General features: G+C 73.8%; 104 protein-coding genes and 2 tRNA genes (2 of these 106 only partly in view). 43 read left to right on the forward strand and 63 right to left on the reverse strand.

The window, feature by feature from the left end; all coding sequences use genetic code 11:
- The 14 genes from R2737_03395 to R2737_03460 all read right to left on the reverse strand — a co-directional run.
- On the reverse strand, window positions 1–477 hold the 5' portion of the coding sequence (locus R2737_03395; GenBank protein ID MEZ5115293.1) for a DUF501 domain-containing protein. Its footprint begins 90 nt before the window's first position; only the first 477 of its 567 coding nucleotides appear in the window; its start codon is at window positions 475–477; the stop codon falls past the left edge of the window.
- A gap of 1 nt (window position 478) precedes the next feature.
- Complete coding sequence (locus R2737_03400; GenBank protein MEZ5115294.1) at window positions 479–1,012, reverse strand: septum formation initiator family protein; 534 nt, start codon at window positions 1,010–1,012, stop codon at window positions 479–481.
- A gap of 19 nt (window positions 1,013–1,031) precedes the next feature.
- Window positions 1,032–2,312 carry a phosphopyruvate hydratase gene (eno, locus tag R2737_03405; protein MEZ5115295.1) on the reverse strand — a complete coding sequence of 427 codons (1,281 nt, stop codon included), beginning with the start codon at window positions 2,310–2,312 and terminating at the stop codon, window positions 1,032–1,034.
- Window positions 2,313–2,367: 55 nt separating this feature from the next.
- The gene (locus tag R2737_03410; GenBank protein ID MEZ5115296.1) at window positions 2,368–3,198 is read right to left on the reverse strand and encodes a hypothetical protein; all 831 of its coding nucleotides are present in this window, start codon (window positions 3,196–3,198) and stop codon (window positions 2,368–2,370) included.
- A 51-nt stretch (window positions 3,199–3,249) separates the two neighbouring features.
- The gene (locus tag R2737_03415; GenBank protein MEZ5115297.1) at window positions 3,250–4,965 is read right to left on the reverse strand and encodes a DUF885 domain-containing protein; all 1,716 of its coding nucleotides are present in this window, start codon (window positions 4,963–4,965) and stop codon (window positions 3,250–3,252) included.
- A gap of 3 nt (window positions 4,966–4,968) precedes the next feature.
- On the reverse strand, window positions 4,969–5,700 hold the full coding sequence (locus tag R2737_03420; GenBank protein ID MEZ5115298.1) for a MazG family protein: 732 nt from the start codon (window positions 5,698–5,700) through the stop codon (window positions 4,969–4,971).
- A 77-nt stretch (window positions 5,701–5,777) separates the two neighbouring features.
- The gene (locus R2737_03425; GenBank protein ID MEZ5115299.1) at window positions 5,778–6,443 is read right to left on the reverse strand and encodes a SurA N-terminal domain-containing protein; all 666 of its coding nucleotides are present in this window, start codon (window positions 6,441–6,443) and stop codon (window positions 5,778–5,780) included.
- Between the two features lie 65 nt (window positions 6,444–6,508).
- Complete coding sequence (gene mfd, locus R2737_03430) at window positions 6,509–10,087, reverse strand: transcription-repair coupling factor (protein MEZ5115300.1); 3,579 nt, start codon at window positions 10,085–10,087, stop codon at window positions 6,509–6,511.
- Between the two features lie 34 nt (window positions 10,088–10,121).
- On the reverse strand, window positions 10,122–10,946 hold the full coding sequence (locus R2737_03435) for an inositol monophosphatase family protein (GenBank protein MEZ5115301.1): 825 nt from the start codon (window positions 10,944–10,946) through the stop codon (window positions 10,122–10,124).
- Window positions 10,947–10,953: 7 nt separating this feature from the next.
- Entirely contained in the window at window positions 10,954–11,547 is a 594-nt protein-coding gene (gene pth, locus R2737_03440; protein MEZ5115302.1) for an aminoacyl-tRNA hydrolase, read from the reverse strand.
- 28 nt (window positions 11,548–11,575) lie between these two features.
- Window positions 11,576–12,157, reverse strand: coding sequence for a 50S ribosomal protein L25 (locus tag R2737_03445; GenBank protein ID MEZ5115303.1), 582 nt, complete (start codon window positions 12,155–12,157; stop codon window positions 11,576–11,578).
- A gap of 220 nt (window positions 12,158–12,377) precedes the next feature.
- The gene (locus R2737_03450; protein MEZ5115304.1) at window positions 12,378–13,370 is read right to left on the reverse strand and encodes a ribose-phosphate diphosphokinase; all 993 of its coding nucleotides are present in this window, start codon (window positions 13,368–13,370) and stop codon (window positions 12,378–12,380) included.
- A gap of 2 nt (window positions 13,371–13,372) precedes the next feature.
- On the reverse strand, window positions 13,373–14,863 hold the full coding sequence (gene glmU / locus R2737_03455) for a bifunctional UDP-N-acetylglucosamine diphosphorylase/glucosamine-1-phosphate N-acetyltransferase GlmU (protein ID MEZ5115305.1): 1,491 nt from the start codon (window positions 14,861–14,863) through the stop codon (window positions 13,373–13,375).
- 129 nt (window positions 14,864–14,992) lie between these two features.
- Window positions 14,993–15,063: transfer RNA gene (locus tag R2737_03460), tRNA-Gln, on the reverse strand.
- Window positions 15,064–15,221: 158 nt separating this feature from the next.
- Between R2737_03460 and R2737_03465 the strand changes: the two genes are divergently transcribed.
- On the forward strand, window positions 15,222–16,235 hold the full coding sequence (locus R2737_03465) for an acyl-CoA desaturase (GenBank protein MEZ5115306.1): 1,014 nt from the start codon (window positions 15,222–15,224) through the stop codon (window positions 16,233–16,235).
- Window positions 16,236–16,297: 62 nt separating this feature from the next.
- Window positions 16,298–16,894: a TetR/AcrR family transcriptional regulator gene (locus R2737_03470; GenBank protein ID MEZ5115307.1), complete on the forward strand. Its 597-nt coding sequence runs from the start codon at window positions 16,298–16,300 to the stop codon at window positions 16,892–16,894.
- Window positions 16,895–17,134: 240 nt separating this feature from the next.
- On the opposite strand, the gene R2737_03475 is transcribed toward R2737_03470, so the two are convergent.
- The 9 genes from R2737_03475 to rsmI all read right to left on the reverse strand — a co-directional run bounded on the left by R2737_03475 (window position 17,135) and on the right by rsmI (window position 26,751).
- Window positions 17,135–17,686, reverse strand: a complete 552-nt coding sequence (locus R2737_03475) for a MarR family transcriptional regulator (GenBank protein ID MEZ5115308.1) — start codon at window positions 17,684–17,686, stop codon at window positions 17,135–17,137.
- Window positions 17,687–17,880: 194 nt separating this feature from the next.
- Window positions 17,881–19,716 (reverse strand): ABC-F family ATP-binding cassette domain-containing protein, encoded by a 1,836-nt coding sequence (locus tag R2737_03480; protein MEZ5115309.1) that lies wholly within the window; start codon window positions 19,714–19,716, stop codon window positions 17,881–17,883.
- A 9-nt stretch (window positions 19,717–19,725) separates the two neighbouring features.
- Window positions 19,726–20,652 carry a 4-(cytidine 5'-diphospho)-2-C-methyl-D-erythritol kinase gene (locus tag R2737_03485; GenBank protein MEZ5115310.1) on the reverse strand — a complete coding sequence of 309 codons (927 nt, stop codon included), beginning with the start codon at window positions 20,650–20,652 and terminating at the stop codon, window positions 19,726–19,728.
- Window positions 20,653–20,661: 9 nt separating this feature from the next.
- On the reverse strand, window positions 20,662–21,525 hold the full coding sequence (gene rsmA / locus R2737_03490) for a 16S rRNA (adenine(1518)-N(6)/adenine(1519)-N(6))-dimethyltransferase RsmA (GenBank protein ID MEZ5115311.1): 864 nt from the start codon (window positions 21,523–21,525) through the stop codon (window positions 20,662–20,664).
- A gap of 7 nt (window positions 21,526–21,532) precedes the next feature.
- Window positions 21,533–22,366: a TatD family hydrolase gene (locus tag R2737_03495; GenBank protein MEZ5115312.1), complete on the reverse strand. Its 834-nt coding sequence runs from the start codon at window positions 22,364–22,366 to the stop codon at window positions 21,533–21,535.
- Window positions 22,367–22,402: 36 nt separating this feature from the next.
- Complete coding sequence (locus R2737_03500; protein ID MEZ5115313.1) at window positions 22,403–23,776, reverse strand: tryptophanase; 1,374 nt, start codon at window positions 23,774–23,776, stop codon at window positions 22,403–22,405.
- Window positions 23,777–23,825: 49 nt separating this feature from the next.
- On the reverse strand, window positions 23,826–25,433 hold the full coding sequence (gene metG, locus R2737_03505; GenBank protein MEZ5115314.1) for a methionine--tRNA ligase: 1,608 nt from the start codon (window positions 25,431–25,433) through the stop codon (window positions 23,826–23,828).
- 78 nt (window positions 25,434–25,511) lie between these two features.
- Complete coding sequence (locus R2737_03510; GenBank protein ID MEZ5115315.1) at window positions 25,512–25,775, reverse strand: hypothetical protein; 264 nt, start codon at window positions 25,773–25,775, stop codon at window positions 25,512–25,514.
- A gap of 55 nt (window positions 25,776–25,830) precedes the next feature.
- Window positions 25,831–26,751 carry a 16S rRNA (cytidine(1402)-2'-O)-methyltransferase gene (gene rsmI, locus R2737_03515; protein MEZ5115316.1) on the reverse strand — a complete coding sequence of 307 codons (921 nt, stop codon included), beginning with the start codon at window positions 26,749–26,751 and terminating at the stop codon, window positions 25,831–25,833.
- Between the two features lie 57 nt (window positions 26,752–26,808).
- Between rsmI and R2737_03520 the strand changes: the two genes are divergently transcribed.
- Complete coding sequence (locus R2737_03520) at window positions 26,809–28,440, forward strand: phospholipid carrier-dependent glycosyltransferase (protein MEZ5115317.1); 1,632 nt, start codon at window positions 26,809–26,811, stop codon at window positions 28,438–28,440.
- On the forward strand, window positions 28,437–29,168 hold the full coding sequence (locus tag R2737_03525; protein ID MEZ5115318.1) for a YoaK family protein: 732 nt from the start codon (window positions 28,437–28,439) through the stop codon (window positions 29,166–29,168). Before R2737_03520 ends, R2737_03525 begins: the two co-directional genes overlap by 4 nt.
- Before the next feature lie 107 nt (window positions 29,169–29,275).
- On the opposite strand, the gene R2737_03530 is transcribed toward R2737_03525, so the two are convergent.
- The 8 genes from R2737_03530 to galU form a co-directional block, all read right to left on the reverse strand.
- Window positions 29,276–31,723 carry an EAL domain-containing protein gene (locus tag R2737_03530; GenBank protein MEZ5115319.1) on the reverse strand — a complete coding sequence of 816 codons (2,448 nt, stop codon included), beginning with the start codon at window positions 31,721–31,723 and terminating at the stop codon, window positions 29,276–29,278.
- Window positions 31,724–31,840: 117 nt separating this feature from the next.
- A tRNA-Ala gene (locus R2737_03535) sits at window positions 31,841–31,914 on the reverse strand.
- A gap of 100 nt (window positions 31,915–32,014) precedes the next feature.
- The gene (locus R2737_03540) at window positions 32,015–32,926 is read right to left on the reverse strand and encodes a hypothetical protein (GenBank protein ID MEZ5115320.1); all 912 of its coding nucleotides are present in this window, start codon (window positions 32,924–32,926) and stop codon (window positions 32,015–32,017) included.
- Window positions 32,927–33,064: 138 nt separating this feature from the next.
- Complete coding sequence (locus R2737_03545; GenBank protein MEZ5115321.1) at window positions 33,065–33,682, reverse strand: GNAT family protein; 618 nt, start codon at window positions 33,680–33,682, stop codon at window positions 33,065–33,067.
- Complete coding sequence (locus R2737_03550; protein MEZ5115322.1) at window positions 33,679–34,170, reverse strand: molybdopterin-binding protein; 492 nt, start codon at window positions 34,168–34,170, stop codon at window positions 33,679–33,681. Before R2737_03550 ends, R2737_03545 begins: the two co-directional genes overlap by 4 nt.
- Before the next feature lies 1 nt (window position 34,171).
- A complete protein-coding gene (moaC, locus tag R2737_03555) occupies window positions 34,172–34,654 on the reverse strand; it encodes a cyclic pyranopterin monophosphate synthase MoaC (protein ID MEZ5115323.1) in 483 nt (160 codons plus the stop codon).
- 2 nt (window positions 34,655–34,656) lie between these two features.
- Complete coding sequence (locus R2737_03560; protein MEZ5115324.1) at window positions 34,657–35,883, reverse strand: molybdopterin molybdotransferase MoeA; 1,227 nt, start codon at window positions 35,881–35,883, stop codon at window positions 34,657–34,659.
- Window positions 35,880–36,833 carry a UTP--glucose-1-phosphate uridylyltransferase GalU gene (gene galU / locus R2737_03565; GenBank protein MEZ5115325.1) on the reverse strand — a complete coding sequence of 318 codons (954 nt, stop codon included), beginning with the start codon at window positions 36,831–36,833 and terminating at the stop codon, window positions 35,880–35,882. Before galU ends, R2737_03560 begins: the two co-directional genes overlap by 4 nt.
- Window positions 36,834–36,871: 38 nt before the next feature.
- Here galU and R2737_03570 point away from each other — a divergent pair, with 38 nt between their 5' ends.
- Together R2737_03570 and R2737_03575 are read left to right on the forward strand one after the other, a co-directional pair.
- Window positions 36,872–37,510 (forward strand): 5-formyltetrahydrofolate cyclo-ligase, encoded by a 639-nt coding sequence (locus R2737_03570; protein MEZ5115326.1) that lies wholly within the window; start codon window positions 36,872–36,874, stop codon window positions 37,508–37,510.
- A gap of 15 nt (window positions 37,511–37,525) precedes the next feature.
- Window positions 37,526–38,158, forward strand: a complete 633-nt coding sequence (locus tag R2737_03575) for a hypothetical protein (protein ID MEZ5115327.1) — start codon at window positions 37,526–37,528, stop codon at window positions 38,156–38,158.
- Between the two features lie 62 nt (window positions 38,159–38,220).
- Here R2737_03575 and R2737_03580 read toward each other — a convergent pair whose 3' ends face one another.
- The 6 genes from R2737_03580 to R2737_03605 are packed head-to-tail and all read right to left on the reverse strand — an operon-like array spanning window position 38,221 to window position 43,741.
- Window positions 38,221–40,806, reverse strand: a complete 2,586-nt coding sequence (locus R2737_03580) for a penicillin acylase family protein (GenBank protein MEZ5115328.1) — start codon at window positions 40,804–40,806, stop codon at window positions 38,221–38,223.
- A 34-nt stretch (window positions 40,807–40,840) separates the two neighbouring features.
- Window positions 40,841–41,203: a fluoride efflux transporter CrcB gene (gene crcB / locus R2737_03585; protein ID MEZ5115329.1), complete on the reverse strand. Its 363-nt coding sequence runs from the start codon at window positions 41,201–41,203 to the stop codon at window positions 40,841–40,843.
- Window positions 41,204–41,205: 2 nt separating this feature from the next.
- Window positions 41,206–41,562 carry a DUF190 domain-containing protein gene (locus R2737_03590; GenBank protein ID MEZ5115330.1) on the reverse strand — a complete coding sequence of 119 codons (357 nt, stop codon included), beginning with the start codon at window positions 41,560–41,562 and terminating at the stop codon, window positions 41,206–41,208.
- A 2-nt stretch (window positions 41,563–41,564) separates the two neighbouring features.
- Window positions 41,565–41,978, reverse strand: a complete 414-nt coding sequence (gene crcB / locus R2737_03595; protein MEZ5115331.1) for a fluoride efflux transporter CrcB — start codon at window positions 41,976–41,978, stop codon at window positions 41,565–41,567.
- 42 nt (window positions 41,979–42,020) lie between these two features.
- Window positions 42,021–42,761 (reverse strand): ABC transporter permease, encoded by a 741-nt coding sequence (locus R2737_03600; GenBank protein ID MEZ5115332.1) that lies wholly within the window; start codon window positions 42,759–42,761, stop codon window positions 42,021–42,023.
- Complete coding sequence (locus R2737_03605) at window positions 42,758–43,741, reverse strand: ATP-binding cassette domain-containing protein (GenBank protein MEZ5115333.1); 984 nt, start codon at window positions 43,739–43,741, stop codon at window positions 42,758–42,760. The genes R2737_03600 and R2737_03605 overlap by 4 nt, the downstream gene beginning before the upstream one ends.
- A gap of 159 nt (window positions 43,742–43,900) precedes the next feature.
- Here R2737_03605 and R2737_03610 point away from each other — a divergent pair, with 159 nt between their 5' ends.
- The gene (locus tag R2737_03610) at window positions 43,901–44,809 is read left to right on the forward strand and encodes a hypothetical protein (GenBank protein MEZ5115334.1); all 909 of its coding nucleotides are present in this window, start codon (window positions 43,901–43,903) and stop codon (window positions 44,807–44,809) included.
- 4 nt (window positions 44,810–44,813) lie between these two features.
- Here R2737_03610 and R2737_03615 read toward each other — a convergent pair whose 3' ends face one another.
- Window positions 44,814–45,581: a PadR family transcriptional regulator gene (locus tag R2737_03615; protein MEZ5115335.1), complete on the reverse strand. Its 768-nt coding sequence runs from the start codon at window positions 45,579–45,581 to the stop codon at window positions 44,814–44,816.
- A 164-nt stretch (window positions 45,582–45,745) separates the two neighbouring features.
- Between R2737_03615 and R2737_03620 the strand changes: the two genes are divergently transcribed.
- The 4 genes from R2737_03620 to mscL all read left to right on the forward strand — a co-directional run bounded on the left by R2737_03620 (window position 45,746) and on the right by mscL (window position 50,071).
- On the forward strand, window positions 45,746–46,162 hold the full coding sequence (locus tag R2737_03620) for an FmdB family zinc ribbon protein (GenBank protein MEZ5115336.1): 417 nt from the start codon (window positions 45,746–45,748) through the stop codon (window positions 46,160–46,162).
- Between the two features lie 245 nt (window positions 46,163–46,407).
- A complete protein-coding gene (locus tag R2737_03625; protein MEZ5115337.1) occupies window positions 46,408–48,417 on the forward strand; it encodes a DUF222 domain-containing protein in 2,010 nt (669 codons plus the stop codon).
- Window positions 48,418–48,798: 381 nt separating this feature from the next.
- Entirely contained in the window at window positions 48,799–49,602 is an 804-nt protein-coding gene (cpaB, locus tag R2737_03630; protein ID MEZ5115338.1) for a Flp pilus assembly protein CpaB, read from the forward strand.
- Window positions 49,603–49,690: 88 nt separating this feature from the next.
- Window positions 49,691–50,071 (forward strand): large conductance mechanosensitive channel protein MscL, encoded by a 381-nt coding sequence (mscL, locus tag R2737_03635; protein ID MEZ5115339.1) that lies wholly within the window; start codon window positions 49,691–49,693, stop codon window positions 50,069–50,071.
- Between the two features lie 41 nt (window positions 50,072–50,112).
- Here the strand turns inward: mscL and R2737_03640 are convergent, their stop codons facing one another.
- From R2737_03640 to R2737_03650, 3 genes are read right to left on the reverse strand one after another with little or no spacing between them, the layout of a single operon-like run.
- Complete coding sequence (locus R2737_03640) at window positions 50,113–51,081, reverse strand: hypothetical protein (protein ID MEZ5115340.1); 969 nt, start codon at window positions 51,079–51,081, stop codon at window positions 50,113–50,115.
- Window positions 51,082–51,128: 47 nt separating this feature from the next.
- A complete protein-coding gene (locus R2737_03645) occupies window positions 51,129–52,574 on the reverse strand; it encodes an NAD-dependent succinate-semialdehyde dehydrogenase (GenBank protein MEZ5115341.1) in 1,446 nt (481 codons plus the stop codon).
- Window positions 52,575–52,629: 55 nt separating this feature from the next.
- On the reverse strand, window positions 52,630–53,262 hold the full coding sequence (locus tag R2737_03650) for a hypothetical protein (GenBank protein MEZ5115342.1): 633 nt from the start codon (window positions 53,260–53,262) through the stop codon (window positions 52,630–52,632).
- A gap of 91 nt (window positions 53,263–53,353) precedes the next feature.
- Here R2737_03650 and R2737_03655 point away from each other — a divergent pair, with 91 nt between their 5' ends.
- From R2737_03655 to R2737_03665, 3 genes are all read left to right on the forward strand, one after another.
- Entirely contained in the window at window positions 53,354–53,851 is a 498-nt protein-coding gene (locus R2737_03655; protein MEZ5115343.1) for a (2Fe-2S)-binding protein, read from the forward strand.
- A complete protein-coding gene (locus tag R2737_03660; GenBank protein ID MEZ5115344.1) occupies window positions 53,848–55,974 on the forward strand; it encodes a molybdopterin cofactor-binding domain-containing protein in 2,127 nt (708 codons plus the stop codon). Before R2737_03655 ends, R2737_03660 begins: the two co-directional genes overlap by 4 nt.
- Before the next feature lie 151 nt (window positions 55,975–56,125).
- Window positions 56,126–57,391, forward strand: coding sequence for a Xaa-Pro peptidase family protein (locus tag R2737_03665; GenBank protein ID MEZ5115345.1), 1,266 nt, complete (start codon window positions 56,126–56,128; stop codon window positions 57,389–57,391).
- A gap of 22 nt (window positions 57,392–57,413) precedes the next feature.
- Here R2737_03665 and R2737_03670 read toward each other — a convergent pair whose 3' ends face one another.
- Both R2737_03670 and R2737_03675 read right to left on the reverse strand, forming a co-directional pair.
- Window positions 57,414–58,085 carry a GntR family transcriptional regulator gene (locus R2737_03670; protein ID MEZ5115346.1) on the reverse strand — a complete coding sequence of 224 codons (672 nt, stop codon included), beginning with the start codon at window positions 58,083–58,085 and terminating at the stop codon, window positions 57,414–57,416.
- Window positions 58,086–58,090: 5 nt separating this feature from the next.
- Window positions 58,091–58,594 (reverse strand): VOC family protein, encoded by a 504-nt coding sequence (locus tag R2737_03675; protein MEZ5115347.1) that lies wholly within the window; start codon window positions 58,592–58,594, stop codon window positions 58,091–58,093.
- Between the two features lie 157 nt (window positions 58,595–58,751).
- Here R2737_03675 and R2737_03680 point away from each other — a divergent pair, with 157 nt between their 5' ends.
- Genes R2737_03680 through R2737_03690 form a run of 3 tightly spaced genes read left to right on the forward strand, consistent with a single transcriptional unit; the run spans window position 58,752 to window position 63,870 of the window.
- The gene (locus R2737_03680; GenBank protein MEZ5115348.1) at window positions 58,752–60,938 is read left to right on the forward strand and encodes a thiamine pyrophosphate-dependent enzyme; all 2,187 of its coding nucleotides are present in this window, start codon (window positions 58,752–58,754) and stop codon (window positions 60,936–60,938) included.
- On the forward strand, window positions 60,931–62,271 hold the full coding sequence (locus R2737_03685) for a 2-oxo acid dehydrogenase subunit E2 (GenBank protein ID MEZ5115349.1): 1,341 nt from the start codon (window positions 60,931–60,933) through the stop codon (window positions 62,269–62,271). The genes R2737_03680 and R2737_03685 overlap by 8 nt, the downstream gene beginning before the upstream one ends.
- A 27-nt stretch (window positions 62,272–62,298) precedes the next feature.
- Window positions 62,299–63,870, forward strand: coding sequence for an NAD(P)/FAD-dependent oxidoreductase (locus R2737_03690; protein ID MEZ5115350.1), 1,572 nt, complete (start codon window positions 62,299–62,301; stop codon window positions 63,868–63,870).
- Window positions 63,871–63,877: 7 nt separating this feature from the next.
- Here the strand turns inward: R2737_03690 and R2737_03695 are convergent, their stop codons facing one another.
- Genes R2737_03695 through R2737_03705 form a run of 3 tightly spaced genes read right to left on the reverse strand, consistent with a single transcriptional unit; the run spans window position 63,878 to window position 66,392 of the window.
- On the reverse strand, window positions 63,878–64,357 hold the full coding sequence (locus R2737_03695; protein ID MEZ5115351.1) for an OsmC family protein: 480 nt from the start codon (window positions 64,355–64,357) through the stop codon (window positions 63,878–63,880).
- Window positions 64,354–65,289 (reverse strand): NAD(P)-dependent oxidoreductase, encoded by a 936-nt coding sequence (locus R2737_03700; GenBank protein MEZ5115352.1) that lies wholly within the window; start codon window positions 65,287–65,289, stop codon window positions 64,354–64,356. The genes R2737_03695 and R2737_03700 overlap by 4 nt, the downstream gene beginning before the upstream one ends.
- 41 nt (window positions 65,290–65,330) lie before the next feature.
- Window positions 65,331–66,392, reverse strand: coding sequence for an alpha/beta fold hydrolase (locus R2737_03705; GenBank protein ID MEZ5115353.1), 1,062 nt, complete (start codon window positions 66,390–66,392; stop codon window positions 65,331–65,333).
- A 38-nt stretch (window positions 66,393–66,430) separates the two neighbouring features.
- Between R2737_03705 and R2737_03710 the strand changes: the two genes are divergently transcribed.
- Window positions 66,431–67,546 (forward strand): M24 family metallopeptidase, encoded by a 1,116-nt coding sequence (locus R2737_03710; protein ID MEZ5115354.1) that lies wholly within the window; start codon window positions 66,431–66,433, stop codon window positions 67,544–67,546.
- Window positions 67,547–67,580: 34 nt separating this feature from the next.
- Here the strand turns inward: R2737_03710 and R2737_03715 are convergent, their stop codons facing one another.
- The 4 genes from R2737_03715 to R2737_03730 form a co-directional block, all read right to left on the reverse strand.
- Complete coding sequence (locus tag R2737_03715) at window positions 67,581–68,312, reverse strand: ABC transporter ATP-binding protein (protein ID MEZ5115355.1); 732 nt, start codon at window positions 68,310–68,312, stop codon at window positions 67,581–67,583.
- Complete coding sequence (locus tag R2737_03720; GenBank protein ID MEZ5115356.1) at window positions 68,305–70,128, reverse strand: branched-chain amino acid ABC transporter ATP-binding protein/permease; 1,824 nt, start codon at window positions 70,126–70,128, stop codon at window positions 68,305–68,307. Before R2737_03720 ends, R2737_03715 begins: the two co-directional genes overlap by 8 nt.
- A complete protein-coding gene (locus R2737_03725) occupies window positions 70,125–70,997 on the reverse strand; it encodes a branched-chain amino acid ABC transporter permease (GenBank protein ID MEZ5115357.1) in 873 nt (290 codons plus the stop codon). Before R2737_03725 ends, R2737_03720 begins: the two co-directional genes overlap by 4 nt.
- A 140-nt stretch (window positions 70,998–71,137) precedes the next feature.
- Window positions 71,138–72,415, reverse strand: a complete 1,278-nt coding sequence (locus R2737_03730) for an amino acid ABC transporter substrate-binding protein (protein MEZ5115358.1) — start codon at window positions 72,413–72,415, stop codon at window positions 71,138–71,140.
- Window positions 72,416–72,596: 181 nt separating this feature from the next.
- Between R2737_03730 and R2737_03735 the strand changes: the two genes are divergently transcribed.
- The 8 genes from R2737_03735 to R2737_03770 all read left to right on the forward strand — a co-directional run bounded on the left by R2737_03735 (window position 72,597) and on the right by R2737_03770 (window position 80,727).
- On the forward strand, window positions 72,597–73,472 hold the full coding sequence (locus R2737_03735; protein ID MEZ5115359.1) for an ABC transporter substrate-binding protein: 876 nt from the start codon (window positions 72,597–72,599) through the stop codon (window positions 73,470–73,472).
- Window positions 73,469–74,635, forward strand: a complete 1,167-nt coding sequence (locus R2737_03740; GenBank protein ID MEZ5115360.1) for an MFS transporter — start codon at window positions 73,469–73,471, stop codon at window positions 74,633–74,635. The genes R2737_03735 and R2737_03740 overlap by 4 nt, the downstream gene beginning before the upstream one ends.
- 5 nt (window positions 74,636–74,640) lie before the next feature.
- Window positions 74,641–75,672 (forward strand): LacI family DNA-binding transcriptional regulator, encoded by a 1,032-nt coding sequence (locus R2737_03745; GenBank protein MEZ5115361.1) that lies wholly within the window; start codon window positions 74,641–74,643, stop codon window positions 75,670–75,672.
- Window positions 75,673–75,696: 24 nt separating this feature from the next.
- On the forward strand, window positions 75,697–76,722 hold the full coding sequence (locus R2737_03750; GenBank protein MEZ5115362.1) for an aldo/keto reductase: 1,026 nt from the start codon (window positions 75,697–75,699) through the stop codon (window positions 76,720–76,722).
- Between the two features lie 23 nt (window positions 76,723–76,745).
- Window positions 76,746–77,885 (forward strand): saccharopine dehydrogenase NADP-binding domain-containing protein, encoded by a 1,140-nt coding sequence (locus tag R2737_03755; protein MEZ5115363.1) that lies wholly within the window; start codon window positions 76,746–76,748, stop codon window positions 77,883–77,885.
- Complete coding sequence (locus R2737_03760) at window positions 77,882–78,814, forward strand: 3-methyladenine DNA glycosylase (protein MEZ5115364.1); 933 nt, start codon at window positions 77,882–77,884, stop codon at window positions 78,812–78,814. Before R2737_03755 ends, R2737_03760 begins: the two co-directional genes overlap by 4 nt.
- Window positions 78,777–79,127, forward strand: a complete 351-nt coding sequence (locus tag R2737_03765) for an antibiotic biosynthesis monooxygenase (GenBank protein ID MEZ5115365.1) — start codon at window positions 78,777–78,779, stop codon at window positions 79,125–79,127. Before R2737_03760 ends, R2737_03765 begins: the two co-directional genes overlap by 38 nt.
- Before the next feature lie 142 nt (window positions 79,128–79,269).
- Window positions 79,270–80,727 (forward strand): HNH endonuclease signature motif containing protein, encoded by a 1,458-nt coding sequence (locus R2737_03770; protein MEZ5115366.1) that lies wholly within the window; start codon window positions 79,270–79,272, stop codon window positions 80,725–80,727.
- 89 nt (window positions 80,728–80,816) lie between these two features.
- On the opposite strand, the gene heR is transcribed toward R2737_03770, so the two are convergent.
- The gene (heR, locus tag R2737_03775) at window positions 80,817–81,575 is read right to left on the reverse strand and encodes a heliorhodopsin HeR (protein ID MEZ5115367.1); all 759 of its coding nucleotides are present in this window, start codon (window positions 81,573–81,575) and stop codon (window positions 80,817–80,819) included.
- A gap of 212 nt (window positions 81,576–81,787) precedes the next feature.
- Here heR and R2737_03780 point away from each other — a divergent pair, with 212 nt between their 5' ends.
- Window positions 81,788–82,735 carry an acyl-CoA desaturase gene (locus R2737_03780; protein ID MEZ5115368.1) on the forward strand — a complete coding sequence of 316 codons (948 nt, stop codon included), beginning with the start codon at window positions 81,788–81,790 and terminating at the stop codon, window positions 82,733–82,735.
- A gap of 87 nt (window positions 82,736–82,822) precedes the next feature.
- Here R2737_03780 and R2737_03785 read toward each other — a convergent pair whose 3' ends face one another.
- From R2737_03785 to R2737_03805, 5 genes are read right to left on the reverse strand one after another with little or no spacing between them, the layout of a single operon-like run.
- Window positions 82,823–83,803: an alpha/beta hydrolase gene (locus R2737_03785; protein MEZ5115369.1), complete on the reverse strand. Its 981-nt coding sequence runs from the start codon at window positions 83,801–83,803 to the stop codon at window positions 82,823–82,825.
- Window positions 83,804–83,844: 41 nt separating this feature from the next.
- Entirely contained in the window at window positions 83,845–84,678 is an 834-nt protein-coding gene (locus tag R2737_03790) for an alpha/beta fold hydrolase (protein ID MEZ5115370.1), read from the reverse strand.
- A 23-nt stretch (window positions 84,679–84,701) separates the two neighbouring features.
- Entirely contained in the window at window positions 84,702–86,288 is a 1,587-nt protein-coding gene (locus R2737_03795) for a serine hydrolase (GenBank protein MEZ5115371.1), read from the reverse strand.
- Between the two features lie 36 nt (window positions 86,289–86,324).
- The gene (locus tag R2737_03800; GenBank protein MEZ5115372.1) at window positions 86,325–87,767 is read right to left on the reverse strand and encodes an acyltransferase; all 1,443 of its coding nucleotides are present in this window, start codon (window positions 87,765–87,767) and stop codon (window positions 86,325–86,327) included.
- 58 nt (window positions 87,768–87,825) lie between these two features.
- Window positions 87,826–88,308 (reverse strand): MarR family transcriptional regulator, encoded by a 483-nt coding sequence (locus R2737_03805; protein ID MEZ5115373.1) that lies wholly within the window; start codon window positions 88,306–88,308, stop codon window positions 87,826–87,828.
- Window positions 88,309–88,393: 85 nt separating this feature from the next.
- Here R2737_03805 and R2737_03810 point away from each other — a divergent pair, with 85 nt between their 5' ends.
- Genes R2737_03810 through R2737_03825 form a run of 4 tightly spaced genes read left to right on the forward strand, consistent with a single transcriptional unit; the run spans window position 88,394 to window position 92,160 of the window.
- Window positions 88,394–88,906 (forward strand): VOC family protein, encoded by a 513-nt coding sequence (locus R2737_03810; GenBank protein MEZ5115374.1) that lies wholly within the window; start codon window positions 88,394–88,396, stop codon window positions 88,904–88,906.
- A gap of 21 nt (window positions 88,907–88,927) precedes the next feature.
- Window positions 88,928–89,593 (forward strand): acVLRF1 family peptidyl-tRNA hydrolase, encoded by a 666-nt coding sequence (locus R2737_03815; protein ID MEZ5115375.1) that lies wholly within the window; start codon window positions 88,928–88,930, stop codon window positions 89,591–89,593.
- Window positions 89,594–89,605: 12 nt separating this feature from the next.
- Entirely contained in the window at window positions 89,606–90,859 is a 1,254-nt protein-coding gene (locus tag R2737_03820) for a glycoside hydrolase family 3 N-terminal domain-containing protein (GenBank protein ID MEZ5115376.1), read from the forward strand.
- Window positions 90,860–90,888: 29 nt separating this feature from the next.
- On the forward strand, window positions 90,889–92,160 hold the full coding sequence (locus R2737_03825) for a DUF1015 family protein (protein ID MEZ5115377.1): 1,272 nt from the start codon (window positions 90,889–90,891) through the stop codon (window positions 92,158–92,160).
- 8 nt (window positions 92,161–92,168) lie between these two features.
- On the opposite strand, the gene R2737_03830 is transcribed toward R2737_03825, so the two are convergent.
- The 4 genes from R2737_03830 to R2737_03845 are packed head-to-tail and all read right to left on the reverse strand — an operon-like array spanning window position 92,169 to window position 97,375.
- Window positions 92,169–92,816, reverse strand: a complete 648-nt coding sequence (locus tag R2737_03830) for an SGNH/GDSL hydrolase family protein (GenBank protein ID MEZ5115378.1) — start codon at window positions 92,814–92,816, stop codon at window positions 92,169–92,171.
- A gap of 51 nt (window positions 92,817–92,867) precedes the next feature.
- Window positions 92,868–93,719, reverse strand: coding sequence for a hypothetical protein (locus tag R2737_03835; protein ID MEZ5115379.1), 852 nt, complete (start codon window positions 93,717–93,719; stop codon window positions 92,868–92,870).
- A 13-nt stretch (window positions 93,720–93,732) separates the two neighbouring features.
- Complete coding sequence (locus R2737_03840) at window positions 93,733–95,802, reverse strand: M91 family zinc metallopeptidase (GenBank protein MEZ5115380.1); 2,070 nt, start codon at window positions 95,800–95,802, stop codon at window positions 93,733–93,735.
- A 10-nt stretch (window positions 95,803–95,812) separates the two neighbouring features.
- Window positions 95,813–97,375: a multicopper oxidase family protein gene (locus R2737_03845; GenBank protein MEZ5115381.1), complete on the reverse strand. Its 1,563-nt coding sequence runs from the start codon at window positions 97,373–97,375 to the stop codon at window positions 95,813–95,815.
- A gap of 273 nt (window positions 97,376–97,648) precedes the next feature.
- On the opposite strand from R2737_03845, the gene R2737_03850 reads away from it, so the two are divergent.
- From R2737_03850 to R2737_03860, 3 genes are read left to right on the forward strand one after another with little or no spacing between them, the layout of a single operon-like run.
- Window positions 97,649–98,359, forward strand: coding sequence for a peptidoglycan-binding protein (locus R2737_03850; protein ID MEZ5115382.1), 711 nt, complete (start codon window positions 97,649–97,651; stop codon window positions 98,357–98,359).
- Between the two features lie 42 nt (window positions 98,360–98,401).
- On the forward strand, window positions 98,402–99,205 hold the full coding sequence (locus tag R2737_03855; GenBank protein ID MEZ5115383.1) for an SDR family oxidoreductase: 804 nt from the start codon (window positions 98,402–98,404) through the stop codon (window positions 99,203–99,205).
- A gap of 26 nt (window positions 99,206–99,231) precedes the next feature.
- Window positions 99,232–100,353 (forward strand): class I tRNA ligase family protein, encoded by a 1,122-nt coding sequence (locus R2737_03860; protein MEZ5115384.1) that lies wholly within the window; start codon window positions 99,232–99,234, stop codon window positions 100,351–100,353.
- Between the two features lie 458 nt (window positions 100,354–100,811).
- Here the strand turns inward: R2737_03860 and R2737_03865 are convergent, their stop codons facing one another.
- Together R2737_03865 and R2737_03870 are read right to left on the reverse strand one after the other, a co-directional pair.
- Window positions 100,812–101,636: a hypothetical protein gene (locus R2737_03865; GenBank protein ID MEZ5115385.1), complete on the reverse strand. Its 825-nt coding sequence runs from the start codon at window positions 101,634–101,636 to the stop codon at window positions 100,812–100,814.
- A gap of 136 nt (window positions 101,637–101,772) precedes the next feature.
- Window positions 101,773–102,996 (reverse strand): aminotransferase class III-fold pyridoxal phosphate-dependent enzyme, encoded by a 1,224-nt coding sequence (locus tag R2737_03870; protein ID MEZ5115386.1) that lies wholly within the window; start codon window positions 102,994–102,996, stop codon window positions 101,773–101,775.
- A 69-nt stretch (window positions 102,997–103,065) separates the two neighbouring features.
- Here R2737_03870 and R2737_03875 point away from each other — a divergent pair, with 69 nt between their 5' ends.
- The 9 genes from R2737_03875 to R2737_03915 all read left to right on the forward strand — a co-directional run bounded on the left by R2737_03875 (window position 103,066) and on the right by R2737_03915 (window position 115,115).
- Window positions 103,066–103,677, forward strand: coding sequence for a TetR/AcrR family transcriptional regulator (locus R2737_03875; protein ID MEZ5115387.1), 612 nt, complete (start codon window positions 103,066–103,068; stop codon window positions 103,675–103,677).
- Window positions 103,678–103,711: 34 nt separating this feature from the next.
- Entirely contained in the window at window positions 103,712–105,325 is a 1,614-nt protein-coding gene (locus tag R2737_03880; GenBank protein ID MEZ5115388.1) for a carboxyl transferase domain-containing protein, read from the forward strand.
- A gap of 5 nt (window positions 105,326–105,330) precedes the next feature.
- A complete protein-coding gene (locus R2737_03885) occupies window positions 105,331–107,349 on the forward strand; it encodes an acetyl/propionyl/methylcrotonyl-CoA carboxylase subunit alpha (GenBank protein ID MEZ5115389.1) in 2,019 nt (672 codons plus the stop codon).
- Window positions 107,346–108,320, forward strand: a complete 975-nt coding sequence (locus R2737_03890) for a hydroxymethylglutaryl-CoA lyase (GenBank protein MEZ5115390.1) — start codon at window positions 107,346–107,348, stop codon at window positions 108,318–108,320. Before R2737_03885 ends, R2737_03890 begins: the two co-directional genes overlap by 4 nt.
- Window positions 108,317–109,489 (forward strand): acyl-CoA dehydrogenase family protein, encoded by a 1,173-nt coding sequence (locus R2737_03895; protein ID MEZ5115391.1) that lies wholly within the window; start codon window positions 108,317–108,319, stop codon window positions 109,487–109,489. Before R2737_03890 ends, R2737_03895 begins: the two co-directional genes overlap by 4 nt.
- A gap of 66 nt (window positions 109,490–109,555) precedes the next feature.
- Window positions 109,556–111,010 (forward strand): glycosyltransferase, encoded by a 1,455-nt coding sequence (locus R2737_03900; GenBank protein MEZ5115392.1) that lies wholly within the window; start codon window positions 109,556–109,558, stop codon window positions 111,008–111,010.
- Window positions 111,011–111,056: 46 nt separating this feature from the next.
- On the forward strand, window positions 111,057–114,302 hold the full coding sequence (locus tag R2737_03905) for a methylmalonyl-CoA mutase family protein (protein MEZ5115393.1): 3,246 nt from the start codon (window positions 111,057–111,059) through the stop codon (window positions 114,300–114,302).
- 13 nt (window positions 114,303–114,315) lie between these two features.
- Complete coding sequence (locus tag R2737_03910; protein MEZ5115394.1) at window positions 114,316–114,816, forward strand: MarR family transcriptional regulator; 501 nt, start codon at window positions 114,316–114,318, stop codon at window positions 114,814–114,816.
- Window positions 114,817–114,947: 131 nt separating this feature from the next.
- Window positions 114,948–115,115, forward strand: a complete 168-nt coding sequence (locus R2737_03915; GenBank protein MEZ5115395.1) for a hypothetical protein — start codon at window positions 114,948–114,950, stop codon at window positions 115,113–115,115.
- A 39-nt stretch (window positions 115,116–115,154) separates the two neighbouring features.
- Here R2737_03915 and R2737_03920 read toward each other — a convergent pair whose 3' ends face one another.
- On the reverse strand, window positions 115,155–115,343 hold the final stretch of the coding sequence (locus tag R2737_03920) for a biotin transporter BioY (protein ID MEZ5115396.1). It continues 393 nt past the right edge of the window; 189 of the gene's 582 nt are visible here — the last part of the coding sequence; its start codon lies beyond the right edge, outside the window; it ends in the stop codon at window positions 115,155–115,157.

The raw sequence follows: 115,343 nt of genomic DNA on the forward strand, positions 1-115,343 counted from the left end.
GTCGGGCAACTCGGCCAGCGCCTCGTCGCCCAGCGGGTTGACCCCGGGGCCGGCGGCGAGGGCGTGGGCGACGAGCACGTGCAGGCACTTCACCCGGTCCGGCATGCCGCCGGCCGAGACCCCCGCGATCTCGGGCACCTCCGCGACGGCGGTCCGCGCGGCCAGGTAGGACCGGTGCGCGTCCGCGTAGGCGGAGGCCAGCCCGGGATCCGTGGCCAGCCGGTCCTGCATCCGCCGCATCAGCCCGGTCCCCTCCAGGCCCCCGATCGCGCCGGCCGCCCGGGGGCAGGTCAGGTAGTACAGCGTGGGGAACGGGGTGCCGTCGGGCAGCCGCGGCTCGGTCTCGACCACGTCGGGCAGGCCGCAGCCGCAGCGGTGGGCCACTCGCCGCACCCCGCGGGGGGGTCGGCCGAGCTGGGCGGCGACCGCGGCGAGGTCGTCCGAGGAGGGCGGCTGCGGCGGAACCGGCCCGCTCACGTCACTGCGCCGGGTCGGACCGGTCGACCGACCCCGCCGGGCGCGGATCGGACGGCCGCGCGCCGCCGGCACCCGGGGCCGGCTCCTGGTCGGCGGCCCGCACCGACGACCACAGCCGCGCGTACCAGGTCGACCCGTCCTCCCCTGCGACGGCCGCGGCGCCGGACTCCGGGACCGCCTGGTCCGCCCCGATGACCACATAGCCGACCTCGCCCGGCATGACGAAGTGCAGCCGGCGCCGCGCCTCGGCGGCGATGAAGGCCGGGTCCTGCCAGCGCTCGTGCCGGACCTGCAGGTCGGCGACCCGTTGCTCCGCCGCGGACACGTCGTCGCGCAGGGCGGCGATCTCGGCCCGCTGCGCGAACCAGGCCCGCACCGGCAGCGCCAGGGTCAGCGCGAGGGCGGCGACGACGAGCACGAGGACGGCGGCCCGGCCGGTGAAGGACGCGGACCGCCGCTCGCGATCGCTGTGGTGCGCCGTACGGGTGGTCACGGCGGCGGGGCGCGCCTCAGCCGCGGCCGACGTACGGGTCACGGAAGGGATCGTCGCACGATCAGGCGGTGAACCGTGGGAACGCCGACGCCCCGGCGTAGCGCGCGGCGTCGTCGAGCTCCTCCTCGATCCGCATCAGCTGGTTGTACTTGGCGACGCGCTCGGACCGGGCCGGCGCACCGGTCTTGATCTGGCCGCAGTCGGTGGCCACCGCGAGGTCGGCGATGGTCGTGTCCTCGGTCTCGCCGGAACGGTGGCTCATCATGCAGCGGAAGCCGTTGCGCTGCGCCAGTGACACCGCGTCGAGGGTCTCGGTCAGCGAGCCGATCTGGTTGACCTTGACCAGCAGCGCGTTGGCGGCGCCCTCGTCGATGCCGCGGGCGAGCCGCTCGGGGTTGGTGACGAACAGGTCGTCGCCGACGATCTGCACCTTGTCGCCCACGGCGTCCGTGACGTGCACCCAGCCGGCCCAGTCGTCCTCGGACAGCGGGTCCTCGATGGAGACCAGCGGGTAGTCGGCGAGCAGGCTCTCGTAGTAGCCGGCCATCCACTCCATCGACCGGGGCGCTCCCTCGAACTGGTACGCGCCGTCGGAGAAGAACTCCGTTGCCGCCACGTCGAGGGCGAGCGCCACGTCGGCACCCGGGCGCAGCCCGACCTGCTGGATCGCGGTGAGGATGAGGTCCAGCGCGGCCCGGTTGTTGGGCAGGTTCGGCGCGAAGCCGCCCTCGTCGCCGAGGCCGGTGGCGTAGCCCTCCTTCTTCAGCACCGACTTCAGCGCGTGGTAGACCTCCGCGCCCTGGCGCACGGAGTCGGAGAAGGTCGCCGCGCCGATGGGGGCGATCATGAACTCCTGGATGTCGACGTTGCTGTCCGCGTGGGCGCCGCCGTTGAGGATGTTCATCATCGGGACGGGGAGCACGTGCGCGTTGGGCCCGCCGACGTAGCGGAACAGGGGCAGGTCGGCGGACTCCGCGGCGGCCTTCGCCACCGCGAGGGAGACGCCGAGGATCGCGTTGGCGCCGAGCCGGCCCTTGTTGGGCGTGCCGTCGAGGTCGAGCATCGCCTGGTCGACCAGTCGCTGCTCCGCGGCGTCGAACCCGAGCACCTCCGGCGCGATCTCGTCCTCGACCGCGGCGACGGCCTCGAGGACGCCCTTGCCGCCGTAGCGGTCGGCGTCGCCGTCGCGCCGCTCGACCGCCTCGAAGGCGCCGGTGGAGGCGCCGGACGGGACGGCGGCGCGGCCGACCGTGCCGTCGTCGAGGGCGACCTCGACCTCCACGGTCGGGTTGCCGCGGGAGTCGAGGATCTCGCGGGCGATGACGGCGTCGATGCTGGCCACGGGACACACCTTCCGAACCGGGAAGCCGGCGCGCGGGTCGCGCACCGGCACGACCCTACCGACCGGCCACCCGGGCCGCCCGCGGGTGCCGGAGCAGCCGCGGGTGCCGACGGACCTCCTGGCGCCGGCGGCCCAGCTGCCAGGCCAGCCAGGTGGCGGCGACGCCCAGGACCACCAGGCCCCACCCCAGCCACACCGGCAGGTCGTGCAGGGCGAGCGCGAGCACCGCGACGGGAGCCACCCAGATCGCCACGTTGCGCACGAGCCCCCACGCCGACGGCTCCTCGTCGGCATGCCCCTGGGCGAGCGCGATCGCCCGTCGGTCGAACCACAGCGTCGCGTTGTAGGCCAGCACCAGCGGCGCCGCCTGGAACACCCAGCCGGTCCACAGGTTGTCCGGGTCGTACAGCACGTACTCGCCGTAGACCGTGACGACCGTCGCCACACCCAGACCGAGGCCCCAGGCACTGGTCGCCACCACGTCCAGCCGGCGCTGCAGCGGTCGGTCCAGCCCCGGGAAGCGCGCCCGGGTGTACGGGGTGGTGAAGGGCCGGCTGACCAGCAGCGACACCAGCGCCAGCAACGTCAGCCCGGCGTTGGACACCAGGTCGGCGTGGTCCTCGAACCAGCCGTCCACCCCGTCGGTGCCGACCAGGCCCACCACGATGAGGGCGGCGAACAGGGCCACGTCGGACAGCTCCAGCGCCCGCGGCCGCTCCCCGCGCAGGAACGCGATCCCCACGATCGCCCCGGCCAGTGCGGTCGCGATCAGTGTCGAGGTCATGAACGTGGTGACGTACGGCAGCAGGCCGAACGCGATCCACGGCGCCAGACCCATGACCGGGTCGTCGAGGACGAGCAGCCAGCGGTCCTCGCCGCGCTCCATGCGCGCAGTGTGCCGCGTGCGGCCCGCGGACAGGCGGATTCAGCCGACCGGTCAGATGCCCAGCAGGGCGCGCAGGTGCCGGGGGGCCGGGGAGCCGTGCGCGAGCACGGTGTCGTGCACGCGCCGGTCGGTCCAGTCCGGGTGCAGCACGCGCAGGTCGTCGACGATCTCGCGCACGCCCCGGTAGCCGACGTAGTAGGTCGGGAGCTGTCCCGCGGTGAGCAGCGCCCGCCGCCACTTGCCGACCGCCTCGCCCTCCTCCTGGTGACCACTGGCGGTCATCAGGTCCAGCGCCTCGTCCTCGGTCATCCCGTCGGCGTGCACGCCCACGTCCAGGATCGCGTTGATGGTGGTGCGCAGCCGCATCTTCAGTTGCTGCAGGCGCAGCGCCAGCGCGCCGTCCGGACCGCCGCGCCCGGGGTAGCCGCGCTCGACCATGAGCTCCTCGGCGTAGACGGCCCAGCCCTCGACGAACGGGCCGCTCCGGCCGAAGGCACGGACCCGCGAGCGGCGCGCAGCGTTGGCGTGGGCCAGCTGCAGCACGTGGCCGGGCATCGCCTCGTGCGCCGTGAGGTTCTCCAGCAGGTGTCCGTTGTACTCGCGGTAGAACGAGCGGACCCGTTCCTCGTCCCACCCGGCCGGGGTGGGCGACACCGCGACGTACGTCGGCACCGCCGCGGTCTCCAGGGGGCCCGGGGCGTCGCAGTACGCCACCGCGACGCCGCGGTGGATCTCCGGCATGACGATGACCCGGACGTCGAGGTCGGGTACGGAGACCAGGTCGCGGTCGCGCACGAACGCCGTCTGGCGCTCCAGCGCCGCCGCGACGTCGCCCAGGACGCTCCCGTCGTCGACGGGTGCGGCGTCCGCGACCTGCCGCAGCACCCGCGCGACCAGCCCGGGCGCGTCCGCGGGCTCCCCGGACAGCCGGGACGCGACCTCGCGGATCTCGGCGTCCAGCTCCGCCAGGTCGGCCTCCGCCTGCGCGCGCACCTCCGCCGGCGTGGTCTCCGCGTCCAGCGCGTGCCAGAGCGCGCCCGCATAGAGGTTGGCCCCGAGCCGCGGGTCACGGTCGGCGTCCTCGAGCCGGTCGGAGAGCCAGCCGACGTGCTCCTCGATCGCGGCCACTGCGCTGGCCCGGGCGGGATCCACCCGGCCCCTCAGCGCCGGCTGCGCCACGAGGGACTCCTCGAGCACCGTACGCAGCAGCGCGGCGGTCCCGCCGAACTGCTGGACCGCGGTCTCGACGTGCACGCGCGGCATCGCGCCCAGCGTGGCGCGGGCCGTCGCCAGGTGGTCCGGCACCGCCGCGAGCCGGGCCGCGACCGACTCCAGCCGGTCGGCCAGGGGCGCGAAGTCCCGGGCCAGCAGCAGGTGGACGGCGGTGCCGGGGTTGGCCACCAGCGGGTTCCAGGTGTGCGGACGCAGGTCGCCCGCGGTGAAGGCCGCCGCCGAGAGCCGGGACCGCAGGATCTCCAGGTCGACCGCGTCGTCGGTCCCCAGGGCGAGGTCGTCAAGGGCGTCGAGCTCGGCGAGGAGGTCCTCCATGGCGAGCACCGTCGCGGCGGCGGCGTCGGCGGACAGGTCGGGCAGCACGCCGTCGTGCCGGTGCTCCCCGAGGTCGGTGGCCAGCACCGGGTTCCGGGCCAGCAGGTCGTCGACGGCGCGGCCCGCGAGCCGCCGGAACCGGGCGGTAGCCTCGGCCGATCCGGCCGGGTCGTAGATCCCGTCCCCGGCCTCGGGCGCGTGGTCGTGGTCGTGGGACACCGGTCAGCGCCCCGTCCCGTGCGCCGGCGGCCTCGGCGCGCTCGGCATCGGATCGTCGGGACCCAGTCCCTCGGCGGCGCGCACCTGCGCGCGACGACGGCGGACGGCGCCACGCAGGGCCTGCTCGGCGTCCCAGTCCCGCTCCCGCGCGGCCGAGACCAGGGCCAGCAGCGCGTCGCCCAGGTCGTCCGACGAGGCCAGCCCGCCCACCAGCGAGCGGGCAGCGGTTGCAGCGGGGCCGTCCTCGTGCGGCACGTCGATGCCGGCCTTCTCGGTGCGGGACAGCAACTTCGCCGCCAGGACCAGGGCGGGGAGGGCCAGCGGGATCCCGTCGGTGGCAGACTCCCGCCCCTTCTCCGCCGCCTTCAGCGCGTGCCAGTTGGCCTCGACCTGCTCGGCGGTGTGCGCCTGCGCGTCGCCGAACACGTGCGGGTGGCGGGCGACCAGCTTCGTCACGATCCCGGCCGCGACGTCGTCCACGGACCACGGGTCGTCCGGGTCCTCCTCCGCGATCCGCGCGTGGAACGCCACCTGCAGCAGCAGGTCCCCGAGCTCCTCGCGCAAGCCGTCGCGGTCCTGCGTCTCGATCGCCTCGACGGTCTCGTACGACTCCTCGACGAGGTACTCGACCAGTGACTCGTGGGTCTGCCGCGCGTCCCACGGGCACCCGCCCGGGGAGCGCAGCCGGTCCATCACGGCGACCAGGTCCAGCAGTCGCGCACCCGGGACGTCCACGCCCGCCGACGCGGCGGTCCGGACGTCGCTCTCGGGCTCGGACGCGGGGACCGGGCCCCCGTCGTCCGGGTCGGTCGTCAGGACTGCTCCGGGACGGGCACCTCGATCGTGCCGTCCGTCGCGGTCTCCGCCGGGGGCACAGCCAGGTCGGTGGGCAGCGGGCCGATCCGCAGCTCGTCGGCGACCCAGGTGCCGAAGCGCGGCGACACCTCGACGCCCTCCGCCTTGCCCTGCTCCACCACCGCGTCGAACGCGGCCCGCTGCTGCTCCTCGACGGAGCCGTCCGGCGACAGTGCCCGGCCCAGCCCGTCGACCTGCAGGCTCAGCAGGACGGTCGCGTCGATCGCGGAGGCCGGGATGCTGCTCTGCAGGAAGGCCGCCTCCACCTCGGACTGCCCGCCCAGCTGGTCGGAGTAGGCCTTCAGCGCGGCGTCGATCTGGCCCTGGCTGATCTCCACGCCCTCCGCCTGCGCGGTCTGCGCGACCAGCTCGTTGGTGACCAGCCGCTCCAGCGTCGTACGGGTCAGCTCGGCGTCGGGCTCGTCGGCGGGCAGGTCGTTGGCCGTGTTGACCTCGCGCACCTGGTCGGCAAGCTGGGAGGTCGCGATCCGCGTCTCCCCGACGACCGCGGCCGCACCGGCCTGCAGGGTCCCGGACCCGCCGCACCCGGAGAGCACCGAGACGGCGGCGAGCGCCGCCGCGGCGGCGGCCAGTCGGCGGGCGGGGCGCGGGATGCGGGTCACCGGGGTCTCCGTACGGGTCGTCGGTCGGGGTCGGTGTGGGTCGGGTCGTGGGTCGGGGCCGGGCGTCAGGCGGGGGCCGCCGCGGGCTGGTCGAGCAGGACCGCGTCGACGACCTCGCGCGCCCAGTCCAGCAGCGCGGTGTCGCGGAGCGGCTGCCCGCCCACCCTCGCGGTGGTGGGTCGTGGCACCAGGATCGTACGGACCGCGGGCTTCACCACGGTCCTGGGGTAGAGCCGGGTGAGTCGCAGCGTGCGCGACTCCGGCAGCTCCACCGGGTGGAACCGCACCGAGGAGCCGGCCAGGACGACCTCGTCCAGGCCGGCGCGCCGGGCGTGCACCCGGAAGCGGGCCACCGCGAGCAGCGACTCCACCGGCGCCGGCATCGGGCCGTAGCGGTCGACCAGCTCCTCGGCCACCGCGTCGACGTCGGCGTCGGAGGCCGCGGCCGCCAGCCGCTGGTAGGCCTCCAGCCGCAGCCGCTCCTCGGGCACGTAGTCGTGCGGCACGTGCGCGTCGACCGGCAGCTCGACCTTGACGTCGGCCACCTCACCGTCGGACTCGCCCTTGTACTCCGCCAGCGCCTCCCCGACCAGGCGCACGTAGAGGTCGAAGCCGACGTCGGCGATGTGGCCGCTCTGCTCCCCTCCGAGCAGGTTGCCGGCGCCGCGGATCTCGAGGTCCTTCATCGCGATCTGCATGCCGGACCCGAGGTCGGTGTGCTGCGCCAGCGTCGCGAGCCGCTCGTGCGCGGTCTCGGTGAGCGGTCGCTCCGGCGGGTACAGGAAGTACGCGTAGGCGCGCTCCCGGGCCCGGCCGACCCGCCCGCGCAGCTGGTGCAGCTGGGACAGGCCGAAGACGTCGGAACGGTCGACGATCAGCGTGTTGGCGTTGGCGACGTCGATGCCGGACTCCACGATCGTGGTGGAGACGAGCACGTCGATCCGCTTCTCCCAGAAGTCCAGGATGACCTGCTCGAGCACGTGCTCGTTCATCTGGCCGTGCGCGGTGGCGATCCGGGCCTCGGGCACCAGGTCGCGCAGCCGGGCGGCGACCCGCTCGATGGACTCGACCCGGTTGTGCACGTAGAAGACCTGGCCCTCGCGCAGCAGCTCGCGCCGGACCGCGGCGGCGATCTGCTTCTCGTCGTAGGGCCCCACGAAGGTGAGGACGGGCAGCCGTTCCTCCGGCGGGGTCTGGATCGTGGACATCTCCCGGATCCCGGTGACCGCCATCTCCAGCGTCCGCGGGATCGGGGTGGCGGACATGGTGAGCACGTCGACGTTGGTGCGCAGCGCCTTGAGGTGCTCCTTGTGCTCGACGCCGAAGCGCTGCTCCTCGTCGACGATGACGAGTCCGAGGTCCTTGAACCGCACGCTGGCGGTGAGCAGGCGGTGGGTGCCGATGACGACGTCCACGCTGCCGTCCGCGACCCCGTCGAGGACCGCCCGGGCCTCCGCGTCGGACTGGAACCGGGACAGCGCCGCGACCTTCACCGGGAAGGCGGCGAACCGCTCGGAGAACGTGGAGAAGTGCTGCTGCACCAGCAGCGTGGTCGGGACGAGGACGGCGACCTGCTTGCCGTCCTGGACCGCCTTGAACGCGGCCCGCACGGCGATCTCGGTCTTGCCGTAGCCGACGTCGCCGCAGATCAGCCGGTCCATCGGGACCGTCCGCTCCATGTCGGCCTTGACCTCGTCGATGCAGGCGAGCTGGTCGGGGGTCTCGACGTACGGGAACGCGTCCTCGAGCTCGCGCTGCCACGGGGTGTCCGCGGAGAAGCGGTAGCCCTGCGTCGCGGTGCGCGCGGCGTACAGCCGGATCAGCTCGCCGGCGATCTCCTTGACCGCCTTCTTGGCCCGGCCCTTGGCCTTCTGCCAGTCGCCACCGCCGAGCCGGTGCAGCGACGGTGCCTCGCCTCCGACGTACCGCGTCACCTGGTCGAGCTGGTCGGTGGGGACGTACAGCCGGTCCGGCGGCTGGCCCCGCCGGGACGCGGCGTACTCGACGACCAGGTACTCCCGGGTCGCCCCGGCGACGGTGCGCTGCGTCATCTCGACGTAGCGGCCGACGCCGTGCTGCTCGTGCACCACGAAGTCGCCCGGCTTCAGCGTCAGCGGGTCGATGGTCTGGCGGCGCCGCGAGGGCAGCCGGCGCATGTCCTTGGTGGAGCTGCGCTGGCCGACCAGGTCGGTCTCGGTGAGCACCGCCAGCCGGAGCTCGGACGAGACGAAGCCGTGGTCGATCCGGCCGGTGGACACGTGCACGACGCCGGCGTCGGGTGCACCCGCCGCCGGCAGACCGGTCAGGTCGACGTCGACGACCGCGGCGAGGTCCTCCCCGCGCAGGGACTCCGCCAGCCGCTCGGCCGGGCCGTGGCCCTCCGTGGTCAGGACGACCCGCCAGCCCTCGGACAGCCAGCCGCGGACGTCGTCGAACGCGCGCGACGTCTCCCCGCGGTAGGCGGGGGCGGTCCGGGCGGACACCACGAGCTCGTCGGCCTCCGGGAGCGGCTCGCCCTCGTCGGAGGCGAACGGGGACACGCCCCACCAGGGGACGCCGAGCTCGGCGGCGTGCTCGCGGACCTCTCCGACGGTCCGGTAGGCGGCCCCGCCGAGGTCGATCGGAGTCACGTTGCCCGCGGCCGCGTTGTGCCAGGACGCCTCGAGGAACTCCTGGGAGGTGCGGACCAGCTCGTGCGCCCGGGTGCGGACCCGCTCGGGGTCGCAGACCACGACCATCGCGCGGTCGGGCAGCGCGTCGAGCAGCAGCTCCATCCGCGGCACCAGGACGGGGGCCAGCGCCTCCATGCCCTCCACCGCCCGGCCCTCGGCCAGCGCGGTGCACATCTCGGCCAGCTCGGGGTGCTCCGCAGCGAGCACAGCGGCCCGCTCTCGCACGTCCTCGGTGAGCAGCAGCTCCCGGCAGGGCGGCGCCCACAGCCCGTGCGGGGCGACCTCCAGGGAGCGCTGGTCGGCGACCTTGAACCAGCGCACCTCCTCGACCGTGTCGCCCCAGAACTCCACCCGCAGCGGGTGCTCCTCGGTCGGGGGGAACACGTCGAGGATGCCGCCGCGGACTGCGAACTCACCGCGGCGCTCGACCAGGTCGGTGCGGGTGTAGGCCGCCGCGGCCAGCGCGCGGACCGCGTCCTCCATCGCGATGTCGTCCCCCGCCCGCAACGCGACCGGGACCAGGTCGCCGAGCGCGGCGACCATCGGCTGCAGCAGCGCGCGGACCGGGGCGACCAGTACCCGGACCGGGCCGGCGGCCGGGTCGTCCGGACTGGGGTGGGCCAGCCGGCGGAGCACCGCGAGTCGCCGGCCGACCGTGTCCGACGACGGCGACAGCCGCTCGTGCGGCAGCGTCTCCCAGGAGGGGAACTCCACGACCTGCTCCGACGGCAGCAGGCTGCCCAGCGCCGACACCAGGTCCTCCGCCTCGCGGCCGGTGGCGGTGACCGCGACGACCGGACGCCCGGCGCAGTCGGGACCCTCGCCGGCCAGCGCGGACACCACGAACGGCTGCAGCGCGGACGGTGCGGCCAGGTCCAGCGGGGCCGCCGCCTCGGCGCCGCGGGCGCGCCGGACCGCCTCCGCCACCGCGGGTTCCGTCGCGACGGCGGCCCGCAGTCCGGTGAGGCTCATGACGGTGCCAGCGTACGTGGCGTCGGGGCCGGCCTCAGCCGGCGAGCGCGGCGCGCAGGTGGTCGGCCAGGTCGGCGCGCGAGACCACCAGGTCGGTGACGTAGGGGGGCATGGCGTTGAACAGCACGGGCGACCCGTCGACGTGGGAGGCGACCAGGCCGTAGTGCGCGGCGACGCCGTAGGGCGCGGCCACGTCCCACTCGTAGAAGCCGGTGTCGTGGACGTACGCCTCGGCCCGACCGGACAGGATCTCGTTGACCTTGGCGCCCACCGAGCCGACGTCGACGATCTCGACGCCGCGGTCGGTGACGCCCGCCTCGGCGAGGCGGGCCGCCAGCCGCTCCACGATCTGCGGCAGCGCCGCCGGGGGCCGGGTGCGCGAGGCCACCACGCGGACTGGGCGGTCGGTGGGCAGCGGCGGGACCGCGGCGTCGGTGTCGAGCACGCTGCGGGTCAGGCCCTGCGCGGGCAGGTCGACGGTGGCGGCGGACAGCACCGCGCCGGCGGGCTGCCACAGCGCCACGTGCACCGCGAAGTCGACGCGGCCCTGGCCGTACTCCCAGGTGCCGTCCAGCGGGTCGACGATCCAGACCCGCTGCGCGGACAGCCGGCCCTCGTCGTCCTTGCCCTCCTCCGACAGCACCGCGTCGTCGGGCCGTGCATCGGCCAGCCGGCGCGCCAGCAGCTCGTGCGACGCCGCGTCGGCCTCCTTGCGCAGCCGGGTGGCGCGCTCCTTGTCCTCGGGGTCGAGCTCGCCGTAGGAGGTGCGCAGGTCCAACAGCAGCCGGCCGGCCTCCTGGGCGATCGCGCGGGACAGCTCGGCGTCGGACAGCGACGCGGCGTGGGACAGGTCGGTCACGGGGTCCTCATTCGCGGGTGGGGTCGGGGTGGAACAGGTTCTGGGCCCGGTCCAGGCCCTCGGTGACGAGCGCCTCGGCGGCGTCCGCCGCCCGCTCGAGCAGCAGCGGCAGCTCGCGCCGCTCGGTGGACGAGAACGGCCGCAGCACGAAGTCGGCCGGGTCCTGCCGGCCCGGGGGACGCCCGATGCCGATGCGCAGCCGGTACCAGTCGCCGCCCCCGAGGGAGCGACGCACCGACCGCAGGCCGTTGTGCCCGTTGTCGCCGCCGCCGAGCTTCAGCCGCAGCGCGCCGAACGGGATGTCGAGCTCGTCGTGCATGACCAGCACCCGGTCGGCCGGCACCTTGTAGAAGGCGATCAGCGCGCTCACCGGTCCGCCGGACTCGTTCATGTACGAGCGGGGGACGGCGAGCACCGCGCGGTGCCCGGCCAGCCGGCCCTCGGCGACGTCGGCCCGGCCGCGGCGGTGCCCGGCGAACCGTGCGCCCATCCGGTCGGCCAGCACCTCGGCGGTCATCGCCCCGACGTTGTGCCGCGTCGCGGCGTACTGGGGGCCCGGGTTGCCCAGGCCCACCAGCAGCCACGGCGCGTGCTCGCTCATCGGTGCACCGGCCGGGTGCGGGGTCGGATCACTCCTCGGAGGACTCCGCGGCCGGGGCGGCCTCGCCCTCGACCCCGAGCGCGGCCTCGGCGGCCTCGGCGGCGTCCTCGGCAGCGGCCGCGGCAGCGGCGGCGTCGGCCATCTCCTGCGCGGCCCGGCGGGCGTCCTCGACCGCGTGCGCGGCGGCGGCCATCGGGTCCTCGCCCGCGGCCACGGCCTCCTCGACGGCGCGCACGGCGGCGGAGCGGTCGATGCCGGCCTCGTCGGCGGCGGCCTCGGCGGCGGCGATGGCCTCGGCCATCGCACCGCGGGCGCGCGCCTCGGCGGCGGACACCACGACCAGGTCGACGTGCTCCAGGAACAGCTTCACCGGGTCGCGCTGGACGTCGCGCGGCTTCACCAGGGTCATGCCGCCCTCGAACTCGATCTCCAGCACGACGCGCGGCCGGCGCAGCGCCTGGACCAGGTCGTGACCGGGCAGCGAGATGTGCCGCAGCTCCTGCCCGTCGCCGTAGATGACGGCCGGGACCCGGCCGGTGCGGCGCAGCCGGCGGGCCGCGCCCTTGCCGAACTCGGAGCGCGGCTCGGCGGTCATGCGGGGGTTGGACACGGGGTCTCCTTCGGCGGCGCGGCCGCGTCGGTGGGACACCGACGCGGATCTGCAGGTGGGTGGCGGACGGGACGTGGTCGGCGGCCTCGGCCAGGGCGCACGGCGCCGCACGGACCACGTCGATCACGGCGGCACGCTGCGCCACCCTCGCCGAGGAGCGGCGCCCAGGGTACTGCCCGGCCCCGTCCCCGCCCAAACCCGCGGCCGGGGGCGGGGGCTCCTACTCGAACGGGAGCGGCGTCAGCTGCGGCGGCTCGAACATCGAGGTCACCGACCCGTCGGTGAAGACCTCGTTGATGGCCCGGGCCAGCAGCGGCGCGATCGACAGCACGGTGAGCTTGTCGAACCGTCGCTCGGCCGGGATGGGCAGCGTGTTGGTGACGATGACCTCGGAGATCCGGCTGTTCTTCAGCCGGTCGGCGGCCGGGTCGCTGAGGATCCCGTGGGTCGCGGCGACGATGACGCTGGCGGCGCCGTTGTCGAAGAGGGTGTCGGCCGCCTTCACGATGGTCCCGCCGGTGTCGATCATGTCGTCGACGACGACGCAGACTCGGCCCTCGACGTCACCGACGACCTCGAACACCTTCACCTCGTTGGGCACGTCGGGGTCGCGGCGCTTGTGGATGATCGCCAGCGGGGCGCCCAGGACGTCGGTCCAGCGCTCGGCCACCCGGACCCGGCCGGCGTCGGGGGACACCACGGTGCTGGGCTGGTCGGCGATCCGGTCCTGAACGTAGTCGGCCAGCAGCGGCAGCGCGAACAGGTGGTCCACCGGGCCGTCGAAGAAGCCCTGGATCTGCGAGGTGTGCAGGTCCACCGACATCAGCCGGTCGGCCCCCGCCGTCTTGAACAGGTCGGCCATCAGCCGGGCGGAGATCGGCTCCCGGCCGCGGTGCTTCTTGTCCTGGCGCGCGTAGCCGTAGAACGGGGCGACGACGGTGATCCGCTTGGCCGAGGCGCGCTTGAGCGCGTCGACCATGATCAGCTGCTCCATGATCCACTGGTTGATCGGCGTCGTGTGCGCCTGCAGCACGAAGGCGTCGCACCCGCGGACCGACTCCAGGAACCGGACGAAGATCTCGCCGTTGGCGAAGTCGTAGGCCGACGTCGGCGCCAGCTCGGCCCCCAGCTCCCGCGCCACCTCGGCGGCCAGCTCCGGGTGCGAGCGACCCGCGAACAGCATCAGCCGCTTCTGGGTGGGCGCCTGGATCATGCTCACGAGTCCTCCTGCACGTCCGGCTGCGGGTCACCCTGGCGAGACTTGGCGGCGGCGGCGGACCGCGCCGAGGCCGTGTCCGGCCGGCGTCGCTCCACCCACCCCTCGATGGTGCGCTGGCGGGCCCGGCCGACGGCCATCGCCCCCGGCGGGACGTCGTCGGTGATGACCGATCCCGCGGCCGTGTAGGCGCCGTCCCCGACCTCGACCGGCGCGACCAGCATGGTGTCGCTGCCGATGCGGACGTCGTCACCCACGACGGTGCGGTGCTTGGCGACCCCGTCGTAGTTGACGAAGACGGTCGCGGCGCCGATGTTGCTGCCGGTGCCGATGGTGGCGTCGCCCACGTACGACAGGTGCGGCACCTTCGAGCCGTCGCCGACCTCGGAGTTCTTGATCTCGACGTAGGCCCCGGCCTTGGCGCCGGTGCCCAGGCGGGTTCCGGGGCGCAGGAAGGTGAACGGCCCCACGGTCGCGCGCGGGCCGATGACGGCCAGCTCGGCCCAGGTGTGGACCACGTCGGCGTCCTCCCCCACCTCGCAGTCGCGCAGGGTGGTCCCGGGGCCCACCGAGGCACCGCGGGCGACCGTGGTCGCGCCGACCAGGTGCGTGGACGGGCGCAGCGTCACGTCGGGCGCGAGCTCCACGTCGACGTCGACCCAGGTGGTCGCCGGGTCGAGGATCGAGACCCCGGCCCGCATCCACCGGTCGTTGAGCCGGTCCCGCCAGATCGCCGCCGCGGTGGCCAGCTGCACCCGGTCGTTGACCCCGAGGATCTCGTCGGAGTCGTCGACCACGACCGCGTCCACCTGTCCGCCGTCGCCGCGGACGATGCCGACGACGTCGGTGAGGTACTCCTCGCCCTGGGCGTTGTCGGTGGTCAACCGGGTCAGCGCGTCGCGCAGGGCGGCCGCCGCGAAGGCGTACATGCCGCTGTTGATCTCGCGGATCGCGCGCTGGTCCTCGGTGGCGTCCTTCTGCTCGACGATGCCCTCGACGTGGCCCTCGTCGGTGCGCAGCACCCGCCCGTAGCCGGTCGGGTCGGGCAGGACCGCGGTGAGGACGGTGACCAGGGACCCGGACTCGCCGTGCGCCGCGACCAGCCGGGTCAGCGTGGCGCCCGTGAGCAGCGGGGTGTCGCCGGTCAGGACGACGACCGGACCCGCGTCCGGGTCGGCGGCCGGGTCGTCGCCGCGCAGCGCCAGCTCGTCCAGCGCGATCCGCACCGCGTGCCCGGTGCCGTTCTGCTCGGCCTGGACCACCACCGTGGCGCCGGGGGCGATCGCGGCCACGTGCTCGGTCACCCGCTCCCGGCCGTGGCCCACGACGACGACCAGGCGGACCGGGTCGAGCTCGTCGGCCGCGGCGACGACGTGCCCGAGCAGGGTGCGCCCGGCGCAGGAGTGCAGGACCTTGGGGGTCGCCGACTTCATCCGGGTGCCCTCGCCGGCGGCGAGGATGACCACGGCGGACGGCCGGGGGGCGGTCACGGCGTCGGCGTCTCCAGGCGTCGGACCCCGGGCGGGCTCGGGGTGGGCCGGACGGGCGGGGCCAATCTACTCCGGGCCCGCGGGGATGCGCGGGCGGTCCCCGGATGCCGGCGGCGATGCGCGACCGCGCTCCCGGCGAGGGACTCGAACCCCCATTCACGGCTCCAAAGGCCGCTGTCCTGCCGTTGGACGAGCCGGGACCGCCGCACCGGGATGCCGGCGCGGCGCGGGCCAGTCTGGCACCCTGGCGGTGACGCCGACCGCGGGGCTGGACAGGTTACGCCAGCGTAGGTTACGGTTCCGTAGCCGCGGCGGCGCCGCGGATGCCCGTACCCGCACCACGAGGGAGCCCGACCGCATGACCCTGACCCCCGACCTCCACGCCGACACCCCCGGTGACGACGAGCTGACGGGACAGTCGTACGCGGCCGGACGTGACGACGTCCTGGCCAGCCTCGGCGCCGACGAGCAGTCCGTCGGCATGCGCGCGCTCGTGGCCGTCTTCATCATCGTGCCGCTGCTCGCCGTGCTGCTCGCCATCCCGGTCGCCTGGGGCGGCTGGCTGGGCTGGAGCGACATCGTCCTGCTGGTGGTCTTCTACGTGATCACCGGCCTGGGCATCACGATGGGCTACCACCGGCACTTCACCCACGGCGCCTTCAAGGCCAAGCGGCCGCTGCGGATCACGCTGGCGATCGCCGGCTCGCTGGCGATCCAGGGCTCGGTGGCCCGCTGGGTGGCCGACCACCGCAAGCACCACGCGTTCAGCGACGCCGAGGGCGACCCGCACTCGCCGTGGCGCTACGGCACGTCGGCCCGCGCGGTGGCGAAGGGGCTGTGGTACTCCCACGTCGGGTGGCTCCTCGAGGCGGAGCAGAGCCCGATCCAGCGCTACGCGCCGGACCTGGCCAAGGACCCGGACCTGGTCCGGATCTCCCGGGCGTTCCCGTGGCTGGTCGCCACGTCGCTGCTGCTGCCCGCGGTGCTCGGCGGCCTCATCACCTGGTCGTGGCAGGGCGCGCTGACCGCGTTCTTCTGGGCCGGCCTGGTGCGGATCGCGCTGATCCACCACGTCACCTGGTCGATCAACTCGATCTGCCACGTGTGGGGCAAGCACCCCTTCAAGACCCGCGACCGCGCCGGCAACGTCGCCTGGCTGGCGCTGCCGTCGTTCGGCGAGTCGTGGCACAACCTGCACCACGCCGAGCCGACCGCCGCCCGCCAGGGCGTGCTGCGCGGCCAGGTCGACGTGAGCGGGCGCCTGATCCGCGTCTGCGAGCGGTTCGGATGGGCGTACGACGTGAAGTGGGCCAAGCCGGAGCGGCTGGAGGCCAAGAAGCTCGACGACGTGCGGTTGGGGTCGGTCCGCTGACGCCCACGCAGGCACGCGCGGACCGCGCTCGGGAGAAGGACGCCAAGCCCGAGCGCGTCCGCATGAGCGGGCAGGAGCGGCGCGAGCAGCTGCTGGACGTCGGCCGTAAGCTGTTCGCGCAGAAGGGCTTCGAGGCGGTCAGCGTCGAGGAGATCGCCGCCAAGGCGGGGGTGTCGAAGCCGGTCGTCTACGAGCACTTCGGCGGCAAGGAGGGGCTGTACGCCGTCGTCGTCGACCGCGAGATGAGCAAGCTGCTCGGGATGATCAGCGACGCGCTCACGGCCGGGCACCCGCGGGCGCTGCTGGAGCAGGCCGGGCTGGCGCTGTTCGAGTACATCGAGGGCTCCACCGACGGGTTCCGGGTGCTGGTGCGCGACTCCCCGGTGTCGCAGCAGACCGGCAGCTTCGCCAGCCTCATCGTGGACGTGGCGGCGCAGGTGGAGCACCTGCTGGCCCGGGAGTTCCAGGCCCGCGACTTCAGCCCGAAGCTGGCGCCGATGTACTCGCAGATGCTGGTCGGGATGACCGCGCTGACCGGGCAGTGGTGGCTGGACGTGCGCAAGCCGAAGAAGGAGGAGGTCGTGGCCAACCTGGTCAACCTCGCCTGGAACGGCCTGGCCCACCTGGAGCCGAAGCCCCGCCTGATCACCCGCCCCTGACCAACCCAGCGCCTCACCCGCCGCCCCGCTTGGGCACACGATCCGCTTAGCGGATCGTGTGCCCAACTCGGGCGGCGTGTCGCGGGCGGAACCGGGAACACGATCCGGGTCGCGGTACGCGAGTGACCGGTGGTGCGACGGCCGCCGGGTCTACTCGGGCCGGGTCTACTCGGGCCGGGTCTCCTCGGGCCGGGTCTCCTCGGGCCGGGTCTCCTCGGGCCGGGCCTACTCGGGCCGGGCCTACTCGGGACGGGCGGACTCGAAACGCGCGACCAGGCCGCGCAGCAGGTCCGCCAGCTCCCGCCGGCGGTCCGCCGGCAGCGCCGCCAGGATTTCGCGCTCGTGCCGCAGCAGGTCGGTGAGCGCGTCGTCGACCCGGGCCCGGCCGGCGTCGGTGAGCTGGACCTGGACCCCGCGCCGGTCGTTCGGATCCGGCGACCGAGACACCAGGCCGCGCTCCTCCAGCCGGTCGATCCGGTTGGTCATCGTCCCGCTGGTCACCAGGGTCTGGGTGAGCAGCCGGCCGGGGGACAGCGCGTACGGCGGTCCCGCGCGGCGCAGCGCCGCGAGCACGTCGAACTCCCAGGTCTCCAGGTCGTGCTCCTCGAAGGCCTCGCGACGGGCTCGGTCGAGGTAGCGGGCCAGCCGGGTCACCCGGGACAGCACGTCCAGCGGGGAGACGTCGAGGTCGGGGCGCTCGCGGCGCCAGGCCGCGACGAGCCGGTCGACCTCGTCCTGCGGCGCGGCGCCAGTCCGGTGCTCGGCCCCGTCCCGCCGCTCGACCGTCGCCACCCGTTCATGCTACGCCCAAGATTCTCGATGTCGAGAGATCCGGCGTCGGTGCTCACTCGTCCCACGCACACCCTGACCGGGATCGTGTTCCCGGTTCCGCCGACGACACGCCGCCCAACCTGGCCACACGATCCGGAAAGCGGATCGTGTGCCCGAACGGACGGGCGGGGGTAACGGGGTCGCGGGGGGTGCCGTCAGGGTGACGGCAGGCGGGCCGCGAGCTCCAGCCAGGACTCCTCCAGCTGCTCGCGCTCGGCGAGGAGCCCGCGCAGCTCGGCGTCGAGCGCCAGCACCCGCTCGTGGTCGGCCGCGTGCTCGGCCAGCGCCGCGTGCAGCCGCCCCTCCTCCGCCGCGATCCGGTCCAGCCGCCGCTCCCAGCGCTGCAGCTGCTTGCGCGCCTCGTACGCCTCCCCGCCGCGTAGCGGACCGGGGCGGTCGTCGTCGGGTGACTCCGCCGCCGACCGGTCCTGCGCTGCCGAGGCCCGGGCGTCGCCGTCCGCCGCCGCGGCCCGCAGCGCGAGGTACTCGTCCACGCCCCCCGGCAGATGCCGCAGCGATCCGTCCCCCGGCAGGGCGTACAGGTCGTCGCACACGCGCTCCAGCGAGTACCGGTCGTGCGACACCAGCACCAGCGACCCAGGCCAGGAGTCCAGCAGGTCCTCCAGGACGGTGAGGGTCTCCACGTCGAGGTCGTTCGTCGGCTCGTCGAGCAGTAGCACGTTGGGGCCGTCGACCAGCAGCCGGAGCAGCTGCAGCCGTCGCCGCTCCCCGCCGGACAGGTCGCCCAGCCGCGTGAACAGCCGGTCCCCCGTGAACCCGAAGCCCTCCAGCAGCTGCTGCGCGGACAGCGTGCGTCCGCGGCCGACCTCGACCGTGGCGTGCACCCGCTCCAGGTACGGCAGCACCCGGTCGTCGGGGTCCAGCTCGGCCAGGTCCTGGGTCAGGCGGGCGGCGCGCACCGTGCGCCCGACCTCGACGGTGCCGTCGTACGTCGACGGCTCCCCGTCGAGCAGCCGCAGCAGGGTGGTCTTGCCGGCGCCGTTGGGCCCGAGCAGCCCGATCCGGTCGCCCGGGCCGAGCCCCCAGGTGACGTCCCGCAGCACCTGCGGCGCGCCCACGACGGGCGCGGCCCGCAGGGTCACGCCCTCCAGCTCCACCACCCGCTTGCCCAGCCGAGCGGTGACGAAGCGCTGCAACTCCAGCCGGTCCCGTGCCGGGGGCTCGCCCTCGATCAGCGCGTTCGCCGCGTCGATCCGGAACCGCGGCTTGCTGGTGCGCGCCGGCGGCCCGCGGCGCAGCCAGGCCAGCTCCTTGCGCAGCAGGTTGCGGCGCCGGTCGTCCGTGACGGCGGCGACCCGCTCCCGCTCGGCGCGGGCGAGGACGTACGCCGCGTAGCCGCCGTCGTAGCGGTGCACCCGCCCGTCGGCGACCTCCCAGGTCTGGGTGCACACCGCGTCCAGGAACCACCGGTCGTGCGTCACCACCACGAGCGACCCGGACCGCGCCGCCAGCGTGGACGCCAGCGCCGCCACCGTCTCGATGTCGAGGTGGTTGGTCGGCTCGTCGAGCAGCAGCAGGTCCGGGTCCTCGACCAGCAGCCGGGCCAGCGACGCCCGACGGCGCTCTCCGCCCGACATCGTCCCCGCGCGGGTGTCCCAGCCGTCGGGGTACGCGTCGGCCGACAGCCCGCCGAGGAACGCGGTCACCACCCCGCGGACCCGGGCGTCCCCGGCCCACTCGTGCTCGGCCCGGTCCCCCAGGACCACCTCCCGCAGCGAGGCGCACGCCGCCAGGTCGTCCTCCTGGGCGAGAACGCCGACCCGCAGGCCTCCGGCGCGCACGACCCGGCCGCGGTCGGGTGGCACGGAACCCCCCAGCGTCCGCAGCAGCGTGGTCTTGCCCCCGCCGTTGCGGCCCACCACCCCGACCCGCGCGCCCTCGGCCACGCCGAGGGACACGTCGTCGAGCAGCAACCGGGTGCCGCGGGCGGTGGTCACGCCCTCGAGAGCGACCACGGAGGGGACGGCCATCGCCTCGCCCTACCCCGCCGCGTCGACCACGCGGGCCCCCGGCACCGGCCCGCTCGCGCGCCGCACGGTGCGGCACACCCCGGACGCCGACAGGGCGACCGCGAGATCGAGCGCCTGCTCGTCGTCGGCTACCAGGAACGCGCAGGTCGGTCCGCTGCCGGACACGACGCCGCCCAGTGCGCCGTACTCGTCGCCCACCTCGAGCACCAGGTCCAGGGACGGCCGCAGGGAGATCGCCGCGGGCTGGAGGTCGTTGCGCAGCGCACCGCCGAGGGCCACCGGGTCGGCGGCGCGCAGGGCGGCCATCAGCGCGTCGGACAGGCGCGGCGGCGGGACCTCCTCGCCCTCCCGCTGCCGGTCGCACTCGGCGTAGACCGCCGGGGTGGGCAGGCCGCCCTCGGCCAGCGCGAAGACCCAGTGGAACTCACCGCGCGCTAGGGCGGGGGTGAGCTGCTCGCCGCGGCCGGTGCCGATCGCGGTGCCGCCGTGCAGGGAGAACGGCACGTCCGACCCGAGCTCGGCGCCCATCGCCTCGAGTTCCGCGCGGTGCAGCCCCAGGTGCCACAGCGCGTCGCAGGCCACCAGCGCCGCCGCGGCGTCGGCGCTGCCGCCGGCCATGCCGCCCGCCACCGGGATGCCCTTGCGCACGTGGATGCGCAGGTCGGGGTCGAGCCCGGTCCGCTCAGCCACCAGGGCTACCGCGCGCCAGGCCAGGTTGGACTCGTCGGTGGGGACGTCGCCCGCGCCCTCGCCTTCGACCGTGAGGCTGACGCCGGCCCCGGCGCGGCCGAGCCGCAGCTCCAGCTCGTCGTACAGCGACACGGCCTGGAAGACCGTGACGAGGTCGTGGTAGCCGTCGTCACGGCGCGGCCCGACCGACAGCTGCAGGTTCACCTTGGCGGGGACCCGCACGGTGACCGACGACGTGCCGCGCATGGCTCGACCCTAGGCCCGGTATGCGGCCGACCGCGCGGCGGCGATGCGCGCGAACGCGGCCACGTCGAGCTGCTCGCCGCGGACCGTCGGGTCCACCCCCGCGGCCAGCAGCGCGGCCTCGGCGGCGGCCGCGGACCCGGCCCACCCGGCCAGCGCGGCGCGCAGCGTCTTGCGCCGCTGGGCGAAAGCCGCGTCGACAACCGAGAAGACCTCCTCGCGGGTCGCCGCGGTGACCGGCGGCGCGGTCCGCTCGAGCAGCACCAGCCCGGAGTCCACATTCGGCGCCGGCCAGAAGACCGTCCGCCCCACCGACCCGGCGCGGCGGACCGTGCCGTACCAGCGGGCCTTGACGCTGGGCACCCCGTACACCCGCGACCCGGGGTCGGCCGCCAGCCGGTCGGCGACCTCGGCCTGCACCATCACCAGCGCGCGGCGCAGCGTGGGGAAGGTCGCGAGCAGGTGCAGCAGCACCGGAACCGCGACGTTGTAGGGCAGGTTCGCGACCAGCGCCGTCGGCGGGTCGCCGGGCAGGTCCGTGAGCCGCAGGGCGTCGGCCGCGACGACGGTGAGGCGGTCGGCGTACGCGGGCAGCCGTTCGGCCACGGTCCCCGGCAGCGCCTCGGCGAGCACCGGGTCGACCTCCACGGCGACGACGTGAGCGACGTGCGGCAGCAGCGCCAGGGTGAGACTGCCCAGGCCCGGCCCGACCTCCACGACGACGTCGTCCTCGCCCACTGCCGCCGCCCGCACGATCCGGCGCACCGTGTTGGCGTCGATGACGAAGTTCTGGCCCAGCTGCTTGGTCGGGCGGATCCCGAGCCGGTCGGCCAGCGCGCGGACGTCCGCGGCACCCAGCAGCCCGTCCTCGCTCACGACCGCGTCACCACGGCCCGAAGACGCGTACCGAGTTCTCCCACAGCGCGGCCGACAGTGACTCGACCGACTCGCCCCTGGTCTCGGCCATCGAACGGACCGTGAGCGGAACGAGGTAGGACGCGTTCGTCCGGCCGCGGTAGGGCATCGGGGTCAGGTACGGCGCGTCGGTCTCCACGAGCACGCGGTCCTGCGGTGCCACCCGCAGCGCCTCGCGCAGCGGCTCGGCGTTCTTGAACGTCACCGTGCCGGCGAACGACAGGTACCAGCCCCGCTCCGCGCAGTACGCCGCCATCGAGGCGTCCCCGGAGAAGCAGTGGAACACCACTGTCTCCGGCGCGCCCTCGTCCTCAAGCACCCGGATCACGTCGTCGTGCGCGTCCCGGTCGTGGATGACCAGCGGCTTGCCGACGCGGCGCGCCAGCCGGATGTGCCAGCGGAACGACTCCTCCTGGATCCCGCGGCCGTCCTCTCCCGTGCGGTAGTGGTCCAGCCCGGTCTCGCCGATCGCCGCCACCTCGGGCAGCACGGCGAGCTCCTCGATCGCGTCGTAGGCGTCCCCCAGCGCGACGTGCCGCCCCTCGGCGAAGATCCGCGGGGCCTCGTTGGGGTGCAGCGCGATCCCGGCGCGGACCTCGTCGTACGCGGCGGCCGTGCGCACCGACCAGCGGGCCGACTCCACGTCGCAGCCGATCTGCACGATCCGGGTGATGCCCACCGCCGCGGCCTGCTCCAGCGCCTCGTCGACGGGCAGCCACTCGTCGCCGGCGACGATGTCGAGGTGGCAGTGGGTGTCGACGACCGGGCTGGGCAGCGGCTCGGGCGCGGGCGGCAGGGTCACGGGCGGACAGGCTAGCCGCAGGTCGCGCGCCGGCCGCTACGCCAGCGGCTCGAAGCGCGCGGTGAAGTGCCTCAGCGCCCGCGGCTGCTCCACGATCCGGTACCCCGGCAGCGACGACGCCTCCTGAGCCACGTGCTCGCACACCTCGATCACGTAGTCCATGTGGCTCTGCGTGTACGTGCGCCGCGGGATCGCCAGGCGTACCAGGTCCATCGCCGCCGGCTGCTCCGTGCCGTCCGGCGCCAGCCCGAACATCACCGTCCCGATCTCGCAGCCGCGCACCCCGCCGGCCTGGTACAGCGCGACGGCGAGGGACTGGCCGGGGTACTCCAGCGGCGGGATTTGCGGCAGCAGCGCCCGGGCATCGAGGTAGACCGCGTGCCCGCCGATGGGCGTGACGACCGGGATCCCCACCCGCTGCAGGGCCTCCCCCAGGTACGCCGTGGACCGGATCCGGTAGCGCAGGTAGTCGTGGTGCACGACCTCCTTCAGCCCCTGCGCGAGCGCCTCGAGGTCGCGGCCCGCGAGGCCGCCGTACGTCGGGAAGCCCTCGGTCAGGATGAGCAGGTTGCGGCACTGCTCGGCCAGCTCGTCGTCGTTGAGCGCCAGCCAGCCGCCGATGTTGCCCATCGGGTCCTTCTTCGCCGACATCGTCATGCCGTCGGCGAGCGACGCCATCTCGCGCACGATGTCGGGGACGTCACGGTCGCCCTGCCCGGCCTCGCGCTCCCGGATGAACCAGGCGTTCTCGGCGAACCGGCAGGCGTCCAGGAACAGCGGCTTGCCGTGCGCCCGGCACACCTCCGACACCTCGTGCAGGTTCGCCAGGCTCACCGGCTGGCCGCCGCCGCTGTTGTTGGTGACGGTGTGGAACACCACCGGGACCGCGTCGCCCTGCTCGGTCAGCAGGGCGTCCAGGGCGGCGACGTCCATGTTGCCCTTGAACGGGTGGTCGGTGGCCGGGTCCCGGCCCTCGGCGATGACCAGGTCGACGGCCTGGGCCCCGGTGTACTCCACGTTGGCGCGGGTGGTGTCGAAGTGGGTGTTGTTGGGGACCACCTTCCCCGGACCGCCGAGCACCCCGAAGATGATCTTCTCGGCCGCGCGGCCCTGGTGCGTGGGGATGACGTGCCGGTAGGGGAACAGCTCCTGCACCGCGGTGCGGAAGATCTCGTACGACGGGCTGCCGGCGTACGACTCGTCGCCGTGCTGGATCGCCGCCCACTGGTCCCGGCTCATCGCGCCGGTGCCGGAGTCCGTGAGCAGGTCGATCAGGACGTCCCCCGCCGGCAGCGAGAACAGGTTGTACCCGGCCTGCTCCAGCGCCGCGTCCCGCTCCTCCGGCGTGGTCATCCGGATGGGCTCGACGGAGTGGATGCGGAACGGCTCGAAGATGGTCCGGAACGTCATACCGCGGAACGTACCGGCCACCAGGCCCCGCCGTGGCCGGTCGAGCTGGTCAGCCCGCCGGCTCCTCCTCCAGCCGCGGGAACAGCGCCGCACCCTTGGTCACGGTGACCCCGGGCGGCAGTTGGCCCCACGAACCGGCGCGCTGCACCTGCTGATCGCCCACCGGTCCGAGCGCCGGCTCGGCACCGAGCTGGTCCCACAGCGACCGGGTCGCCTGCGGCATCACCGGGTGGTGCAGCACCGCGATCGCGCGCAGCGCCTCGCACACGGTGTAGAGGATCGTGTGCAGCCGCGTCTCCTGCGCCGGGTCCTTGGCGACCTTCCACGGCTCCTGCTCGGTGACGTAGACGTTCACCGCGTCGACGAACGACTTCATCGCTCCGATGCCGGTGGTGAAGTCCATCCGCAGCATCGCCGCGTCCGCGTCCTGCACAGCACGCACGAGATGGTCCTGCAGCGCCAGGTCCGCGTTCGTGTAGTCACCCGGCGCGGGCAGCACGCCCCCGCAGTACTTGCCGACCATGGCGGCGGCCCGCGAGGCCAGGTTGCCCAGGCCGTTGGCCAGCTCGGCGGTGTAGCGCGCGGACATGTCCTCCCAGGAGAAGGACCCGTCCTGCCCGAACTGGATGGCGCGCAGGAAGTAGTAGCGGAACGCGTCGGAGCCGAAGTGCCCGGTGATCTGCTCCGGTGCGATGCCGGTGAGCTTGGTCTTGCTCATCTTCTCGCCGCCGACGAGCAGCCACCCGTGCGCGAACACCTTGCGCGGCAACGGCAGTCCCGCGGCCATCAGCATCGCCGGCCAGTAGACCGCGTGGAACCGCAGGATGTCCTTGCCGACGAAGTGCACGTCGGCGGGCCAGGTGCGCTCGAACCGCTCGGCCTCGGGAGTGCCCTCACGCGCGCCGTAGCCGATCGCGGTGATGTAGTTCAGCAGCGCGTCGAACCACACGTAGACGACCTGCTTCTCGTCCCACGACAGCGGGATCCCCCACGACACCGTGGACCGCGACATCGAGATGTCCGACAGGCCCTGGCGGATGAAGGACACGACCTCGTTGTAGGCGCTGGTCGGCTCGACCGCGTCCGGGTTGCGCTCGTAGTGCTCCAGCAGGGCGTCCTGGAACGCCGACAGGCGGAAGAACCAGTTCGCCTCCGAGAGCATCTCCACCGGCCGGCCGTGCACCGGGCACAGCTTCTGCCCGGCCAGGTCCCCCTCGCCGTCGACCAGGTCGCCGGGGAGCTTGAACTCCTCGCAGCCGACGCAGTACGGGCCCTCGTACGCCGACTCGTAGACGTGCCCGCGCTCGCGGAGCACGTCCCAGAAGTGCTGCACCCCGGTCTTGTGCCGGCCCTCGGTGGTGCGGATGAAGTCGTCGTGGGCCGCGTCGATCGTCAGCAGCACCGGGCGCCAGGACTCCTGCACCAGCCGGTCCACCCACTCCTGCGGCGTCGTGCCGCCGGCGTCCGCGGCGCGCTGCACCTTGGTCCCGTGCTCGTCGACGCCGGTGAGGTACCAGACCCGCTCGCCCCGCTGCCGGTGCCACCGGGTCAGGACGTCGCCCGCCGTCGTCGTGTACGCGTGCCCGATGTGGGGGGCGTCGTTGACGTAGTAGATGGGCGTGGTGGCGTAGAACGCCTTGCCGACGTCGGGGGACATGCGCCAAATCCTACGGGCGCACCGCACCGGCCGACGCCGCCGTTTCGCCCGCGGCGGCGACGGCCGGGCCGGGTCGCGTCAGCGCGCGGCGGCCGGCGGCCCCATGTGCAGCGTGGTGATCGCCTCGCGCAGTGGGGCGACATGCACCGCCAGCGCCCCGCAGTGCGGGCACCTCAGGTCCGCGACCGGGGCGGGCACCGGCATCCCGTCGACGAGGTACTCCACCAGGTCCTCGCCGAGGGAACTGTGCATCCGACGCGCCTCGAACCTCTGGACCCACTCGCGGTGGCAGTGCCGGCAGACGAACTCGAAGGTCTCCTGAGTCACGACCAGGTCCTTCATGGCAGCCCCCTTCCGCTCGGGCTCCCTCCACCGTGCTCCCGCGGTCGCCGCCGGGTCAAGACCCATCAGTCCCGGGCGGTTCGGTCCCGGGCGGTCGGATGCCCGCGTGCTTGGCCGCCACGACCGCGTCGTACACCGCCCTCTTGGGCACGCCGGCCCCGCGGGCGACGTCCGCGACCGCGGTCCGCCGGTCCTCCCCGGCGGCGACCCGGGCGGCCACGGCGGTCACCCACTCGTCCGGCCCCCCGTGGGTCGTTTCGGACCGCGTGGCGCCGGCGACCACGACGGTCACCTCCCCACGCACCCCGTCCGCCGCCCAGCCGGCGAGCTCGGCCAGGCCCCCGCGCCGGACCTCCTCGTACGTCTTGGTCAGCTCCCGGCACACCGCCGCCGGCCGGTCCGCCCCGAACGCGTCGGCCATCGCCGCCAGCGACTCGGCCAGCCGGTGCGGGGCCTCGAAGAACACCAGGGTCCGCGGCTCGGCGGCCAGCTCGGCCAGCCGGGCCCGGCGCTCGCCGGCCCTACGGGGCAGGAACCCCTCGAAGCAGAAGCGGTCCACGGGCAGGCCCGACACCGCCAGTGCGGTGAGGACCGCCGACGGCCCGGGGACCGAGGTCACCCGGACCCCGGCGTCCACGGCCGCCCGCACCAGCCGGTAGCCGGGGTCGCTCACGCTCGGCATCCCGCCGTCGGTGACCAGCGCGACCATGGCCCCGCCGCGCAGGTCCTCGAGCAGCGCGGGGATGCGCGCCGTCTCGACCGCGTCGTAGTACGAGACCAGCCGGCCGGCCACCCGTACGCCGAGGGCGTCCGCCAGCCGCCGCAACCGCCGGGTGTCCTCGGCGGCGACGACGTCGGCCTCGGCCAGCAGCCGCGCCAGCCGGGGGGACGCGTCCGCCGGATCGCCCAGCGGTGCGCCGGCCAGCACCAGCAGGCCGCCGTCTCCCCCGCGGGTCCCGCTCGCGTCGGTCGCCATACCGACATCCTGCCGACCCTCCCGGCCGCCCGGTGTCCCTCTCCCTACGATGGCGCGGTGGCCGTGACCGAGGTGGCGCCCCCGCCTGCGGAGCCGCCCGGTCCGGCGGACGCGGGCGAGCCGTTGCCGCGCCGGGTCCGCCGCGACGGTGCCTCGCTGCCGCAGCGGCTGTTCCCCCCGATGCCGCGGCCGGCGTGGATCGGCTGGGTCGGCGCACTGGCCGTCGCCCTGGTCGGCGGCATCATCCGCTTCGTCGAGCTCGGCCGGCCAGCCGCCGTCGTGTTCGACGAGACGTACTACATGAAGGACGCCCTGTCGCTGCTGCGCTGGGGCTACGAGCGGCAGTTCGTCGACGACGCGAACGACCTGATCCTGGCCAGCGACGGCAACTGGCGCACCCTCGACGTGTTCAAGGACGACCCGTCGTTCGTCGTCCACCCGCCGTTCGGCAAGTGGACCATCGCGGCGGGCGAGTGGCTGTTCGGCGTGACCCCGTTCGGCTGGCGGTTCGCGGTCGCGGTGCTCGGCACGCTCTCGATCCTGATGGTGGTCCGGATCGCCCGCCGGCTGACCCGTTCCGACCTCATCGGCATCGCCGCCGGGCTGCTGCTGGCACTCGACGGCATCCACATCGTGATGTCCCGCACCGCGGTGCTCGACATGGTGCTGTCGTTCTGGGTGCTGGCGGCCTTCGGCTTCCTGCTGCTGGACCGCGACCGCACTCGAAAACGACTGGCAACCCTGGTCGAGCGGCACGGGCCGGCCGTCGTCGGCGCGGGCTGGGGACCGCCGCTGGGGCTACGGCCCTGGCGGTGGGCGGCCGGGATCAGCCTGGGCCTGGCCTGCGGCGTCAAGTGGAGCGGCATCTGGTTCGTGGCCGCCTTCGGTCTGATGACCGTGGTGTGGGACGTCGGCACGCGCAAGGCCGTCGGCGTCCGCCGGCCGTGGCTGACGACGCTGGTGCGCAGCGGGCCGCCCGCGTTCGTGGCGATCGTGGGCCTCGGCGTGCTCACCTACCTGGCCACCTGGTACGGCTGGTTCACCAACCCCGGCGGCTACGACCGGACCTGGGCGGACGACCAGCCGTCGTCGTTCATCCCCGCGGCGTTGAGGTCGCTGTGGCACTACCACGCCGAGGCGTGGGGCTTCCACGTCAACCTCACCTCGGACCACTCGTACCAGTCCAACGCGTGGAGCTGGCTGCTGCAGACGCGGCCGACGTCGTTCTTCTACGAGTCGTACGACCGCGGGTTGTCCGGCTGCGACGTCGACAAGTGCTCGGCCGAGGTGATCGCGCTCGGGAACCCGATCGTGTGGTGGGCCGGGGCGCTGGCCCTGGTGCACCAGCTGTGGCGCTGGGTCGCCCGGCGCGACTGGCGCTCCGGAGCGGTGCTCGTCGGGGTCGTGGCCGGGTGGGCACCCTGGCTGCTGTTCCAGGAGCGCACGATCTTCACGTTCTACTCGGTGGTGTTCGTGCCGTTCCTGGTGATGGCGCTGGCGATGTCGCTGGGTACCGTCCTCGGCCCGGCGGACGCGTCCGAGGCCCGGCGGATGAAGGGGGCCATCGCCGCCGGCGGGGTGATGCTGGCTGTCGTCGTCGCCGCGTGGTGGTTCCTGCCGGTGTGGACCGGGGAGACGATCCCGTACGAGATGTGGAAGTTGCGCATGTGGATGCCGACCTGGGTGTGAGCCCCGCCGCGCGACCCACCGACCGGGTGCTGCTGGCCGCCCTGGTCGCGCTCACCGTCGTCAGCGGGGTCGTCGACGCCGTCAGCTTCCTCGCGCTGGGCCGCGTCTTCACCGCGAACATGACCGGCAACGTGGTGATGCTCGGTTTCGCCGCCGCGGGGGTGGAGGGGTTCTCCGTCGCTGCCAGCCTCACCTCGGTGACGGCGTTCGTGGCGGGCGCGCTGGTGGGGGGTCGCCTGGCCGGTCGGCCGGGTGACCGGCGCACCCGTCTGGTCGCCGCGCTGGTCGGGGAGGCCGTGCTGGTGGCCGCAGCGGCGGCCCTGGCGCTGTCGGTCCCCGACGTCGGGACCGGCTGGGCCCGACTGGCGTGCATCGCGCTGCTCGCCCTGGCGATGGGCTCCCGCAACGCCGCCCTGCGGCGGCTGGCGCTGGGGGACGTCGCCACCACGGTCCTGACGTCGACGCTGACCGGGCTGGCGGCGGACTCGTCGCTGGCCGGCGGGGACAGCCGCTCCGCCGGGCGCCGGCTGGCCGCGGTGCTGGCGCTGGCGGCCGGGGCGGCGGCCGGGGCGTGGCTGCTGCTGCGGCACGGGCCCGGCCCGGTGCTCCTGGTCGCCGCGGCCCTCACCGCGGCCACCGCCCTCGCCACCGCCCTCGCCGCCGCCCTCACCGGTCGCCCGGCCAGGCCCGCCACGCCACGAACCCCCCGCACCCCCTCGGCCGAATGAGTCCAGGCGTTGCTTTCGGCCCCGAAACGGCCCCACAAGCGACGCCTGGACTCATTCCGTCGCGAAGGGGCGGAGGGCGGAGGCGGTGAGGCGGAGACGGACGGCGGTCAGGCGGGGGCGGGGAGCCAGTGGTCGGCGGGGGCGGGGTGGCCGAGGTACCAGCCCTGGCCGGCACGCCACCCGGCGGCGCGCATCACCCGCGCGTGCTCGACGGTCTCGATGCCCTCGGCGACGGTGTGCAGGCCCATCCCCTCGGCCAGGGACGCGATCCCCTCCGCCAGCCGCAGCGGACCCTCCCCGCCGAGGGCGGCCGAGGTGTACGCGCGGTCCAGCTTCAGCGCCCCCACCGGCAGGTCGCGCAGGTGGGCCACCGAGGAGAAGCCGGCGCCGAAGTCGTCGACGTACAGCGGGACGCCGGCACGCACCATCCGGGTCAGGTGGCCGGCGGCCTCGGGGCTCACCCGCGACAGCACGGTCTCCGTGATCTCCGCGGCCAGCGCGCCCGGCCGCGGGGCGACCGCCACGGCCCGGTCGACGAACGACCCGAGCAGGTCCGGCGCCGACACCTGGGTCCCGGACAGGTTGACGGTGACCCGCAACTCCGGGTCAAGCGACGACGCGAACGCGCCAGCGGCGTCCAGAGCGCGCTCCCCGATCCACTGGATCAGTGACGGATCGTCCTCGGCGGCCTCCAGGAACTGCCCCGCGGCGATCAGGCCGCGCTGGGGGTGCCGCCACCGGGCCAGCGCCTCGTAGCCGACGGTGTCGGTGGTCCGCAGGTCGACGATCGGCTGGAACCAGAACTCCAGCTCGTGGGCCCGGTCCCCGAGGTCGCGCAGCCGCATCAGCCCGTCGCGCAGGTGCACCGCCTCGCGGGCACGGCCCCGCATCTCCTCGGTGTACACCGCGGTGCGGCCCGGCCCCGCGCGCTTGGCGGTGGCGAGCGCGGCCATCGCCTCCTGGACCAGGTCGTCGGCGTCGGCCCCGGGCCGGGTCGCGGTGGCCCCGACACAGGCCGACAGACGGATCCGCTGGCCCACGACCCGGCGGTCGGCGCCGAGGACCTGTCCGGCGGCCTCGGCGTGCTCGGCCGCCGCTGTGCCGCTGCCGGCAGCCCCCACGACGAGGAACACGTCGCTGTAGAGACGGCCCACCGACGCCCGCTCGCCCACCGCGTCCTGCAGCTGGCCGGCCACCTCCCGCAGCACCGCGTCGCCCGCACTCCCGGAGAACGCCTCGTTGACGACGCGGAACCCGTCGAGGTCGGTGACCAGCACGCACCGAGCACCGGGGCCCCACTCGGAGGCGACGCCCTCGAGCCGGCTGAGGACCTCCGGACGGGACAGCACCCCGGTCACCGCGTCGTGCTCGGCCGCCCAGCGCAGCTGCGTCTCGGCCCGGTGCTCGTCGGTCCGGTCGACCACCTGCAGCAGCGTCGAGCCTCCGGCGTGCCCGCGGGTGGCCACCACGTCGCCCCAGGCCACCGAGCCGTCGTCACGCAGGATGCGGACCCGCTGGGCCGGGCCGTTCGCCTCCACCGCACCGGACCGGCCCATCAGGTCCTGCCACGCGGTGCCGACGACCCCGCCGTCGGAGGCGCCGACCAGCTCGACGAACGAGGCGTTCGCGGCGGTCACGCGCCCGAACGGGTCGAGCACGGCGAAGCCGACCGCCGAGCCGGACATCACCTGGCGGTAGGCGCGCTGGGCGGCGTCCTCAGCGACGCGCTGGGCTTGGCGCCGCTGCTGCGTCGAGGCCACCACGATCGCGGTGGCGAGGATCAGGCCGATCACCACGATCTGCAGCAGCACTTCGGCCGTGGTCGCCGCGCGGGGGTCGTGGAGCAGGGACCACCTGTCGGCCAGGGACCGCGTCGCCACCGTCGACACGACCAGGCCGAGGACGGCCGCCACGGCCAGCGGCATCGCGCCGGACTCCGTGACCGCCCCCAGCGGCAGCCGCCGGGGACGGGCCAGCGCGGCGGCCATGACGACGGCCAGGAGAAGCAGGGCGGACTCGAACGGGATCGACGTGTCCGCCACCGGGTCGACCGTGCCCGGGTCGCCGTACGCGCCGCGCAGCAAGGCGACCAGGGGGATGAAGCCAGCGGTGAGCAGCGCGGTCGCCCCCACGAGCACACTCGTGGGAGACCTCCGGTCGAGCACCGCCACCCCGCCGGCGACCAGGCACGCGGCGATCGCGGCGTACGGGCTGGGCCGACCGGTCGCCTCGGACCCGATCCCCAGCAGGAACTGCAGCGCGAAGAAGGCGCCGCCCACGCCGCCGACGACCGCGACGGCGGCGGCACCCCGGCGCACGACCGACCCGGGCGATCCCCACACCTGGCCCAGCACGGCAACGGCGAGGACCAGGATCAGGACCGACGTCCACGGGGGGACGGGCGAACGTGCGATCACCAACTGCGAGAAGACCACCCCGGCAGCGACACCGGCGAGGGCGGTGGCGGCGGAGCGGTGCCGCCACGTACCGGACCAGCGGGCGGCGTCCTGCTCGCCCGGGGCGACCTGCGGGTCCGAGACCACCCCCGTGCTCACAACCGGACGCTAGAGCGTGCACCGGCCCGACCGCCAGGGGCCGACGCCTCGTAGGTCCGCAGCGGCGGGACCGGGACGACGAACGCCCCGCCCGGGCCGGGCGGGGCGTCCTGCGGGTGGAGCTGAGGGGATTCGAACCCCTGACCCCCTCGATGCGAACGAGGTGCGCTACCGGACTGCGCTACAGCCCCTGGAACGGGTCGTGAGGATAGCAAGCGGCGCGAGAGCCGCCCAAACCGAGCGCGGCCGCCTCGGCAGCCCCGTGCTGCCGTGCACCGGACCTCGGACCGGCTACGCGCCGGCCGCCCGGCGACGCGGCTGGTCCTGCTCCTGGTCGAAGAACGGGTCGGCGTAGGCGGCCACCTCCGCGTCGGCATCGGCCATCCCCACCGCGTCGAGGCCGAGGTCGGCGTCGGTCGCCGGCCGCCGCTGGGTCCGGGCCTGCTCCAGCATGGCCGCGGAATCCCAGGCACCGGGCGACCGCAGGTCGATGTAGCGCGGCACCCCGGAGGCACGCGGCTTGGTGACGTAGGTCGGCAGCGTCGTCTCGACCGGGTCCCAGGCCCCGTCGAGGACGGCGTCGTACGGCTCCTCGGCCGCGGTGTACGCCGCGGGCACGAGCGCCGGCTCGGCGCCGGACTCGGCCGTCGCGGGCCGCGGGACGCGGCGCGCCGCGGCGGGACGGTCGGTCCGGACGGGGCGACGGTCACGCACGTCCCGAGTGGTGCGGCGGGACGCCGCCCGCTCGGGCCGCGGGACACCGGCGAGCAGGACCGCACCCCCGGCGAGGACCGGGACGACAAGGACCACCAGCGGGAGCAGGCCGCGGAGGACGCCGACGGCGACGATCGTGAGGAGCACGCCGACCAGCAGCAGGACCCGGCGACGGCGCACGGCGGCGCGGGCGCGCGCGCGGTCGGCACGCGAGGGACGGACGGGAGCCGGTCGGGGGGTGGGCGGGTGCTTGTCGGTGACCCGGCCGCGGGCCCCGGTCACCGTGACCTCGACGTGGTGCCGGCGGCGCGGCATCAGCAGCTCGCGGTGGTCGCCGTACGGGACGGGCCGCCGCGACAGCGTGCGCATCGCGGTGTTGAACCGGTCCGCGGTGCGCGCCTCGTTGGCCTGGTCGTGACGGCGCAGCCACATGGGCACGAGAACGGCGGCCCACAGGGCGACGATCGCCAGGTAGATCAGACCCGTCACGGGACCACACGGTACGACCCGTCGCGACGACCTCCGCGCACCTTGACGATCATCCGCGCGTCGGCGTGTCGGACGTCACGAGTGACGCGCGCTACACGACGGCGCGTGTCACCCGCAGCGGCGCAGCGGGTTTCGGGCTCAGGCCTGCGCGCGCACGAGGTGCCAGCGTGCGAGCAGCCCGCCGGGAACCTCCTCCGCGGTGAGCGCGAAGGACAGGTGGTCGCGCCAGTCGCCGTCGATGTGCAGGTAGCGCGGACGCAGGCCCTCGTAGCGGAAGCCCAGCTTCTCCACGACGCGGCGGCTGGCCTCGTTCTCCGGCCGGATGTTGACCTCGATGCGGTGCAGCCGCAGCACGTCGAAGCAGTGGTCGACCGCCAGGGCGACCGCGGTGGGCATCACGCCGCGGCCGGCGACGGCCTGGTCCACCCAATAGCCGACGTGCGCGGCGCGCAGCGACCCGTACGTGATCCCGCCGACCGTGAGCTGCCCGGCCAGGCGCCCGTCGACGGTGACCACGAACGGCAGCGCCCGCAGCTCGCGCGCCTCTGCGCGCAGCCGGCGCACCATGACGCCGAACGTGGGCGGCACGTCCTCGTCGGGGAGGGGCAGCGTGGCCTCCCACGGGCGGAGCCACTCGGCGTTGCGGCTGCGGACCTCCCGCCAGGCACCGGCGTCGCGCTGCCGGATGGGCCGCAGCCCCACCGGCCCGTCGCTCAGGTCCACCGGCCAGGGCCGTCGCGACCCGGAGGCGCTCATGGCGCCTCGGTCCGCGGGTGGTCGCCGCCGCGCACCTGGTCCAGGGCGTGCCCGAGGACCGGGCCGAGGACGGCGAGTCCGTCGCGCACGCCCCCCGTGGACCCGGGCAGGTTCACGACGAGGGTTCGCCCGGCCAGTCCGGCCAGTCCGCGGGACAGCACCGCCGTGGCGACGCCGTGGGCGGCGCCGTACGACCGCAGCGCCTCCGCCAGCCCGGGGATCTCCCGGTCCAGGACCCGGCGGGTCATCTCCGGGGTGAGGTCGCCAGGCGTCAGGCCGGTGCCGCCGGTGGTCACGACCAGGTCGTAGCCCGCCGCCACCGCGTCCCGCAGCACCGCCTCGACCGGGTCGCCGTCGGGGACGACCGTCGGCCCGTCGACGTCGAGCCCGAGCCCGGCCAGGCCGTCGACGAGCACCGGACCGGAGCGGTCCGGGTAGACCCCCGCGGCCGCCCGGTTCGAGACCGTGATGACCAGGGCCCGGGGCACCTCAGCCCTCCCGACGCCACAGGCCGGTCTTGCCGCCGGTCTTCTCCTCGACCCGGACGGCGTCGATGACCGCCGCCGGGTCCACCGCCTTGACCATGTCCACCAAGGCCAGCGCGGCGACGGTGACGCAGGTCAGCGCCTCCATCTCCACGCCGGTGCGGTCGGCGGTGCGGACGGTCGCGGAGATCGCGACGTGGTCGTCGCGCACGTCGAGGTCGACCGTCACGCCGTGGATGGCGATCGGGTGGCACAGGGGTACGAGGTCGGGCGTCCGCTTGGCGGCCTGGATGCCCGCGATCCGCGCGACCGCGAGCGCGTCGCCCTTGGGCACACCCGGGCCGCGGAGCAGCCGGACGACCTCGCCGGAGACCGCGACCCGGCCGGTGGCGGTGGCGGTGCGGACCGTCACCTCCTTGCCGGACACGTCGACCATCCGCGCGGCGCCGCGCTCGTCGACGTGGGTCAGCCGGGGGTCCTCGCTCACCCTCACTCCTCCACGTCGGACTCGAGGTCCAGCACGGTCATCAGGTCCCCGGCGGCCACCTCGGTGGTCTCCGGCGGCACGACGATGAGGCAGTCGGCGCGGGCCAGGCCGCCGAGGATGTGCGACCCCTGGCCGCCCACCGGGCGCACGGTGTAGCCGCCGTCGCCCATCGACAGCCGGCCGCGGGCGAACTGGGTCTTGCCCAGCGGGGAGGTGAACGGCTCCAGCACCTCCGCGGTCACCGTCGGCCGGTGCACGCGCGCGAAGCCCAGCATCCGGCGGATGACCGGGCGGACGAAGACCTCGAAGGACACGTACGCGCTCACCGGGTTGCCGGGCAGCGTGAAGATCGGCGTCTCGTCCGGGCCGAGCCGGCCGAAGCCCTGGGGCATCCCCGGCTGCATGGCGACCTTGACGAACTCGACCGTGCCCAGGCGCTGCAGCACCGCCTTGACCGTGTCGTACGCACCCGCGCTCACGCCGCCGGAGGTGACGACCAGGTCGGCACGGACCAGCTGGTCCTCCAGCGTGTCCAGCAGCAGCGCCTCGTCGTCGCGGACCGGTCCCGCACGGAACGCGTCGGCGCCGGCGGCCTGCGCGGCCACGGCCAGCATGACCCCGTTGGAGTCGGGGATCAGTCCGGGGGACAACGCCGCGCCGGCCTCCACCAGCTCGCTCCCGGTGGACAGCACGACCACCCGCGGGCGCGGGCGCACGAGGGCCCGGCCCCGTCCGACGGCCGCCAGCAGGGCCAGCTGCCGGGGACCGAGCACCTGTCCCGCGGTCATGACGACGTCGCCCGCCTGGACGTCCTCCCCGGACCGGCGGATGTACGCGCCCTCAGCCGCGGGCGCGGAGATGCGCACCCGCTGCGTGCCGCCGTCGGTCTGCTCGACTGGGACCACCGCCTCGGCGCCCTCCGGCAGCGGGGCGCCGGTCATGATCCGGATCGCGGCGCCGGAGCGCACCCGCTCGGTGGCCCGGTAGCCCGCCGGGACGTCGTCGACCACGGTGAGCTCGACCGGCGCCTCCTTGCTGGCACCGGCGACGTCGGCGACCCGGACCGCGTACCCGTCCATCGACGAGTTGTCGAACGACGGCAGCGGCCACGGGGCGACCACGTCCTCGGCGAGCAGGCAGCCCTGGGCCTCCACCAGCTTCTGGTCCAGCGGTTCGAGCGGCGTGATGCCCTCGAGTGCGAGCCGCAGGTGCTCGTCGACGCTCCTCACCCGGCACCGTCCGCCGGCGGCGCGCCGTCCTCCAGAAGCGGGTCCTCGGGAAACGCGTCCTCAGGCAGCGAAGCCACGAACGAGCGCAGCCAGGCGCGCAGCGGCGGGCCGAGGTCCGGCCGCTCGCAGGCCAGCCGGATCACGGCCTGCAGGTAGGACTGCTTGTCCCCCGTGTCGTAGCGGCGGCCGCGGAAGACGACGCCGTGCACGCCGCCGCCGTCCTCCGCCGGCATCGAGGCCAGCGTCCGCAGCGCGTCGGTGAGCTGGATCTCCCCGCCGCGGCCCGGCTGGGTCCGGTGCAGCGCCGCGAAGACCGCCGGGTCCAGCACGTAGCGCCCGATCACCGCCAGGTTGCTGGGGGCCTCGTCGGCGGGGGGCTTCTCCACCAGGTCGGTGACGCGCACGACGTCGGACTGGCCACTGGGCTCCACGGCGGCGCAGCCGTACAGCGAGATCTGCTCGTGCGGCACCTCCATCAGGCAGACCACCGAGCCGCCGTGCTGCTCGCGGACACCGAGCATGGCGGGCAGCACCGGGTCGCGGGCATCGATGAGGTCGTCGCCGAGGAGCACCGCGAACGGCTCGCCACCGACGTGCTGCTCGGCCACCAGGACCGCGTGCCCGAGGCCGAGCGGGTCGCCCTGCCGGACGTAGTGGACGCGGGCCAGGTCGCTGGACCGCTCGACCAGCTCCAGCCGCGGCTCGTCGCCCTTGCGCTCGAGCACCGTCTCCAGCTCGAGGTTGCGGTCGAAGTGGTCCTCCAGTGCCTGCTTGCCCCGACCGGTGATGAACAGCACGTCGTCGAGACCGGCGGCCACCGCCTCCTCGACGACGTACTCGATCGCGGGCTTGTCGACGACCGGGAGCATCTCCTTGGGCGTCGCCTTGGTGGCCGGCAGGAAGCGGGTCCCCAGTCCGGCGGCCGGCACGACGGCCTTCGTCACACGCATGTGGAGACCCTACGGCGTCGGTACGCAAGCATGGGGGCGTGACCGACCCGACGGACAAGCGCGCCCTCCGGGCAGCGATCAGGGCGGCGCGGGCGGCCCGGCCACCGCACGAGCGGGCCCATGCCGCGGAGGCGATCGCCGCCCACGTGCTGGGGCTGCCGGAGCTGGCCGCCGCGGGATGTGTGACCGCGTACTGCTCGTACGGGGGCGAGCCGGGCACGGCGCCGCTGCTGGCCGGGCTGGTCGGCCGCGGGGTGCGGGTGCTGCTGCCCGTGGTGCACGACGGGGAGGACCTCGGCTGGGCGGAGTACGACGGTCCCGGCTCAGTGGCGGAGTCCCCGCGCGGCATCCCCGAGCCGGTCGGGCCGGAGTTGGGCCGGGGCGCGCAGACGTTGCAGCGCAGCGAGGTCACCGTGCTGCTCATCCCGGCGACCGCGGTCGACCGGGCGGGAGCGCGCCTGGGCCAGGGCCGCGGCTACTACGACCGGGTGCTGGCGGACCTGCCCCGGTACGGCGACGGGGGTCCGCTGCGGGTCGCCCTGGTCCACGACGAGGAGCTGCTGGACGTCGGCGCCGTGCCGGTCGAGCCGCACGACGGCCCGGTCGACGCGGTGGTCACCGACCGGCGGGTCCTGCGGGTGGGGAACCCGGCGCCGGCACCGCCGCCGGCCGGGTAGCGCACGGGGGACGCCGTGCGCGTGCTGCTGCTCTTCGCCCTGGTGGGCCTGCTGGCGTTCGTGCTGGCCCGGTGGGCGGTCACCAGGAGGCCGCACTGGATCAGCCTGACCCTGGTCCTGCTGGTGCTGCTCCCGACCGCCTGGTTCGAGCTGCGCTGGCGGGCGGCGGAGAACGCGTTCTCCGCGGTCACCCGGATGCTGGTCCCCGGGGCCGAGGGTGCGGCCTGCCAGCGGATGCTGGCCACCTGGACCTACGGCGGCCTGGAGTGGGGGCACGTCCAGTTCGACGCCGCAGGGCGGCCGGAGGCGGTGGCCTGGCTGTCGTACGACGCCTGCCGGCACCTGCGGGACTGGTACTTCTCGGACAAGTCCGCGCCCACGCTGGACCAGGTCCGCGCGGTGGAGATCCTGGCGCACGAGGCGGAGCACCTGCGCGGCCAGCGCAGCGAGGCCGTCGCGGAGTGCGACGCGCTGCAGCGCACCGAGGAGGCCGCGACCGCCCTCGGGGCGACGCCGGAGCAGGCCCGCGCCCTGGTGCTGACCTACTGGCGCGTGATCTACCCGCGGCTGTGGTCGGAGTACCGCACCGGGGACTGCCGCGAGGACGGCCCGCTGGACCGGACCCCGGGCGACGGGGTCTGGCCGTAGCGGACGTCGGGCTGCCGCGACTCCTGCCGCGGCGACTCCTGCTGCTGCGACTCCTGCGACGACTACTGCTGCGGCGGCTGCAGGGTCAGCCGCTCCTGCGCCGCCGCGTCGACCGCGGAGCGGGTGAACGGCCACGGGAAGTGCTCGCCGGTGCGCCAGGCCTCGTTCTGGTCGTTGTAGTTGGGGTTGAACGCGTGCCCGCTGGCGCCGGTCAGGTTGACCCAGGTGGACCGGTCCAGGTCCGCGAGGTCGACGACCTGGCGCATGCTGGGCACCCAGTCGACGGCGTACCCGTCCGGTGGGCTCCAGCCGGTCGCCTGGACGATCGAGCCACCGCCACCGACCTCGACCGGGCCGCGGTTGAACAGCCACTCGATCGGGCCGATGCCGCTCTTGCCCAGGGACTGGTTCTCCAGCTCCAGGGTGTGCATCACGCCCCAGCGCCAGCCGGTCGGGTCGTCGCCCTGGGCGTCGCGCAGCTCCTGGGCCGCGGACTCCAGCGCCGCGCGCACGGTGGCGTCGCGGTCGGTGTTGGCCGGGTCCGTGCCGTCCTGCCACCAGGGGTCGTTCGGCTCGTCCCACAGGTCCATGACGACCTGGAAGAAGCGGTCGCCGCGGTTGGACTCGACCCCCGCGCGAGACAGCGTGGAGTCGAACATCCGGGTCATCAGGCTGCGCCAGAACGCGTTGAAGTACGCGCCCGGGGCCGAGTCGACCTGCTGCTGGTGGTCCCAGCCCTCGAACAGGGCCGCGGCGTCCTCCGCGGAGGTCCCGGCGGCCAGCGCGACGAGGTCGTCGGTCAGGAACGCGGCGATCTCGTTCCACGCGTCGAACTGGATCGCGGACATCTCCTGCGAGGTCATCTTCCGGCCGTCGGAGGTGGCCGCCACGACGCGGTCGACGATGCGCTGGCTGCGGGCGCCGTACGACCAGTCGTCGGTGAGGAAGTAGGCGTAGTCCGGGTAGACCGCGGCCTGGTTCGCGGTGACGATCCAGCCCTCGTCCGGGTTGTACGCGTACGGCAGCGCCTCGAAGGGGATGTAGCCGTCCCAGTCGTACTGCGACGACCAGCCGGGGACCGGCCACTTGCCGTCGTAGCCGCGGCGGATCGGGATCTTGCCGGGCGCCTGGTAGCCGATGTTGCCGTCCACGTCGGCGTAGACGAGGTTCTGCGACGGGACCGCGGCGAGGGCGGCCGCCTTGCGGAAGTCGTCCCACCCGGTCGCGGTGCTGATGGCGTCGAAGGCGTCGAACGTGGTCTCGGGCGTGAGCGCGGTCCAGCGCAGGGCGACGGCGTAGCCGTCGCCCCGGTCGGGGACCTCGTCGGGGGGCGTCTCCCCCGGCGCCGGGACCGGGGCCTCCTGGCCGACGACGACGTAGTCGTCCCCCGCCTCCGCGACGTCGGAGACCAGCGGACCGTGCTCGGTCTCGCGGACCGTGATGGTGACCGGGTCCCCGCCGGCGACCTTGATGACCTCCTCGCGGGTCGTCATCGGGCGCTGCTCGCCGTCGACCAGGTAGGTGTCGCCCTCGACCTTCTCCAGCACCAGGTCCGACACGTCCGGGCCGAGGTTGGTGAAGCCCCACGCGATGTCCTGGTTGTGCCCGATGAAGACGCCCGGCATCACCGCCATCGTCCAGCCGGACACCTCGAACGGGCAGTCCGCGCTCACGTTCCGGCAGTGCAGGCCGGCCTGGTACCACAGGCTCGGCATCATCGGCGCGAGGTGCGGGTCGTTGGCCAGCAACGGCTTGCCGGTGTCGGTGAGGTCGCCGCTGATGACCCACGAGTTGGACCCGATGCCCTCACCGCGAGGCCCCAGGACGTCGTCGAGCAAGGACGTCGCCTCGGACACCCGCTGCAGGACGGGGATCGCGTCGGCCGGGATCCGCAGCGCCGCCGTGTCCGTCTGCGTCGCCGTCGCGCCGGGGTCGAACGCGCCGTCGACCACGGCGCCGCTGGTGACGATCGGCTGGTGGGTGTCGTACGGGTACGGCGGGTAGAGCTGCTCGGTCCGGTCGATGCCCACCACGGAGGAGGTGAGGACCCGGTCCACCTCGTCGTCCTCGTTCCCGTGCAGGTCCCAGGCCAGCGCCTTCAGCCAGGCGACCGAGTCGACCGGGTCCCACGGCTCGACCGTGTAGGAGGAGTTGTTCAGGCCGAGGATCACGTACTCCAGGCTCAGGGTCGCCCCAGCGTGGTCCTTCAGATAGGCGTTCACGCCGTCCGCGTAGGACTGGAGCGTCGCGCGCGAGCGCTCCGACAGCATCCCGTACTCCTGCTCGGCGACCCGACGCCAGCCGAGGGTGCGGATGAACGCGTCGGTGTCGACCTGAGACTTGCCGAACATCTCCGACAGCCGACCGGAGGTGATGTGGCGGCGGAAGTCCATCTCCCAGAAGCGGTCCTGCGCGTGCACGTATCCCTGGGCGAAGAACAGGTCGGCCGGCGTGTCGGCGTAGATGTCCGGCACGCCGCGGGAGTCGCGGACCACCTCCACCGACGCGGACAGGCCCGGGACGTCGATCGTGCCGCTGGTCTGCGGCCAGGACCGCCGCACGGTCCAGGCGAACCAGGTGGCGGCGACGACGACGAGGACCAGCAGGACGATGCCGATGATGCCCAGCACCTTGAGGAACGTGCGCACCCGCTCACCGTAGGGGAGGCGCGGTCGCGAGGCGTCAGGTCCGCAGCGAACCGATCGCGATACCGGCCGCCACGGCGGCCACGCAGGCGAGGACCGACACGACGACGTTGAGCAGGGCGGTGCGCCGGGCCCCACCGTCGAGGAGTCGCTGGGTCTCGTACCCGAATGTCGAGAAGGTCGTCAGGGCCCCGCAGAAACCGACCCCGAGCAGCAGCCGGGCCGGCGGCGGCAGCGCGGCGCCGAGGACCAGGCCGAGTACCAGCGAGCCGAGCACGTTGACGAGGAGCGTGCCCCACGGGAAGGCGCCGGTGACGCGCTGCATCACGGCGCGGTCGAGCAGGTAGCGCGCGGGAGCGCCGACGGCGGCGCCGATCGCCACCAGGAGGGGGTCGGGCACGGTCAGCGGTCGTGGGCCGCGTACGTCACGACCTCGACCGGCTCGACGATGACCAGGCCGCCCGACACCAGCTCCTCCAGCTGCGGGAGGAAGGCGCGTACCCGGTCCTCCGCGTCGACGACCACGACCGTGACCGGCAGGTCGTCGGACAGGCTCAGGATCCGGGTGGTGTGCAGGTGGTTGGTGCGGCCGAAGCCCTCGATGCCACGGAACACCGACGCTCCTGCGAGCCCGGCGGCATGCGCGCGCTGCACGATCTCGGTGTAGAGCGGCGTGTGGTGCCACCGGTCGGACTCGCCGATCACGACGGTCAGCCGCAGCGCGTGACCGTTCAGCTCCGGGGACGTGGTCCCGTCCATCCTCAGTCCCTCCTCACCGAGACGACCCGGCCCAGCAGGTAGCCGGCGCGGACCGCGAGCAGGCCCGCCACGACGGTTCCGGTGACGTACGCGGCGGCCGCGAGCCAGGCGCCGGCGTCGGCCATCCCGTACGTCTCCGCCGCGTAGGCGGAGAACGTGGTGAAGCCGCCGAGGACGCCCACGCCGAGGAACGGGCGGGCGTAGCGGCGCTGCCCCCAGGCCTCCAGCACGAACCACATGAGCACGCCCATCAGCAGGCAGCCGACCACGTTGACCGTGAACGTGGCCCAGGGGATGCGGTCCGGCCCCGCCTGCGGGACGGCGACCTCGGCGGCCCATCGGGCGGTGGCGCCGAGCGCTCCCCCGGCGGCGACGACGGCCAGCACGTCCGCGTCGCGCAGCAGGTCCCGGGCCACGGTCCGAGCGTAGGGGCAGGCGCGTAGGCGGTGGGGATGCGCTCAGGCGTCGCGGCGATGGAACAGCCAGGCCTGCACGGCCAGCAGCGGCAGGACCCAGGCCGCGAAGACGGCGAGGCCGCGCCATGCCGACGGCTCGGCCGACAGCGCGGAGACCCCGTTGACGAAGGGCAGGACGTCGACGAGCCACTCCTGCTGGGTGAGGACCGGCAGCAGCGGCTCGACGATGGCCATGGTCACCAGCGGGACGATGATGCCGAGCGGGAGGTTGCGCGTGATGCCGGCGATGGCGAACGCGACCAGGGCGTACAGCACGACGTACAGGACACCGCGGAGCACGACCCCGGCGTCGCTGCTGCCGCCGTCGAGGATCGGCGTCGCGCCGCCGGTCCACCGGCCGGCCCAGGCTCCGGCGATGCAGGCGAACGAGGCGACGACCGCGGTGGCGACGACGAAGCCGGACAGGACGACGACCTTGGCGGTCAGCGCCCTGGTGCGGCGCGGGATCGAGGTCAGGGTCAGCCGGATCAGGCCGTAGCGGTACTCCTGGCCGATCGCCTGGGCGCCGAGAACGGCGAGGAACACCACGCCGAGCGAGGTGTACGCGGTCAGGATCGATCCGAGCGGGACCCCGGCGGCCTGGTCCGCCGAGGTGCCGTCGGTGCGGAGACGCACCGACAGGTAGGCGATGCCGGCCCCGGACAGCGCCACCAGGGCGACCATGATCCAGGTCGACCGGAGGGTGCGGATGCGGCGGATCTCGTACGCCAGCGCCTCGGTCACGACGGCTCCCCCCGGTCGTCGGGGGAGTCGCTCCGGACCTGCTCGGATGTCCGGAACTGCTCGGACGTCCGGAACTGCTCGGATGTCCGGAACTGCTCGGTGCCGCCGGTGATCTCGAGGAACGCCTGCTCGAGGCTGGCGGTGCGGGCGGTGAGCTCGAGGACGGGGACGCCCGCGTCGTACGCCAGCGCGCCGACCCGGTCGGTGGACGCGCCGGTGACGGCAAGGCCGTCGGGCCCGTCGTCGGTGGCAGGGATCCCCGCGGCCGCGAGCGCGGCGCGCAGGTCGTCGCGGCGGGGGGTGCGGACCAGGACGTCGTTGCGGGTGCTGCGGGCGACGAAGTCGGCGACGGACTCGTCGGCGACCAGGCGTCCCCGCGCGATGACCACCAGCCGGTCCGCGAGCAGCGACATCTCGGAGAGCAGGTGGCTGGAGACGAGCACGGCGCGGCCGGCGTGGGCGTAGTAGCGCAGGAACTCCCGCAGCCAGTGGATCGACTGCGGGTCCAGGCCGTTGGCCGGCTCGTCCAGGACGAGGACGCCCGGCTCGGCCAGGATCGCGCCGGCCAGGCCGAGTCGCTGCGCCATCCCGAGGGAGTAGGTCTTCGGCCGGGCCCGGGCCACAGACTCCAGGCCCACCTGCTCGATCACCTCGTCGACCCGGCGGTCCGGGACGTCGGCCGCCGCGGCCAGCATCCGCAGGTGGTCGCGGGCCCGGCGGTTGGGCTGGAACACCTTCGCGTCGAGGTGTGCCCCCACGACCCGCGGTGGGTGCCGGTGCTCGACCAGGGGCCGGCGGTCGAACGTGGTGCGCCCGTCGCCGCGGTCGAGCCCGAGCATCAGCCGCATGGTGGTGGACTTGCCGGCGCCGTTGGGCCCGAGGAAGCCGGTGACGACGCCGGGCTCGACCACGAAGGACAGGTCGTCGACCGCGCGGGTGCGGCCGTACGACTTGCCCAGGCCGGTGGCCTCGACGATCACGTCCGCTCCCGGTGGTTCGCGTCGGTCGGGGTCGATCGGGGGTGTACGGGTCGGCGGCCGCGCGGGCAGCAGCGTGCGGCGACCGTAGCCGGGGACGGCCTGCCCCCGCGACCAGGTCCCGTCCTCCTGGGGACGACGGGCCCCGTAGCCTCGGCGACCGTGACCACGCCCCCGACCCGTCCCCTCGTCGGCTTCGCCACCTGCGCCGAGGTCCCGGATCTCGAGGACGACGACCGGCTGCCGATCCCGTACCTGGAGGCCATGGGCGTCGACGTCGAGCCAGCGGTGTGGGACGACCCCGAGGTGGACTGGACGGCGTACGACCTGGTGGTGGTCCGGGAGACCTGGGACTACCCGCGCCGCCGCGACGCGTTCCTCGCCTGGGCGAGGTCGGTGCCGCGGTTGGCCAACCCGGCCGACGTGCTGGCGTGGAACACCGACAAGACGTACCTGGGGGACCTGGCCGCGCGCGGGATCCCGGTGGTACGCAGCGACTTCCTGGCACCCGGGGACCAGGCACGGGTCGAGTCGGCGCTGGCCCGACCGGGGGAGCACGTGGTCAAGCCGTCGGTGGGGGCGGGCTCGGTGGACGCCCTGCGGTGCGACCTGTCCGACCCCGCGCAGGCGGCCACGGCGCGGGCCCACGCGCGGCGCCTGCTCGGGGAGGGACGGACGGTGCTGGTGCAGCCGTACCTCGAGGACGTGGACCACCACGGCGAGACGGCGCTGCTGTACGTGGACGGCCGGTTCAGCCACGCGATCCGGAAGGGGCCGCTGCTGACCGGTCCGCACGACCTGGTCGAGGGGCTGTACAAGCAGGAGGAGATCGAGGCCCGCTCGCCGTCACCGGCCGAGCGTGCGCTGGCGGACCGGGTCGTGGCGGAGGTGCCGGGGGTGGCGGGGTTGCTGTACGCGCGGGTCGACCTGCTCCCGGGCCCGGACGGGACGCCGCAGCTGCTGGAGCTGGAGCTGGCGGAGCCGTCGCTGTTCCTGGGGTTCTCCGACGGTGCGCCGCGACGGCTGGCGGAGGCGATCGCGGCGCGGGTGGGCGTCGGCCGGGGGCGCTGAGCCGTCAGGACCCGAGGGGTTCGCCGGGCTGGTCCGAGCCGTCCTCGCCGTCGGGGCCGTCGGGGCCGTCGGGGCCGTCGGCCAGGACGAGGTAGAGCGAGCGGCGGGTGTCCCTGAGGATCGAGGCGGCGGCCTCGAGCTGGGCGGCGCTGCCGGACATGCCGACCTGGCGGGTGGCGGCGTGGACCTGCTGGAGCAGGTCGCGCAGGTCCGGGCCGGACGCCGCGTCACCGAACTCGACGAACGGGTCGGACCAGCCGTCGCGCTGCTCGGCGACCAGCAGCCGGCCGGCGTCGGTGAGGGCGGCGACCTTCCGGCCGGAGTCCGCGGTGACCGTGACCAGGCCCTCGTCCTCGAGCTGGCTGAGTGCGGGGTAGACGGCGCCCGGGCTGGGGGTCCACCGGCCGCCCGTGCGGTCGGCGATGGCTGACATCAGCTGGTAGCCGTGCATCGGCTCCTCGGCGAGCAGCAACAGGATCGCGGTCCGTACGTCGCCGCGTGGTGCACGGCGGCCACGCCCACGGCGGCCGCGCCCGCGACCGTGACCGGGCCCGAAGCCGGGACCACGGCGGTGGCCGCGGCGCGGGCCGTCCTCCCGCGGGTCGAACGTGGCGTCGGCAGCGTTGGCGCCGTCGCCGGGGACGCCCCGGCCGCCGGAGGCGCCGTGGTCGTCGGGGTGGTGGTGGTGTCGATGACGGCGCCGGGGTCCGGTGCCGTCCGGGTCGAGGAAGTACATGTCCTCGCTCCTTTCGATCAAGTAGGTGACACTCACGATATATCGTTACCGTCTGCCACGCAAGTGGTCGGCCGGTCACGCGGTCGGCAGGTGCGGCACCCGCCTGGCGGCCGCCGGCGCCCCGCCGACTGGACGAGCCCCGGGGGATTCGGGCACCATTAGCACTCGTACCCCTTGAGTGCCAGACGCGGGAGGCGGACGTGCCCACCTACGAGTACCGCTGCGCCGACTGCGGGAACCGCCTGGAGGCGGTTCAGTCGTTCCACGACGAGCCGCTGACGGTGTGCCCGGAGTGCGGGCAGGCCTCGCTGCGCAAGCTGTTCGGCAACGTGGGGGTCGTGTTCAAGGGATCCGGCTTCTACCGCAACGACTCCCGCGCCGACGCCAAGGGCAAGGCGACGTCCGGATCGTCGAGTGGGTCCGGATCGTCGAGCGGTTCGTCGAGCGGTTCTGGGACTGCGTCCGGCTCGTCGTCGGACTCCGGGCAGTCGAGCGGATCCGCGTCGTCATCGAGCAGCTCGGGTGGCTCAGGTTCGAGCGGCTCCAGCTCGGGCGGCGCGTCATCCGGCGGCTCCTCCTCCAGCGGCGCGTCATCGAAGGCCGGCAGCGCAGCCTGATCGAGCCGTCATCCGCGGTGCACGACTCGCGCAACAACGCACCTCACGTTCCGTCGACGGCGTGGGGGCCGAGCCGGTGAGCGCGCCCTTGGGTGTGGCCCTGAGACGGATCGGAGGCCCCTTCGGCGAGACCGCCGGGCCAGCGCATCAGAGAAGCGCATGCCTCCGGTTTCGCCTGCGGCGTAACGGATTTCGTGTGCACGGGGTCTTGCGCGGTGTCGGACCTGGCGGGTACACTCGTACACATGTTCGATCCCGTGGTTCCCGGTCCGCGGACCTCGCGTCCGTGGGACGCCGCCCTGCTCGCGCAGGCCGTGGCGGTGGGCCCGGGGCCGGTGGCGATCGGTCTGCTGGAGCAGGTCGACGCCGACCAGCTGTGCGGGCATGACCGGGTGGTGTTCCTGACGACATGGCAGGCCCAGGCGGCGTGGGTGACCGCGCGGTCGTTCGCCGCGATCCTCCCGGTGGTCGGGCCCCAGCCGGCACGAGACCCCGACCCGGACGACGAGGGCGGCCCGGTGGACCTCGGTCCGTTCGAGTGCGTCGAGGAGGCCCGGCACGCCGAGGTCGCCGCCGCCTGCCGGCTGTCCACCGTCGCGGCATCCGACCGCATCGCCACCGCCCGGTTCCTCGCCGGTCCCGGTGCCCCGGTCGCTCGGCTGCTGGAAACGGGTGCGTGGGGGTACGGGCACCTGTCCGCGGTGGTGTCCGAGACCGCCGAGCTGTCCGCGGACCTGACCGAGAAGGTCGTGCAGGTCGTCGTCGCCGACACGCTGCCCGACGCCGACGGGCAGCCCTCGCGGTATGCGGAGGAGACCCCGGGCCGGCTGCGGCACCGCATCCGCCGCACCATCCTGCGCCTGGACGCCGCCGCCGCCGCGGAGCGGGCGACGAAGCGGAAGCGGGAACGGTCGCTGCGGATCAGCCCGCTGCCGGACTTCCGCGCCAGGATCACCCTGGAGGCCTCCCAGCCGATGGCGTCATGGGCGTGGCGGCAGTTCGACACCTGGGCCCGCAACCGGCAAGCCACCCTGAAGGACCCGACCGCGGACCTGACCGCCCTGCTCGGCCCCTGCACCTGCCCCCGCAGCGAGGACACCGCCATGGCTGGAGCGGGCGCAGGCACCGTCGGCTCTGGCGCGGGCACGGGTCCGGCCGGACGTGCCGGGTCTGCCGGTCTGGTCGGCACCCTTGCGGCGCTGCGGGGCCACCGCCGCCAGCCCGGCGGGTCGGGGACCGGTGTCCTTTGCAGCGACACCGCGACCGACCCGGCAGCGGACCGGACCCACCAGCTCGGCTGCCCGCACCACCCCGACACCACCCTGGAAGCCCTGCGTGCCGACGCCGTGATCGAAGCCGCCCGCCTGCTCATGCGGACCCTGGGCCACGACACCAGCGACACCCCGCACCCCACCGGCTCTGCCACCGGCTCTGCCACCGGCACCGCCGCCCCCGCCAGCAGCGCCGCGACCGCGACCGCCGGGACCACGGGCACCGACGCCGGGACCACGGGCGGCTCCGGTAGCGCAGTGGCGAACGCTGGTGCTGGTGCGGCGGCATGGGCGGCACCTGCCGGTGGCAGCGCGGAAGCGGGGACCGGCGTCGGGCGGGGCAGGTCGTGGTCGTCCGCGGTCGTCATCGTCGACGCCGCCACCCTGCTCGGGCTGGCCGACAACCCCGGCTGGGTCCCCGGCCACGGCTGGGTCCCGGCACCCCTGGCCCGTGAACTCGCCGCCACCGCGGACGCGTGGCGGGCCTTCCTCACCGACCACGGCCGCCTGCTCGCCACCGGCGCCACCCGCTACCGGCCGTCAGACCGGCTGCGCGAGCTCGTCACCGCCAGGGACACCACCTGCACCTTCCCCGGCTGCACCATCCCCTCGGTCCACACCGACCTCGACCACGCGGCCACCTACGACGGGGCGAACACCACGGCGGGCAACCTGCATCCGGCCTGCCGGCGGCATCACCGGATCAAGACCCACACGGCCTGGTCCGCCGCACCGGATCCGGGCAGCGGGCGGATCAGATGGACCAGCCCCACCGGACACACCTACCCCGCACCCCCGGACCCGATCTGGGACACCGGACCCCCGCCGATGCCCATCGTGTCGATCGAGGCCAGCCCCGGCGCCGAGACACCTGACCCCCCGAAGGTCCACGGCGACACACCCTCCCGCGCCGACCCGCCGGACAGCAGCGACCCGCCGGCCAGCGCCCTCGAGACCTGGCTCACCGCACACCTCGCCGCCTGACCACCACGCGCGCCCGCCACGCCCGAAAGTGAGGGCTCGGTGGATGCCTACGCGGCCGCGTCGCGTCACCGCCCGGCCGACAGCACGGGGCGCTCCGTTCACTGCTGCCGGGCTGGACCCCGGCGGAACACCAGCCACACCGAACACCGGGCCACACCGAACACCGGGCCACACCGAACACCGGGCCACACCGAACACCGGGCCACGCCGGACGCCCAGCGGCGGGCCACGGACCCGTCCCCGAGGAGGCTGTCGTCGCCAGCCTGTGGACAACGCTCGGCGCGAGATCGCGACCGGCGGCTACCGTCGCGGACACCCCGCACCGGCCGTCACCGGACGGCACGGGCGGGCCAGGTCCACGGGGGACGGAGGACGGACGCGATGCGCGGGGGAGCCACTCCGGACCCGACCACGCGACGCTCGGGTCGGCGACCGGCACCGTCCAGGACGAAGGGGCGGCGTGACCCGCTCGCAGACGCCGCCACCGCGGCGCGGCGCCTGCTCCGACGCCACCGCCGACTGACCGCGGCCGCCCTTGCCGGCATCGCGGTCCTGCTGACGGTCCCCGTACTCCGCCCACCCGCACCCGCGACGGTCACGATCGCGGTCGCGTCCCGGGACCTGCCCGGGGGCAGCACGCTGTCCGCCGCGGACGTCGGGATCCGCGACATGCCGGTCACCGCCGTCCCGCCCGGAGCGGTCACCGACCGGGCGGACCTGGAGGGACGCGTGCTGTCCGGCCCCATCCTGGCCGGAGAACCCCTGACCACCACGCGACTCGTGGGCGTCGAGTCCCTGGTCAGCGCCAGCCGCGCCACCCTGACCGCCGACCTGGTCGCCGCCCCCGTCCGGATCGCCGACTCCGACGCCGTCGCCCTGGTCCGCTCCGGGGACCTCGTCGACGTCGTCGCCGCCTCCGGCGCCGGCCTGTCCCAGGCGCAGGCACGAGTCGTCGCTCACCGTGCTCGCGTCGTCACCGTCCCGCGCCGCGGCGAGTCCGCCAGCAGTGGCCTGTTCTCCTCCGGCGGCGGCAGTCCGGCCTCCACGGCGCGGGGCACGCTCGTCGTCCTCGCCGTACCCCCCGCGACCGCCGTGGCGCTCGCCGGCGCCGAGGCGACCGCCCGGCTGTCCCTGGTGCTGCTCCCTCCCCCGCAGGCGCCGGTCCCCCAGGCGCCGGATAGGTAGCGCGACCGAACGGCCGACGGGCGGATCCTCCGGCACTCGCTAGGGTCTGCCGCGTCCCCAAGCGCACCACACCCCGAGGAGGGGTCACATGATCAAGGGCTTCCGCGACTTCCTGATGCGCGGCAACGTCGTCGATCTCGCCGTCGCGGTCGTCATCGGCGCCGCGTTCACCGCCGTCATCAACTCGGTCGTCGAGGGCTTCATCAACCCCCTGATCGCGGCGATCTTCGGCCAGCCGAACCTGAACGACGTCGGCAACTTCACCCTCAACAACGCGCAGTTCAGCATCGGCGTCATCCTCACCGCGCTGCTCAACTTCGTGCTGGTCGCGGCGGCCGTCTACTTCGTCATCGTGGTCCCGATGAACGCCCTGCGGGCGCGCACCGCGAAGGCCGAGGAGGAGGCCCCGCCGGCCGAGGACATCGTGCTCCTCACCGAGATCCGCGACGCCCTGCGCCAGCGCTCCTGACCGACCCGGTACGCGCGCGAGGCCCTCGCACCACGCGTCGGCTACGACCCGTGGTGCGGGGGCCGCTCGTCGAGGAAGCGGCGCAGGTCGTCGCCGTCCCCGCCACCACCGGAGCGGCCGGACCCATCGCCCCACGACGCATCGGTGTCGTCCGACGTCTGCTCCGGAACCAGGTCGACGTCGAGGGCCTGCCGCTGCCGCGCCGTGTCCCCCGCAACCGTGTCCCCCGCAACCGTGTCCCCCACAACCGTGTCCCCCACAGCCGCTGCTGTCGGGACGGCCGCCGCTACCTCGGCCCGCGACCGCTCACCCACGGGCCCGCCGCCCGACCGCCCGGTCTCCTGGTTCGATGCCTCCGCCACGGCCAGAGTCTGGCCGGTGCGGGCGATCTGCTCCAGCTCGGCCCGCGCCCGCCGGAGGCCGCGATGGCCGTGCTCCGCCTCGCGCCACCGCCGCCACCCCACCGCCACCGAGGCCCGCAGCACCAGGGCCAGGTACCAGGCAGCGGTGATGACCAGCTCCGCGACCAGCGCGATCAGCATGTACGTCCCCAGCTGTCCCGCGTTCGCGTCCAGCTGCTCCAGGGTCGGGTCCCAGGTCGTCTCGTCGACCACGACCGAGCCCAGGATGAACACCGAGAGCACGGCGATCGGGATGACCTTGCCCACCTCGTGCGCGGTGGGGCGGCTGATGTGCGCCAGCGCCCGGGTCGCAACGATGACCGCCACCGACATCACGGCGATCTCGTCCGCGGTCGGCCGGGTGGTCGCCACCAGGAGGGTGATCAGCAGGGCCAGGTACCAGAAGAGCACCAGCGGACCGATGCTGAGCAGGTAGAACACCAGCCCGAGCAGGGTCACCCGCGGCAACTTCCCCGCCTCCCGGACCACGGGGAGCCGCGGATGGTCCATGGTGCGGTAGACCGCCGTCAGGAGCAGGCCCAGGACGACGAGGACGGCCGCGATGAGCAGGACGTCGTTCCACGCGTAGCCGAACGCGCTGTCGGACACGCGGGCCAGCGTAGGTCCGCCGGCCCGCTCACCCAGCCGATCCGGCGCTACAGGTCGACCGCGAAGTACTGGGTCTCGAGGAACTCGTGGATCCCGGCGAAGCCGCCCTCGCGGCCCAGCCCAGACTCCTTCATCCCGCCGAACGGCGCCGCCGGGTCAGAGGCGACCCCGCGGTTGATGGCGACCATGCCGGACTCCATCTGCCGCGCGACATGGATGCCCTCGCCCGCGTCCTTCGCGTAGATGTACGAGATCAGCCCGTACTCGGTGTCGTTCGCCATCCGCACCGCGTCGTCGCGGTCGCTGAACGACACGATCGGGGCCACCGGGCCGAACAGCTCGTTGCGCGTGAGCGACGACCCGTGCTGCACGTCGCGGATCACGTACGGCGAGATGAACGCTCCGTCCTCGGGCACCTCGGACACCGCGGTGATCTGCACGCCCTCGTCGGCCGCGCCGTTCACCAGCTCCAGGATCTTGTCCCGCTCCCGGACGCTCACCATCGCGCCGAGGTCGTTCGACTGGTCGATCCCGGGGCCGATCTTCAGCCCACGCAGCGCCGCCTCGAACTTCAGCGCGAACTCGTCCGCCACCGACTCGTGCACGTAGAAGCGGTTGGCCGCGGTGCAGGCCGCGCCGCCGTTGCGCATCTTGGCGACCATGGCGCCCTCGACGGCCTTGTCGACGTCCGCGCCCTCCAGCACCAGGAACGGCGCGTTGCCGCCGAGCTCCATCGACGACGGCAGCACCCGCTGCGCCGTCTGCGTCAGCAGGATCTTGCCGACGTACGTCGACCCGGTGAACGACAGCGTCGCCACCCGCGGGTCGGCCAGCACGGCCTCCGACACCGGGCCCGACGTCGACGTCGTGATGATGTTGACCACGCCCGCGGGGGCGCCGGCCCGCTCGAGAACCTTGCCGATCCACAGCGCCGTCAGCGGCGTCTCCCCCGCCGGCTTGAGCACCGTGGTGCACCCGGCGGCCAGCGCCGGTGCGAGCTTCCGCGTGGCCATCGCCGCCGGGAAGTTCCACGGCGTGATCAGGTACGCCACCCCGATCGGCCGGTGGTCGGTGATGATCGTCTTGTCCCGGCTCGGCGAGTAGCGGAAGCCGCCCTCGACCCGCGACGCCTCCTCGGAGAACCAGCGGAAGAACTCCGCGGCATAGACGGCCTCGCCCATCGCGTCCCGCCAGGCCTTGCCGTTCTCCAGGGCGATCAGACGCGCGCACTCCTCGATCTCGGCGGTCATGATCTCCCAGGCCTTGCGCAACACCTCGGCACGCTGCCGGGCGGGCGACAGCGACCAGGACTGGAACGCGTCGTAGGCCGCACCCACCGCGCCCAGCGCGTCCTCCGCGGAGGCGTCACCGATCTCCGCCAGCGTCCCCAGGGAGGCCGGGTTCACGACCTTGAGGTGCGTGGCGGTCGGCAGCCACTCACCCCCGATGAGCAGCCCGGTCGGGGTGTTCTGGGGCAGGGCGTCGACAGACATGGGGGTCCTTTCGCGCGTGCGCGTCGTGGTGCGGTGCGTCCGGTCGAGAGCGTACTCAGCGTCGCGCCCAGTACTCCTCGCTGCTGGTGCTGGCCTGGTACTCCTCGTCGGTCCCGAAACCCGGCGCCAGCGCCGCCGACGTCCCCGCCAGGTACTGGTGGTGGCTGATCCCCAGCAGCCGGATCCAGCTCTGCTGCCCGTACGTGAGCGCGATAAAGCAGCCGAGCTCGACCAGCTCGGGCTCGGTGAAGTGGTGGTGCAGCCGCTCCCACAGCGCGTCCATGTCGTCGATGCTGCTCTCGCCCCACGCGATCGCCTGCGCGTAGAACAGCGCCGTCTTCTGGCGCTCGTCGTACAGGTCGGAGTCGGCGAAGTTGAGCAACTGGTCGTACTGCACCTCGGCCAGCCCGGCCTCCGCACCCTGCTCGGACCGCTGGTTCCCGCAGAACTCGCAGCTGACCGTGCGGGAGATGTAGACCCGGCACAGCTCCTTGATGGCGTGGTCGCACACGCCCTCGCGGAACAGCCCCTGCCAGGAGTCGGCGAAGGCCCAGAACGCGTTCGGCGCGTGCGCCCGGACCGCGGACGACTCCGGGCGGGGGGTGCCGTGCTCGGCGCAGCGATGCAGCTCCGCCTGCATCCGCGGGTCGAGGTCCTCCAGGGGCACGAAGCTGATGCGCTGGGTCATGTCGCTCCTCGCGGCGGGGTGTGCGACGTATGGTAGTGCAATCGTTTGTTGTCGGACCAGGACCAGACAGGAACGGACGGGCTCCAGACCGGTGGACGAGTCGTACGTCATCGCCGTCAACGGGACGGAGCACGCGGTCGCCTGCCCGCCCGACACCCCGCTGCTGTGGGTCCTGCGCGACAGCCTCGGGCTGCTGGGCACCCGCTACGGCTGCGGCGTCGGATCCTGCGGGGCCTGCTCGGTCCTGATGGACGGGCAGCCGGTGCACTCCTGTGACACGCCGATGTGGTCCGTCGGCGACCGGTCCGTCGTCACCGTGGAGGGCCTCGGCGGCCCCGACGGCATGCACCCGGTGCAGCGCGCCCTGATCGAGCAACAGGCGGGTCAGTGCGGCTACTGCCTGTCGGGCATCGCCGTCGAGGCCGCCGCGCTGGTGGACTCCGGTCGCCCCCTGGACGAGGCCACCGTACGCACCGCTCTCGACGACCACCTGTGCCGATGCGGCGCGCACAACCGGATCGTCCGCGCGGTGCTGTCCGCCGCGGACTCCACGGACGCCGCGCACGGTCCCGCCGAGGACCCGCGGTGAGGCCGAACCCGTCGCTCGACGCGAACCCGCTGGTCTCCCAGTGGCTGTCGTTCGCGGAGCCCGGGGTCGTCCTCGCCCGCACCGGGAAGGTCGAGCTCGGCCAGGGCGTCGCCACGGCCCTGGCCCAGGTCGTGGCCGACGCGCTCGCCCTGCCGCTGGCTGCGGTCCGGCTCGTCCCGGTGGCGACCGACACCAGCCCGGACGAGGGCTTCACCGCGGGCAGCATGTCGGTCCCTCACTCCGGCGACGCGCTGCGCGTCGCGTCCGCCACCGCGCTGTCCCTGCTGCGGGACGCTGCGGCGCACCGTCTCGGAGTCGACGACCCGCGCCGGGACGGTGACGGCTTCGCGGCCGCCGACGCGCACGTCTCGATCTGGGACCTCGCAGGTGACGTGGACCTCGACGTGCCCGTGGTCCGACCGGAGGGGGACGCCGACCCCGGCACCCGGGACCGCGTGGGCGTCTCGGTACCCCGGTTCGACCTGGCCGACAAGGTGCTCGGCCGACCGCGGTTCCTGCACGACCTGCGACTTCCCGGCACCGCGTTCGGCCGCATCCTGCACCCGCCCGGGTTCTGCACGCGGCTTGTGGAGGTCGACACCGACTCGGTCGCAGCCCTCCCCGGCGTGCTGTCCGTGGTCGTCGACGGCGACCTCGTGGGTGTCGTCGCTCGTACCGAGGTCGAGGTGGTCGCCGCTCTCGACGCGCTGCGTGCCGCAACCCGTTGGGGCGAGCCCGAACCCGGGGCCCCGGACACCGACCGCGTGGACGGCTTCCTGCGCAGCGCCCCCACCGAGGACTCCCCGATCGCGGACGAGGAAGCTCCGGGCGGCGGCAGCCCGAACGGCGGCCCCGACCTGCTGCGGCACAGCGCCTCGTACTCGCGGCCCTTCCTCGCGCACGCCTCGATCGGGCCGTCGTGCGCCGCGGCGGTGTGGACCGGTGACGACGTTCCCCGCGTCGAGGTATGGACGCACTCCCAGGGGGTCCACCCGCTGCGCCGCGACATCGCCCGCGCGCTGGGGGTCGACGCCGACCGGGTCACGGTCCGGCACGTCGAGGGTGCCGGCTGCTACGGCCACAACCCCGCGGACGACGTCGCCTACGACGCGGTGCTGCTGGCCCGCTCGCTGCCGGGCACCCCCGTGCACGTCACCTGGACGCGCGAGAGCGAACTGTCCTGGGGGCCGCTCGGACCCGCCATGTCCGTGACCATCACCAGCGGATGCGACGCGGACGGGACGCTGCGCACGTGGGAGTACGAGGCCTGGGGCAACGGGCACGCCTCCCGGCCGTCCACCCTGCCCTCGCCGTCGCTGCTCGGGTACGCCCTGCAGGCCGGCGGCGAGCCCGTACCGGCCAGCCAGGACCCGCCCGCCGCTGCTGGTTTCGGGGTGGGGCGCAACGGGATCCCCGGCTACCGCGTCCCACGCATCCGCGGCACCGTGCACCGACTGGAGGAGATGCCGGTGCGCGCGTCGGCGCTGCGCTCCCTCGGTGCGCACCTCAACGTCTTCGCGATCGAGAGCCACCTCGACGACCTCGCCGCCTCCTTCGGCGTGGACCCGGTGGAGTACCGGCTTCGCCACCTCGACGACCCGCGCGGGCGGGCCGTGCTGGAGCGGGTGGCCGAGCTGTCGGACTGGGGCTCCGCGGTCACCGGCGAGGCGACCGGCCGCGGGGTCGGGTTCGCGCGATACAAGGGCAAGGGCGCCTGGTGCGCGGTCGTCGTGGAGCTGGTCGCCGAGGCCGACGTACGCCTCACCCGGGCCTGGATCGCCGCCGACGTCGGTGAGGTGGTGAACCCCGACGGCGCGGTCAACCAGCTCGAGGGCGGCGCGCTGCAGTCGGCGAGCTGGACACTGCGCGAGCAGGTCCGCCTCGACGGCGGCCGGGTCACCAGCGACACCTGGGAGACCTACCCCATCCTGCGTTTCAGCGAGATGCCGACGGTCGAGGTGGCCCTGCTCGACCGCCCGGGCACGCCCCCGCTGGGTGCGGGGGAGGCCTCCGTGGGACCCACCGCGGCCGCCATCGGCAACGCCGTGCACGCCGCGCTCGGCGTACGCGTCCGTGACCTGCCGCTCACCGCCGAGCGCATCGTCGCCGCCATGCCCGACTGACCCGGCGGCCCACCCCCTTGTGGTGCCCCTTTCGTGCGCTGTAGCTGACGCAACCGGCACCACTGGGATCGGGGGCGGGGGCTCGGCGAATACAATCGATTGCAGTACGGTGGTCCGGCAACGCCGGTCCGTGCAGCGAAGGGACACCGACATGACGCTCCGACCCGCCAGCGAGTTCGCCCAGACCAGCATCCCCGCCCCGGGGATCCAGGGCGTGGACTGGGAGGAGCGGGTCGACTACGCCCGGCTGCGCGACTACCGGCTGGCCCGGGCCCGCCAGGCGCTGGAGGCCAGCGACCTCGGCGCCCTGCTGGTGTTCGAGACGTCCAACGTCCGCTACCTCACCAGCACCCACATCGGGACCTGGGCCTACAACAAGCTCGAGCGGTGGGCGCTGCTCACCCGGACCGGCCAGCCGTGGGTGTGGGACTTCGGCTCCGCGGCCAAGAACCACCGCCTCTACTCCCCGTGGCTGCTCCCGGAGCAGTCCCGCGGGGGCAACAACGGCCTGCAGGGCGCCATCGCCCCGAGCTCCGGCCTGCCCGCGGGCACGGCGCAGGAGATCGCGGCGATCCTGCGCGAGGAGGGCGTCGCCGGGATGCCCGTCGGCGTGGACATCATCGAGATCCCGGTGCTGCGCGAGCTCGAGGCCGCGGGGGTCGGGGTCCGCGACGGCCAGCAGGTGATGCTCGACGCCCGGCAGATCAAGAACCGGGACGAGATCCTCCTGCTCAGCCAGGCCGCGGCCATGGTCGACGGGGTCTACCAGGACATCTACGAGGCGCTGAAGCCCGGCGTGCGCGAGAACGACATCGTCGCCCTCGCCACGCACCGGCTGATCGAGATGGGCTCGGAGCAGGTGGAGGCGATCAACTCGATCGCCGGGGAGCGGTGCAGCCCGCACCCGCACGTGTTCTCCGACCGCTACATCCGCCCGGGCGACCAGGCGTACTTCGACATCATCCACGCGTTCAACGGCTACCGGACCTGCTACTACCGCACCTTCGCCGTCGGCCGGGCCACCAGCGCCCACCGCGACGCCTACACCAAGGCGCGCGAGCTGATCGACTCCGCGATCGCGATGGTCAAGCCCGGGGTCTCCACCGACGAGATCGCGCGGCTGTGGCCGGAGGCGCACGAGTTCGGGTTCTCCTCCGAGATGGAGGCGTTCGGCCTGCAGTTCGGGCACGGCCTCGGGCTCGGCCTGCACGAGCGGCCGGTCATCAGCCGGCTGAACTCGCTGGAGAACCCGGTGGAGATCCAGCCCGGCATGGTGTTCGCGCTGGAGACCTACTGGCCGGCCGCGGACGGGCACTCCGCCGCGCGGATCGAGGAGGAGCTCGTCGTCACCGAGGACGGCGCGGAGCTGCTGACCCTGTTCCCCGCCGAGGAACTGGTCGTCACCAACCCGTACTGAGCCGACAGGTACGCCGCCCGGCTCAGCGCGCGAACACCTCCGGATGCCGGGCCAGCTCCAGCCGGGTCCGGCGGATGTGGCCGACCAGGTAGCGCTCCCCGTCCTCACCGTCGCGGCGGGCGATCGCGTCCAGCAGCAGCCGGTGCTCGGCGTTGACGACCCACATCCGCCCCGGCCCGGCCAGCGTCATGAACGCCCGCCGGTAGTGCTGGGTGGCGTTCCACAGCCGGAGCACCGCCTCGGACAGGTGGTCCGCGGCGCACGCGGAGTAGGTCGCGAGGTGGAACTCGCGGTCCAGCACCAGGAACTCGGCCACGTCGACGCCGGCCTCGATCCGCCGCTGGATGCCCTCGATCCGGTCCAGGTCATCCGGGCCCATCGCGGCCATGCTCTCCGTCAGCGCCAGCGGCTCCAGCCGCTCGCGCATGCGGTAAAGCACGTCCACCTCGGACCGGTCCAGCACGGGCACCCGGGCGCCCTTGTTCGGCTCGATCTGCAGCAGGCCCTCCGCGTCCAGCATGCGCAGCGCCTCGCGCACCGGCAGCCGGCTGGCGCCGAGCCGCTCGGCCACCTCCTCCTGGCGCAGCCGGGTCCCCGGCGGGATCACACCGCCGAGGATCTCCTCGCGCAGCTCGGCCGCCACCCGCTCGCTGGCCGCTCCCACGGGCGGGCCGACCTCGGTCACCGTGCGCACCCGGCTCAGTCGAACAGCTCGGGATGGTGGTCGAACGCCTTGCCACCGGGGTACGACACCAGCTCGAACTGCATCCCCCACGGTGCCAGGAAGTACACCCAGCGCTGGCCCTCGCTGGCGCCGCGGCTCACCGTCGGGTCGCCCAGCACGGTCACGCCGCGCTCGTGCAGGTACGCCACGGCCGCGTCGAGGTCGTCCACGTAGATCGCGACGTGGTGGCCGCCGATGTCGCTGTTGCGCGGCACCCGCGCGAGCTGGTCCGGGGCCGCGTACTGGAACACCTCGAACACGGCCGCGCCGCCGAGGCGGAAGAAGTGCAGCTCGCGCATGACGGCCCGGGGGTGGACGTGGAGGTGCTCGGCCATCCAGTCGGAGTCCGGGTGCTCGAACGGCCCGAGCTTGTACATGTACTCGCAGCCCAGCACGTCGACCAGCCACTCGTGCGCCTGGGCCAGGTCCGGCACCGTGAAGCCGATGTGGTCCAGCCGCCGCAGCCCCGGGAGCGCCATTGGGCGACACCTCCTCCGCGCCGGGCCCGGCTCACCGCCGTCCGGGCCGTTCTGGATCCATTCTGCCGCCCTATCCCTCGAAGTCCAGCCATCAAGGCTCATCCGATCCGTTGTTTCTGGATCCATTCGTATGGGACGATGCCGCCTGGGAGGTGCCATGACGCAGCGACACGACCTCCGGCCGGAGGCCCCCTGGGTCCAGCTGACCACCACCGAGGCGGACTGGGACGCCGCGGACCCGCACCTGCTCACGACCATGCTCGGCCAGCTGGTACTCATCCGCGCCTTCGAGGAGGCGGTGCTGGAGCTGGCCGCAGCGGGCCTCATCCACGGCCCCGCGCACTCCAGCATCGGCCAGGAGGGCGGCGCCGTCGGCTCGGTGCTCCCACTCACCAGCGCCGACACGGTCAACGGGTCGCACCGCGGCCACCACCAGTTCCTGGCCAAGGTCCTCGGACACGTGGCACCGAAGGGGATCGACCCCCGGGAGGCGTTCGCCCCCGAGGTCCGCGACGTCCTGCTCACCACGCTGGCCGAGATCTGCGGCCTGGACCGCGGCCTGGGTCACGGCCGCGGCGGCTCGATGCACCTGCAGTGGCACGAGGCCGGTGCCATCGGCACCAACGCGATCGTGGGGGGCGGCGTCCCCCTGGCCGCCGGCTCCGCCTGGGCGCACCGGCACGCCGGCACCGACAACGTCGCCGTCACCTACTTCGGCGACGGCGCGGCCAACATCGGCTCCACCCTGGAGACGTTCAACCTGGCCGCGGCCTGGGACCTGCCGCTGTGCTTCTTCGTCGAGAACAACCTGTACGCGGTCTCCACGCACGTGGCCGAGGCCACCGGCGAGCCGCGGCTGTCCGGGCGCGGGCCCGGCTTCGGCATCGCGTCGTGGAAGGTCGACGGGATGGATCCGCTGGCCGTCTACCTCACGATGCAGGAGGCGCTGGCGCACCTGCGGTCCGGCCGCGGCCCGGCGCTGATCGAGGCCGACGTCTACCGGTTCTTCCACCAGAACGGCCCCTTCCCCGGCAGCGCCTTCCGCTACCGCAGCAAGGAGGAGGAGGCGCAGTGGCGCGAGCGCGACCCGCTGGACCTGGTCGCCCGGCACCTGGTGCGCCGCGGACTGTTCACCGAGGACGACGTCTCCGCTGCGCAAGCCCGGGCCGCGGCCCTGATGGCCGAGCTGTCCGCGGTCCTGCTGGAGCCGGTTCCGGACGGCAAGCCCGGCGAGCGCCGGATCCGGCCGGCCGAGTGGCCCGACCCCGCGTTCGTCGACGTCGGCGTGCGCGGTGACCTGTCCGAGCTCGCCGACGCCCGCTACGCGGACGCGGACACGTTCACCGGACAGCTCGCCGACGTGCGCTTCATCGACGCGGTGGCCGAGGTGATGCGCCGCCGGATGGAGACCGACGACCGCATCGTGGTGATGGGCGAGGACGTGCACCGGCTCAGCGGGGGCACCAACGGTGCGACCAAGGGGCTCACCGACGCCTTCCCGCACCGGGTGCTCGGCACGCCGATCAGCGAGAACGCCTTCACCGGCCTGGCCGGGGGGATCGCGATCGACGGCCGGTTCCGCCCGGTGGTCGAGTACATGTACGCCGACTTCATGTGGGTCGCCGCGGACCAGCTGTTCAACCAGGTCGCCAAGGCCCGGCACATGTTCGGCGGGCGGGACCCGGTCCCGTTCGTCCTGCGCAGCAAGGTCGCGATGGGCACCGGCTACGGGTCCCAGCACTCGATGGACCCGGCCGGGATCCTGGCCACCAGCGCGGGCCTGCGCGTGGTCGCCCCCTCCACCCCGTTCGACTACGTGGGCCTGATGAACACCGCGCTGCGCTGCGACGACCCGGTCGTCGTGCTCGAGCACGTGGACCTGTACGGCTCCACCGGAACCGGCCCGGTGGACGACTTCGACTACTGCCTGCCCGTGGGGCGCGCCGCGGTGCGGCGCACCGGCTCGGACGTCACCGTCATCAGCTACCTGGCGATGACCGGCTACGTCCTCGACGCGGTCGCGGAGTCCGGGGTCGACGCCGAGGTGATCGACCTGCGCTGGCTGGACCGCGCCAGCATCGACTGGGAGACGATCGGCGCCAGCATCCGCAAGACCAACAACGTGCTCGTGGCCGAGCAGGGCGCGCGCGGCACCTCGTACGGCGGCTGGCTGGCCGACGAGATCCAGCGCCGCTACTTCGACTGGCTGGACCAGCCGGTGCAGCGCGTCACCGGCGGCGAGGCGTCGCCCAGCATCAGCAAGGTGCTGGAGCGCGCCGCGATCGCGCGCACCGAGGAGGTCGTCGAGGCGCTGCGGGCCATGACGGAGGATGGCGATGCCTGACCTGGTCCGGATGCCGGAGGTCGCGGCGGGTGCCACGGCGGCGGTGCTGTCGCAGTGGCCGCTACCGGTCGGCACCGACTTCGCCGCCACCGACGTCATCGCGGTGATCGAGACCGACAAGGCGGTCGTCGACCTGACGCCGGAAGGCCCCGGCCGGATCCTGCGGACGCTGGTGGACGAGGGCTCCGAGGTCGAGATCGGGTCGCCGATCGCGCTGGTGGCCGCACCCGGGGAGGTCGTCGACGACGTCGACGCCGCACTGGCCGCCCTCGGGGTGGGGGCCGGATCCGGCGCAGCGCCCGCCGAGCCGCCCGCACCCCCGGCCCCTGCGCCGACGGCACCACCCGCCGCCGCGGCGTCCACCCCCGCACCGGCGCCCCCACCCGCCTCGGGCGCGCCGGTCGAGGCACCCGCGGAGGATCGCGGCGGGAGGGTCTTCGCCAGCCCGGTGGCCCGGCTGGTGGCGCGGCAGGCCGGCCTGTCCCTGGACGGGATCCGCGGCACCGGACCGAACGGCCGGATCCGCCGCCGCGACGTGGAGGCCGCCCTGGCCGCCCGCGGTGGAGCCGTTCCTGCCAGCACGACGCCCCCGCCCGGGCCGCGGCCTGCAGCCCCCGCCGCCGCGCCCGCGCGGGCGGACGTACTTGCCGACTCCGCCCCGACATCATTGCCGCACAGCAGGATCCGGCGGGCGATCGCGGCCCGGCTCACCCAGAGCAAGAACGAGGTGCCGCACTTCTACCTGCGCGGCAGCGCCCGGGTGGACCGCCTGCTGGCCCTGCGCGAGGAGATCAACGCCGGCGAGGAGCTGCGCGTCTCGGTCACCGACCTGCTGGTCAAGGCGGTCGCCCGCGCCCACCTGACGGTGCCGGCCGCCAACGTGGTGTGGACCGACGACGCCCTGCTCGCGTACCCGACCGTGGACGTCGCCGTGGCCGTCGCCACCGACGACGGGCTGGTCACCCCGGTGCTGCGCGGCGTGGAGCGGCTGTCGGTGTCGCAGGTCGCGGCGGCGACGAAGGACCTCGCCGCCAGGGCCCGCACGGGTCAGCTGCGCCAGCACGAGCTGGAGGGCGGCACCACCTGCGTGACGAACCTGGGCATGTACGGGACCGAGGACTTCGCCGCGATCATCAACCCGCCGCAGTCGTCCATCCTGGCCGTCGGCGCGGCCCGCGCCGAGCCGGTCGTCGTCGACGGGGAGCTGTCGGTCGCCACCGTGCTGCGGGTGACGCTGTCGGTCGACCACCGGCCGATCGACGGTGCGGTCGCGGCGGAGTGGCTGCGGGTGTTCCTCGCCCTGTTGGAGAACCCGGCGAAGATCCTGTCCTGAGGGCATCGAGTTCCTACAATCGATTGCATGACCGAGCCGCTCATCGCCGACGTCGTCGTGGCCGGGGCCGGTCACAACGCCCTCATCGCCGCCGCCTACCTGGCCCGGGCGGGCAAGCAGGTGCTGGTGGTGGACGCCCGCAGCATCCCCGGCGGGGGCGTCGCGACCGAGGAGTTCCTGCCGGGGTTCCACATGGACTCCTGCTCGACCGGCCACACGATCATCCAGGGCAACCCGGTCATCAAGGACGACACCCTCGGACTGGTCCGCGACCACGGGGTCACCTACACCGACCCGGACCCGGTGGCCCGGGTGGCGTTCCCCGACGGCGAGCAGATCGGCATGCACCTCGACCCGGAGGCGACCTACCGGGAGTTCGCCCGGTTCAGCGAGCGCGATGCCGACCGCTACCGGGAGTTCCTGGACGACTGGGCGCGAGCGAGGTCGGCGTTCTCGCAGGCCAACAACACTCCCATCGGGTGGGGTCCCCCGCTGGACGCGCTGCTGGACCGGCTGCCCAACGGCGGGGTGTGGCGGCGGCGGCGGGCGCTGAGCGCGTGGGACGTGATCCGGCACGAGTTCGCCGAGGAGCACATCCAGGCCTTCCTGCTGTGGGAGGCCTGCCAGACCTTCGCCTCGGTGGACCTGCCCGGCTCCGGCGTGATGCCCTACTCCATCGTCGGCGGGCGGCAGGAGCGCAGCTGGACCATCCCGCTCGGCGGCTCAGGCAGGCTCACCGCCGCCCTGGTCGCCGAGATCGAGTCGCACGGCGGCGAGATCCACTGCGACACAAGGGTGGAGCAACTGCTGCTCGACGGCGGCCGCTGCGTCGGGGTGCGCGCCACGGATGGGCGGGAGTTCCACGCCCGAGACGCGGTGCTGTCGACCATCCACGTGAAGCACCTGGTCGACATGGCCCCCGCGGACGCCTGGGGCGACGCGTTCACCTACGGCGTCGAGACGTACGACATCGGCATACCCCTGTTCGCGATCTTCCTGGTGATGGACGAGGTCCCGACGTTTCGCGGCCTGCGGCCCGAGGACACCGCCGTCAGCAGCGGCCTGGCGCTGTGGCCGCAGGAGGTCCTGGACCAGATCCGGGCCATCCGGGACCGGCGCCCCGTCACCGGCTCGGCGTGGACCCTGGTGGCGACACCGAGCATCGTGGACCCGTCGCGCGCGCCCGAGGGCATGCACACGGTCAAGATCCTGGTCCCCTGCTCGCACGTGCCTCCGTACGGAGCGGCCGACTGGGACGCGGCCAAGGAGCGGCACGCCGACGCGATGGTGGACTACGTCCGCACCGCGATCCCCAACATGGACGACACCCACATCCGGGCCCGCATCGTGAAGGGGCCGCGGGACATCGAGCGGGCCAACCCGCACATGATCGGCGGCACGGCGCACGGCGGCGACAAGGGCGTGCCCTACTCCGGGCCGCTGCGGCCCGCGGCCGGCTGGGCCTCGCACGTCATGCCGATCCCCGGGCTGTACCAGACCGGGGGTACGACGCACCCCGGCGGCTCGGTCACGGGCGCGCCCGGGCGCAACGCGGCGATGGTGATGATGAAGGACCTCGGCCTGGAGTTCCCCGGCTAGCACGGCGTCAGCCGGCGGGGACGACCTCCCAGCGGGCCTCCAGCCGGACCCCGGCGTCCTGCATCAGGTTGAAGACCGGGCAGCGCGCCTCGACCTCCTCGACCAGGCGGTCCAGCGCCTCCTGCGGCTGGTCGGTACGCACCCGGGCGTGCAGCCGCACGGTCTGGAAGTGCGGGCGCACCGACCGGTCCCCGCTGCGGCCGCGGATGTCGATCGTGCCGGCTGCCTCGAACTCGATCCGCTCGTACTCGAACCCGTACTCCGTCGCGGTCCGGCGGAACGTCACCGCCTCGCAGCCGCACAGCGCTCCCAGCACCGACTGCAGCGGTGTCGGGCCCGACCCCCCGCCGCCGGCGACGACCGGCTCGTCGGTCACCTGGACGCCGGCCTCGGCGTAGTCGAGCACCGTGCGCATCGAGGCCGGGGTCGACCCGCTGACCTGCCGCCGCCGGATGAACTCACCGGTGGGCTCGGCCAGCGGGCTCACTCCAGCCCCAGCCCGTCGGTGACGTCGGCGTCCTCGCTCTCCAGCACGACGCCGGCGTTGGCCGCGGCGACCAGCAGCAGGGTCGCGAAGTCGTCCTTGGAGTAGCCGTGCCCGATCGCCGACTCGATGATGTCGCGGGTCAGGCCGGTGATCGGCATCGGCGTCTCGGTCCGCCGCGCCTCGGCCAGGCCGAGGTCGAAGTCCTTGCGCAGCAGCACCGGGGTGAACGTCGGGTGGAAGTCCAGGTTGACCAGGGCGGGGGTCTTGTACTGGCTGAAGATGCACCCCATCACCGAGTTGTTGATGAACTCCATGACCCGCTCGCGGCTGACCCCGTCCTTCTCCGCCAGCACCAGGATCTCGGCCAGCGCCTGGGTGTAGATGCCCAGCAGGAGGTTGTGGTAGATCTTCACCAGTCGTGCCGCCTCGCCGTCGCCGACGTACGTCACCGACCGGCCGAGCGACTCGATCATCGGCCGGACCAGCTCGAACGTCGCCTCGTCGCCGCTGCACACCACACTCAGCTTGCCGGCCGCGACCACGCGCCCGTTCCCGCTCACGGGAGCGCTGAAGAACTGGCACCCGCGTGCCTCCGCCGCCTCGCGCACGCGAGCGCTCGCGTCGACGCTCACGGTGGAACAGTCGACGATGACCTGCGGTGCTGACTCGCCGGTCAGCAGTCCCTGCTGGGGGTCCAGCATGACCTGCTCGAGGTCGGCGGACGTGCTCACCATGCTGAACACGACCCCGCGGTCGCCGAGGTCCCGGACCGTCCCGGCCACCTGCGCGCCGCGCTCGGCCAGCGGGTCCGCCTTCGACGCGGTGCGGTTCCACACCGTGACGTCGTACCCGGCGTCGACCAGCCGCCCGGCCAGGGGCGCTCCCATGTTGCCCAGGCCGATCCAGCCGACGGTCATCCCCTGCGCCGACATCTCGTTCCCCAATCCATCCTCGTGGTCCGTCCTCGTGCCCACTACCGAAGTTGCGCGGCCAGCCAGTCGGCCGTCTTGTTGCGGTGCTTGGCCGCGACGTTCATGCAGCCGTGGTTGCCGTCCGGGAGCATCAGCAGCGTCCCGCCCGTCTCGGCGGCCAACCGCTCGGCACCGTCGGGCGGCAGCAGCCGGTCCCGGGCGCCGAAGACGACGAGCAGCGGGCAACGGATGCCGGCCGTCCGGCCGCTGAGCGTGAGCGACCGGCCGTACTCCCACGCCTCCTCCTGCGTCTGCTTGTGCGCGCGGAACGTGAAGGTGCGACGGGTCAGCTCGGGCAGGCCCTCCCACACCGAGCCCCAGTCGTACGGTCCCGCCAGCGCGACGCACGCCTTCAGCCGGTGCTCGCCGCTGGCCATCCGCGGCGCGTAGAAGCCGCCCAGCGAGACGCCCCACACCCCGACCCGGTCCGGGTCGAGGTCGTCACGGGTCTCGATCCAGTCGACGACCGCGGTGCCGACGTCCTCCCAGGTCGCCTCGATCGGCAGGTCGTACTCCGACTCGCCCTGACCCGGGCCGTCGATCGCGAGGGTCGCCATGCCTCGGTCGAGGAACAGCCTCTCGGTGCTGCGCAGTTCCTCCTTGGTGGAGTCCAGCCCCGGCACCATCACCACGACCGGCGGACGGTCCTGACCCTGCGGCCGGCGCAGCACCGCCGGCATCGAGAAGCCCTTGTACGTGATCCCCACCCGCTCGCCCGGCGGGTCCAGGTGGGGCAGTGCGTCGTCCAGGCAGCGCACGGCCATCGCGTGCACCCGCCGCATGGTGTCGGGGTAGTCGACGAGGACGAACTTGCCGAAGTGGTAGTAGACGGCCGCCGTCGCGAGATGGTCGCCCGCGGACCGGAAGCGCTCCTCCTGCAACGCCTCCCGGCCCAGCCCCTCGTGGACCTGTCCCGCCGCGACCCAGGCGTCGGCCCACTCCTCCCAGCGCTGCACCGACGACGTGACGGCGTTGAAGTCCGAGACCGCCACCCCGTTGGTGGTGAAGCGCGGCGCCCAGTGCGCCACCGCCTCGCGCACCAGCACGTCCTGCTCGGGAGTCATCGGGCGCCTCCCCCCATCGACGTGGAAGCATGCGCTGCATGCTCGAGTTCGCGTTCTCCCCGGCCGAGTACCAGCGACGCCGCGCCGCGACGCTCGCGCTCGCGGCCGAGTGCGGAGCCGACCGGGTGCTGGCGTTCGGCGAGAACCGCAGCGGCGTCGGGGTGACGTACCTGACCGGCTGGCCGGTGACCCGCAGCGCGGCCTACCTGGTCGACCCGGCCGACAGCAGGCTGTGGGTGGCCTTCCACAACCACCTCCCGGCCGCCCGCCGGACCGCGGTCGGCTGCGAGGTGCGGGACGTCGACGCGGGGACCCCGGCGGCACTGCTCGACGGGGCGGGGGCTGCCGTGGCGACCCTCGGCCCGGTGCCCCCCGCCGTCCGCGCCCTGGCCACTGAGACCGGGACCCGGCTGGTCCCGATCGACGCGGCCCATGCCGTTCTGCGGCAGGTGAAGTCGGCCGAGGAGGTCGAGGCCGTGGCGGCGGGCGCCCGGGCCAGCGACATCGGCGCCCAGGCCCTCGTCGACGCCTGCCGGCCGGGTGCCACCGACTGGGACCTGGTGGCCGCGGCGCGTTCCGCCTACACGCGGGCCGGCGCCCGGGACCACATCTGCTACGTCTGCGTGACCGACATGCACGCCCCGGACCGGGACGTGCCCGCCCAGGTGCCCGAGGGCCGGGTGCTGCGTCCGGGCTCGGTCGTCACCTTCGAGCTCAGCGCTGCGGTGGCGGCGGAGTACCCCGGCCAGGTGCTGCGGACCGTGACCCTGGGACCGCCCACCGACCAGTACGCCGACCTGCATCGGGTGGCGGCGCAGGTGCGGGACGCGGTCCGCGCGCAGGTCCGCGCGGGAGCGTCCGCCGCCGCGCTGGTGGACGCGTCCGGCGGCATCGAGGCGGCCGGCTACGCGACCACCGATGACCTGTTCCACGGCCTGGGCATGGGCTACCTCGAGCCGATCGGCACCTCGGCCTCGCGGATCCCCGGTCATCGCCCCGAGCAGCCGCTGCGGGCCGGGATGACGATCGTCGTCCAGCCGAACGTGACCACCGTGGACCATCGGGCGGGGGTGCAGACCGGCGAGCTGGTCGTCGTCACCGACGCCGGGCTGCGCGACGTCCACGACCTGCCCGGCGGGCTGCTGGTCGTCTAGTGCGCGCCGGGTCGGGGCGGCCGGTCCGGTCATGTCAGCCCCCGACCGCCTTGCCGAGGTACATCGAGGCGACCTCGGGGTTGTCGGCGATCGACGACGCGTCCCCGGTCAGGCGCACCTGGCCCTGCTCCATCACGACCCCGTGCGTGGCCAGGTTCATCCCGAGGCGGACGTTCTGCTCGACGAGCAGGACGGTGCGCCCGTCCGCGGCCATCGTGCGCACCACCTCGGCGACCTTCGCGACCGACTTGGGGTCCAGGCCGAGAGAGGGCTCGTCCATCAGGACCACGCTGGGGTCCAGCATCAGCGCCCGGCCGATCTCGACCATCCGTCGCTGCCCGCCGGAGAGGTTCCCCGCGTGCTCGTTGGCCCGGTCGCTCACCAGGGGGACGAGCTCCTCGACCATCGCGATGCGACGGCGCAGCAGGTCCTTGTCCCGGCGGATCACGTAGCCGCCCAGCAGGATGTTCTCCCGCACCGTCATCTCCGGGAAGAGCGCCCGGCTCTGCGGCACCTGCGCGATCCCGGCGCGCAGGATGTCGGCCGGCGACAGTCCCCCGATCTCGCTGTCGCGCAGCCGGACCTGGCCGCTCTTGGGCTTGAGCAGGCCGCTGATGACGCGCAGCACCGTGCTCTTCCCGGCACCGTTCGGGCCGACGATGCAGGTGATGGTCCCCTGCTCCAGGTCGAGGTCGACGCCCTGGAGGACCAGGCCGCCGCCGTAGCCGGCCTCGACGCCGGACATGGTGAGGACGATCTCAGCCACGGGGCGCCTCCAGCATGTGGTCGGGGCCCAGGTACGCCTCGATCACCAGCGGGTCGTTGCGGACGACGTCCGGCGGTCCCGACACCAGGATCTGGCCCTCCGCCAGCACGTGCACCGTGTCGCACAGGCTCAGCACCAGCGGGATGTTGTGCTCGACGATGAGCACGGTGGTGCCGGCGTCGTTGAGCCGCCGGATGATGTTGGCCAGCTTGTCGATGAGCGTCGGGTTGATGCCGCTGGCGGGCTCGTCGAGCAGCACCAGGCTGGGCCGCAGCATCAGGACCTGGGCGAGCTCGACTAGCTTCTGCTGGCCGAAGCTCAGGTCCGACGCGGTCTGCTTCTCGAACTCCTGCAGACCCATGAAGCCGAGGATCTCCCGGGCCCGCTCCACCTCGTCGCCGGCGTAGCGGCCGGCGACCATCGTTGCGGCGCTGGTCCTCTCCAGCGGCGCGACCAGGTTGTCCAGCACGGTCATGCTCTTGAAGAGCCGGGTGATCTGGAAGGTGCGGCCGAGCCCCTCGTGCGCCCGGGTCCAGACCTGCTGCCGGGTGATGTCCCTGCCCTCGAAGAGGACGGCGCCCCCATCCGGCCGGAACGTACCGGTCATGCAGTTGAACAGCGTGGTCTTGCCCGACCCGTTGGGCCCGATGAGGCCGGTGATGCTGCCGCGCCGCACCGTGATGCTGACCCCGTCGACCGCGGTCACGCCGCCGAAGCGCTTGAGCACGTCCCGCGTCTCGAGGATGTTGTCGTCCCCCGTGCGCGCGCCCGCACCCGCCCGGGCGATCAGTCGGCTGATGTCCACGTCCGGCGTCTGCGCGGCGATCGACGCCTGGTCGATGAACTTCACCGCGGAGCCGCGCTCGCGGCGGCGCTTGAGGAAGGCCTTCATGGTCGGCAGCAGGCCCGCCGGCATGAACATGACGGTAAGGATCAGGACCAGGCCCATGATCAGCAGCCGGGCGCTCACGCCGCCGGCGCTGACCGTGGCGAACTCGTTCGCGCCCGCCACGATGAAGCCACCGAGGACGGGACCCCACAGCGTGCCGCGGCCGCCGATCAGCGCCGCCAGGACCAGGTAGACGCTGAGCAGGATCGCGAAGGCCCCGATCGGGTTCACGAAGGACAGGTACTGGGCGTAGACCGCACCGGCCGCGCCGAACGGCAGCGCGCTCAGGGCGTAGGCGGTGATCTTGTAGACGGTGGTGTTGATGCCGATCGAGGCGGCCTTGCCCTCGTCGTTGCGGATCGCGACCAGGCCGGCGCCGAGCCGGGAGTTCATCACGAAGGCCGCCAACGCGATCGTCAGCAGCAGGATCGCGAAGAACACGTAGAAGTACGGCGTGTTCCCGAGCTCCTTCGCCCAGGACGGCGGGCGCAGCACGATGCCCTCCGACCCGCCGGTGAACGACTTCAGGTTCGAGGCGAGCAGCTGGAACGCCAGCAGCACGGCGATGGTGATGATGACGAAGGCGTGGCTGCGCGTGCGCAGCACGACCGCCCCGATGATGATCGCGACCAGCGCGGCCACCAGCGCCCCGAGTGGCGCGAGGTACATCGGCTCGATGCCGAAGTTCTTGTAGATGATCGCGCCGGTGTACATCCCGATGCCGAGGAACACGCTGTGGCCGATCGAGACGTAGCCGGCCAGGCCGCTGATCAGGTTCCAGCCGCTGGCCATGATCGCGAACAGGAAGCAGGTAATCAGGACCGACTGCTCGTACTGGCTGTCGGGCACGATCACCGGCACCAGGCCGGCCACGAGCAGCAGCAGGAGCGGGATGAAGACGCTCGGCTTCTTCAGGCGCGCGGTCATACGACGTCCTCCCGCGTGCGCATGCCCATGATCCCCTGGGGCCGGAAGAGGAGGATCACCAGGATCGTCCCGTAGAAGAACAGCGACGACCACTGCGGGAGGTAGGTGTTCGCGAACGACTCGGTGATGCCGAGGATCATGCTGCCGATCACCGCGCCGGGGATGCTGCCGAAGCCGCCGAGCACGACGATGCCCAGCAGCCGGGCGATCCAGTCGTACTGGGTGGCCGGGAAGATCGGGTACATGATCGCGAGCAGCACGCCGCCCACGCCGGCGGTTGCGGTCCCGATGGCGAACGCCAGTGCCGAGGCCTTCCGCTGGGAGATGCCCACCAGCGCCGCCCCCTCGCGGTTCTGGGCGGCCGCGCGCAGAGCGCGCCCGGCCCAGGAGGTCCGCAGGTAGACGTAGATGAGCCACAGCACCACCAGCGCGATCGCGCCGGAGATCAGCTGCGGCATCGGCAGCACGATCTCGCCGATCTGCACCGACGAGGTGAAGTACGGCGGCGTGACGGACTTGAACTTGTTGCCGAAGACCAGGTTGAGGATGCCCTCGAGGCTGATGGCGATGCCGAACATCAGCAGCACCGTCATGCCGGGCCCCTGCGGGGCGACCCGCACCACCATCCCGCGGTAGATCACCCAGCCGAGCAGGCCCATCAGCAGGCCGGTGATGGGGATGAGCAGCAGCGGCTCGATCCCGAACGTGCTCCAGATCTGCCACGTGAACAGCGCGGCGAAGACGAGGAACGCGCCCTGGGCGACGTTGACGACGTCGAGCACGCCGAAGATGAGCGTGACACCGGAGGACAGGAGCGCGTACACCCCACCCAGGAGTATCCCGAAGGCGATCACCTGGACGATCTGCACCAGGACCCCTCTCGAAGCTCGCCCGGGCGTGCGTCATCGCCTCGGGTCGTGGGGAGGTGCCGCCCGGGGGCGGCGGACAGGGTCGAGCGTGGTGCGGGTGGCCTGCGCGGGCCTTGCTCCGCGCAGGCCACCCGGGTCCACTACTGCCAGGCCGGCTTGGGGTTCACCACGTTCTCGGTGGTGGCCGCCTCCGGCGGGGAGACGATCTCGACGGTCCCGTTCTGCCACTGGGCGAGCAGGAAGTCGCCCTGGGGCTCGCCGATGTCGTTCCAGGACAGCTCACCGAGGATGGTCTGGACCGAGTTGGCGTGCAGCCACTCCTGCAGCGCCACGTTGTCCAGGCCGCCGGTCGCCTCGACGGCGGCGGCCAGGACCTCGGCAGCCGCGTAGGCGTCGGCCGCGTCCTCGGCGGGGACGAGGCCCTCGCCGTTCTGCTTCTGGTACTCGGCCACGAACTCCGCGTTGCCCGGCGTCGGCGCCTTCTCGCTCCACGACACCGCGTAGAAGATGCCCTCGGTGTTGGCCAGGCCGATGGCGTCGCTGTACTGCGAGCCGTTGGACGGGGCCGACGTCTGGAACATCATGCTGGGCGAGTAACCGATCTGGATCAGGCTCTTCACCAGGTTGACGCCGTCCTCGAACACCGCGCCCTGGGCGATGAAGTCGGGCTTGGCGCTGGCGATCTTGCTGGCGAACGGCTGGAAGTTGGTGGTCTCCGGCGGGTACACCTCGGAGTACACGGTCTCCACGCCGGCGGCCTCGAGCTGCGACTGCATCGACTCGATGACCGGGGCCGCGAACGGGTCGTCCTGCGTCACGTAGGCCGCCGTCTTCGGCTTCTGGTCGTCGGGCAGCCCGGCGATCAGGTTCACCATCGGGTTCGCCTGGTTGGGCGCCGTCGCCTGCTGGGCGAAGAAGTAGTACTTGAAGTTCTGCTCGAAGATCTTCGGCGACCCACCGGCGGGTGCGATCAGCACCATCTGGTTGGTCTCGGCCACCGAGGAGGCCGGGTAGTTCAGCAGGGACGAGAAGGTCCCCAGGAGAAGGTCGACCTTCTCCTCGCTGATGAGCCGGTTGTAGTCGGTGACGACCTGCTCCTGGCTGCTGGCGTCGTCGAGGATGACCAGCTCCACCTGACGCCCGAGAACCCCGCCGTTGGCGTTGGCGAGCGAGGCCCAGGCCTCGTAGCCCTTCTTCGCCTCGCTGCCGGGCTGCGAGAAGTCACCGGTCAGCGGCAGCGAGATCCCGATCCGGATCGGGCCGTCGCCGGAACCGCCGTCGGACGCCGCGGCACTCGAGCTCTCCGAGCCCCCGCTGCTCGACCCGCACGCCGCCGCCAGCAGGCCGGTGATGGCCAAGCCCGCGACAAGCAGCGCGGAACGGCCCCGCCGGCCGCGTCGACCCACACGCTCTGTCATGCGTACCTCCCCGCCTCGCAATCGATTGCAGTGCTCGGGACCTTGCACCCCCTCGAGTCGGATGTCAAGCACTCCCGGACATCGATACCTTCTCGACACCGATTCGGCATGATTCATGCCGAAGGACCGCCCGGGCGCATACCCCCCGGGTTCGGCTCACGATTGCAGAACGGAGGCGGGCATGGCCGCAGCCAGCCGCGTCGTCATCGGCCAGTTCAGCGAGTCGGCGGTCGTCCTGGCCGCACGGGAGCTGGGACTCGACCGCGACCTGGGCCTGGACCTCGTGACCACCCGGGTGCCTTCGTCGCCCGGGCAGTTCGCGGCACTGTCCGCCGGCGAGCTCGACCTGGTCGTGACCAGCCCCGACAACGTGCTGCTCTACGCGACCACCGACGCCCAGCCACTGGGCGAGCGGCAGGACGTGCGGATGCTGCGCACCGTGGACCGGGGGCTGGGCCTGGCGCTGGTGACCCGACCGGACCTGGAGCGGCCGACGGACCTGGTCGGGCGGGCCCTCGGCGTGGACGTGATCCGGTCCGGTTTCGCGCTGCTGCTGTTCGCCATGCTGGACCGGCTCGGGGTGGACCGCGCGCGGGTGGAGTTCCCGGAGCACGGGGCAACCCCCCGGCGGCTGGAGGCCCTGCTGGACGGTCGCATCGACGGCACCATCCTCAACGCGGAGTCCCGGGTGCGTGCGCTGGATCGGGGCCAGCGCGCATGGGTGTCGTCGGTGGACGTCTCCCCCGACTACCTCGGGACGGTGCTGGCGGCCCGCGCGGACGTCGACGCCGGCCTGGCCGGCCGGGTGGTCCGGCTGTGGGACGAGGCCACCGCCTGGCTGCTCGGCTCCGACCCGGCGGAGGTCGGGGCGGTCCTCGCCCGGTCCGACCCGACCCTCGGCTCGCCCGCGTACGTGGCGCTCCTGCGCGACGACGCGTTCGGCCTGCTCTCCGACCCCGTCATCCGGCCCGAGCACCTCGCGGCGCTCGTCGGGATCCGGCGGGCGTGCGGTGCGTACGCCCCCGAGGGCGACCTGGCGGGGCTCGTCGGCCTATGACCGGCTGGACCCTGGAGCGGTCGCTGCGGTTCCTGCCGTGGGCGGTCTTCATCGCCACGTTCGACCGCTCCGTCATCACGCCGATGCTCGTCGGCATGGCCGCCGACTTCGACGTGTCGCTGGCCACGATCACGCTCGCGGCGAGCGTCTACTACACCGGCTACGGGTTGGCCCAGCCGGTGTGGGGCCTGGTGTCGGACCGGATCGGGCGCACCGCGACGCTGCGGCTCGCGCTGGTGCTGGCCGCCGCACTGGACCTGGTCAGCGTGATCCCGATGGCGGTGGGCCCGTTCATCGCGGTCCGGGGCGTCGCGGGCGCGATGATGGCGGGCGTCTTCCCGGCCGCCCTGATCTTCATCGGCGACACCGTGCGCGAGAGCGCCCGACGGCAGCCCGCCGTGGTGGGGCTGCAGTCCGGCGTGGCCATGGGCCTCACCCTCGGGACCGTCCTCGGCGGGGTGGGCATCGCCACCGTGGGGTGGCAGGCGTTCTTCGTCACGACCGCGGTAGTGAGCCTCGCGCTGGCCTGGTGGTCGCGGGGGATGCCCAACCCCCGGCCGGGCGCCGACCGGGTCCCGGCCCTCGCCTCCTTCCGCATGGTGCTGTCCTCGCACTGGCCGTGGCTGCTGTACGGCCTGGTCTTCGTCGAGGCCGGCGTGCTCCTGGGCACGTTGGCCCTCATCCCGGCCGCGCTGGAGACCGACGGCAGCAGCGCCTCGCTGGCGGGGCTGATGACCGGCGGCTACGGCCTCGCCGTGCTGCTCACGTCGCTCGTCGTGCGCCGGACCTCCCCGCACTGGCCCGCGCACGTCCTGCTCCTCGTCGGGGGGATCAGCGCCGCGCTCGGCTTCGCGCTGCTCGCCGTCCACGTGTCGCCGGTGCTGGTGCTGGTCAGCGTCGCCCTCCAGGGCGTGGCCTGGGTGTTCATGCACACCACGCTGCAGACCTGGGCGACGACGCTGTCGGAGCGGGCCCGGGCGACCGCCGTGTCGCTGTTCGCCTGCTCGATGTTCCTCGGCAACGGGGCGGGCGCCTCCGCCGCCGGGGTCGTGCTGCAGAACGACGGCCCGACCGTGCTGTTCGGAGGTGCCACCGTGCTCACCCTGGCCCTGACCGCCGTCGCCGTGCTCAGTAGGCGGCGCTACGCCGATCGCCTAGCCTGACGCCCGTGTCCGCCACGCTGAAGGACATCGCGCAGAAGGTCGGGCTGCACCCCGCCACGGTGTCGCGCGCCCTGAACCCGCGCACCTCGCACCTGGTCAACCCGGCGACGGTCGCCAAGGTGCGCAAGGCCGCGGCGGCGATGGACTACGTGCCCAATCCGATGGCGGCCGGGCTGCGCACCTCCCGCACGCACACCATCGGGGTCGTCATCCCGGACCTGACCAACCCGCTGTTCCCCGGCATGGTGCGCGGGATCCAGGACACCCTGTCGCGGTCGGGCTACACGCCGCTGCTGGTCAACACCGACAACGACCCCGACGCCGAGGCGAAGGTGGTCGCCTCGCTCAGCGCCCGCCGCGTCGACGCCTTCATCGTGGCCACCGCCCGTCGCAACCACCCCTTGCTGGCCGAGCTGAGCGAGAAGTACCCGGTGGTGCTCATCAACCGGGTCACCGAGAGCGTCCAGCTGCCGTCGGTCGCGGCGGACGACCAGCACGGCATCCGCCTGGCGGTGGAGCACCTGTACGGCCTCGGCCACCGCGACATCGCCCACGTGGCCGGCCCCAACTGGTCGTCGACCGGGCACGACCGGGCGCAGGCGTTCACCCGGGCCATGCGCGAGCACGGCCTGTCCACGGCGAAACGCGTGAGTGCGGTGGACGCCTGGAGCATCGAGTCGGCGCACGAGGTCGCCGGCCGGCTGCTGCGGGCCGATGCGGCAGTCACGGCTGTGGTCGCGGGGAACGACCAGCTCGCGATCGGCACGTTCCAGGCGGCCCGTGACCTCAAGCGCAGGTGCCCGCGCGACCTGAGCGTCGTGGGCTACAACGACATGCCTTTCATGGACCTGGTCGAGCCGTCGCTGACCACGGTGCGCGTCCCGCAGCACGACATCGGCTCCGAGGCGGCGCGCCTGGTCCTGAGCCTGCTGCTGGAGCCGGGGTCGGCGCCGATCAAGCAGGTCCGGCTCACGCCGGAGCTCATCGTGCGCGGGTCCACCGCACCGCTGCGGCCCCGCGCGGCCAGGCGCGCCTGACGCGCTCCACCGGAGGGAGACCGGATGAACGCCATGCCCCACCGCCGGCTCGGCAGCGGCGACGCCGCGCTCGACGTGAGCGCCCTCGGCCTGGGCTGCATGGGCATGACCTTCGCCTACGGCAGCTCCGACCCGGCGACCAGCGTGGCGACGCTGGAGCGGGCGCTGGACGCGGGCGTCACCCTGCTCGACACGTCGGACTCGTACGGCCCCCATACCAACGAGGAGCTGCTCGCCCCGGTCGTGCAGCGGCGGCGGGACGAGGTGGTGCTCGCGACGAAGTTCGGCCAGGAGTTCCGGCCGGACGGGACGCGCGGGGTCAACGGCCGGCCGGAGTATGTACGTGCGGCGTGCGACGCGTCGCTACGCCGGCTGGGCGTGGACACGATCGACCTCTACTACCAGCACCGCATCGACAAGTCGGTGCCGGTCGAGGAGACGTGGGGCGCGCTGGCCGAGCTGGTCGCCGCCGGCAAGGTGCGCCACCTGGGGCTGAGCGAGGCCGCGCCGGCGACCATCCGCCGGGCGCACGCGGTCCACCCGGTCACCGCGCTGCAGTCGGAGTGGTCGCTGTGGACGCGCGAGATCGAGTCCAACGGGGTGCTGGCGACCGTCCGCGAGCTGGGCATCGGGTTCGTGCCGTACTCCCCGCTCGGGCGTGGCTTCCTCACCGGCACGATCACGGCGAACGACGACCTGGCCGCGGATGACGGTCGCCGCAGCTGGCCGCGCTTCCAGGACGACGCGATCGCCGCCAACCGGGCCATCGCCGACGGGGTCCGGCAGGTGGCGGCCGAGGCCGGCGCGACGCCGGCGCAGGTCGCGCTGGCCTGGCTGCTGGCGCAGGGCGACGACGTCGTCCCGATCCCGGGCGCGCGGCGCATCGACCACCTCGAGGACAACCTGGGCGCGGTCGACGTGTCCCTGACGGCGGAGCAGCTCGACGCACTGGAGCGGGTGGCGCCGGTGGGCGCCGCGGTGGGCAGCCGCTACCCGGCCGCGATGCTGGCGGCGCTGGACGAGCCGGAGCCTGGCCCGCCGGCGGACTGAGCCCGGCGCGTACCGTCGGACCCGTGACGGGACGGATCGTGCTGTTCGGCGCCACGGGCTACACCGGGCGCATCACCGCGGAGGCCATGGTGCGGGCCGGCATGGCGCCGGTGCTGTCGGGGCGCTCCGGCGACCGGCTCACGGCGCTGGCCGACGAGCTGTCGCCGCTGGCGCCCGACGCCGCCGCGCTGCCGCGGACCCAGGTGGCCGACGTGGACGATCCGGCGTCGGTGCGCGCGCTGCTCGAGGGTCCCGACGACGTGCTCGTCACGACCGTCGGCCCGTTCGCGTCCCTGGGCGAGCCCGCGGTCTCCGCGGCGGTCGACGCCGGAGCGGCGTACGTGGACTCGACCGGCGAGCCGCCGTTCGTCCGGGCCGTGTTCGAGCGCTGGGGACCTCGGGCGGAGCAGTCCGGCGCTCGTCTGCTGACGGCCTTCGGCTACGACTACGTGCCCGGCAACCTGGCGGGCGCATTGGCACTGCGGGCAGCTCGCGACGGCGGGACCCCGGCGGCACGCGTGGACGTCGGCTACTTCACCCGCGGCGGCCTCGGCATCAGCGGGGGCACCCGCGCCAGCAGCGCCGCCATCGTCCTGGCGGACTCGTTCGCGTACCGCGCCGGCACCCTGGTCGACGACCGGATCGGGTCGCGGGTGCGCGGCTTCGACGTCGGCGACGGCGTGTGGTGGGACGGGCTGTCCGTCGGAGGCAGCGAGCACCTCGCGCTGCCCCGGCTGGACCCCGCGCTCACCGACGTCGGCGTCTACCTCGGCTGGGCCGGCAGGTGGACGCGCGCGGCGTCGGTCGGGTCCGGGGCGCTCTCCCTGGTGCGGCGGATCCCGCTGGCGGGCAGGGGGATCGCTGCCGCGGCCCGCGCCGCCGTCGGCCCGGGGTCGAGCGGAGGACCGACCGCGGAGGAGCGGGCCGCCGGCGTCACCGTGGCCGTCGCCAGCGCGTACGACGGGGTGGGTCGCCTCCTCGCCGCCACGCGGGTGGAGGGCCCGTCGCCGTACGACCTCACCGGGGACCTGCTGGCCTGGTCGGCGGCGATGCTCCGCGTGCGCGCGGAGTCCGGGCCAGGCGCGCTGGGACCGGCCGACGCGTTCGGCCTGGACGCGCTGGTCCAGGGCTGCGCCGACCTCGGCCTGGTCCAGGTCGCGTGACCGTCGACCACACGACGGCCGCTGTCGTCGAGGTGCTGGCAGAGCCCGAGTGGCGGGTCCGGCGCAGCGACCACGAGCGCCGGGTGGATGCCTGGACGGCACCCCGGCTGGAGCGGCGGCGACGCGGCGAGCGGCACCCGGTGGACGACTTCCTGTTCGAGTACTACCCGTACTCGCCCGGCCGGCTGCGTCGCTGGCACCCCGGACACGGGGTCGCCCTGGCCGGCGCGGCTGACGAGTGGCTGCAGTCACCGGGCTACGTACGGACACCCCGCGGTGTCACGACCGACCCGGTGGCGCTGGCGCGTCTCCTCCCAGCGGCCGACCAGGTCGCGACGCTGCTGCGCGCCACCGCGGGGCGCGAGGCGCGCTTCGGATGCTTCGCGCTGCACGAGTGGGCAATGGTCTACGGCCTTTCCGCGGACGAGGTCCGCCACGCGGCCTGGCCACTGCGACTGAGCCCGGCGGAGATCTCCGAGGTGGTGGAGGCACAACGCTTGCGCTGCACGCACTTCGACGCCTTCCGCTTCTACACGCCCGCGGCCCGGCCGCTGAACGAGCGACAGCTGACCCGTGCGGACCAGGTCGGGACGGAGCAGCCGGGCTGCCTGCACGCGACCATGGACCTCTACAAGTGGGCGATGAAGCTCAGTCCGTTCGTGTCGTCGGACCTGGTGGCCGACTGCTTCGCGCTGGCCCGGGACGTGCGCGACCTGGACATGCGGGCGGCCCCGTACGACCTGCGCGGGCTCGGGGTGGAGCCGGTCCGCGTGGAGACGCCGGAGGGCCGGGTCGCGTTCGTCGCCGAGCAGCGCCGGCTGGCCGAGCGGGGTGCGCGGCTGCGGGGGGCCCTGCTCGCGCGGATCGAGTCGTGGCAGCAGGATGCCGGGTATGACGTTCGTCGCGATCAACGTGCTGACGGTGCCTGAGGGCCGCGGGGAGGTCCTCGAGGAGCGGTTCTCCCGGAGGGCCGGCTCGGTGGACCGAGCACCCGGGTTCGAGCGGTTCGAGCTGCTGCGGCCGGTGGAGGGCACCGACGCCTACCTCGTCTACACCCGCTGGCGCAGCCGCGAGGACTTCGACGCCTGGACCGCCTCGCAGTCGTTCGCGCAGGGCCACGGCGGCGCCAGCGGGCGACGCGAGGGCGAGTCCCCCGCCGCCACCGGCTCGACCATCTGGTCCTTCGAGGTGGCCCAGCAGGCCGACCCGGCCACGGACCCGGACGGCAGTCCCCACACGTAGCGCTGATCGCCCACCAGCGGATCGTCGGTGGGCGTGCGATGAAAGTGGCTGGAGTGCAACAGATTTCCTGAGCCGCACCTATTGCCCACGTAGCTGTCGGCGGGTAGATTTCGTACATCAGTTCGACGTCACGGGGGAGTCGATGGGGCCGCAGCAGTACGCCGAGGCGCTGGAGCAGGTGCGCGCAGGGATGGCGGTGCTGGCGAGCGCGGCTGCTCTGGACCTCCCCGCGACCGTGGCGGCGGACGCCGCGGTGGTGCTGCAGCGGGTGCTGGCCCGCGGTGAGGCGGTGCTGGCCACGGTCGAGCGGCGGGTGGAGACGTCGGGGCTGTGGGCCGCCGACGGGGCCCGGTCGGCCACGGCGTGGCTGACCCGGCACACCGGTGCCTCGCGCGGGGAGGTCGGGGCACGGCTCACCGCGGCGCGGCAGTGCGAGGAACGCCCGGCGTTCGCCGCCGGCTTCGCGGCCGGTGACGTGCGGGTGCGGCACCTCACGGTCCTCGCGGCCGCGCTGGACGGTCCGGGCGAGGCGCGGCGGGTGCGCCGGGAGCGCTTCCCCGAGGTGGCCGAGGCGTTCGCGCAGGTGGCGGCCGCGGCCACACCGGCCCGGTTCGCCCGCGAGCTGGCCCGCTGGTGCGAGCGCGTGGACCCGCTGGCCGCGGTGGAGACCGACCTGTCGGCCTGGCAGGACCGGCGGCTGGTGTTCACCGAACTGGGCGACACCGTGCTGTTCGAGGGGTCGCTACCGCGGGCCGAGGGCCGGCTGCTCCAGCGCCGCTGCGAGGCACTGGCCAAGGCGCAGGCCACGCAGCGAGCGGGGGCGGACGCCGACTCCGATGCCGCCGGCGGCGGCGGAGTCGACGGCCACGGCGGTGCCGAGCGCGAGGCGTCCGCTGCTGTGCCGCGTGCGGCGCGGTTGGTGGATGCCCTGTGCGCGCTGGTGGAGGCAGCCGCGGCCGCAGGAGGGGTGCCGATGCTCGACGGCGTCCCGGCACAGGTGATCGTCGTCGTCCCCGCACCCGACCTCGGCACCGTCACCGCGGGGTTGGGCGGTGCGGCGGGGCCGGGCGGCGGTGCGGCAGGACCGGGAGTCGGTGCCGCGGGACCGGGCTGCGGGCTCGGGCCGCCGGGCAGCGCCCCACCCGGTGGGCGACGGCAGGGGCCGGTGCTGCTGGGCAACGGCCACGGCCCGGCGCCGGTGAGCCGGGAGCAGGCGCGACGACTGGCCTGCGGCGACGCCGAGGTGCGCCGACTGGTCACCGACGCCGACGGCGTGATCACCGAACTCGGACGGTCCCGACGAGTAGCGTCACGAGACCAGCGCCGCTACCTGCTGCTGCGCGACGGCGGCTGCCGCTTCGCCGGCTGCGGCATGCCCGCCGACCGCTGCCAGCCGCACCACCTGCTGCACTGGGCCGACGGCGGCGGCACCGACGTCGCCACCATGGCCTGCCTGTGCACGCACTGCCACCACCTGGTGCACGAAGGCGGCTTCACCCTGGCCGGTGACCCCGAGGCCGAGCTGATCACCCTGCGGCCCGACGGCACCGAGGTCGGCCGCACCACCCCGGTCCCCGTACCCACCCAGCTGGCCGTCTGACCGGCGCCCCGGCCCCACCCCGGCGCCCCGGCCCCACCCCGGCGGCCCGGCCTACCCCGGCGCCCCGGCCTACCCCGGCGGCCCGGGTGCTAGCTCGGGACGAGCGTCCCGGCGAAGATCTGCCACGCCAGCGCCGACTTCGCGACCAGGCTCAGCGTGATGTAGGTGCGCTCGCCGTTGAGGTAGTCGCCCCAGCGTCCGACGCGCTTGTACTGCAGCCACTGCACCAGCGCGAACACGTTGAACAGCAAGAACAGCGAGATGATGATGCCGTAGACGAAGGCGGGGGGTTCGACGTCGAGGCGGGCGCCGGGGGCCACGACGTACAGCGCGATCGCCAGCCACGGGACGATCCCCGCGATGCAGCCGAAGATGAACGGGACCCAGCCGCCGTTGCCCGGGGACTCGTACTTCTCCTGCAGCCACCCGAACAGAATCATCGAGGCGTTCACGCCGAAGAGGGCGATGAGCGCCGCAGCGTCGGAGATCCCGGTGATCTGGGCGATCAGGACGATCATCACCGACGAGCTGAGCGAGTACTCCACCCAGCGGAAGTAGTTGTGCTGGGCCGCGAGCCCTGCGAGGTAGCGGCTGCGGAACGGGGGCAGCGCAACGACGAAGTGGAACAGGGCGGACAGGCCGAAGAACAGCGCGACGCCCCACGCGATCCGCGAGTCGAACAGGACGACGGGGTCGGAGGGGGGAGTCCCGGGCGGCCCTTCCATGTACGTCGCGGTGACCGGCAGGGTGAAGTCGTTGGCAAGGACGAGGACCAGGACCAGCTGCGCCAGGTGGGCGATGCCCGCGATGACGTTCCAGCGCGTGATCTTCCCCATCTGGTCGGCCATCACCCCACCTTCGCAGTCAACGCACCGGAGCGCACCCTGGCGGCGGCCCGGTGGTCTTCGGGACCGGGCTGTGGGCGCCGAGTGGGGCCCTTGGTCGATCCGTGCCATAGTGGATCCGCCGGACCTGGTGACAGGAGCGGCCAGGACTGCGGGTGACGCGGTCCTCGACCGTTGTCCGCCGCGTCCGCGGCGCCTCTCACCGACAGGAAGCCGTGTCCGCTGCTGTAGCTCCTGCGCCCTCCGCGCCCCCCGCTGCTCCGCCGTTCACGCCGTCGAGGCCCACCCTGGCCTCGCGACTGCTACTCGCGACCTTCATCGCTGTCCCGTTCGCCGGTCTCATCGCCGCCGTTCCGCTGGCCGTGCTGGCCGGGTGGTTCTCGTGGGTGGCATTCGCCACGCTGGTCGTGTTCTACGTGACAGGGGTCCTGGGGATCACCGTCGGCTACCACCGCCTCTTCACCCACGGGGCGTTCAAGGCGAACCGGCCACTGAAGGTGACGCTCGCACTGGCCGGGTCGCTGGCGGTCGAGGGACGCATCGTGGACTGGGTCGCCGACCACCGGCGTCACCACAAGCACTCCGACGCCGCGTACGACCCGCACTCCCCGTGGGAGTTCGGGCCGGGCGCCTGGGGACTGACCAAGGGGGTGTGGCACGCCCACCTGGGCTGGCTGTTCACCCACGAGGGCACCGACGTCCACCGATGGGCGCCGGACCTGCTCAAGGACCGCGACATCGCGCGCATCAACCGTGCCTGGCCATGGATCGCCGTGGCTTCGCTCGCGGCTCCCGCGCTGCTCACCGGGCTCATCACCTGGTCCTGGCAGGGGATCCTGATCGGCTTCCTGTGGGGCTCGCTGGCCCGCGTCGCGTTGGTGCACCACATGACCTGGTCGATCAACTCGGTGTGTCACGTGTGGGGGAAGCGCCCGTTCGTGACACGTGACCACTCCACCAACGTGGCCTGGCTCGCCCCGCTCACCGGGGGCGAGTCGTGGCACAACTACCACCACGCCGACCCCACCAGTGCCCGGCACGGTGTGCTGCCGCACCAGTGGGACGCGTCAGCGCGTCTGATCCGCTGGTTCGAGCTGGCCGGCTGGGCGCGCGACGTCCGCTGGCCGAGCGCGGAGCGGATCTCCCGTCGCAGGGTGGACTAGGCCGGCCCTCCCCTTGCCAGCGCCGCGACGGAATGAGCCCCCACGTTGCTGGGGGGCCGTGTCGGGGGCCGAAAGCGACGCCCGGACTCATTCCGTCGGGGTGGTGAGGGCGGACAGGGAGACGACGGCCGCGACCAGGGACTCCGGGCTCTCCCAGTTGAGCATGTGGCCCTTGCCGTCCACCCACTCCGCCCGGGCGCCCGGGATGCCCGCGGCGAGCCGCTCGGAGTGCTGCGGCGGGGTGGTCCGGTCCGAGCGACCGCACACCACCACGGTCGGCAGGTCGATCTCGCCGAGGCGGTCGTAGCGGTCCTCCTCCGCGAAGGCCGCGAGGATGGGCAGCAGGGCCTGGTGGTCCTGGGCGAGGAACGTCTCGCGGAACACGTCCACCATCGCGGGGGACGGGGTGTCCCCGCACACCGAGGCCCCGAACAGGGTCCCGAGGGTGTCCGACGCGGCGAGCCGCTGCAGGATCCCGCGCTGCAGCAGCGGGATCTGCAGCTGGTTCTGCGGCGCGTCCCGAAGGACGTCCCCCGCGAACGTGGAGAACAGCACCAGGCCCGACAGTCGGTCCCGTAGCCCCGGCACGTCGAGTACGCCGCGCAGCGCCAGGAAGCCGCCCATCGAGTGACCGACCAGGACGGCGTCACGGGCGTCCACGGCCTCGAGCACCGCCAGGTAGTCCTCGGCCATCGGCAGCGAGCCGATCCCGTCCGCGCCGATGGTGGACCGGCCGTGTCCGCGCTGGTCGAACGCGACCACCCGGTACCCGGCCGCGAGCAGCCGGTCCCACACGATGCTCCACTCGACGCTGGTCACCGCGAAGCCGTGCGCGAGGACGACCGTGGGTCCGTCGCCCGCCACGACGACGTGGAGCCGGGTGCCGTCGGGCCGGTCCACGGCGAGCTCCTCGCCGACCGGCTCCCGCCGGACCGCGTCCCACGGGTAGGGGTCCGGGTTCGACCGGATCGACCGGGCCGCCGCACGGGCGCCCAGCGTCCCCAGGGTGGCGACGAGTGCTCCCGTCGCGAGCCCACCGACTGCCACCTTCGCCCACGCTGCTGCCATGTCCCCGCCTCCTTGTCCTGCAGCCTAGGCGCGACGCCCGGTCAGGGCTCGGAGAAGAAGTCGCCGACCAGCCGGTTGAACCGCTCCGCGTGCTCGATCTGGGTCCAATGGCCGCACCGGCCGAAAACGTGCAGCTGGGACCGGTCGATCAGCTCCAGCAGTCGCAGCGAGTTGGACATCGGGATGATGAGGTCGTCGCGGCCGTGCACGACGAGGGTCTCGTGCGGGATCGCCGCGACCAGGTCCTCGTCGACGGTCATCGCGTCCACCCAGCGCTGGCGAGGGGCGGGGAACATGGCGGCGTACGCCTCCTGGATGCCCGGTCGGATGCTCGCCTCGTACCGCAGCTGCGCCAGGTCGTCGCTGACCAGGTCGCGGTCGTACGCGAACAGGTCGAGCAGCCCCCGCATGGCCTCGACCGACGGCTCGTACCCCCACACCGCGTCGAGCCCCGGCGTGATGTCGAACCGAACCCCGACCGCGCCCATGAGCGCAAGCCGGCGCACTCGGTCCGGGTGCCGGACCGCAAGCGACAGCGCCAGCGCGCCGCCGAAGGAGTTCCCCACCACGTGCGCGGACTCGATGCCCAGCGCGTCCAGCACGCCCACGGCGTGGGCGGTCCAGGTGTCCAGGTCGTACGTGACACCCGGTGGTCGCCGGGTGTCGCCGAAGCCGACGACGTCGGGGGCGACGACCCGGAACCGGTGTGCCAGCGCGGGGATCGTCAACCGCCAGTTCGCCCAGGCGGTCACCCCCGGACCCGACCCGTGCAGCAGCAGCACCGGGTCGCCCGCTCCTGCGTCGTGGACGACCGTGTCGATCCCCGCCGCCATGACCACCCGCGCTGACCCCGGACCCACCGCCGACGTCGACATGGCCCGATCCTGTCAGCCGTCGCTCACCGGGTGAAGGTGCGCGCGCTGTTCTCCAGGTTCTCGACCACCATCGACGTCGCCCGCCCGTCGCGGACCTTGAACCTGATGGCCGAGATGCCCAGCGCCTGCTCCCCGGTCGGGATGTAGGAGAACAGGTTCCCGCCCCAGCTCGTCATCGGGTACCGCTTGGGCTTGGGCGCCGGACCCAGCTCCAGCACCAGGCGGCCGTTCTTCTGTACCACGCGTGCGGTGCCGTAGAAGTCGTTGCGGTACGCGCCCGCGTACGCGGACAGCGGCCTCGACGGCGTCGCGTTCGCCGGCGGTGTCTTGCCGGCGAGGAAGCTCGGGTTGACGTAGAAGTTCGCGAAGGTGGGGGTCACCAGTGCCAGCCAGTCGCGCTGGACCTCGCCGGTCTCCACGATGTCCATGAACGACTCGTTCAGGGCCTCGGGGACGCCGATCGCGCTGCCGTTGCCCAGCGTGACGATGCCCAGTCGCTCCGAGGGAAGCATCGAGTACGCCGTCCCGGCGCCCTGGTTGAACGCGCCGGAGTGGGACAGCCGGACCCGGCCGGTGCCGTCCACGCCCACGTTCATCCCGTACCCGTAGGAGCCGGACCGGAATGCGGGCGGGTTCACATGGGAGGAGCGGATCTGCGGCGACTGGGCCTCGTACAGCGGGGCGGCCGCGACGATGCGCTCGCCCCGGTAGGTGCCGCCGGCCATCTCCATCTGCATCCACCTGGCCAGGTCGACGACGTTGCTGCTGACCCCACCGGCGGGGGACTGGGGGTCGGGGTTGCGCACGTAGCGCGGCACCCAGCGGCCGTCGGCGAGCCGCACGTGCCCGTCGGCGCGGTTGGTGCGCGACCGGAACTCGGCGAACGACGACGACGTCGAGGACATGCCCAGCGGCGTGTACAGCAGGTCGCGTGACAGCTGCCCCCAGGACGTGTCGGCCGCCACCGCGACCGCCTCGCCCGCCGCGGTCAGGCCGAAGTTGGTGTAGTCGTAGGTGATCCGGAACGGGCTCAGCGGCAGGTAGCGCAGGCGGCGCAGGATCTCGTTGCGCGAGTAGCCCAGGTCCTCCAGCGTGTCGCCTGCGTGGTCGGGCAGCCCGCTGCGGTGTGAGTAGAGGTCGCCCACCGTCACCGTCCGCCCGACGTACGGCGACTCCAGGGTGAACCAGGGCAGGTACTTCTGGACCGGGTCGCCCCACGACACGATGCCCCGGCCCACCGCGCCGGCCACGACCGAGGCGCCCACGGACTTGGACAGCGACGCCAGCTGGAACACGGTGTCCTTGTCGACCGGCTCGCCTGTTGTGGTGTTGCGGACACCGAAGCCCTTGGCGTAGAGCACGTCGTCGCCATGCACGACCGCGACCGCGAGGCCGGGCAGGCCGGTCTTCTGCATCAGGTCGGCGACCAGACCGTCGAGCCGGCTGACGGCCAGGTCGATGTTCGCCTGGGTCACCGGGGTGGCGGTCCACAGCGGTGGCGGTACGTCCGTCTCCGCGGTCGCGGGGGCGCCGCCCGCGAGGGCGAGGCCGACGACGAGTGCGCCGGCGGACAGGGCGGCGGTCAGCCGACGGGTGCGTCGAGCGGTCATGGCGGCCTCGGGTCTGTGAGGGGAGGTGAGCGCAGGCTACGTGACGGCCGGGCCGGTCGCGGGGGCGGACCGCGCGGTGGCCGCTGTCGGGTCCCGGCGGGGGCCGCCGGCCCACCGCAGCGCCAACCCCCCGCCGACCAGAACGGCTAGTGACAGGGCCGGGTTGAGGGGCACGCCGGAGTACGTGAGCGTGGCCGTGGGGAACCCCGCCAGGCCGGTCGCCGACAGCGCCAGCGTGGCCGCCCCGACGAGCACCGTGGCCACGAGGGCCACGGCTGCCGCTGTCCCGGGCCGGGGGGCCGGCAGCCGGGTGGGGGAGTCCCACAGCGGCAGCCGCGCGTACTCCAGCGGCCACAGCGCGAGCACGACCACGACGACCAGCGACAGGTAGACCGCCCAGAACACCAGCGACCCCAGGGCGAACCACCACCCGTCCGGGACCGGGAACCCGTGGGCGTCGAGCGTCACCGGCCGGTCCAGCCCGAGATAGTGGGTGAGTGCCGTGAGCCCGATCAGCACCGGCAGGTGCCACAGGTAGATGGTCATCGCGGTCAGGTTGACGGCCACCGTGGCCCGCCAGGCCCGAGGTCGGTGCAGGAGCCGCGTGAGCGGCCGGTCGAGCGCCTGGACCAGCACGGCCAGCACGATGCAGTGCAGCGCCAGCACCAGGGTGGGCGGCGCGATGTTGGACACCGGCTCACCCGGCATCCCGACCATGGACACCGGCCACGGTCCGAGCGCGATGAGTGCGGCGTCGATCGCGGCGGTCACGATCGCGATCCCGGCGAGTGCTGCCGGGCCGACGCCGTCGAAGACGCCGCGGGCGCGGGCCGCCCCGAGGACGGCCGGGACCGACCACACCAGCGCGAAGTTCGCCAGGGCCGCGTACTCCGGCCATCCCCACGAGAACCGGCCGGCCTCCACCAGTGCGGTGGCGCCCACCAGCAGCACCAGCCTCAGCACCAGGCCGCGGTTGTCGGACGGGACCAGCACCGGCAGCAGTGCCGTGACGAGCAGGTACGCGCCGAGGAACCACAGCAGCTGCGTCACCAGCGCCAGCAGCGGCTCGGCGACCTCGTCGGGAGCCAGCCAGGTGACCGACGCGGCCACCGCAGACATCACCGCCAGGTAGGGCCACACCGGTCGGAGCAGTCGCTGCCCGCGGCCCCACAGCCAGGCGGCGTACGTCAGGCCGCGCTCGCGGCGCGTCCGCAGCGACAGCGCGCCGGCCGCCCCGCCCGCCCAGAAGAACAGCGGCATGATCTGCAGGACCCAGGTCAGCGCCTGGGTCCACGGGTAGGCGGCGAGCAGGTTGCCCAGCACGGGGACGCCGTCCGGCCAGGCGACCACGGCCATGACCCCGTGGCCGACCACCACGACGGACAGTGCGGCCGCCCGCGCGGCGTCGACGACGCGGTCACGGGTCGGGGGTGTCTCGGCGACGGCCCGCGCCACCGGCGGCCGACGCAGCAGGCGCACCGGGCCAGCGTGTCAGGTCCGGGCCGCGTGCGGGGGCTCAGCGGCGACTCAACGGCGGCTACGACGCCTCGTCGCACTCGTCGGGTGCGGCCGGGGCGTCCATCGTCGCCATGATCGCCTCGCAGATCGCCCGTAGCTGGCGCACCTGCGCCGGCGTGAGCGCGTCGATGACGTGCTCGCGTACGGCCTCCACGTGCCCCGGCGCGCTCTCCTCGAGCACCCGGAAGCCCTCGTCGGTGAGGACGCACCAGGTGCTGCGGCGGTCCTCCCGGCAGGGGCGCCGCTCGACCCAGCCGGCCGCCTCCATCCGGGCGACCGCGTGCGACAGACGACTGGGGGAGTAGTCCAGCTCGCGGGCGATCTCGTGCATCCGCAGCGCGCGGCCGGGGGCCTCGGACAGCCGCACCAGGACCCCGTAGTAGGCGTGCGGCATCCCGGCGTCGTGCTGCAGTTGCCGGTCCAGCGCCCCGGTGAGCCGGGTCATCACCGCCACCAGCGCGCGCCAGGCGGCCTGCTCGTCGTCGGTGAGCCAGCGGGTCATGGCGGTGAGGATAGCGGAGTTCATTTGAACACTCAAGTATTGTCGGCTAGGATGGGGGCCCGCCGAACCGAAGAGGGTGTGCCCCGTGCCCGTGCAGCGTCTCAACCACGCCGTGCTCTTCGTCTCCGACGTGGACCGCAGCGCCGAGTTCTACCGCGGCGTCCTGGGGTTCCGCACCGTGATGGAGATCCCCGGGCGCGCGGTCTTCCTGCAGGCGGAGGGCTCCACCAACGACCACGACCTCGGCCTGTTCGGCCTGGGTCCCGGCGCGGGCCCCTCGGGTGCCGGTCGCAGCACCGTGGGGCTGTACCACCTGGCCTGGGAGGTCGACACCCTGGCCGAGCTGGAGCGCATCGCGACCGCGTTGGCGGAGCGCGGCGCGCTGGTCGGCGCGACCGACCACTCCACGACGAAGGCGGTGTACGCGATGGACCCCGACGGCCTGGAGTTCGAGGTGAGCTGGCTGGTGCCCGCCGACCACGTGACCGACGAGCTGGTGCGCGCCCGGTCCACCAACCGCCCGCTGGACCTGGCGAAGGAGATCGCCCGCTACGGCGCTGACACCCGCGGCGGCGTGGGCGTGTCCGTGCCGGCCTGAGTCCCTGACACCCCTGACCCCGTGACGCACCGCCGGCTGGAGATCCCGGCGAACCGGTTGGAGCGCTGGGTCGACGGTTTCCGTGAGCGGCACGGCGACGTCGGCTGCTCCCGGACCGACGGTGACGTCCGGCTCGACGCCGCCGACGGCGCGATCGCGGTGCTGGCCGTGTCGGAGGTCCTGGGGGGTCCTGCCGAGCGTGAGGTCCCCGGCCTCGAGTTCGGCCCGACGCAGGCCGCCCGCGCCCTCGCTGCTGCCGTGCTCGCCCCCCGCGTGAGCGCCGTGCTCCTGGTCCGCCGCGGCGGCTGGGCGGTCGCGGTGGTCGAACCCGACGGCGTACGCGCCTCGAAGGTCGGCACCCGCTACGTCCAGGGCCGCACGGCGGCGGGGGGCTGGTCGCAGCAGCGGTTCGCCCGCCGTCGGGACAAGCAGACCGACGAGCTGGTGGGTGCCGCCGCCCAGGCCGCGGAGCGGGTGCTGCTCCCGGCCCTGCCGGTGGACCGGCTGGTCACGGGCGGGGACCGGCCGCTGGTGGACCGGGTGCTGGAGCGGCCCCCGCTGCGGCTGCTCGCGGCGCTCCCCCGCGGAGCCCACCTGCAGGTGGGTGACCCCCGGGCGGCGACCGTGGCCGAGCTGCCCGACCTGCTGACCCGGGTGCCGGTGCTCCTGGACCAGCCGGACCCCTGACACCATCGCGGCATGCCCTCCGCGGTCCGACCCGGTCGTCGCCCGTCGACCGCGCGCGCGCTGCCGGCGGTGCTGGTGCTGGCCCTCGGCCTCACCCTCACGACGGCGGCCTGCTCGGGGTCCGAGGACGCAGCCGCGCCGAGCGGCCCGGGTGGTACGCCGACGCCCGTGGACGACGGCGCGCCGGGTGCGTCGACCGTTGCGTCGGGAGAGACCACCGCGGCCGCGGAGTCGGCCACGGCGTCGGTCGCCGAGTCGGCCACCCCGACCCGGACCTGCCCCGCCGCCGCGTCCCTGCCGCTTCGCCAGCGGCTGCAGCAGACCCTGATGGTCTGGGCGGACGGGTCGGCCGGGTCCGTGCCCGGCGTGCTCACCAATCCCGACGTCCTCATCGGCGGGGTGTTCGTCGGGGGCAACGACACCGCGGGGCTGGAGGCGGGTGAGTTCGCCGCGCTGGCGGAGCGGCCCGTGCCGCCGCTGGTGGCCGTGGACGACGAGGGTGGTCAGGTCCAGCGCATCGACGGCGTGGTCGGCGACATGCCCAGCGCGGAGGACCAGGCGGACGGCATGACCCCGGCCGAGGTCCGCGGGATGGCGCGCGACCGGGGCCGCGCCCTCGCGGAGCTGGGCATCACCGTGGACCTCGCGCCGGTGGTCGACCTCAACGACGGCGACTCCGGCGGCGTCATCGGCGACCGCGCCTACTCCGACGACCCCGACGTGGTCGTCGACTACGCCGGTGCCTTCGCCCGTGGCCTGCAGCAGGCCGGGATCCTCCCGACCCTCAAGCACTTCCCGGGGCACGGTCGTGCGCAGGGGGACTCCCACCAGACCCTGCCGACCACGCCGCCGTGGGCCTCGGTGCAGGCCCAGGACCTGCTGCCGTACGAGGCGCTGCTCGACCGACCCGGCCCGTGGGCGGTGATGGTCGGCCATCTCGTCGTCCCGGGCCTGACGACCGAGGGTCGGCCGGCATCCCTCGACCCGGCGGTCTACCGCTACCTGCGCGAGGACCTCGGTTTCGACGGGTTGGTCATGACCGACGAGCTGAGCGGCATGAAGGCCGTGTCCGCGTCCTACGGGCCCGCGGACGCCGCCGCAGCGGCGCTCGCAGCCGGAGCCGACCTGCTGCTGATGGCCGCACCCGGCGACCTGACTGAGCTGCTGGACCGACTGGAGACGCAGGTGATCGCCGGCGAGCTGTCCGAGCAGCGCGTGACCGACGCGGCCGACCACGTCCTCGCGGCCAAGACCTGCCGCCCCTGACCCGACGACCCGAGGAGAGTGCGACCCCGGTGGTCCACGTCCACCCGTTCCGCGCCCTGCGCCCCCCGGCCGACCGCGCCGCCGCCGTCTCGGCGCCGCCGTACGACGTGCTGTCGGTGGCGGAGGCCCGTGCGCTCGCCGCGGGGAACCCGGACAGCATCCTGCGGGTGACGCGGCCCGAGGTCGGGCTGGCGGCGGGCACCGACGAGCACTCCGACGAGGCGTACGCCCAGGGCGCGATCGCCCTCCGCGACCTGGTGGACCGGGGCGTCCTGGTGGCCGACGACGTGCCCGCCTACTACGCCTACCGGCAGGTGATGGGTCCCGTCACCCAGACCGGGCTGGTGGCCTGCGTCTCGGTGGACGACTACGCGCAGGGGCGGATCCGCCGGCACGAGCACACCCGCCCGGACAAGGAGGAGGACCGGACCCGCCACATCCTCGCGCTCGGCGCCCACGACGAGCCGGTGTTCCTGCTCTCGCCGCGGGTCCCCGCGGTCGAGGACGTGCTGGCCCGCGTCACCGCCACCGAGCCGGAGTACGACTTCGTCGCCGGCGACGGCGTGCGGCACACGCTGTGGGTGGTCGCGGACGGCGACGACGTGGCCGCCCTGACGCGGGCGTTCGGCGCGGTCGAGGCGCTGTACGTCGCGGACGGGCACCACCGCAGCGCCGCCGCCCAGCGGGCGCGAGACGCGCTACGCCCGGCCACGGCCACGGCCGCGGCCGCGGACCTGTCGGCCGCCGGGCCGGACGGACCCGAGTACGAGCGGTTCCTCGCGGTCGTCTTCGCCGAGGACCAGCTGCACGTCATGCCGTACAACCGCGTCGTCGCCGACCTGAACGGGCTGGACGCCGACGGGCTGCTCGCGGCGCTGACGGCGTCGTTCGACGTCTCTGCCTCGCCGGACCCGGTCGAGCCGGGCCAGCGGCACGAGTTCGGGGTGTACGTGGCCGGCCGGTGGCACCGGCTGCGCGCGAGGGACGGGGTCATGGACGAGTCCGACCCCCGGGCCCGCCTGGACGTGTCGATCCTGCAGGAGCGGGTCCTCGGCCCGATGCTCGGGATCGACGACCCTCGCACCGACCGCCGGATCGCCTTCGTCGGCGGCATCCGCGGCACCGCGGAGCTCGAACGCCTCGTCGACACCGGGCAGGCGGCGGTGGCCTTCTCGCTGCACCCCACGTCGGTCGAGGACCTGATGGCCCTGGCCGACCGCGGCGAGGTGATGCCGCCCAAGTCGACCTGGTTCGAGCCGAAGCTGCGCAGCGGGCTGTTCCTGCACCCGTTCGCGGACTGACTGCCCGGTCAGTCCGCGGGGACGAGCAGCGGCCGCACCGCGGCGGCGACCGCGCGCCCCAGCGCGCGCTGGCCGTCGGCATCCAGGTGCACCCCGTCGCCACCCGGACCGGTCGACGGTCCCACCACCTCGCTGGCGTCGAGGAATGCGCTCCCCGTCGCCTCGGCCACCTGTGCCAGCCACGAGGCCAGGTGCTGCGACCGGTCCTCGGCCCCGGCGAACGCGATCCGCATGATCCCCTGCACCGCCCCGATCCGCGGGGGCGCGACCAGCAGGACGCGGGGTGGTCGACCGCCCGGGCCGGAGGCGCCGAACCGGACGATGTCCACCAGTGACCCACAGCCGCGGGCCACCTCCTCCACCGAGCGGTGCAACGCCGTCTGCAGGTCGTTGGTGCCCAGCATCAGCACCACGACGTCCACGGGGGCGTGCGAGTCCAGGCACGGCGGCAGGTAGTCCCGCCCGTTGCGCCCCGGCATGAAGTCGCTGCCCCACACCGTCTGCCGGCCGGGCAGGCCCTCCTCCACCACGAGGAGGTCCGGGCCGAGCTCGGTCCTCAGTACCCCGGGCCAGCGCACGTCGGCGGGGAAGCGGCCGCCGGTCGCGGGGTCGAAGCCCCAGGTCAGCGAGTCGCCGAAGCACAGCACCGTCGCCACGTCAGGCCTCCCTGTCCCGCGGGTCCCTCGACCGCGCATGTGCGGACCGTGTCACAGCGGCCGCAGCAGCCGGGCGTCGACCCACCCGGTCCAGCCGTTGGCGGCGGTGATCCGGGCCCAGTCGCCGACCCGCTCCACCACCGCCACCTCCAGGCCGGCGTCCAGCGTGCCGCCCGGGCTGCGGTCGGTGAGCGAGTACCACGTGGCCCCGCCGGCCGGCACCGTGTGCGTGGGACGCCAGGCGGGCTGGCCGCACCGGAGGCAGGCGGGCTGCTCCCCGACGTTGGTCGCGCCGCACGAGCCGCACACCCAGGTGCGAGCGGGCCGGGGGATCAGGGCTGGGACCTCGAACGGCACGTCCACGCTGGACCGCGAGAACGCCCACGGCGCGACCTTCACATAGGCCAGCGGCCCCTGGTCGGTCGCGACCTGCGGCACCAGCTCGGGGCTGAGTCCGGCTGCCGGCAGCCAGCCCAGCACCAGCCGGACCACGGGCACCCGGGTGCGGGCGCCCACGGCCGGCCCCAGCACCGGGTGGTACGGGTCGTGCGCGCGTGCCGGCAACGGCAGGCCGACCGTGCCCGTCACCGTCGCGCCCGGGTCGACGTACCGCCCCAGCGGGCACCAGGGGACCTCCACGGCGACGTCGTCCCCCCGGTCGGGCGCGGAGCGCTCCACCACCACGACCGGGCCGGGCGCGAAGGACACCATCGATCCGAGCGGGTCGATCCGCAGGGTCTCCGCCCCCTGGTCCGCCGGCCACACGTCGCAGACCAGCAGCGGGCCGGGGCCGACGTTCGTGGCCTCGTACTCCAGCAGCAGCGCGTCGCCGTCGCCGACGCCGGCCACCCGGGCCTGGATCCGCAGCCCGCCCTCCGCCGCCGTCCCGCCGGTGCTGGTCATCGGTCCACCCTCCTCACCGCACGTACGAGTCGCGACGCGGCTCGCCGACCTCGGCCCGGATCGCGTTCTCGTCCGAGGCGTGGCCCGCCCACGGGCCGATGCTGGTCGCCTGCATCTCCAGGTTGTTGACCTGCCAGTGCGCCGGGTCCCGGCCCGCCGGCATGCCAGCATCGGTCGCCCGGCCGCGCGCCAGCCCGCCCTGGGCCGAGTCGCGCGCGTGGGCCAGCTCGTGCGCGTAGCCGATCCAGTTCGGCCGCCGGTGCCACGGCTCCCGCCCGCTGCCGGCCTGGGTCCGGTCCGGGTTGTAGTTGACCCGGCCTCCCGTACCCCGCGCGTTCGTGCCGTCGGCGTTGGCGATGCCGTCGTCCCAGTGGGTCAGCTGGTAGGAGTTGCCCCCGTCGGTCTGCCGGACCGTCACCCGCTGCCCGCTGGCGGCGATGTCGTCGGCGATCGTCTGCCCGGCCGCCGTGGCCACCGTGGCGTCGTGCGCGTCCGCGGCGGCCTGGGTGAAGTCCGTGGTGCCGCGGGCTTCGATGCCGTCGCCGAGTTGGCGTACGTGCGTCCAGTCCGTCGGTGGCTCGGTGTGGGCGATGATCGTGGCACTGGTGATGTTGCCGTCGTCGTCATGGGTGTACGCGATGCCGCCGACTGCCGTGATGCGGGCCTCTTGCACCCAGTCCAGGACGCCGTGCTCGTCGGTCGACGTGGCCGTCTCCACGAAGGTGTCCCCGTCGGCGTTGAGGTCGTCGAGCCTGCTCGTGGGGACGAAGCGCACGCTCCCGTCGGGGTCGCGGACCTCGTTCACCAGGCCGAGGTCGCGCAGCACGTCCATCGCCTGGGATCCGGACAGGATCATCGTGGGGGTCTCCGGCTCGGCCGGGGCGCCGTCCGCCCCCTCTCCCTCCTGCAGGGGCGCGGGTTCGTCGACCCCGGGGATCGGGGGCACCGGGAGCCCGTTCTCCTCCCGCCAGGTGACGTACTGCTCGAACCCGTCCGCGTCCAGCGCGGTGTCGGGGTGCTCGGCCAGGAAGTCGTCGAGGGCCGGGTCGCTCAGCAGGCCGTCGACCCAGTCCACGACCGGGTCGCCGCCGGGCGGGCGGGACCCCGCGGTCTCGCCGAGGAAGGAGCCCGCGACGCCCCCCACCGCCGCTGCTGCACCCCCCGCCGTGGCGGCGGCACGGACCCCCTCGGACCCGGCGCACTCGCTCCACCACTGCGCCCAGGACTCGCCGCACTCGTAGTAGCCGCCGTCGTCCGCCCAGGCCGCGCTCGAGGCGAGGAGGACGTCGAGCAGCTCGATCCCGGCGAGCGCGACCAGGACCAGCACTGCGGCCGGTGGCGGCGCGGTCCGGGACGCCACGCTGAGGGCGACGGCGATCGCCAGCAGGCCGAACGCGACCGCCAGCTTCACCGCGGTCTCGGTGAGCACGAACGCGAGCGCCAGCGCCAGTGCGCTGCCCAGGATGCCGACGGCGGAGGTCAGCAGGCCACCGTCCCGGCCTCCGGCAGTCGTCGCCGCGCCGGGGGCGGTGCCGCTGGCGCTCGCCGCCCGCAGCCCCGCGATCGCGCGGGACACCAGCCCGGACAGCAGGTTGCCCAGCAGGCTCGGGAGCATCACCAGGATGCCGAGCGACAGGGCCAGCCCCAGCGCGGGACCGATGAGCGCGGCCGCGGCCATCCCGGCGGCGGCCCCCCACAGCAGGTGGATCCGTGCCCCTGCGCCGTCGGCCCGGACCAGCGCCGCCAGCCCGCGCGGCAGGCCGCGCAGCTCCCGCCAGAACCGCGGGCCCCCGACCGCGCGCCGGTAACCGACCAGGGAGAACAGCACCATGGACAGGACCGCCCAGAACAGCGTGCCCTGCAGGAAGTTCCCGGAGCCGGTCGCTGCCGAGCCCGCCGGGACCTGGGAACCGTCGTACCGCACGGCCATCAACCACACGTTGACGACCCACCCGACGACCGCGGCGCCCACCGCGGTGGCCAGCACGCTGGGCAGCCGGTGCCAGACCCACCCCGGGAAGCGCGACAGCACGCCGCTGTCGGAGGGCGGGCGGCCGGCGCTGGCGGCGCTAGGAGTCGTCATGGCCCTACGGTCAGGTCCCGCCCGCGGTCACGTTCACGACGCCCATCATCCCGTTGTCCTCGTGGGCGAGGATGTGGCAGTGGAAGACGTACTTGCCGGCGAAGCGCTTGAACTTCATCCGGACCACGATCTCGCCCGCCACCAGCCGCCCGGCTGAGTCGCGGTAGGCGTGCGGGATCGGGATGGTGTCCTGCCAGCCCCGCGCCTTGTACCTCCGGCCGTTCACGCTCATCAGCTGCATGTCGTTGACGTGGATGTGGACCGGGTGCTCCTCCAGGCTGGTGTTGCGGAACACCCACTCCTCCACGGACCCGCGGATCGGCGTCGCGCTGACCATCTCGTCGGTGAACTGCTTGCCGTTGATGAAGAACTGGTTGGTCTTCGTGTTCTCGGAGAACGTGAACGTGCGGGTGCGCGCGACCGGGTCGTTCGCCAGGTCGTCGTACGTCCCGAACGTCGTCGGCAGCGCGGTCGGCCGCTTCGCCGCTCCGGTGACGTCGAGCGTCGCCATCAGCGCCGTGGGGTAGGTGTCGCCGGCGGGACCGGTGGACATCTTGCGGGTCATCAGCCGGTAGGTGCCAGGCTTCGTGGCCTGCACCAGCACGTCGAAGCGCTTGGCCGGCGGCATCAGCAGCCGCTTGGTGGTCCACACCCGGCTGACCGGGTTCGCGTCCTCGCCGACCACCGCGAACTGCAGCCCCTCCAGCTCGAGGTGGTACCAGATGTCGGCGCCGACGTTGGACAGCCGCCACAGCTGCGTCTCTCCGGCCCTCATCGTCATCTTCGGCTGCACCAGGCCGTTGACCGTCCGGGTCGTCGGTGCGTCGGAGTTGATGTTGCGCGCCGGGATCGTGTTCTCGCGGTCGACCTGGAGGTCCTTCAACGCCAGGTAGTGCTGGGTGACCCCGCGGAGCCGCGGCGGCAGCAGCTGCGTCAGTCCCTCGACCTGGATCAGCCCGCTCATGCCGCCGAAGACCTGCTCCTCCACCAGCGGGTGGAAGTGCGGGTGGTACCAGTAGGTCCCGGGCTCCATGTCCGCCGGCAGGTCGTAGTTGTACTCGAACGACGAACCGGTGGAGAGGTTCACGAACACGTTGTCGGAGTTGCCGTCCATCGCGACGAAGAAGCCGTGGGTGTGGACGTTGGTCGGCTCGCCCAGCTCGTTGTGCAGGTTGATGCGCAGGTTGTCGCCGGGCTTGACCCGCAGCACCGGCGGCATGAACGTGCCGTTCCACACCCGCGCGTTGACCTTCTTGCCGCTGACGACGACGGGTTGCGCCCGCGCGGTCAGGTCCACGGTGAGGCGGCCGTTGCGGCTGGTCAGCACCGGCGGGTCCTGGAACGGCAGCCCCGCGACGAACGAGCCCGACTCGGAGTCGGGGATCGCCGGGGGAGGGGGCGCCGGCCTGTAGTGCAGCCCGGCGTGACCCGCCGCCGCTGCGCCGTCGCGCCCGCCGCTGAGGACCAGGGTCACGAGCAGGACCGGCACCAGCACCGGTACCAGGAGCGCGGCCAGGACGGAGCCGGCGCGTCCCGTTCGGCGGGACCGCCGGTCGTCGCGGTGGGGCGTCATCCGGGGAGCGTAGGGCGCCGGTTGGCACCCCGGGGGGCAGTTGGCTACCGTCGGAGGGCCCTCCACCCCGAGGGACGCGCCCGGGTTGCCGAGTCCTGCCCCCCGTGGCGTGCCACCCGCAACCCCGTCCGGGCAGGAGCGGGGGACCCACTTTCGGCCGCGGACGACCGGGCGGCGCCCGGCACCACGGCCTCGGGGTGAAGCCGCAGCACGCGGCAGGCCGGCTCCCGGCCCAACCCGACAGCTGACCCCGCAGGCGTACGGGAGGTCCTCATGGCTGCACATCGCGGCCTGCTGCGCACGGCCGTCACCGGCCTGCTCGTGACGCTCACCTCGGGCGCCCTCGTGCTCACGTCCGTGCCGGCGGCCCAGGCGGCCCCGGTGGCGTCGGGGGCGTCCCCGTCCGCGGCCGTCCGCGCCGCGTCGCCGCCGGTGCTGGTGTACGGCAGCCGCGACGCCTGGGTCGAGAACCTGCAGTGGAAGCTCCAGGTGCGCCCCATCTCCGGCTGGTTCGGTCCCAGGACCAAGAAGGCCGTGATCGCGCTGCAGAAGCGGCACGGCCTGAAGGCCACCGGCAAGGTCAACGCCGCGACCTGGCGCTGGGTCAACGCCGAGCACTACGCCCGGGTCGAGGCCTCCCGCGACGAGGACCGCCCGGCGCCGCCGCCCCAGGTCCAGAACGTCGACCCGACGATGACCGACAAGGCACGCACCTCCGAGGCGCACCGCAAGACCATCCCCTTCGAGGTGTGGCAGCAGTCGCCGCACGGCAAGGCGATCGTCAAGCGCGAGTCCGGGGGCGTCTGCTCGATCACCAGCCCCGGCGGCACCTACCGCGGCAAGTGGCAGATGAGCGCCGCGTTCTGGTCCGCGTACGGGGGCAAGGAGTTCGCGAGCACCGCGGACCGTGCGACCTGCGAGGAGCAGGACCTCGTGGCCTACCGCGGGTGGATCGACTCGTGGTGGCTTCCCTGGGGCGGGTGACGCAACCGGCGTCCCGGCGTCGCTAGTGCCAGGAGGAACGGCGTGAGGGAGCAGGACCTGGCCGGGGCCGGTGTGGTCGTCACCGGCGCCGGAGACGGCATCGGTGCCGCGTTGGCCCGTGCCTGCGCGGCGCGCGGCGCGCGCGTCGTCGTCAGCGACCGGGACGCCACCGCCGCGCACCGGGTGGCCCAGGAGGTCTCCGGCACGACCGTCCTCGCGGACATGTCCGACCCGGACGCGCCGGCCCGACTGGTGCAGCGCGCCACGGAGATCCTGGGCCGCATCGACCTGTTCTGCGGCAACGCCGGGATCGGGACGGCGGGCGGCGTCGACGCCGACGACCTCAAGTGGGAGGACGCCTGGGACGTCAACGTGATGGCGCACGTGCGGACCGTGCGGTCGCTGCTGCCGCAGTGGCGCCGCGACGGCAGTGGGCATCTCCTGCTCACGGTGTCGGCCGCGGGGTTGCTCACGATGGTGGGTAGCGCGCCCTACTCGGTGACGAAGCACGCCGCGCTCGCGCTGGCCGAGTGGCTGGCGATCACGCACGGCCCGGAGGGCGTCACCGTGCAGGCGCTGTGCCCGCAGGGGGTGCGCACCCGGATGCTGGAGGCCAGCGGCCCGGTGGGGAGAGCGCTGCTGGAGCCCACCGCGCTGGACCCGGACGAGGTGGCCGAGCGGACCCTGGCTGACCTCGGCGGGCCGTTCCTGGTGCTCCCGCACCCCGAGGTCGCCCGCTTCTACGCAGCCCGGGCCGACGACACCGACCGGTGGATCGGGTCGATGACGCAGCTCTCGACGGCGCTGCTGCCACCGGCGGGAGCGCCGGACCCGGCCTCGCCGTAGCCTCGCTGCCCCGTAGCCTCACTGCCATGACGCACGACCTCGTCCCCCCGTCCCCGCTGCGGCTCGGCGGCCAGCGGCTCGCCCTGGTCGGTCCGGCCCGCGTGTACGTGTGCGGGGTGACCCCGTACGACGTCACGCACCTCGGTCACGCCGCGACGTTCGTGTGGGTGGACGCGGTCACCCGGGTGCTGCGGCAGGTGGGGATCGAGGTGACGCTCACGCGCAACGTCACCGACGTCGACGATGTGCTCACCGCCGCCGCGCGCCGGGCGGGCACGCCGTACGACCAGTTCGCCGCGATCCAGCAGTACCAGTTCGACCACGACATGTCGTCGCTGCACGTCCGGCGTCCCGACCACGAGCCGCGTGCCCACCGGCACGTCCGCGACGTGGTGCGACTCGCGCAGGCGCTGCTGGACGCGGGGCACGCGTACGAGCGCGAGGGGACGGTGTGGTTCCGCGGCGCGGGCGTGGCCGAGCGGGCCGGGCTGGACCGCGCGGCGGCGCTGTCCGCGTGCGCGCAGTTCGGCGAGACGCCGGACGACCCGCGCAAGGAGGACCCGCTCGACGTCCCGGTGTGGCGCGCGTCCGGACCGGACGACCCGGCCTGGCCGTCCCCCTGGGGCTCCGGCCGCCCGGGCTGGCACGCGGAGTGCACCGCGATGGTGCTGTCGACGTACGGCCCGTCCATCGACCTGCACGCCGGGGGAGCGGACCTCGCGTTCCCGCACCACGCGTACGAGGCGGCGCAGGCGGAGGCGGCGACGGGGGTCGTGCCGTTCGCCCGGTCCTGGATGCACGTGGGGACCGTGCTGGTCGACGGCGTGAAGATGGCCAAGTCGACCGGCAACCTGGTCCTGGTGGCCGACCTGCTCGAGCGGCACCGGGCCGCGGCGGTGCGGCTGATGCTGCTGGACCGCCCGTGGGCGGGCTCCTGGGACTACGCGCCGGAGGTGGCCGACGCGGCCGAGGCGCGGCTGGACGAGCTGTACGCCGCCGCCGGGCGTCCCAGCGGGTCGCACGCCGCCGAGCACGCCGTGGTCGACGCGCTGCTGGACGACCTGGACGTGCCGCGCGCCCTGGACCTCGCCGTGGCCGAGGGTGGCCCGGCAGCGCGGCTGCTCACCCAGGTGCTCGCGCTGGCCTGAGTGCCCTGCCCGGACCTGCGGGACTCGCCCGGACCTGCGGGACCCGCGCATCCCCCGGCCCTCGCGCCAGAACCCCTGGTGGAACGTAGGACCGGGGCGCAGGGCCTCGCCGGCGGCTGATGGTTCCACCGGCGGGTGCGTTCGGGGCTACTGGGGCCTGTGGGGGCGCTGGGCAGGATGGCGTGGGCCGGAGAGTGCGGCCCGAAGGCGTTCCCCGGGCAGGTGCTCCCGCCAGGTCCCTCGGGCGGACCAGTTCACGGTCCGTGCGCGGGGGCCGAATCCGCCCCGTACGCCACTGCGCCACACCCTGGTGGAACCTCTGACCCGCGCGAAGGGCCTCGCGGCTGGCTCAAGGTTCCACCAGGGGAGCAGGTGGGGCGGGGTCCGCGGACGCAACGAGGCCCGGTGACCGCTGGGGGGACGGTGACCGGGCCTCGTCGGGGGAAGGGCCTGACGCGTCAGGCCTTCTTCGGGGTTCGGCCCTGGGAGTAGGCGTCCGCGGAACCGGCGACGGCCTTGAGCTCCTCGCGGGCCTGCTTGATGGCCGCGCGGAGCTCCACCCGTGCGGAGCGCACCGCACCGCGGTAGGTGTCGCGCGCGGTCTCGGTGGCGTCGCGGTAGGCCTTCACCAGCTGCTCGGTCTGGTCGTCGGACGGGGTCGGGGAGGCCCCGAGCGCCGCGAGCAGGGTGGTCCGGAACGGGGCGATCGCGCCCTCGTACGCCGTGCGGGCAGCGGCAACCTTGGCCTGGTAGTCCGTTGTCGCCTTGGCGACGTCCGCGCGGAACTTCGCGCGCGCAGCCGCCACCTCCGGCGTGGCTGTCGCGACGTCGTAGACCGCGAACGCCGCGTCGGCGGCACCCTGATAGTCGGCGCGGGCCTTGGCAAGGGCGTCCTGGAGGACCTGCTGCTGCGGCGCGATCGCCAACTTGTAGGTCTCTCGGGCGAGGATCCGCGCGGCCAGGGAGTCGGCCGCTGCGCGCTGGGCCTCGTAGGCCGTGCGCGCGGTCGTGGTGGTCTCCCAGAACGCCTTCTTGGCGGCGCGGGTGGCGGTCTTGTAGTCGCCGCGCGCCTTCTTCAGGGCCTCGCGGAGGGTCACGCGGGCGGCCTGGACCTCCGGGGTCGCCGGGGTCGTGGTCTGGGCGGCGCCGGGACGGCCCTGGCCGTTGCCGTGGCCGTGGTCGCGGCCGGGATCGGCCGAGGCGGGGGCGGACACGGCGACGGACAGCGCCAGCGCGGTGGCGGCGGTGCCGACGGCCGCGCGGCGTACTCGACGGATGGTCACGGGGTGGGACCTCCTGCTCGGGGGCATGACACCTCGACCCTCACCCGCGCCGGACGGCCCGGGCAAGCCGGATCGCCGCGTTTAGGGTCGCCTTAACCCAGTCCTGACGCTGGCCTGACGGAGGCGGTGAGCCCGGTCACCCCAGGGCCCGGGCGAGGGCGTCGCCGAGCAGGGCGAGGTCGTCCTCGGTCACCACCAGCGGGGGCGAGATCTGCAGCGCCCCGCCGACCAGCCCACGGGTCAGCACGCCCTCCTCGCGCAGCCGTGCGACCGCGGTCGGGACCGCGGCGGCGTCGGCCAGCTGCACGGCCGCCATCAGCCCGGTGCCGGCGCGCACCTCGTGCACCGCGGGCAGGTCCGCGAGGGGCCGCAGCGCCGCGGCCAGCGCCCCCTCCAGCGAGCGGGCCCGGCCGGGCAGGTCCTCGGCCGCCATGATCTCCAGGTTCGCCAGCCCGGCCGCGGCGGCGCCGGCGTGGCCGCCGTAGGTGTAGCCGTGCCTCCAGGCACCGGCACCGGAGTGCCAGAACGGCTCCCACACCCGGGGCGCGGCGATGACCGCGCCCATGGGCACGTACCCCGACGTCAGGCCCTTCGCGCACAGCACCAGGTCGGGGCGAAGCTCAAACCGGCTCGACGCGAACCAGTCCCCGAGCCGGCCGAACCCGGTGATGACCTCGTCGGACACCCACAGCACGTCCCGGCCCGAGCACACCCGGCGGGCGTCGCGCAGGTAGTCCGCCCCGGCGAAGTACACGCCGCCCGCGCCGATCACCGGCTCGCAGAAGAACGCGGCCACGTTCTCGGCGCCGATCCGGTCGATGCTGCGGGCCAGGTCCTCGGCGTCGTCCCACGCGACCCGCTGCACGTCGCGGTCGAGGTCGCCGTAGCCGGCGCGGTTGTCGTCGATGCCCGCGAGCGCCGTCCCTGCCAGGTGCATGCCGTGATACGCCTTGTCCCGCACCAGGATGACCCGACGCTGCGGCTGGCCGCGCATCTGCCAGTAGCGGCGTACCAGCTTCACCGCGGTGTCGACCGAGTCCGAGCCGCCGCTGGTGAAGAAGACCTTCGAGCCGGGGACGGGGGCCAGCCCCGCCACCCGTGAGGCGAGTGCCGTAGCCGCGGGGTTCGCGACGTCGTTGAACGTCGAGTACGCCGCCAGCGTGGACAGCTGGTCCCGGACCGCCTCCGCGATCGCCGTCCGGCCGTGGCCGACGTTGGCGAACCACAGTCCCGCGGTGGCGTCGAGGTAGCGGTTGCCCGCCGAGTCCCACACGTACGCACCCTCGCCGCGCGCGACCAGCAGCTCGCCGTCGCTCTCGACCGCCGCCATGTCGGCGAAGCCGTGCCACAGGTCCGTCACATCCGCCTCCGGGTCCGAGCCTCGCCACCGGCCGGGTCCGGTGGTGCGGCGGGGCCTAGCATCGCGGACGTGGCCACCTCGGGGACGGCGTCCGGTCCGCGCCGCGCCGCTCGGGACGACCGGCGCGAGGAGATACTGGCGGTCGCGGCCCGGCTGTTCGCCGAGCGGGGGTTCCACGGGGTGTCCGTCGACGACCTCGGCGCCGCGGTCGGGCTGACCGGACCGGCGCTCTACCGCTACTTCGCGGGCAAGGACGCGCTGCTCACCGACATGCTGGTCGGCATCAGCGAGACGCTGCTCGACGGCGGCCGGGAGCGCAGCGAGCAGGCTGCCGACCCCGAGTCCGCGCTTGCGGCGCTGGTCGCCTGGCACGTCGACTTCGCGCTGGACCACCCCGACCTGATCGCGGTGCAGTTCCGCGACCTGGACAACGTCCCGGAGCCGGGCCGGTCCCGCGTTCGCCAGCTGCAGGCCCGGTACGTCGAGCTGTGGGTCGCGGCGCTGGCGGGGACGGGGGACGGGGTCGATCCCGCGCGGGCCCGGGCGGCCGTGCACGCTGCCCTGGGGCTGATCAACTCGACCCCGCACTCCGCCCGGGTCGGCCGGGACGAGATGGCCGGCCTGCTGCGGGACATGGCGGGGGCGGCGCTTGCCGCGTCGGCCGGCACCCGGGTACCGTGAACGATCGTTAACTAGCGCCAGCGGGAGGTAGCGGATGGCCGGTCCGGTGGTCCCGTCCACCGTCGACCCGGGTGACCCGGCGTACGAGGCGAACCGCGACGCCAACCTCGCCCTGGTGGCGGACCTGCGCGAGCGGCTCGCCGCCGCGGCCCTCGGCGGTCCGCCGGCGTCGCGCGAGCGGCACTCCGCACGGGGCAAGCTGCTGCCGCGAGAGCGGGTCGACGCGCTGCTCGACCCCGGCTCCCCGTTCCTGGAGCTGGCCCCGCTGGCCGCCACGGGGATGTACGACGACGACGCCCCGGCCGCGGGGATCATCACCGGCATCGGCCGGGTGTCCGGCCGGGAGTGCGTCGTCGTCGCCAACGACGCCACCGTCAAGGGCGGCACCTACTACCCGATGACGGTGAAAAAGCACCTGCGCGCCCAGGAGGTGGCACTGCACAACAACCTGCCGTGCCTGTACCTGGTCGACTCCGGCGGCGCGTTCCTGCCGATGCAGGACGAGGTGTTCCCGGACCGGGACCACTTCGGCCGGATCTTCTTCAACCAGGCCACCATGTCCGCGCGTGGGATCCCGCAGGTCGCGGCGGTCCTCGGGTCCTGCACCGCCGGCGGCGCGTACGTGCCCGCGATGAGCGACGAGGCGGTCATCGTGCGGGGGCAGGGCACGATCTTCCTCGGCGGCCCGCCCCTGGTGAAGGCGGCCACCGGCGAGGTGGTGTCTGCGGAGGACCTCGGCGGTGGCGAGCTCCACTCGCGGACCTCCGGCGTCACCGACCATCTTGCCGACGACGACGCGCACGCCCTGCAGATCGTGCGGTCCATCGTGGCGACCTTCGGGCCGCGCGCCCCTCGACCGTGGGAGGTGGCCCCGACGGTCGAGCCGCGCTACGACGCGGAGGAGCTGTACGGCATCGTCCCGCCGGACACGCGCACCCCCTACGACGTCCGCCAGGTCATCGCCCGCATCGTCGACGACAGCCGGTTGCAGGAGTTCAAGGCCGAGTACGGCACCACGCTGGTCACCGGCTTCGCGCGCATCCACGGGCACCCGGTCGGGATCGTGGCGAACAACGGGATCCTGTTCTCCGAGTCCGCGCTCAAGGGTGCCCACTTCATCGAGCTGTGCGACCAACGGTCGATCCCGTTGTTGTTCCTGCAGAACATCTCCGGCTTCATGGTCGGGCGGGACTACGAGGCCGGCGGCATCGCGAAGAACGGCGCGAAGATGGTCACCGCGGTGGCCTGCGCCCGGGTGCCGAAGCTCACCGTGGTCATCGGCGGCTCCTTCGGCGCGGGCAACTACTCGATGTGCGGCCGGGCGTACTCGCCCCGCTTCCTGTGGACCTGGCCGAACGCGCGCATCTCCGTGATGGGGGGCGAGCAGGCTGCGTCGGTCCTGGCCACCGTCCGCCGCGATCAGATGGAGTCGCGCGGGGAGGACTGGCCGGCCGAGGACGAGGAGATGTTCAAGCAGCCGATCCGCGACCAGTACGAGCGCGCCGGGAACCCCTACTACGCCACGGCCCGGCTGTGGGACGACGGCGTGATCGACCCCGCCCAGACCCGCACCGTGCTCGGGCTGGCCCTGGGGGCGTGCGCCTACGCCCCGCTCGAGCCGGTCTCCTACGGCGTCTTCCGGATGTGACGGCGATGTTCGACACCGTGCTGGTCGCCAACCGCGGCGAGATCGCCGTCCGCGTCATCCGGACCCTGCGCGCGCTGGGCGTGCGCTCGGTCGCTGTCTACAGCGACGCCGACGCCGGTGCCCGGCACGTCCGGGAGGCGGACGAGGCGCTGCGGCTGGGGCCGGCCCCCGCCGCCGAGAGCTACCTCGCCATCGACCGGGTGCTCGACGCGGCGGTCCGCTCCGGCGCCCAGGCCGTGCACCCCGGCTACGGCTTCCTGTCGGAGAACGCCGCCTTCGCGCGTGCCTGCGCCGACGCGGGTCTGGTGTTCGTCGGGCCGCCGGTCGCTGCCCTGGAGGCGATGGGCGACAAGATCTCCGCCAAGAACGTCGCGATCGCCGCGGGCGTGCCCGTGGTGCCCGGTCGGCACGACCCCGGCATGACCGACGAGGACATCCTCGCGATCGCAGACGAGGTGGGATACCCGTTGCTGCTCAAGCCTTCTGCCGGAGGCGGCGGCAAGGGCATGCGCCGGGTCGATGCGTACGGCGAACTCACCGAGGCGCTCGTCTCCGCCCGCCGGGAGTCCCGGTCGGCGTTCGGTGACGACGCGCTGCTGGTGGAGCGCTACGTCGAGCGGCCCCGGCACATCGAGATCCAGGTGCTCGCCGACGGCCGCGGCGGCGCGGTGCACCTGGGGGAGCGCGAGTGCAGCCTGCAGCGTCGGCACCAGAAGGTCGTGGAGGAGGCTCCGTCCGCCCTGCTCGACGCCGCGACCCGGGACCGGATGGGTCGCGCGGCCGTGGGGGTGGCCCGCGAGGTCGGCTACGTGGGCGCCGGCACCGTGGAGTTCCTGGTGTCGGACACCCGCCCGGACGAGTTCTTCTTCCTGGAGATGAACACCCGGCTGCAGGTCGAGCACCCCGTCACCGAGGCCGTCACCGGGCTGGACCTGGTCGAGCTACAGCTGGGGGTCGCGGCGGGGGAGCCGCTGCCCTTCGGCCAGGACGACGTGCGGCTGACGGGGCACGCGGTGGAGGCCCGGGTCTACGCCGAGGACCCCGCGCGCGGCTTCCTGCCGACGGGCGGGCGGGTGCTCGCGTACCGCGAGCCCGACGGCGACGGGGTCCGCGTCGACTCGGGTGTGCGCGCCGGCGTGACCATCGGCAGCGACTACGACCCGATGCTGGCGAAGGTGGTGGCGTGGGGGCCGGACCGGGCGACCGCCCTGCACCGGCTGGACGGCGCGCTGGCCCACACGGTGCTGCTCGGGGTCCCCACTAACCTGGCATTCCTGCGTGCCATGGTCGCCGACCCCGAGGTCCGCTCCGGCGTCCTCGACACGGGGCTGGTCGAGCGCCGCACCGAGGACTGGACGGCCACGACCGTGCCCGAGCACGCGCTGGCCGCGGCCGGGCTGGAGCGGCTGCTGGCGCTGACCCCCGCCGGTCCGGTCGTGGACCCCTGGGACGTGCCGTCGGGCTGGCGACCGGGTGCCCCCGCCTGGGCCACCTGGCGGATCCGGGCAGCGGGCGCGGACCCGGTCGACGTGTCGGTGCGCGGCACCGCCACGTCCGCCGAGGTGCGCGTCGGTGACGGCCCGGTGCACCCCGCCTCGGTCCGCTCCGACGGGACCGACCTGCTGGTGGCCGTCGGGGCCGACGCCCGGCGCTACTCCTGGGCCCGTTCCGGAGACACGCTGTGGCTCGCGCACGGCGGGGCCGCCTGGGCGCTGGCCGAGGAGGACCGGCTGGCCGCAGTGCGCGCCGAGCACGCCGGCGGCGGCGGACCCGTGCGCAGCCCGATGCCCGGGGTCGTCATCGCGGTGGCCGTGGACGTGGGAAGCGAGGTGGCCGTCGGCGACCCGCTGGTGACCGTCGAGGCGATGAAGATGGAGCACACCCTGCGCGCGCCCGTCGACGGCGTCGTGACCGAACTCCCGGCGCGGGTCGGCGCCCAGGTCCGGATGGACCAGACCCTCGCCGTCGTCACCGCGCACCGCGAGCCGACGGCCGCCGACGCGCCGGAGGAGGTGGTCGCGTGAGGCGGCCCACCACCACGCCGGCACCGGGGCTGCCGCAGCGCGTCACCATCTGGGAGGTGGGCGCCCGCGACGGCCTGCAGAACGAGCCCACCTCGGTCCCGGTGGAGGTCAAGCTCGAGCTGCTGGCCCGCCTGGCCGACGCCGGCCTGACCGTCATCGAGGCGACCTCCTTCGTCCGCCCCGACCGGGTTCCGCAGCTGGCCGACGCCGAGGAGCTCATGCGCCGGCTGCCGCGCGTCGACGGGGTGCGCTACCCGGTGCTGGTGCCCAACGACCGCGGGCTGGACCGAGCGCTGGAGTCCGGGGTCACCGACGTCGCGGTGTTCGCCAGCGCCACCGAGACCTTCGCGCGCCGCAACATCAACCGCGGCCTGGACGACCAGCTCGACATGTTCGCGCCGGTGGTGGCGCGGGCCCGCGAGCACGGGCTCGCGGTGCGCGGCTACCTGTCGATGTGCTGGGGCGACCCGTGGGAGGGCGACGTCCCGGTCGAGCAGGTGGTCCGCGTCTGCAGCGACCTGCTCGCGCTGGGGTGCACGTCCCTGTCGCTGGGCGACACAACCGGAGTGGGGACACCCGGGCGCGTGACCGCGCTGCTGTCGGCCCTGTCCGCAGCCGGCGTGCCCACGGCGGCGGTCGGCGTGCACTTCCACGACACGTACGGCCAGGCACTCGCCAACACGCTGGCCGCGCTGCAGTCCGGCGTCACCACGGTCGACTCCTCGGTCGGCGGCCTGGGCGGCTGTCCGTACGCCCGGTCCGCCACCGGCAACCTCGCCACCGAGGACCTGCTCTGGATGCTCGACGGCCTGGGCATCGAGACCGGCGTCGACCTCGACCGCCTGGTCGAGACCAGCACCTGGCTGGCGGGCGTCCTCGGCCGGCCCAGCCCGTCCCGCGTCGTCCGCGCCCTGTCCGGGCGCGGCCCCGAACCCCGTACCGACAGCACGTCCGACACCGACAAGGAGTGACCGTGGTCGACTTCCGGCTCTCGGAGGAGCACGAGGAGCTGCGCAAGACCGTCGAGGCGTTCGCGCACGACGTGGTCGCGCCGGTCATCGCCGAGCACTACGAGCAGCAGACGTTCCCGTACGAGATCGTCCGGGAGATGGGGCGGATGGGGCTGTTCGGCCTGCCCTTCCCGGAGGAGTACGGCGGCATGGGCGGCGACTACTTCGCCCTCTGCATCGCCCTGGAGGAGTTGGCGCGGGTCGACTCCTCGGTGGCCATCACGCTGGAGGCCGGTGTCTCGCTCGGCGCCATGCCGGTCTACCGGTTCGGCACCGAGGAGCAGAAGCGGGAGTGGCTGCCGCGGCTGACCTCCGGCGAGATGCTGGGCGCCTTCGGCCTGACCGAGCCCGGCGGCGGCTCCGACGCCGGCGCGACCCGCACCACCGCGGTCCTGGACGGCGACGGGTGGGTCATCAACGGGACCAAGGCCTTCATCACCAACTCCGGCACCGACATCACCGGCCTGGTCACGGTCACCGCGGTGACGGGGACCCGGGAGGACGGGTCGAAGGAGATCTCCTCGATCATCGTGCCGTCGGGCACGCCCGGGTTCACGGTGTCGCAGAAGTACTCCAAGGTCGGCTGGAACGCCAGCGACACCCGCGAGCTGTCGTTCAGCGACTGCCGCGTGCCCGCGGCGAACCTGCTGGGGGAGAGGGGTCGCGGCTACGCGCAGTTCCTCCGGATCCTGGACGAGGGACGGATCGCCATCTCCGCCCTCGCGGTCGGGCTGGCGCAGGGCTGCGTGGACGAGTCGGTCCGGTACTCCCACGAGCGCGAGGCCTTCGGCCACCCCATCGGGGACTACCAGGCCATCCAGTTCAAGATCGCGGACATGGAGATGCGGACCCACCTCGCCCGGCTGGCCTACTACGACGCCGGCGCGCGGATGCTGCGCGGGGAGCCGTTCAAGCACCAGGCCGCGATCGCCAAGCTGTACTCCTCCGAGATCGCCGTGACCAACGCGCGCGAGGCGACCCAGGTGTTCGGCGGGTACGGCTACATGAACGAGTACCCGGTGGCCCGGTTCTGGCGGGACAGCAAGATCCTCGAGATCGGCGAGGGCACCTCGGAGGTGCAGCGGATGCTCATCGCCCGGCACCTCGGAGTCGGCGCCACGCCGCGCTAGACCCTGCATCACCTGCGCGAGTTCCCTACGGTGGCTGCGAGAGCACCCAACGCGAGGGAGCGCGTCGTGCAGGAAGTCCGACTGCCCGCCCGGTCACCGATGGAGCTGGCGGGGATCGTCCCGCCCGAACGCCTCAGCCACCTCGTCGACGACGTGGCCCCCCGGATGCGCGAGGCCCTCCAGGGCCGCTCCGTGGTCAACGTCAACTCCACCGCCGTCGGCGGCGGGGTCGCGGAGATGCTGCAGGTGCTGCTGCCGCTGTCCCGTGGCGCCGACGTGGACGCGCGCTGGCTGGTGCTGGACGGAGAGCCGGACTTCTACGCCATCACCAAGCGGCTGCACCACCGGCTGCACGGCAGCGAGGGCGATGGCGGGCCGCTCGGGCAGGCCGAGCACGAGGTGTTCGACCGGGTGTCGCGCGCCAACTCCGACGAGCTGGCCGCGACCGTGGTCGCCGGCGACGTGGTGATCCTGCACGACCCGCAGCCGGCCGGCCTGGCGGCGGCCGTGCGCTCCTGGGGCGTTCCCGTGGTGTGGCGCTGCCACGTCGGCGTGGACTTCCGCAACGAGTACACCGACGAGGCGTGGGACTTCCTGCGTCCCTACCTCGAGCCGTCCGTCGATGCGTACGTGTTCACGCGGGAGGCGTACGCACCCGACTGGGTCCCTCGCGACCGGCTGGCCGTCATCAAGCCGTCGATCGACCCTCTCGCGGCGAAGAACAGGGCCCTGGACCCCGACGTCGTGGTCGGCGCCCTGCAGCACGTGGGAATCATCGACGGTGGGCTGCCGGACGTGGTCCCCTTCACCCGCTCCGACGGCTCGCCGGGCCGCGTGCTGCACCACGCGGACATCATCCGCACCGGGCCGCCGCCGCAGCCGGACGTCCCGCTCGTCGTCCAGGTGTCCCGATGGGACCCGTTGAAGGACATGGCCGGCGTGATGCATGCGTTCGCCGAGCACATCATCGACGGCAACGACGCCCACCTCGTGCTCGCCGGCCCGGTCGTCACGGCCGTGTCGGACGACCCCGAGGGCGCGGTGGTGCTTCACCAGGTGTGGGAGCAGTGGCGCGACCTCCCGCACGCCGCCCGAACCCGGATCCAGCTCGCGTGCCTGCCGATGGCGGACGTGGAGGAGAACGCGGTCATCGTCAACGCGCTGCAGCGGCACGCGGCCGTGGTCGTGCAGAAGAGCTACGCGGAGGGCTTCGGCCTGACCGTGACCGAGGCGCTGTACAAGGGGCGTCCGGTGGTGGCCTCGGCGGTCGGCGGGATCGTGGACCAGATCACCGACGGGCAGGACGGCCTGCTGCTGCCCGACCCGGCCGACCTGGTCGGGTTCGGCGAGCGGGTCCGCCGGTTGCTCGACGACCCGCCGCTGGCGGCCCGGCTGGGCGAGGCGGCGCACCGCCGGGCGGTGGACGAGTTCCTGCCGGACACCTCGCTGGTGCGCTGGGAGAACGTGCTCGCCGCCGCGATGACCGGCCGGGCGGTTCCACCGGAGGACCGCGAGGAGTAGGATACTAGGACATCCAACTATCGGACGTCCTTCACAGGAGGCGGGCATGCCCGGCCCCGACCTGCACCAGCCCCGCCACCCGGTCCGGTTCGTCACGGCGGCCAGCCTGTTCGACGGGCACGACGCGGCCATCAACGTGATGCGCCGGATCCTGCAGTCGCAGGGCTGCGAGGTGATCCACCTCGGCCACGACCGCAGCGTGGAGCAGGTCGTCACCGCCGCGGTGCAGGAGGACGTCCAGGGCGTCGCGATCAGCTCCTACCAGGGCGGCCACGTCGAGTACTTCCGCTACCTGGTCCAGCGCCTGCGCGAGCGCGGCGCCGGGCACGTGCAGGTGTTCGGCGGTGGCGGCGGGGTCATCGTGCCCGACGAGATCGCCCGGCTGGCCGACGAGGGCGTGCGCATCTACTCGCCGGAGGACGGCCAGCGGCTCGGGCTGCCCGGCATGGTCAACACGATGGTGGCCGCGTGCGACGTCGACCTGGCCGCCGATGCCCCCGACGTCGACGCGGTACTCGCCGGCGACGAGGTGGCGCTGGCCCGGGCGATCACCGTGCTGGAGTCCGGGCGGGCAGAGGAGGGCCTGCGCTCCGCCCTGCACGCGGCGGCGGCGCGGCGGAAGGTCCCCGTACTCGGCATCACCGGCACCGGCGGCTCGGGCAAGTCGTCGCTGACGGACGAGCTGCTGCGGCGCCTCCGGGTGGACCAGGAGGACAAGCTGCGGGTCGCCGTCGTGGCGATCGACCCCACCCGGCGGCGCGGGGGAGGGGCCCTGCTCGGCGACCGGATCCGGATGAACTCCCTCGACGGAGCGCCCGTGTTCTTCCGCTCGCTGGCGACCCGCGGGGCCGGCTCGGAGGTACCCGAGCGCCTCGAGGACGTCATCGCCGCCTGCCGGGCCTCCGGCGCCGACATCGTGGTCGTCGAGACCCCCGGAATCGGCCAGGGCGACGCTGCGATCGTCCCGTACGTCGACGTGTCCCTGTACGTGATGACACCGGAGTACGGCGCGGCCTCGCAGCTGGAGAAGATCGACATGCTCGACTTCGCCGACGCGGTCGCGGTCAACAAGTTCGAGCGGCGCGGGGCCGAGGACGCCCGGCGCGACGTGGCGCGCCAGCTGCTGCGCAACCGGGAGGCGTTCGGCTCCTCCTGGGAGGACATGCCCGTGTTCGGCACGTCCGCCGCCCGGTTCGACGACGACGGGGTGACGGCGCTGTACCTGCACCTGCGCGCCCTGCTGGCCGAGCACGGTCTTCCCGTCGGACCGGGAGTGCTGGGGGAGGTCGCCGGCCGCACCTCCACCGGCCTGGCCACGCTGGTGCCGACCGGACGCACCCGCTACCTGTCGGACATCGCCGAGACGGTGCGCGGCTACCACGACCTGACCGCCGCGCAGGCGGTGGTCGCGCGGCGCCGGCAGTCCGCCCGCGACACACGGGAGGCCCTCGTCGCTGCCGGGAGCGACCCGCAGGCCGTGGCGGCCGTGGACGGGGTGCTGGAGGCGGCCGAGCGAGACCTGCTGCCCGACCTGCGTGCGGCGCTGGCGGAGTGGCCCGCGATCGTCGCGGACTACTCCGGTGACGAGCTCGTCGTCCGGGTGCGCGACCGCGAGCTGCGCACCCCGCTGTGGCGCGACACGCTGTCCGGCTCGCGCATCCCCCGGGTGGCGCTGCCGCGCACCAGCGACGAGGCGGACCTGGTCCGGTACCTGCGGTCGGAGAACCTGCCCGGCCGGTTCCCGTTCACCGCCGGGGTGTTCGCGTTCAAGCGCGATGCGGAGGCCCCGGCCCGGATGTTCGCCGGGGAGGGTGACCCGTTCCGCACCAACCGGCGGTTCCACCTGCTCTCGGCGGGGTCGCCGGCCACGCGACTGTCGACCGCGTTCGACTCGGTGACGCTGTACGGCCGCGACCCGGAGGAGCGTCCCGACGTCTACGGCAAGGTTGGCACCTCGGGCGTCTCCGTCGCGACGGTGGACGACATGAAGGAGCTGTACGCCGGGTTCGACCTGTGCTCGTCCTCCACGTCGGTGTCGATGACGATCAACGGCCCGGCGCCGACGATCCTGGCGATGTTCCTGGTCACCGCGATCGACCAGCGGTTCGACGCGTTCCGGGCCGAGCACGGCCGGGAGCCGACGGCGCAGGAGGCCGCCGAGCTGCGCGCGTGGGTCCTGGCGAACGTCCGCGGCACGGTGCAGGCCGACATCCTCAAGGAGGACCAGGGCCAGAACACCTGCATCTTCTCCACCGAGTTCGCGCTGCGCTGCATGGCCGACGTGCAGGAGTGGTTCATCCGCGAGGGCGTGCGCAACTTCTACTCGGTCTCCATCTCCGGCTACCACATCGCCGAGGCCGGGGCGAACCCCATCACGCAGCTGGCCTTCACGCTGGCCAACGGGTTCACCTACGTCGAGGCGTACCTGGCGCGGGGCATGGACGTCGACGACTTCGCCCCGAACCTGTCCTTCTTCTTCAGCAACGGGATGGACCCGGAGTACACCGTGCTCGGCCGGGTGGCGCGCCGCATCTGGGCGGTCGCGATGCGCGAGCGCTACGGAGCGAACGAACGCAGCCAGAAGCTGAAGTACCACGTCCAGACCTCGGGCCGGTCCCTGCACGCGCAGGAGATGGACTTCAACGACATCCGCACGACGCTGCAGGCCCTCACGGCCATCTACGACAACTGCAACTCGTTGCACACCAACGCCTTCGACGAGGCCGTGACGACTCCGACAGAGGCCTCCGTCCGGCGGGCGCTGGCGATCCAGATGATCATCGACCAGGAGTGGGGCCTGGCGCGCAACGAGAACCCGCTGCAGGGGTCGTACGTCATCGACGAGCTCACCGACCTGGTCGAGGAGGCCGTGCTCGCCGAGTTCGACCGGCTGTCCGACCGCGGCGGCGTGCTCGGCGCGATGGAGACCGGCTACCAGCGCGGCCGGATCCAGGACGAGTCGATGCTGTACGAGCAGCGCAAGCACGACGGGTCGCTGCCGATCATTGGCGTCAACACCTTCCTGGCGCCGGACGGCCCGCAGGCCGTGGCCGGTCCGCTGGAGCTGGCGCGGGCCACCGAGGACGAGAAGGCCTCGCAGCTGACCCGGGTGCGGGAGTTCCAGGCCCGTCACCGCGACGAGGCGCCCGCGGCGCTGGCGCGGCTGAAGGCAACAGCGACGCGGGGCGGAAACGTCTTCGACGCGCTGATGGACGCGGTCCGGGTCTGCTCCCTCGGCCAGATCACGGCCGCCTTCTTCGAGGTCGGCGGCCAGTACCGCCGCAGCGTGTGAGGCCCGGGTGACGATGACGGGGCGACTGCCCTTCGACCCGGTCGAGGAGGCGCACCGGCAGTGGGTCGACCACGGCTGGGTCGACGCCGCGGACGGGATGGCGGCGGTCACCTCGGTGATGCGGGCCCACCAGCTGCTGCTGGGCCGCATCGATGAGGAACTGCGCCCGCTCGGCCTGACGTTCGCCCGCTACGAGCTGCTCATGCTCCTGACCTTCAGCCGGGCCGGCGCCCTCCCGCTGGCCAAGCTCGGGGCGCGCCTGCAGGTGCACCCCACCAGCGTCACCAGCGCGGTCGACCGGCTCGAGGCCCAGGGGTTTGTGCAGCGCCGCCCGCACCCCACGGACCGCCGCGCGACCCTGGCCGAGATCACCGACTCCGGGCGGGCAGTGGCCGCCGCGGCGACCGAGCGGCTCAACGCGCGGGTCTTCGCCGACGTGGGCGTCCCGGACGAGGACCTGGGCCGGCTCGTCGGCGTCCTGCGGGGCCTGCGTGAGCGTGCCGGGGACTTCTGAGGCAGGCTGTCCGGGGTCACCCGGACGGATCGGGTGAGCGGGACCACAGGCCCTGGGCGTGGGGCCACGGGCCTGATGGGGTAGAACCAGGATGCGAACCGGGAGGATCCCGGACGGGAGGAGGACGGCGCGTGCTGCAGCATCCGCTCGTGGGGTTCGTGATCGGCCTGCTCGCGACGCTGGTCCTGCTGTCGGCCGCCATGGCCTCCGGGGCCTGGCTGTTCTACCTGTCCGCCGGCGCGTTGGCGATCTCCACGGCGCTCATGGGCCGCCGGGCGTTCGGGTCCTCCGGGCCCTGACCCTTCGGGTCCGCTGGACCCTGACCCTTCGGGTCCGCCTCAGACCAGGCGGGCCTTGCGCAGTCCCGCCCAGGCCAGCGGGAACAGCCCGGCCGCCAGCGCGATCTTGAGCAGGTCCCCGACCAGGAACGGCGTGAGGCCCAGGCTGAACGTGGTGGCCCACGTCGTGCCCAGCGCGACCTTCAGCCAGACCAGTCCGACGGTGTAGATCACCAGGTTGCCGACGAC

This window comes from Candidatus Nanopelagicales bacterium (assembly GCA_041393815.1).
GTDB lineage: Bacteria > Actinomycetota > Actinomycetes > S36-B12 > JAWKJK01 > JAWKJK01.

Excerpts from the sequence above, each read along its gene's own strand:
- R2737_03710 (MEZ5115354.1), top strand. The coding sequence starts at position 66,431 with ATGCTCGAGTTCGCGTTCTCCCCGGCCGAGTACCAGCGACGCCGCGCC.
- R2737_03480 (MEZ5115309.1), bottom strand. The coding sequence starts at position 19,716 with ATGGCCGTCCCCTCCGTGGTCGCTCTCGAGGGCGTGACCACCGCCCGC.
- R2737_03785 (MEZ5115369.1), bottom strand. The coding sequence starts at position 83,803 with ATGGCAGCAGCGTGGGCGAAGGTGGCAGTCGGTGGGCTCGCGACGGGA.
- R2737_03910 (MEZ5115394.1), top strand. The coding sequence starts at position 114,316 with ATGACGGGGCGACTGCCCTTCGACCCGGTCGAGGAGGCGCACCGGCAG.
- metG (MEZ5115314.1), bottom strand. The coding sequence starts at position 25,433 with ATGTCCCCCGACGTCGGCAAGGCGTTCTACGCCACCACGCCCATCTAC.
- R2737_03485 (MEZ5115310.1), bottom strand. The coding sequence starts at position 20,652 with ATGCGCGGCACGTCGTCGGTCACCGTGCGGGTCCCCGCCAAGGTGAAC.
- R2737_03665 (MEZ5115345.1), top strand. The coding sequence starts at position 56,126 with ATGACGCTCCGACCCGCCAGCGAGTTCGCCCAGACCAGCATCCCCGCC.
- R2737_03860 (MEZ5115384.1), top strand. The coding sequence starts at position 99,232 with ATGACGCACGACCTCGTCCCCCCGTCCCCGCTGCGGCTCGGCGGCCAG.
- R2737_03750 (MEZ5115362.1), top strand. The coding sequence starts at position 75,697 with ATGAACGCCATGCCCCACCGCCGGCTCGGCAGCGGCGACGCCGCGCTC.
- pth (MEZ5115302.1), bottom strand. The coding sequence starts at position 11,547 with ATGAGCGAGCACGCGCCGTGGCTGCTGGTGGGCCTGGGCAACCCGGGC.
- R2737_03845 (MEZ5115381.1), bottom strand. The coding sequence starts at position 97,375 with ATGACGCCCCACCGCGACGACCGGCGGTCCCGCCGAACGGGACGCGCC.
- R2737_03700 (MEZ5115352.1), bottom strand. The coding sequence starts at position 65,289 with ATGTCGGCGCAGGGGATGACCGTCGGCTGGATCGGCCTGGGCAACATG.
- R2737_03885 (MEZ5115389.1), top strand. The coding sequence starts at position 105,331 with ATGTTCGACACCGTGCTGGTCGCCAACCGCGGCGAGATCGCCGTCCGC.
- R2737_03880 (MEZ5115388.1), top strand. The coding sequence starts at position 103,712 with ATGGCCGGTCCGGTGGTCCCGTCCACCGTCGACCCGGGTGACCCGGCG.
- R2737_03675 (MEZ5115347.1), bottom strand. The coding sequence starts at position 58,594 with ATGGCGCTCCCGGGGCTGCGGCGGCTGGACCACATCGGCTTCACGGTG.
- R2737_03510 (MEZ5115315.1), bottom strand. The coding sequence starts at position 25,775 with ATGAAGGACCTGGTCGTGACTCAGGAGACCTTCGAGTTCGTCTGCCGG.
- R2737_03795 (MEZ5115371.1), bottom strand. The coding sequence starts at position 86,288 with ATGACCGCTCGACGCACCCGTCGGCTGACCGCCGCCCTGTCCGCCGGC.
- R2737_03735 (MEZ5115359.1), top strand. The coding sequence starts at position 72,597 with ATGGCCGCAGCCAGCCGCGTCGTCATCGGCCAGTTCAGCGAGTCGGCG.
- R2737_03805 (MEZ5115373.1), bottom strand. The coding sequence starts at position 88,308 with ATGACCCGCTGGCTCACCGACGACGAGCAGGCCGCCTGGCGCGCGCTG.
- R2737_03470 (MEZ5115307.1), top strand. The coding sequence starts at position 16,298 with ATGAGCGGGCAGGAGCGGCGCGAGCAGCTGCTGGACGTCGGCCGTAAG.
- R2737_03465 (MEZ5115306.1), top strand. The coding sequence starts at position 15,222 with ATGACCCTGACCCCCGACCTCCACGCCGACACCCCCGGTGACGACGAG.
- R2737_03705 (MEZ5115353.1), bottom strand. The coding sequence starts at position 66,392 with ATGACTCCCGAGCAGGACGTGCTGGTGCGCGAGGCGGTGGCGCACTGG.
- R2737_03770 (MEZ5115366.1), top strand. The coding sequence starts at position 79,270 with ATGGGGCCGCAGCAGTACGCCGAGGCGCTGGAGCAGGTGCGCGCAGGG.
- R2737_03720 (MEZ5115356.1), bottom strand. The coding sequence starts at position 70,128 with ATGACCGCGCGCCTGAAGAAGCCGAGCGTCTTCATCCCGCTCCTGCTG.
- R2737_03740 (MEZ5115360.1), top strand. The coding sequence starts at position 73,469 with ATGACCGGCTGGACCCTGGAGCGGTCGCTGCGGTTCCTGCCGTGGGCG.
- R2737_03650 (MEZ5115342.1), bottom strand. The coding sequence starts at position 53,262 with ATGACCCAGCGCATCAGCTTCGTGCCCCTGGAGGACCTCGACCCGCGG.
- R2737_03765 (MEZ5115365.1), top strand. The coding sequence starts at position 78,777 with ATGACGTTCGTCGCGATCAACGTGCTGACGGTGCCTGAGGGCCGCGGG.
- R2737_03840 (MEZ5115380.1), bottom strand. The coding sequence starts at position 95,802 with ATGACGACTCCTAGCGCCGCCAGCGCCGGCCGCCCGCCCTCCGACAGC.
- mscL (MEZ5115339.1), top strand. The coding sequence starts at position 49,691 with ATGATCAAGGGCTTCCGCGACTTCCTGATGCGCGGCAACGTCGTCGAT.
- R2737_03790 (MEZ5115370.1), bottom strand. The coding sequence starts at position 84,678 with ATGTCGACGTCGGCGGTGGGTCCGGGGTCAGCGCGGGTGGTCATGGCG.
- R2737_03730 (MEZ5115358.1), bottom strand. The coding sequence starts at position 72,415 with ATGACAGAGCGTGTGGGTCGACGCGGCCGGCGGGGCCGTTCCGCGCTG.
- R2737_03690 (MEZ5115350.1), top strand. The coding sequence starts at position 62,299 with ATGACCGAGCCGCTCATCGCCGACGTCGTCGTGGCCGGGGCCGGTCAC.
- R2737_03410 (MEZ5115296.1), bottom strand. The coding sequence starts at position 3,198 with ATGGAGCGCGGCGAGGACCGCTGGCTGCTCGTCCTCGACGACCCGGTC.
- rsmI (MEZ5115316.1), bottom strand. The coding sequence starts at position 26,751 with ATGGCGACCGACGCGAGCGGGACCCGCGGGGGAGACGGCGGCCTGCTG.
- R2737_03685 (MEZ5115349.1), top strand. The coding sequence starts at position 60,931 with ATGCCTGACCTGGTCCGGATGCCGGAGGTCGCGGCGGGTGCCACGGCG.
- galU (MEZ5115325.1), bottom strand. The coding sequence starts at position 36,833 with ATGCGTGTGACGAAGGCCGTCGTGCCGGCCGCCGGACTGGGGACCCGC.
- R2737_03680 (MEZ5115348.1), top strand. The coding sequence starts at position 58,752 with ATGACGCAGCGACACGACCTCCGGCCGGAGGCCCCCTGGGTCCAGCTG.
- R2737_03590 (MEZ5115330.1), bottom strand. The coding sequence starts at position 41,562 with ATGGACGGGACCACGTCCCCGGAGCTGAACGGTCACGCGCTGCGGCTG.
- R2737_03500 (MEZ5115313.1), bottom strand. The coding sequence starts at position 23,776 with ATGACGTTCCGGACCATCTTCGAGCCGTTCCGCATCCACTCCGTCGAG.
- R2737_03820 (MEZ5115376.1), top strand. The coding sequence starts at position 89,606 with ATGCCCTCCGCGGTCCGACCCGGTCGTCGCCCGTCGACCGCGCGCGCG.
- R2737_03545 (MEZ5115321.1), bottom strand. The coding sequence starts at position 33,682 with ATGAGCGCCTCCGGGTCGCGACGGCCCTGGCCGGTGGACCTGAGCGAC.
- R2737_03850 (MEZ5115382.1), top strand. The coding sequence starts at position 97,649 with ATGGCTGCACATCGCGGCCTGCTGCGCACGGCCGTCACCGGCCTGCTC.
- R2737_03625 (MEZ5115337.1), top strand. The coding sequence starts at position 46,408 with ATGTTCGATCCCGTGGTTCCCGGTCCGCGGACCTCGCGTCCGTGGGAC.
- cpaB (MEZ5115338.1), top strand. The coding sequence starts at position 48,799 with ATGCGCGGGGGAGCCACTCCGGACCCGACCACGCGACGCTCGGGTCGG.
- heR (MEZ5115367.1), bottom strand. The coding sequence starts at position 81,575 with ATGGCCGACCAGATGGGGAAGATCACGCGCTGGAACGTCATCGCGGGC.
- R2737_03450 (MEZ5115304.1), bottom strand. The coding sequence starts at position 13,370 with ATGATCCAGGCGCCCACCCAGAAGCGGCTGATGCTGTTCGCGGGTCGC.
- R2737_03645 (MEZ5115341.1), bottom strand. The coding sequence starts at position 52,574 with ATGTCTGTCGACGCCCTGCCCCAGAACACCCCGACCGGGCTGCTCATC.
- mfd (MEZ5115300.1), bottom strand. The coding sequence starts at position 10,087 with ATGAGCCTCACCGGACTGCGGGCCGCCGTCGCGACGGAACCCGCGGTG.
- R2737_03835 (MEZ5115379.1), bottom strand. The coding sequence starts at position 93,719 with ATGACCAGCACCGGCGGGACGGCGGCGGAGGGCGGGCTGCGGATCCAG.
- R2737_03905 (MEZ5115393.1), top strand. The coding sequence starts at position 111,057 with ATGCCCGGCCCCGACCTGCACCAGCCCCGCCACCCGGTCCGGTTCGTC.